The sequence below is a fragment of the Bifidobacterium sp. ESL0827 genome, assembly GCF_052606685.1.
The window spans coordinates 346,029-461,371 of record NZ_CP199597.1 but is presented as its reverse complement, the minus strand read 5'-3'; the positions used below and the strand labels follow the sequence as shown (position 1 = coordinate 461,371).

The 115,343-nt window shown below is 59.9% G+C and carries 68 protein-coding genes, 2 tRNA genes and 2 pseudogenes (2 of these 72 cut by a window edge); 36 read left to right on the top strand and 36 right to left on the bottom strand.

Annotation, left to right across the window (positions count from 1 at the left end):
• From recO to ACUIAI_RS01655, 6 genes are all read right to left on the bottom strand, one after another.
• Positions 1–105 carry the 5' end (the start) of a DNA repair protein RecO gene (gene recO / locus ACUIAI_RS01680; RefSeq protein WP_445342432.1) on the bottom strand. The gene continues 618 nt to the left of window position 1, outside the view, so only the first 105 of its 723 coding nucleotides appear in the window; its start codon is at positions 103–105; its stop codon lies off the left edge, out of view.
• A 15-nt stretch (positions 106–120) separates the two neighbouring features.
• Positions 121–1,773: an alpha/beta hydrolase family protein gene (locus ACUIAI_RS01675; protein WP_445342431.1), complete on the bottom strand. Its 1,653-nt coding sequence runs from the start codon at positions 1,771–1,773 to the stop codon at positions 121–123.
• A 101-nt stretch (positions 1,774–1,874) separates the two neighbouring features.
• A complete protein-coding gene (ispG, locus tag ACUIAI_RS01670; RefSeq protein WP_445342430.1) occupies positions 1,875–3,104 on the bottom strand; it encodes a flavodoxin-dependent (E)-4-hydroxy-3-methylbut-2-enyl-diphosphate synthase in 1,230 nt (409 codons plus the stop codon).
• Entirely contained in the window at positions 3,101–4,375 is a 1,275-nt protein-coding gene (gene dxr, locus ACUIAI_RS01665) for a 1-deoxy-D-xylulose-5-phosphate reductoisomerase (protein WP_445342429.1), read from the bottom strand. Before dxr ends, ispG begins: the two co-directional genes overlap by 4 nt.
• Positions 4,372–6,144: a DivIVA domain-containing protein gene (locus tag ACUIAI_RS01660; RefSeq protein WP_445342428.1), complete on the bottom strand. Its 1,773-nt coding sequence runs from the start codon at positions 6,142–6,144 to the stop codon at positions 4,372–4,374. Before ACUIAI_RS01660 ends, dxr begins: the two co-directional genes overlap by 4 nt.
• A gap of 101 nt (positions 6,145–6,245) precedes the next feature.
• Positions 6,246–6,319, bottom strand: a tRNA-Val gene (locus tag ACUIAI_RS01655).
• A 119-nt stretch (positions 6,320–6,438) separates the two neighbouring features.
• On the opposite strand from ACUIAI_RS01655, the gene ACUIAI_RS01650 reads away from it, so the two are divergent.
• Positions 6,439–7,983 (top strand): MDR family MFS transporter, encoded by a 1,545-nt coding sequence (locus ACUIAI_RS01650; RefSeq protein WP_445342427.1) that lies wholly within the window; start codon positions 6,439–6,441, stop codon positions 7,981–7,983.
• 148 nt (positions 7,984–8,131) lie between these two features.
• Here ACUIAI_RS01650 and ACUIAI_RS01645 read toward each other — a convergent pair whose 3' ends face one another.
• Together ACUIAI_RS01645 and ACUIAI_RS01640 are read right to left on the bottom strand one after the other, a co-directional pair.
• Positions 8,132–8,548 (bottom strand): DUF3052 domain-containing protein, encoded by a 417-nt coding sequence (locus ACUIAI_RS01645; protein WP_024627263.1) that lies wholly within the window; start codon positions 8,546–8,548, stop codon positions 8,132–8,134.
• Between the two features lie 51 nt (positions 8,549–8,599).
• Positions 8,600–9,466, bottom strand: coding sequence for a S16 family serine protease (locus tag ACUIAI_RS01640; RefSeq protein WP_445342426.1), 867 nt, complete (start codon positions 9,464–9,466; stop codon positions 8,600–8,602).
• A gap of 94 nt (positions 9,467–9,560) precedes the next feature.
• On the opposite strand from ACUIAI_RS01640, the gene ACUIAI_RS01635 reads away from it, so the two are divergent.
• Positions 9,561–11,207 (top strand): zinc-dependent metalloprotease, encoded by a 1,647-nt coding sequence (locus ACUIAI_RS01635; RefSeq protein ID WP_445342788.1) that lies wholly within the window; start codon positions 9,561–9,563, stop codon positions 11,205–11,207.
• Positions 11,208–11,259: 52 nt separating this feature from the next.
• On the opposite strand, the gene ACUIAI_RS01630 is transcribed toward ACUIAI_RS01635, so the two are convergent.
• The gene (locus tag ACUIAI_RS01630; RefSeq protein WP_445342425.1) at positions 11,260–12,750 is read right to left on the bottom strand and encodes an ATP-dependent helicase; all 1,491 of its coding nucleotides are present in this window, start codon (positions 12,748–12,750) and stop codon (positions 11,260–11,262) included.
• 103 nt (positions 12,751–12,853) lie between these two features.
• Between ACUIAI_RS01630 and ACUIAI_RS01625 the strand changes: the two genes are divergently transcribed.
• The gene (locus tag ACUIAI_RS01625) at positions 12,854–14,482 is read left to right on the top strand and encodes a phosphotransferase (protein ID WP_445342424.1); all 1,629 of its coding nucleotides are present in this window, start codon (positions 12,854–12,856) and stop codon (positions 14,480–14,482) included.
• Between the two features lie 88 nt (positions 14,483–14,570).
• Positions 14,571–14,810 (top strand): DUF3107 domain-containing protein, encoded by a 240-nt coding sequence (locus tag ACUIAI_RS01620; protein WP_046322632.1) that lies wholly within the window; start codon positions 14,571–14,573, stop codon positions 14,808–14,810.
• Positions 14,811–14,874: 64 nt separating this feature from the next.
• Here ACUIAI_RS01620 and ACUIAI_RS01615 read toward each other — a convergent pair whose 3' ends face one another.
• On the bottom strand, positions 14,875–15,762 hold the full coding sequence (locus ACUIAI_RS01615) for a PHP domain-containing protein (protein ID WP_445342423.1): 888 nt from the start codon (positions 15,760–15,762) through the stop codon (positions 14,875–14,877).
• A 71-nt stretch (positions 15,763–15,833) separates the two neighbouring features.
• Here ACUIAI_RS01615 and ACUIAI_RS01610 point away from each other — a divergent pair, with 71 nt between their 5' ends.
• Positions 15,834–16,466, top strand: coding sequence for a vitamin K epoxide reductase family protein (locus tag ACUIAI_RS01610; protein ID WP_445342787.1), 633 nt, complete (start codon positions 15,834–15,836; stop codon positions 16,464–16,466).
• Here the strand turns inward: ACUIAI_RS01610 and dapF are convergent, their stop codons facing one another.
• On the bottom strand, positions 16,467–17,432 hold the full coding sequence (gene dapF, locus ACUIAI_RS01605; RefSeq protein ID WP_445342422.1) for a diaminopimelate epimerase: 966 nt from the start codon (positions 17,430–17,432) through the stop codon (positions 16,467–16,469).
• Between the two features lie 67 nt (positions 17,433–17,499).
• Here dapF and murI point away from each other — a divergent pair, with 67 nt between their 5' ends.
• Positions 17,500–18,285, top strand: coding sequence for a glutamate racemase (gene murI, locus ACUIAI_RS01600; protein ID WP_445342421.1), 786 nt, complete (start codon positions 17,500–17,502; stop codon positions 18,283–18,285).
• 68 nt (positions 18,286–18,353) lie between these two features.
• Positions 18,354–19,205 carry a patatin-like phospholipase family protein gene (locus tag ACUIAI_RS01595; protein WP_445342420.1) on the top strand — a complete coding sequence of 284 codons (852 nt, stop codon included), beginning with the start codon at positions 18,354–18,356 and terminating at the stop codon, positions 19,203–19,205.
• A 69-nt stretch (positions 19,206–19,274) separates the two neighbouring features.
• Here ACUIAI_RS01595 and ACUIAI_RS01590 read toward each other — a convergent pair whose 3' ends face one another.
• Positions 19,275–20,243 (bottom strand): SPFH domain-containing protein, encoded by a 969-nt coding sequence (locus tag ACUIAI_RS01590; RefSeq protein ID WP_046322627.1) that lies wholly within the window; start codon positions 20,241–20,243, stop codon positions 19,275–19,277.
• A gap of 167 nt (positions 20,244–20,410) precedes the next feature.
• Here ACUIAI_RS01590 and ACUIAI_RS01585 point away from each other — a divergent pair, with 167 nt between their 5' ends.
• Complete coding sequence (locus ACUIAI_RS01585) at positions 20,411–21,358, top strand: aldo/keto reductase (protein WP_445342419.1); 948 nt, start codon at positions 20,411–20,413, stop codon at positions 21,356–21,358.
• Between the two features lie 122 nt (positions 21,359–21,480).
• On the opposite strand, the gene ileS is transcribed toward ACUIAI_RS01585, so the two are convergent.
• The 6 genes from ileS to ACUIAI_RS01555 all read right to left on the bottom strand — a co-directional run bounded on the left by ileS (position 21,481) and on the right by ACUIAI_RS01555 (position 33,722).
• On the bottom strand, positions 21,481–24,825 hold the full coding sequence (ileS, locus tag ACUIAI_RS01580) for a mupirocin-resistant isoleucine--tRNA ligase (protein ID WP_445342418.1): 3,345 nt from the start codon (positions 24,823–24,825) through the stop codon (positions 21,481–21,483).
• A 275-nt stretch (positions 24,826–25,100) separates the two neighbouring features.
• Positions 25,101–26,375 (bottom strand): glutamate-cysteine ligase family protein, encoded by a 1,275-nt coding sequence (locus ACUIAI_RS01575; protein WP_254476945.1) that lies wholly within the window; start codon positions 26,373–26,375, stop codon positions 25,101–25,103.
• A 70-nt stretch (positions 26,376–26,445) separates the two neighbouring features.
• Positions 26,446–28,746, bottom strand: coding sequence for a glycoside hydrolase family 3 N-terminal domain-containing protein (locus ACUIAI_RS01570; RefSeq protein ID WP_445342417.1), 2,301 nt, complete (start codon positions 28,744–28,746; stop codon positions 26,446–26,448).
• 86 nt (positions 28,747–28,832) lie between these two features.
• Positions 28,833–30,947 (bottom strand): beta-galactosidase, encoded by a 2,115-nt coding sequence (locus tag ACUIAI_RS01565; RefSeq protein WP_445342416.1) that lies wholly within the window; start codon positions 30,945–30,947, stop codon positions 28,833–28,835.
• Positions 30,948–30,980: 33 nt separating this feature from the next.
• The gene (locus ACUIAI_RS01560; RefSeq protein ID WP_445342415.1) at positions 30,981–32,336 is read right to left on the bottom strand and encodes a glycoside hydrolase family 30 protein; all 1,356 of its coding nucleotides are present in this window, start codon (positions 32,334–32,336) and stop codon (positions 30,981–30,983) included.
• Positions 32,337–32,387: 51 nt separating this feature from the next.
• Positions 32,388–33,722: an MFS transporter gene (locus tag ACUIAI_RS01555; protein ID WP_445342414.1), complete on the bottom strand. Its 1,335-nt coding sequence runs from the start codon at positions 33,720–33,722 to the stop codon at positions 32,388–32,390.
• Between the two features lie 299 nt (positions 33,723–34,021).
• Between ACUIAI_RS01555 and ACUIAI_RS01550 the strand changes: the two genes are divergently transcribed.
• Complete coding sequence (locus tag ACUIAI_RS01550; protein WP_445342786.1) at positions 34,022–34,639, top strand: TetR/AcrR family transcriptional regulator; 618 nt, start codon at positions 34,022–34,024, stop codon at positions 34,637–34,639.
• Between the two features lie 60 nt (positions 34,640–34,699).
• Here ACUIAI_RS01550 and ACUIAI_RS01545 read toward each other — a convergent pair whose 3' ends face one another.
• Both ACUIAI_RS01545 and ACUIAI_RS01540 read right to left on the bottom strand, forming a co-directional pair.
• The gene (locus ACUIAI_RS01545) at positions 34,700–35,344 is read right to left on the bottom strand and encodes a sugar O-acetyltransferase (protein WP_445342413.1); all 645 of its coding nucleotides are present in this window, start codon (positions 35,342–35,344) and stop codon (positions 34,700–34,702) included.
• 85 nt (positions 35,345–35,429) lie between these two features.
• A pseudogene (locus ACUIAI_RS01540) lies at positions 35,430–40,838 on the bottom strand (acyl-CoA dehydratase activase-related protein); the annotation flags it as partial.
• A 565-nt stretch (positions 40,839–41,403) separates the two neighbouring features.
• Here ACUIAI_RS01540 and xseA point away from each other — a divergent pair.
• Both xseA and ACUIAI_RS01530 read left to right on the top strand, forming a co-directional pair.
• Positions 41,404–42,678, top strand: a complete 1,275-nt coding sequence (gene xseA, locus ACUIAI_RS01535; protein ID WP_445342785.1) for an exodeoxyribonuclease VII large subunit — start codon at positions 41,404–41,406, stop codon at positions 42,676–42,678.
• A 105-nt stretch (positions 42,679–42,783) separates the two neighbouring features.
• Positions 42,784–43,095: an exodeoxyribonuclease VII small subunit gene (locus tag ACUIAI_RS01530; RefSeq protein ID WP_445342412.1), complete on the top strand. Its 312-nt coding sequence runs from the start codon at positions 42,784–42,786 to the stop codon at positions 43,093–43,095.
• Between the two features lie 6 nt (positions 43,096–43,101).
• Here ACUIAI_RS01530 and ACUIAI_RS01525 read toward each other — a convergent pair whose 3' ends face one another.
• The gene (locus ACUIAI_RS01525) at positions 43,102–44,127 is read right to left on the bottom strand and encodes an endonuclease/exonuclease/phosphatase family protein (protein WP_445342411.1); all 1,026 of its coding nucleotides are present in this window, start codon (positions 44,125–44,127) and stop codon (positions 43,102–43,104) included.
• Positions 44,128–44,323: 196 nt separating this feature from the next.
• On the opposite strand from ACUIAI_RS01525, the gene ACUIAI_RS01520 reads away from it, so the two are divergent.
• A tRNA-Arg gene (locus ACUIAI_RS01520) sits at positions 44,324–44,396 on the top strand.
• Positions 44,397–44,693: 297 nt separating this feature from the next.
• Here ACUIAI_RS01520 and ACUIAI_RS01515 read toward each other — a convergent pair.
• Positions 44,694–45,413 (bottom strand): Fic family protein, encoded by a 720-nt coding sequence (locus tag ACUIAI_RS01515; RefSeq protein ID WP_445342410.1) that lies wholly within the window; start codon positions 45,411–45,413, stop codon positions 44,694–44,696.
• A 714-nt stretch (positions 45,414–46,127) separates the two neighbouring features.
• Between ACUIAI_RS01515 and ACUIAI_RS01510 the strand changes: the two genes are divergently transcribed.
• Positions 46,128–47,009 carry a class I SAM-dependent methyltransferase gene (locus ACUIAI_RS01510; protein ID WP_445342408.1) on the top strand — a complete coding sequence of 294 codons (882 nt, stop codon included), beginning with the start codon at positions 46,128–46,130 and terminating at the stop codon, positions 47,007–47,009.
• 276 nt (positions 47,010–47,285) lie between these two features.
• On the opposite strand, the gene ACUIAI_RS01505 is transcribed toward ACUIAI_RS01510, so the two are convergent.
• The 5 genes from ACUIAI_RS01505 to ACUIAI_RS01485 all read right to left on the bottom strand — a co-directional run bounded on the left by ACUIAI_RS01505 (position 47,286) and on the right by ACUIAI_RS01485 (position 52,480).
• On the bottom strand, positions 47,286–48,140 hold the full coding sequence (locus ACUIAI_RS01505; RefSeq protein WP_445342406.1) for a helix-turn-helix domain-containing protein: 855 nt from the start codon (positions 48,138–48,140) through the stop codon (positions 47,286–47,288).
• A 185-nt stretch (positions 48,141–48,325) separates the two neighbouring features.
• Positions 48,326–49,663 (bottom strand): ABC transporter substrate-binding protein, encoded by a 1,338-nt coding sequence (locus ACUIAI_RS01500; protein ID WP_211120894.1) that lies wholly within the window; start codon positions 49,661–49,663, stop codon positions 48,326–48,328.
• A 134-nt stretch (positions 49,664–49,797) separates the two neighbouring features.
• Positions 49,798–50,772, bottom strand: a complete 975-nt coding sequence (locus tag ACUIAI_RS01495) for a carbohydrate ABC transporter permease (protein WP_045935133.1) — start codon at positions 50,770–50,772, stop codon at positions 49,798–49,800.
• Complete coding sequence (locus ACUIAI_RS01490; protein WP_110412544.1) at positions 50,769–51,707, bottom strand: carbohydrate ABC transporter permease; 939 nt, start codon at positions 51,705–51,707, stop codon at positions 50,769–50,771. The genes ACUIAI_RS01495 and ACUIAI_RS01490 overlap by 4 nt, the downstream gene beginning before the upstream one ends.
• 440 nt (positions 51,708–52,147) lie before the next feature.
• The gene (locus ACUIAI_RS01485) at positions 52,148–52,480 is read right to left on the bottom strand and encodes a hypothetical protein (RefSeq protein ID WP_445342403.1); all 333 of its coding nucleotides are present in this window, start codon (positions 52,478–52,480) and stop codon (positions 52,148–52,150) included.
• Positions 52,481–54,376: 1,896 nt separating this feature from the next.
• Between ACUIAI_RS01485 and ACUIAI_RS01480 the strand changes: the two genes are divergently transcribed.
• From ACUIAI_RS01480 to ACUIAI_RS01470, 3 genes and pseudogenes are all read left to right on the top strand, one after another.
• Entirely contained in the window at positions 54,377–54,826 is a 450-nt protein-coding gene (locus tag ACUIAI_RS01480; protein ID WP_445342402.1) for a MarR family winged helix-turn-helix transcriptional regulator, read from the top strand.
• A pseudogene (locus ACUIAI_RS01475) lies at positions 54,823–55,670 on the top strand (MFS transporter). Before ACUIAI_RS01480 ends, ACUIAI_RS01475 begins: the two are co-directional and overlap by 4 nt.
• Positions 55,648–56,238 (top strand): MFS transporter, encoded by a 591-nt coding sequence (locus tag ACUIAI_RS01470; RefSeq protein ID WP_445342401.1) that lies wholly within the window; start codon positions 55,648–55,650, stop codon positions 56,236–56,238. The pseudogene ACUIAI_RS01475 and the gene ACUIAI_RS01470 overlap by 23 nt, the downstream one beginning before the upstream one ends.
• A gap of 163 nt (positions 56,239–56,401) precedes the next feature.
• On the opposite strand, the gene ACUIAI_RS01465 is transcribed toward ACUIAI_RS01470, so the two are convergent.
• From ACUIAI_RS01465 to ACUIAI_RS01455, 3 genes are all read right to left on the bottom strand, one after another.
• Entirely contained in the window at positions 56,402–59,350 is a 2,949-nt protein-coding gene (locus ACUIAI_RS01465; RefSeq protein WP_445342400.1) for a glycoside hydrolase family 3 N-terminal domain-containing protein, read from the bottom strand.
• Positions 59,351–59,554: 204 nt separating this feature from the next.
• Positions 59,555–61,726 (bottom strand): glycoside hydrolase family 127 protein, encoded by a 2,172-nt coding sequence (locus tag ACUIAI_RS01460; RefSeq protein ID WP_445342399.1) that lies wholly within the window; start codon positions 61,724–61,726, stop codon positions 59,555–59,557.
• Entirely contained in the window at positions 61,723–63,222 is a 1,500-nt protein-coding gene (locus ACUIAI_RS01455) for an oligopeptide:H+ symporter (protein ID WP_445342398.1), read from the bottom strand. Before ACUIAI_RS01455 ends, ACUIAI_RS01460 begins: the two co-directional genes overlap by 4 nt.
• Before the next feature lie 265 nt (positions 63,223–63,487).
• Between ACUIAI_RS01455 and ACUIAI_RS01450 the strand changes: the two genes are divergently transcribed.
• The 14 genes from ACUIAI_RS01450 (at position 63,488) to ACUIAI_RS01385 (ending at position 95,693) form a co-directional block, all read left to right on the top strand.
• Positions 63,488–64,339, top strand: a complete 852-nt coding sequence (locus tag ACUIAI_RS01450) for a helix-turn-helix domain-containing protein (protein ID WP_445342397.1) — start codon at positions 63,488–63,490, stop codon at positions 64,337–64,339.
• Positions 64,340–64,514: 175 nt separating this feature from the next.
• The gene (locus ACUIAI_RS01445) at positions 64,515–65,540 is read left to right on the top strand and encodes a hypothetical protein (protein ID WP_445342396.1); all 1,026 of its coding nucleotides are present in this window, start codon (positions 64,515–64,517) and stop codon (positions 65,538–65,540) included.
• Between the two features lie 270 nt (positions 65,541–65,810).
• A complete protein-coding gene (locus ACUIAI_RS01440) occupies positions 65,811–66,374 on the top strand; it encodes a hypothetical protein (protein WP_445342395.1) in 564 nt (187 codons plus the stop codon).
• 675 nt (positions 66,375–67,049) lie between these two features.
• On the top strand, positions 67,050–70,538 hold the full coding sequence (locus tag ACUIAI_RS01435; protein WP_445342394.1) for an RCC1 domain-containing protein: 3,489 nt from the start codon (positions 67,050–67,052) through the stop codon (positions 70,536–70,538).
• A gap of 1,226 nt (positions 70,539–71,764) precedes the next feature.
• The gene (locus ACUIAI_RS01430; protein ID WP_445342393.1) at positions 71,765–72,685 is read left to right on the top strand and encodes an ABC transporter ATP-binding protein; all 921 of its coding nucleotides are present in this window, start codon (positions 71,765–71,767) and stop codon (positions 72,683–72,685) included.
• Positions 72,686–72,690: 5 nt separating this feature from the next.
• Positions 72,691–73,458 carry an ABC transporter permease gene (locus ACUIAI_RS01425; RefSeq protein ID WP_445342392.1) on the top strand — a complete coding sequence of 256 codons (768 nt, stop codon included), beginning with the start codon at positions 72,691–72,693 and terminating at the stop codon, positions 73,456–73,458.
• 7 nt (positions 73,459–73,465) lie between these two features.
• The gene (locus tag ACUIAI_RS01420) at positions 73,466–74,131 is read left to right on the top strand and encodes a TetR/AcrR family transcriptional regulator (RefSeq protein WP_445342391.1); all 666 of its coding nucleotides are present in this window, start codon (positions 73,466–73,468) and stop codon (positions 74,129–74,131) included.
• A 241-nt stretch (positions 74,132–74,372) separates the two neighbouring features.
• A complete protein-coding gene (locus ACUIAI_RS01415; protein WP_445342390.1) occupies positions 74,373–78,293 on the top strand; it encodes an RCC1 domain-containing protein in 3,921 nt (1,306 codons plus the stop codon).
• Between the two features lie 334 nt (positions 78,294–78,627).
• On the top strand, positions 78,628–82,341 hold the full coding sequence (locus ACUIAI_RS01410; protein WP_445342389.1) for an RCC1 domain-containing protein: 3,714 nt from the start codon (positions 78,628–78,630) through the stop codon (positions 82,339–82,341).
• A gap of 304 nt (positions 82,342–82,645) precedes the next feature.
• A complete protein-coding gene (locus tag ACUIAI_RS01405) occupies positions 82,646–86,401 on the top strand; it encodes an RCC1 domain-containing protein (protein WP_445342388.1) in 3,756 nt (1,251 codons plus the stop codon).
• Between the two features lie 332 nt (positions 86,402–86,733).
• Positions 86,734–90,588, top strand: a complete 3,855-nt coding sequence (locus ACUIAI_RS01400) for an RCC1 domain-containing protein (RefSeq protein WP_445342387.1) — start codon at positions 86,734–86,736, stop codon at positions 90,586–90,588.
• Between the two features lie 311 nt (positions 90,589–90,899).
• A complete protein-coding gene (locus ACUIAI_RS01395; protein WP_445342386.1) occupies positions 90,900–94,514 on the top strand; it encodes an RCC1 domain-containing protein in 3,615 nt (1,204 codons plus the stop codon).
• Positions 94,515–94,801: 287 nt separating this feature from the next.
• Positions 94,802–95,362 carry a DUF4986 domain-containing protein gene (locus ACUIAI_RS01390; protein WP_445342385.1) on the top strand — a complete coding sequence of 187 codons (561 nt, stop codon included), beginning with the start codon at positions 94,802–94,804 and terminating at the stop codon, positions 95,360–95,362.
• On the top strand, positions 95,307–95,693 hold the full coding sequence (locus ACUIAI_RS01385; RefSeq protein ID WP_445342384.1) for a DUF6805 domain-containing protein: 387 nt from the start codon (positions 95,307–95,309) through the stop codon (positions 95,691–95,693). Before ACUIAI_RS01390 ends, ACUIAI_RS01385 begins: the two co-directional genes overlap by 56 nt.
• Before the next feature lie 5 nt (positions 95,694–95,698).
• Here ACUIAI_RS01385 and ACUIAI_RS01380 read toward each other — a convergent pair whose 3' ends face one another.
• From ACUIAI_RS01380 to ACUIAI_RS01370, 3 genes are all read right to left on the bottom strand, one after another.
• Complete coding sequence (locus tag ACUIAI_RS01380; protein WP_445342383.1) at positions 95,699–96,205, bottom strand: LacI family DNA-binding transcriptional regulator; 507 nt, start codon at positions 96,203–96,205, stop codon at positions 95,699–95,701.
• A gap of 60 nt (positions 96,206–96,265) precedes the next feature.
• Complete coding sequence (locus tag ACUIAI_RS01375) at positions 96,266–96,526, bottom strand: hypothetical protein (RefSeq protein WP_445342382.1); 261 nt, start codon at positions 96,524–96,526, stop codon at positions 96,266–96,268.
• Positions 96,527–96,601: 75 nt separating this feature from the next.
• On the bottom strand, positions 96,602–96,706 hold the full coding sequence (locus tag ACUIAI_RS01370; protein ID WP_445342784.1) for a LacI family DNA-binding transcriptional regulator: 105 nt from the start codon (positions 96,704–96,706) through the stop codon (positions 96,602–96,604).
• A gap of 574 nt (positions 96,707–97,280) precedes the next feature.
• On the opposite strand from ACUIAI_RS01370, the gene ACUIAI_RS01365 reads away from it, so the two are divergent.
• Complete coding sequence (locus tag ACUIAI_RS01365) at positions 97,281–97,454, top strand: InlB B-repeat-containing protein (protein ID WP_445342381.1); 174 nt, start codon at positions 97,281–97,283, stop codon at positions 97,452–97,454.
• 176 nt (positions 97,455–97,630) lie between these two features.
• Positions 97,631–98,674 (top strand): RCC1 domain-containing protein, encoded by a 1,044-nt coding sequence (locus ACUIAI_RS01360; protein ID WP_445342380.1) that lies wholly within the window; start codon positions 97,631–97,633, stop codon positions 98,672–98,674.
• A gap of 641 nt (positions 98,675–99,315) precedes the next feature.
• On the opposite strand, the gene ACUIAI_RS01355 is transcribed toward ACUIAI_RS01360, so the two are convergent.
• Positions 99,316–99,477 (bottom strand): hypothetical protein, encoded by a 162-nt coding sequence (locus ACUIAI_RS01355; protein WP_445342379.1) that lies wholly within the window; start codon positions 99,475–99,477, stop codon positions 99,316–99,318.
• A gap of 100 nt (positions 99,478–99,577) precedes the next feature.
• Between ACUIAI_RS01355 and ACUIAI_RS01350 the strand changes: the two genes are divergently transcribed.
• The 3 genes from ACUIAI_RS01350 (at position 99,578) to ACUIAI_RS01340 (ending at position 111,256) form a co-directional block, all read left to right on the top strand.
• Positions 99,578–102,814, top strand: a complete 3,237-nt coding sequence (locus ACUIAI_RS01350) for an RCC1 domain-containing protein (RefSeq protein ID WP_445342378.1) — start codon at positions 99,578–99,580, stop codon at positions 102,812–102,814.
• Positions 102,815–103,958: 1,144 nt separating this feature from the next.
• Positions 103,959–107,132: an RCC1 domain-containing protein gene (locus ACUIAI_RS01345; protein ID WP_445342377.1), complete on the top strand. Its 3,174-nt coding sequence runs from the start codon at positions 103,959–103,961 to the stop codon at positions 107,130–107,132.
• Between the two features lie 530 nt (positions 107,133–107,662).
• On the top strand, positions 107,663–111,256 hold the full coding sequence (locus ACUIAI_RS01340) for an RCC1 domain-containing protein (protein WP_445342376.1): 3,594 nt from the start codon (positions 107,663–107,665) through the stop codon (positions 111,254–111,256).
• A 196-nt stretch (positions 111,257–111,452) separates the two neighbouring features.
• Here ACUIAI_RS01340 and ACUIAI_RS01335 read toward each other — a convergent pair whose 3' ends face one another.
• On the bottom strand, positions 111,453–112,841 hold the full coding sequence (locus tag ACUIAI_RS01335) for an MFS transporter (protein WP_445342375.1): 1,389 nt from the start codon (positions 112,839–112,841) through the stop codon (positions 111,453–111,455).
• A gap of 51 nt (positions 112,842–112,892) precedes the next feature.
• Positions 112,893–113,849 carry a nucleoside hydrolase gene (locus ACUIAI_RS01330; protein WP_445342374.1) on the bottom strand — a complete coding sequence of 319 codons (957 nt, stop codon included), beginning with the start codon at positions 113,847–113,849 and terminating at the stop codon, positions 112,893–112,895.
• A gap of 306 nt (positions 113,850–114,155) precedes the next feature.
• Here ACUIAI_RS01330 and ACUIAI_RS01325 point away from each other — a divergent pair, with 306 nt between their 5' ends.
• On the top strand, positions 114,156–115,343 hold the 5' portion of the coding sequence (locus tag ACUIAI_RS01325) for a sugar porter family MFS transporter (RefSeq protein ID WP_445342373.1). Its footprint extends 183 nt past the window's final position; the window shows 1,188 of its 1,371 coding nt (coding positions 1–1,188); its start codon is at positions 114,156–114,158; its stop codon lies beyond the right edge, outside the window.

Genomic DNA, 115,343 nt, shown 5'->3' with positions numbered 1-115,343 from the left:
GGCCCTGACCTTGCCGTGCTTCCTAGTCAGAATGGTGACAATCCGGTCGGCCTCGCCCAGTTTGACCGTTCTGAGGACCAGGCCCTCGTCACGATAGATGGCCACGACGGTCCCGTCCTTTCATTGGTAGATGAACAGGCCCCAGAAAGCGAAGATCAGCAGGACTCCGAACATGGCCAGGGTGGTTACGATGAAGATTGCAACGCCAAAGCGGGTGGAGGCCAGAACAGGCCTGGGATCCAGGTTGCGCATCTGCTGGCGCAAAGTGGGGCCGCCGGCCTTGCTTGTGCGGACCTGGTCGGGCAGCCGGTTCAGTCCCCTCAGGGAAGCTACTTCAACCATGCGGGCGAAGGTGCGCGACCAGGCCCAGATGACCAGTGCGCAGACCACCTGGATGACCGGCCAGCTCCAGTAGCTGACCCCCGCCTGGTCGGGCACGCCACCCCAACCCAGGCGTACTACGGCCATGATGACCTGACCCAGACCAGCTCCGAACAGGACCAGGGTAGCCAGGGTGGTGCCAGTGATAGTGACCAAGGTGCCGCCGAAACCATGGCTGAAGCCCAGAACCGGGTCCTTGCGTCGGCGCAGACGGAACAATTTCATCAGACCGGCCACCACTGCCATGATCAGGGACGCCAGCAAAAGAACCAGGGTCAGCATATGCAGGACCAGCATATAGATAGTCAGCGAGCGCCGCCCCCGCAGGTCAGTAGGCACGGCAATGGACTGGTGGATGGTGGCCCCTCCCACACTGGGACTGGTCTGATGCAGGCCATGGACCTGACCCACTGCCCAGTCAACCATGTCCTGCTGGTAGTGGTCGGCCAGGGGTGTGCCGGTCTGGGCCTCATCCCCCAGCCGCAGCACATGGTTGGAGACGGGGTAGGACCGCACAGTTACGTTCTCATTGCCGGAGGCGTGGGCCTGGGAGAGCACGCGTTGCACCCCTTCCACCTGGGCAGTCATAACATCTTTGGCCCCATAGGCCAGCAGGGTGGGAATGGCATAGGTGTAGCGGTCGGTGGGGTCAATGTCCAGATTGTTTAGGCCCAAGAGTGTGGCATCAGTGCTGAAGAGCCGACGGACCACCGACTGATAGCCCTGGTTGGCCCCGGCAATGGCAAAGTCCTGGGCCACGAAGAAGCCCATAGCGTGCCGCGGGGAATAGACCATGGGACTCAACAGGATCTGGAAGGCGATGCGGTGGTCCATGGTCAGCAGCATGGCGGCAATCCAGGTGCTCTCGCTGGTTGCATAAATGCCTACCTTGGATGCATCCACATCTTCCCGGTCGCGCAGCAGATTGGCAACCCGCTCGTAGGCCCTGGCCGAAGCGGGATAGTCCCGGTCGGCATCCGTGGTAGACCAGACCGGCTTGTCCAGCACAGCGGTGACGAAGCCAGCAGAGGCCAGGGTCCGGGCCACGTCTCCGAAGGAGTTGTCGCAGGTGCCGTAACCGGCGCCGTGCATGAAAACTACAGCCGGCCTATGGCCTGAAGCCCCCTGAGGGGTGCGAATCAGTATTCGGATGCGTTGGTGCTCACCTGTGGCGTGCCTCTCCACGCTCATTTCCTGGTGGCGGGATTCGACCTGGTACTGCCCCACGGTATCCCTGGCAACCCCGGCAGGCCAGTCGAAAGTAACCGCGGTGTCTGGAGTCAGGGTGGGGAAATTCTGATCCACTGGGTCGTATTTCCAAGGGACAGCAGTCAGGTGTGAGACAGAGACCAGCAGACCCATGAGGATGACGAAGACGGGAAGACTGGTCATCAGCCGCCTGACTCTGCTCCACCGGCTTGCGGGGAGGGAACGTTCAACCTCTTGGGACACGACGGCCATTGTAACCGGTGGCGAGGATGGTGCTTACGCGCTCAGCTGGCACGGCCGGTGACCGGAACTACCATGGGCCCTACCTCCGGCAGGGTTTCACCCTGGACTGCCGCCTTGGCATCCATCTGGGCGGCGATTTCCTTGGCTCGTTCCAGCAGGGTGGGGACGATCTGATCCTCAGGCACGGTCTGAACCACCTTGCCCTTGATGATGATCTGGCCCTTGCCGTTGCCCGAAGCCACACCCAGATCAGCCTCCCTGGCCTCACCTGGCCCGTTGACGATGCAGCCCATGACGGCCACCCGGATGGGGGCGGTGATGTCCTTGAGGCCCTCAGTTACTTCCTTGGCCAGCTCGATCACATCCACCTGAGCTCTGCCGCAGGAGGGGCAGGAGATGATGTCGAAGTGACGCTGGCGCAGCCCCAGATATTCCAGAATCTTGCAACCCACCTTGACCTCTTCCACAGGCGGTGCGGACAGGGATACCCGGATGGTGTCGCCGATGCCCTCAGCCAGGAGCGCGCCGAAGGCCAGACAGGACTTGATGGTCCCCTGCCAGGATGGTCCGGCCTCGGTCACGCCCAGGTGCAGGGGCCAGTCGCCCTTGGATGCCAGGAGCCTGTAGGTCTGGACTGTGGTAACGGGATCGTGGTGCTTGACGGAGATCTTGAAGTCGTGGAAGCCCACATCCTCGAACATGTGGGCCTCTTTCAAGGCCGAGGCCACCAGGGCCTCAGGGGTGGGGCCGCCGTAGCGGGCGTAGATGTCCTTGTCCAGGCTGCCGGCGTTGACTCCGATGCGCAGGGAGATGCCCGCATCCGTAGCAGCCTTGCAGATATCTGGACCGACCTGGTCGAACTTGCGGATGTTGCCCGGATTGACCCTGACGGCTGCGCAGCCCGCATCGATGGCCTGGAAAACGTACTTGCTCTGGAAGTGGATGTCGGCGATGACCGGGATGGGCGACTTCTTCGCAATGATGGGAAGCGCGTCGGCATCATCCTGGCTGGGCACGGCCACTCGTACGATATCGCAGCCGGCGGCGGCCAACTCGGCGATCTGCTGCAAGGTCGCATTGATGTCAGCGGTGACCGTGTTGGTCATGGACTGCACCGAAATTGGGGCACCCCCGCCGACCGGCACAGGCCCCACCATGATCCGACGGGAACGGCGACGAGGATGCAGCGGAGTCTGACTGATGGCCTGCCCGCCTGTCTTGCGGAACCCTTGGGAGGATGTTGACTGTTCGGTCTTGAGAATGCTACTCACGCTGTCATGTCTATCAAAGCATCGGCCCTTTGGCGTGCCTCATGCTCGACTTGCTCCATTACCTCCACGGATGTGAATGTTCCCGGAAGATGCGTTTCCATGGCATCCATGACCGAACGGATGGTTTCGACGATGTCCAGGTAAGGCAGCTGGTGATTCAGGAAGGCCCGGACCGCCTGCTCGTTGGCGGCATTGAAGACCGCAGTCATGGGCTCGCAGCTTCCCAGAGCCCGCCTGGCCAGGTTTACCGCCGGGAAGGCCTCGTCATCCAGCGGCTCGAAAGTCCAAGTGCTGGCCTTGGACCAGTCACAAGCCACAGCCACATTGTCAAGACGGGCGGGCGCCGACAGGCCCAAGGCAATGGGCAGACGCATGTCAGGAGGCGAAGCCTGGCTTATGGTGGCCCCGTCCTGGAACTGGACCATGGAGTGGACCACGGACTGGGGGTGGACCACCACGGTGATCCGCTCGGGCTCGATGCGGAAGAGCCTGCTGGCCTCGATGACCTCCAGGCCCTTGTTGACCATGGTGGAGGAGTTGATGGTGACCACCGGACCCATGGACCAGGTCGGATGGTTCAAGGCCTGTTCAGGGGTGACCTCACGCATGGCTTGACGGCTCCAACCCCGGAAGGGACCTCCTGAGGCAGTGACCACCAGACGGGCCACCTCTCCGTGCTGCCCCGAACGCAGGGATTGCCAGATGGCCGAATGCTCGGAGTCGACTGGGTTGATCTGGCCTGGTCGTATCTCGGCGTCAAAGAGCAGATGTCCTCCGGCCACCACGGACTCCTTGTTGGCCAGAGCCAGTTGGGATCCGGCCTGCAGGGCCGCAATGGATGGACGCAGACCGACAGATCCAGTGATGCCGTTGAGGACCAGATCACTGCCGGAACCGGCCAGAGCCTGAACCGCCTCCATGCCTGCCTCCACCTGGATGCCAGTCAATCCAATGGCTTCGAGAGCCTGCTGCAGAGCCGGAACCTGGGCCTTGTCAGCCAGAGCCAGACGAGTCACGCCAAAATCGCGGGCCTGGCTGGCCAGAAGCTCGACGTGCGCGCCGCCAGCGGCCAATCCAGTCACCTGAAACCGATCCCTATGACGACTGATTAAATCCAGAGCCTGCGTGCCGATGGACCCTGTAGATCCCAGGATGACCAGACTGCGAGGCTCCTGGTCATCATCCCTGGGCGACCAGTCCGCCAAGGTGCGTTCACGACCGGCCAACAAATCGATCTGCCTGCCTTCACTCATCACTGCGAGATGACTCATCGACCGCCTTTATCCTGCTCTCCCTCGTCGCCGAAGGCGGGGAAAGAAATATCGGGGATGTCCAGATCCATCTTGGGCAGATCCTGATTGAGCAGGGAGGCCAGATAAGAATCCGGATCTTGGTCCTGTTTATTCCCACGCGTGTTTTGCGAATACCGGGGCTTGGCCCAGTCGGGCGTATCCGTGCTGCTTGCGGCTGTTTCTGCCCAGGGACGTTCACGGGTCTCAGGCGCTGCAGGTGCCGGTTCCTCATAGCTGCCCAAGGGTCCGCCCGCGCCCAGATGGCCATCGACGAATGGCGAAGAGATAACCGAGGCGGCACCTGGTGTAGACGAAGTGGCAGCGTCAGCATCTGCCGAGGCAGACGCTGGCGATTCTGGCCTTGCGGAGGGGACGAACGCAGTCCCAGCCGAGTTGGAGGGGGCGGATGCGACAGGTGCCGATTGGGTCTGCTGGAATACCGTCGGCTCTGGAGTCTGCAGTGCGGGAGAAGAGGAAGAAGGTGCCACAGAGTTGAACGGCACTGATTGTGCAACCGACGCAGGTGCCGCAGGAGTGGTACGGGCTGGTGCAGATACCGGGTCTGTAGCCGCTGGCGGCGCCGAAGCGGGCATGACCGATTCCTGTTGACCGGAGACTGCGGGATTGGCAGGGGCAACAGCAGATCCACCGCTGAATCCGGATGATGAGGCCGACCTGGCAGAAGAAGAGACAGGAGCTACTGCCGCCGCGGCCGAAGATGGTGTACCAACACGCGTTGCACCAACAGCTGTGGCGCCAGCACCTAGGGCTGCCCCAGCGCCTTCCTGGGCAAGCCGCTGGTTGACCGCCGAAGCCAGAGCACTCAGAGAACTGTTGGGCTGTGCCGTCGGCGTCGTAGGTGTCGTCTTCGTGCTGGCGGCCGGAGCCTCGAAGATGGCCCGCTCTGCCTGGTGCAGTTGAGCGAAATCATCCTGACTGCCCTGGTCATTCGCAAGAGCGGAAGCATCCGGAGTGCTCCAAGCGGGTGCCTGGCTCTGTCCGATAAGCGGCTGAACGCCGGAAGCCGAAGAGCCCTGCACCGGAAGCTGCGGCTGCGCAGGAACAGCAGCGGGCGCCGTTGAACTCTCGCTGGCTCTCTTTGCCCTCTCGCTGACCCGCGCAAAGGACTCCAGCTGCTCCAGGAGCTCAACTGCCTTGGCCAGGAAGAAGTCCACCTGACGCTCGTCATAACCCTTGGACCCTCGCCGCTGAGTGAAGATGACATTGGAGACGCGGTCAGCCGTGATGTCGGTGTTCTTCGACTTGCCCGAGTCCGTCTTCCGACCCTCCTGCAGGTTGAGCTGGTCAGAAGTCTTGTTGAGAACCTGCTCGATCAGCCGCTCCACCTGCTTGCAGTCGTATGAGGGCATACCAGCATCCCCGCGCTTGAAGACGCTACCCGAGGGTCTGCCGGCATGAGCGGTCAACTCTGATTGCAGACTGACCATTCTGGTCGTCCAACCATCCACCCCCACCCGGGCTATCTCCAGACTGGTCTGCCTATCGGAAATCACCCTCTCCAGTCGGGAGAGGGCAGCATCTACCTGGGTGATGATATAGCCGTTCTTGCATAGGTCAAAGGAGGCATTGGCTATCTCCTCCTGGGTCAGATCAGGATCCTGGCTCTCATAGAGTGAGTGCGCCCGCTCCAGAAAGGCATCCACCTGCTTGGTGTCATATCCCCACTTGCGCTTGCCCGAGCGCGCGATGGTCGCCTCGGTTCCACGGGCATCAGGCTTAGCTGACATCAGGCATCGACCTCCTGACCTTTCTTGCCAACGATCGTCGTGCATCGATTCTACCTGAGCGTTAAGACTCGACTTCGGGCACGCCCCCCTAAAGACACTTGTGGTCCCGCCCGGACTCGAACCGGGGACATCCACCGTGTAAAGGTGGCGCTCTAACCAACTGAGCCACGGGACCAGCGCACTACCTTACCAGAATACACGCTGACAAGACCCACGGTGCGGCTATAATCCACTAGGAATTCGCGGCCATTGTCCGCAAACAAGAGCAACACACCATACGATAGGGGGTTCGGATTGTCACAGACAGTCGATACAGGCAGTGGCAGGAAGACCAATCGCACCCTGGTGACGGTGGCGGTCTTCATTGCCACCTTTATGACGGCTATCGAGGGGACCATCGTCTCCACCGCCATGCCCACCATCATCGGGGACCTGCATGGGCTGTCCATCATGAATTGGGTATATTCCATCTATCTGCTCATGACGGCGGTTACCACGCCCATCTACGGCAAGCTTTCAGACCGCTTTGGCCGTAAGCCGTTGCTGACCATCGGCCTGCTGGTCTTCGTCATCGGGTCCACCCTGTGTGCCCTGTCCCAGTCCATGCCCCAGCTGATCGGCGCCCGTTTTCTGCAGGGCCTGGGGGCAGGTGCCATCCAGCCGCTGACCTACACGGTTCTGGCCGACATCTATCCACTGGACAAGCGGGCGGGCATGATCGGCCTGAACGGCTCGGCTTGGGGCATCGCCTCCATCATCGCCCCTCTGCTGGGAGGCTTCATCGTCCAGCAGATAAGCTGGCACTGGGTCTTCGCCATTAATGTGCCCATCGGTCTGCTGGTCATCATCATGATCCAGCTCTTCCTGAGCGAGCATATCCAGGCGCGCGAAACCCGCGTCGACTACTTGGGCATCGGACTGCTCAGCATCTGCCTGATCTGCCTCATGCTCTGCCTGCAGAGCCTGGGTTCGGCGGGCGATGTGCGTATCACCCTGATCCTGGCTGCCGGCACCGTGGTCACCTTTGCCCTGTTGCTTCATGTGGAGGGCCACCAGGAGGATCCCATCCTGCCCCTGCGACTCTTCCGCATCAGGACCTTCGTCATCCAGAACATCTGCATGCTCCTGGTGGCCGGATTCCTCATGGGCTTCGACACTTACATGCCCATCTGGATGCAATCCGTGCTGGGGATGAACCCCTCCCTGGGCGGCTTTGTGGTCACCCCATCCTCAATTCTCTGGCTCCTGGGCGCCTACCTGGCAGGACCGCTGACCATGCACCATCCGCCGCACCGGGCCACCAACATCGGCCTGGCCTTCATCCTGACGGCCTGTGTCTGCTACATCGCCGTCCCCCAGGCCACCGCCTACTGGGTCTTTCTGATCATCTCGGCCGTGGTGGGCTTCGGCTTCGGCCTTACCATCACCACCTCGACCATCACCGCCCAGAGCGTGGTGCCCGCGGGCGATGTGGGCGCCTCGACCAGCTTCAACACCCTGGCCCGTTCCCTGGGACAAACCCTGATGGTCTCCATCTTCGGCATCGTCATGAACACGGTCATCGCCCGCGAGGTGCCTCAGCATAAGGGCCTGACTGAGGACATGATGAACAGTATGATCAATCCGGCCACGGCTGGGAGCATCCCCTCCCGCCTGCTCGGCCCGGCCCGCACCATCGTCTTCGACGGCCTGCATTGGATCTTCCTGGTGGGCCTGGTCATCCTGCTCATGGCTCTGGTGGCCAACCTCTGCGACATCCGCTCGCGCACTCTGCTGGCCGAATATCAGAACAAGGCCACGACAGCGGCTCCTGCCATTGATGAGAAAGGCGCGCAGTAAGGGCCGAGGCTAATCGAATTCCTCCGGGATTCCTTATGAAAGACAGTGAGGTTGTGGGCATCAGTTGATCCCAATGTCCACAACCTCGTTCATTGGCGCTTGCGCGATATGCCTGGCTGCCGTAAGCGCCGGGACGGCTAGAAGTCTCTTACTTACCCTTGCCGAAAGCTCGCAGCTGGGTTGCGTTCCAATCCTTGCTGACGGTGGTAGGCATCAGGGCATTCATGCCCGCGGTCTTGGCTGCATTGGAGACGACCCCTGGCGCCGATGCCCCCGGTCTGCCGGGTTTAGGAGTCAGCACCCAGAAAGGCGCACCCTTGTTGACCATGGCCGAGGCATCCATGATGGTATCTGCCAGATCGTCCTCGGCGTCGCCGTCTCGCCACCAGATGATGACCCCATCCACGGCTGCGTCATAGTCCTCGTCCACCAGCTCTTCGCCGGTCAGATCCTCGATCCTGGTCCGGATCCCGTCGTCGACATCGTCGTCCCACATCCATTCCTGGACGATATCGCCGGGATGGAAACCGAACTCTTCCGCTGTATAGGTTGTAGTCTCAGCCACGGCTTCAGCATAACAAGAGTGCCGGAATTCACCAATTGGACCGGCCTTGTCTTATTTGCCCTTGGTGGCCGTGCAGTGGGGCAGCCCCTCCCCCTGGCCATGGCCGATGGCCACCAGGACCTTGTAAGCCTCGTCCAAGGTGGACACCCGCACATCACGCAGCCCCTGTGGCACATGGCCTGCCACCTGTGAGCAGTTGGCCGCCGGGGCCAGGAACCAGGTGGCGCCGTCCCGCTTGGCGCCCAGCATCTTCAGCTGGATGCCGCCGATGGCACCGACCTGTCCCTTTTGGTTAATGGTGCCGGTTCCGGCGATGGTCAAACCGCCGGTTTCCTGCTCAGGGGTGATCTTGTCGATGGCCCCCAGGGTGTACATGAGCCCGGCCGAGGGACCACCGATGTCGGCCACCCTCATGCTGAACCGCAGGCCTGATACGTCATATCCCCGAGCCTTGAGGAAGGCCAGGGCCTGGGCCGATGCGGCCTTCTGGGAGCCGTGCATATCGCCCTGCTCCTGGCGCTTGTATTCCTCGACGCTCTGTCCGGGAGGGACCACGGCCTCCTGGGGAAGCACCGTGGCGTGGGGGTCGGCCCAGCCCACCAACGCATCCAGGTTGGATGCCGGGTAGCCGGGGATTCCACGGGCGTTGACCGTGGTCATCAGCAGGTGGCCCTTGTCATGGTGGACCTGACCACCCTTCACCTTGATGACCGGTGAGCCCTTTGAACTTCCCAGCACATCCTGAGTGGGTCCGGGCGTCTCGATGGTATAAGGCGAAGGAAGGAGCAGCACCAAGAGAGCTAGAATGATCAGAAGACCGCCGACCAGCATTTTGCGGGTGGGTCCGCCAAGCGTCCCGATTCGCCTTTCGGGTGCGCCTGTGGCGCAGTGATCCGATTTCCCGTGCGGAAGTGTCATAGCTCCAATATTATGGTTGATGAAGACGATAATCCTGGCAGGTGCCAACCTTGACGGTGAACGACCTGCCTTGGCGAGGACTGGAAACAAAGCAATGGACGAGAATGCAATCCACCAATGGCTCATCGAGTGCTTCGGCCCGGTGCAGGGCGAGCTGGCCTGGAGTCAGTTCTCTCAGCTGCCTGAGTCCATCCGCTCCCAGATGGCGGCTCAGGGAGCCGATCAGCTGCCCAAACCCGCCGAGGTCCAGGCCCTGATTCAGGCTTTCACGGCCGGAGGGCTGAACACTCCGGCTGACATGCAGGCCCAGGCCGATCAGGGGCCCATCAACATTGCACTGGCCAAGAACATCGCCCTGGGGCGCACTAGGGCCGACCAGTCCGATACCACAGTTACAGCAGAGGACAGCGACCGGGTGGCCCGGGTCATGAGCGAGGCCAACCTCTGGCTGGACACCGTCTGTGCCTTTGACCCCGCCCCGGGCCAAACCGAAGCACTGACCCGTGCCGGATGGATCGAGGGCAGCATAGACGCCTGGGTAAAGTTCGCCTCCCCGGTGGCCCAGGCGGTCAGCGACGCCTTGACCTCCGTCATAAGCCAGCGCTTCCAAGGCTTCGACCAGGGCGAGATTTCTGGAATGTTCGCCGGACCTGTGCCCATTCCACTACCCGACAACCTCAAGGATCCCACCACGCTGATGAAGCTGCTGGGAAACACCTCTTTCGCCATGCAGCTGGGGCAGGCCGCCGGCGAGCTGGCCAAGGAGGTCCGAGGAGGATTCGACCAGGGCATCCCGTTGCTGAAGAACCCCGCCGGAGCCCTTATACCGCAGAACATCAAAGCCTACGCCAAATCCCTTGAATTGGATCTGGACGAAGTCACCCGCTACATGGCCCTCAAGGAGGCCGCCCACGCCCGGCTCTACGCCGCCGTCCCCTGGCTGATGCCACGCTTCGAGGCCCTGATTGGCAAGTATGCCCGTGGAGTCTCCATCGACTTGGACGCTGTGGAGGACCAGCTGCGCGATGCTGAGCAAATCAACCCAGAATCCATCGCTGGCGCCATCAACCTCAGCAATGTCGGCATCGAGGACACCCCTGAGCAGAAAGAGGCCCTGCACAGCCTGGGCGACCTGCTGGCACTAGTCGACGGCTGGGTAGATTGCGTGGTCTGGAACGCCGGCATGGCCCACCTGCCCCATTTGGAGCAGCTGCGGGAGATGACCCGACGCGAGCGCGCCGTGGGTGGGCCGGCCGAACAGACCTTCGAGTCCCTGCTGGGCCTGCATCTTCATCCCAAGCAGCTACGTGAGGCCGCCGACCTCTGGGAGCGCATCACCGCCGACGAAGGGGTCCAGGGCCGTGACAGCCACTGGTCCCATCCTGATTTGCTGCCTTCCCTGCCCGTCAAGGAGGAATCCGACGAGGGTGGAGCATCGACCTCTGCAGAGGGGCAATCCGAGCAGAAGGCCGACACTCCCGCCACTTCAGTGGATTGGGATGCCGAGCTGGACAAATTGCTGAATGCCGAGGAGAAGGAATCCTCTACCAATCTGACCACCCCCGCAGACTCCGGAACTTCAGATTCTCAAGCTGCAGACTCCGACGCTTCTCATGACCAGGAACATTCGGACCACCAGACTCCCGGCAATCAGAAGAGCGCTGGCGCGGATTCCAAGGACACCGACGACGGTCACCCGGATCAGAACGACTCAGACAAGGGCGATTCAGAAAAGAACTAAATCTGAATCGCACTCCCAATCCCCTGCGATTCGAAGATCAAGACGATAGCGCTCAGCGGTGAATGAACCGGCTGGGGGCGCGTCGGACGAAGGCGCTGCCGTCCTTGTGCTCCGCATAGGAAAGGTGGAGGGTGTCCTCGGCCCGGGTCACCCCTACATACATAAGACGGCGCTCCTCCTCCAGGGCATCCCCTTCCGGTGGTGAGCCAAAGGGAATCAGCCCCTCAGCACAGCCCACGATAAAGACATGGGCGAACTCCAACCCTTTGGCGGCGTGAATGGTGGAGACCGTGACCCGCCCCTGGCCCATGCCGCCCTCCAGCTGCTCCAGCACCTCCTGCTTGCTCAGATCGACCGACTGGTTCTGCCAGCCTGACTCCGTGCGCACCCGGTAACCGATTCCACGTTCGTGCAGAGCGCGGCAGATCAGGGTCTGTTGGGCGTTGATCCGCGTCAGGATTGCAAACTGGCCGGGCCGGGCCCCTTTCCGGATCATGGAGAATATACGAGAAACCACTGCTCTAGCCTCATCACCATCGTTCTCATAACGGGTCATCGCGACCCTACTGCCCTCCTGACGGGCTGAGGTCAGCTTCAGATAATCGTCACGCACCGGCGAGCGCGCCAGAATGCCGTTGGCGTAATGGACCACCCTTCCCGTGGACCGATAGTCGGTGGACAAGTCCAGGTCAGCCCTAATGCCCGGGAATTCCTGGGGGAAGTTCAGCAGGTAATAGGAGGTGGCCCCCGCGAATGAGTAGATGGTCTGGGCCGGGTCCCCCACCACGCACAGGTTCTGCCTGCCGTTGAGCCAGAGTTTGAGCAGCCGGTGCTGCAGTGGCGAGACATCCTGGTACTCGTCCACGGTCAGCCAGCCGATTAGATTTCGAATATCTGCAGCAGCCTGGCCATCATCTTCCAAAATGTGGCACACCAGCAGGAGAATATCGTTGAAGTCCATCTGGTTGTGGGCGGCCTTGGAGCTCTCGAAGACCGTGTACAAGTCGGCCATCCGATCAGCCTCCAGACCGGCCGGCGGCAGACGGTGACTGGCCGAGCAGACCCGAACATAGTCCTGGGGGGCGATCAGCCCCACCTTGGCCCAGTTGATCTCAGCAGTCAGGTCCCTGACCTGGCCCGGGTCGGCTTCCTGCCCGCAGACCCGTTGGTAGGCGGAGGACACCAGGGGGCCCACATCTTCAATCAGATCGGGAGGGTAGGTCTCACTGACCTGGGGCCAGACCCGCCTGAGCTGGTGCAGGGCCGCCGAGTGAAAGGTCGCCGCCTGCACGGAGGACGACACGCCAAGCTTGGTCAGTCGATCGCGCATCTCGGCCGCGGCACGGACCGAAAAAGTCACTGCCAAGGTTCTGGAGGGCTCCCAGCTACCGCTGGCGCAGGCATAGGCCATCCGCCGCGTTATTGTTCTGGTCTTGCCAGCTCCGGCCCCTGCGACGATCCGCACAGGTCCGTCAAGCACGGTAGCCGCCTGCCGCTGGGCGGGATCCAGACCCTCCAGCAATCGTTCCTCATCCTCATGCACACCCCCATTGTGTCAAAGGCCGGTACCGGAACCAGAGGCGGCGTGCCCATGTGGTCAAGTGGACAACCGTATCCACAACAGTCCTTGTATTATCCTTGAGAATGTGAGTGAACGTACGAAGCTGACCCTGGCCGCACTGGCGTCGGCCGCCATGCCCGAGGTGCCCATGACCGGCGCGCGGGACTGCGACCAGCTCAGCAGCCTGGACCGTGCACAGGGCGTGGATTGTGCCGTGGTCCAGGACGCGACCGGCAACGTCTACGACGTCTGGGCCACCAGTTCGGAGGCCGGCAAACGCCGACTGGCCGCTCGGGTTAAGGCGGCTCAGGCCCTGGCCGATGCCAAGGAGATGGCGGCCATGGGCTTCCGGGTCGAGCGCATCCTGGCTTACCAGCCCGGCGAGAAGGCCGACAGTCCGACCGGTACCACAGCTGTTGCCGTCATGACTCACTGCCCAGGCCGAATTCGTCCCCTCCACCTGCTGACCCTGAACGAATGCACCGCCGCAGGCACAGCCATCGGCGCTATCCATCGGGTGCGCCCCGATTTTTTGAAAACCCACGGCTATCCGGTCTTCTCCACTGCCCAAATCGCAGCCCAACTGCGCGGATGGATCAAACGGCTGCGCATGGACGGCCACGTGCCCAAGGAAATCACTGATTCCTGGGCTTCCATTGTGGCAACCGACGGACTCTGGTCCTTTGAAACTTGCACCGTGCACGGAGGCTTCTCCGACGGCGATCTGCTCTATTCAGGCTCCGGACTCAGCGGGGTCTACGGCTGGCAGAACATGCAGGTCAACGATCCAGCTCGTGATCTGGCCTGGATCTTCGCCAAGCTGGACGGGTCCCGCCGCAACGCTGTCATTGCAGCCTACGGCAGGATGATGGGGGCCCGGCTGGATGACCTGATCATGCTACGAGCCAATCTTTGGCTACAAATGGAGCAGGTAGGCGAGTTCATCACCGCCCTGGATCATGCGGACAATGAGCGGATCATCCAATTCAAGGCCCAGGTTGAGCGTCTGGCCCAGCAGCTGGGCGATCACGAACAGGATCAACGCGCCCGTCGGCAACAGAAGACGCCTAGTCCGTCACCCGCAGACGCACCTTCCACCATTACTGTGGGGACTCTGCTGGGTGATGATAAAGCTGAAGACTCCTCTGCAACCAAAGCACAGCAGAATCCGGCGCCAGAGCCGGACCCCGCCTCGGCAGATGCATCGGATGAAAGCTCTGTCACCATCGCCATCAGCAGGGTGGAAATGGCGGACCTGGCTTTAGCCCAGACCACTATGGACCATTCCGATGCCAGGAATAAACCCATCAGGCAGGACCAGAGCACAGACCTTGGCTCCGACGATCAATCCAAGCCACCAGCTGTTGCTTCCGTCCCCCAGGAGGAGGAATCAGGCCTGAGCGATCACTTCCGCGGCATCGGCAATCCAGTCACCGACGACGAGGATGCAAATGGCGAAGCGAATCCAAAGGTTGCAATGAGCGACCCATCCAGAGATGACCAGCCCTCAAACGCCGATAAGGCGGGAGAGGCCGCTTCCCAGCCGCATGATGCTTCGTCAGCTCAGGCTCTTGCAAGCGATCAGGCAGAGACCATCGTCCTTCCCAGAAAGCCCACACCCGAACAGACTCCCACGCTCACTACAGAGGGACAGACATCGACATCGCCGCCGGAGACCGGCTCTGCCCAGGAGGGGCATCACGGGGACGCTTAGAGCGTAATCACCCGGGTCAGCGAATAATGAGACCGGAAGATCCGTGGACCGGCAGGTCTGGGCAACGGAGAAAACCTTGGAGGTAGCAATGGATATCGAATTCGGCATCAAGAATGTGGCCCGCACGGTCAACTTCAGTACCAATGCCAAGGCGGATGAGGTGGCTGCACACATCGCCCGGGCCCTGAACGAGGGCGGACCCATCGATCTTGTGGACGACAAGGGTCGGCACATCATCGTCCCCAAGGAATCCTTGGGCTATGCAGTAGTTGGTTCCGACACGACCCACCCCGTGGGCTTCGGCGTCCTGGGAGGCTCCTCCGACTGAGGCTGTGATCGCCTGACGGGGGCGGCAGAATCCTTCTGGTCCGGCCGCCCCCGATCTGTATCCACTAACCCTTCCAGGCCACCGGACAGCTTCCCCGGGCCCTGTCCACGATTTGGGCCACCACCTGGTCACTGGTGCAGTTCTCCCCCATGCGATTTGGCTTGCCTTGACCGTGCCAGTCCGATCCTCCGGTCACCAGCAATCCCCAGCGTTGGGCCAGGGCCAGCAGTCGTCGACGCTGCTCGGGCGGATTATCCCGGTGCCAAACCTCCAGACCGCCCAGCCCATCCCTGGCCAGCTCGGCGATTTGCTGGTCGGAGAGCAGAACGGGATTGCGGCTGATGGCACCGGGATGGGCGATAACCAGGACGCCGCCTGCATGGTTGACTGCTGCCAGCACCTGGTGGGTAGTCGGCGAGGGCGTAGGCAGATAGTATGCGCTTCTGGAGGAGCAGACCCCAGCGAAGGCCTGGCTCCGGTCGGCATATACACCGGCTTTGACCAGGGCATCGGCGATGTGCGGACGGCCCACCGTGGTCTTTGATCCCTCCTTGACCTGGTCCAGCACATCCTGCCACGTGATCGGATAATCCCGTGAAATCCGTTCGACCATAGTCCTGGTTCTGGTCAGCCTGGCTTCCCTGGTCTTGGCGAAGAGCCCGGCTATGACCGGATCCTCAGGATCGTAAAGATAGGCCAGCATGTGAACCGATACGCGGCCATCCTGCGCGGTGATTTCGGTGCCAGGCAGCAGGGGCATCCCCAAGTCCTGGGCCGCCTTACGAGCCTGATCCCAGCCCGCATTGGTGTCATGGTCGGTGATGGCCAGACCTTCCAGACCCAGCTGCTGCGCCTGCTCAACCATCCCCCTGGGCGTCACGGTGCCGTCGGAGAACACGGTGTGGCAGTGCAGATCCCAGCCGGAGGCCTTAGCAGTATCCTCATGCGTCATGCCTCCATCCTAAACTCGTGAACGATTCAGTGTCCCAGAGAACCTTCCCGACCATTAAGGTGATGGACTCCATGAGCGAACCGACCTCTTCAACATCACTGCAACAAGGTGACAGATCCTTCTTCAGCTATCTGATTGCCGCCCTGGCCTCACTTGCAACCCTCTACGCCAGCCTGGTCCTGTCAGCGGAAACCCTGCAATTGGCACGGCACCCCCAGGGCCAGCTCAGCTGTGACATCAACTCTGTGGTCTCCTGCTCTGCCGTGGCCCAGTCCCCCCAGGCCGAACTGATTCGCCTGGGCACCCTGCCGGTCCCCAATGCCTTTCTAGGATTGATGGCCGAATCTGTCTTCCTGACGCTGGCCGTAGTAGGCCTCTGCCGGATCAAAATGCCGGCGCTGCTGGCGGCAGGAACCTGGCTGGCCTCACTTGCCGCCTTGGCCTATGCGCTCTGGCTGTTCACCCAGTCGCTCTTCGTCATCCACGCCCTCTGCCCCTGGTGCCTGGTCATGACTTTCGCCACCAGCTTGCAGTTCATGGCTTTCAGCCACGCCACGGTCATCCAGCAGGGTCTGCCGCGCAAGAGGCCAAGATGGTTGCAGACCTACTATCAGAGGCACTTCGATTTGATGGTCGACCTGATCTGGCTGGTCGCCATGGCAACCATCGTCCTGGCAGTAGAAGGATCCGCCCTTTTCAACTGATCAGCAGCCAGGAATATTTTCCAGGGTCAGACGGGCCACCATTCTGGCCGGTCCCGTAAGCCACACATCCTGCGGATCCACGTCCACCTTCAGACGGCCTCCACCCACCTGAATGGTCCAGTGATCGGCCCCGGTCAAAGCTCGAAGCAGCACGCCACTGGCGCATAAACCGGTCCCGCAGGATAAAGTCTCACCGACACCACGCTCATAGACCCTCATGCTGGCCCGACCGCTGCCATTGTCCGCATCCAGGGCATCCAGACGCAGAAATTCCACATTCTGCCCCTCAGCCAGCCCGGGCCTGACCTGCGGCGGAGCTGACAGGTCCAGATCGCCCAGGTCAGGCAGATCAGCTCTGGCCAGCAGGTCGGTCACGGTCCCAGGCAGTCCCCCGGTCTCCAATTCGGCAGCGGCTGAAGCCAAAACGACTGCATGGGGATTGCCCATATCCACCAAGGTGCCAGGAGCCGAGCCTCTTAGAACCTCGCCGTCGACCAGCTGTTGCCCCACCGGGCCCATCCGCCAGGCCCCGACCTTGACCTTGAAGACATGCTCGCCATCGCACTTCATCGGACTGCGCGAGACAATCCGCTTGACCCCGGCCCGGGTCCCCAGCAGAAAGGAGGATCCCTCCATAGTCGGCGTCAGCCCCTGCTTCTGGGCGAAGAGGGTGACGGCCCGCGTCCCGTTGCCACACATCTGCGCCAATGATCCGTCCGCATTGCGGTAGTCCATGAACCACTGACAGCCGAAACGGTCGCAGGCATCCACCTGCTCCTGGCTCAGGTCACTGACATCGGCTGGATGGGTCAGCCGGATCACCCCGTCGGCGCCGACCCCGAAATGTCGGTCGCACAGCCATCGCACTTGGTCGGCCGTAGGTTCCAGATTCCCCCGGGGATCGGCGTAGACCACGAAATCGTTGCCGGTGGCTTGCATTTTGTAAACAGTCCGGGGAATACTCATGCTTGTAGCGTACGGCCCTTCGGCGACAGGCTAGGCTGGTTCTTCGGCTGCGAAAGGAGCGGATCACATGGCATCAGATGCACCGATCGGGATCTTCGACTCCGGACTCGGCGGTCTGAGCGTCACCGCAGCCATCCAGAAGCTTCTGCCCCAAGAGAATCTGCTCTATTTCGGCGATTCCGCCTACGCCCCCTACGGCACCAAGGAGCCGGTCCAGATCGCCCAGCGCTGCCATGTCATCGGCGACCGGTTCATGGACCTGGGCGTCAAGGCCATGGTCATCGCCTGCAACACTGCTACCAGCGTCTGTGTGGATGAGATGCGCCAACGCTACCCGGTCCCTGTCATCGGCATGGAGCCAGCTCTGAAGCTGGCATGCACGCGAGGCGGAGGCCGACCCCAACGGGTTCTGGTCACGGCCACCCCGCTGACATTGAAGGAGGCCAAGTTCTCACGCCTGATGGCACGGTTTTCTGGCAGGCACACCATCCTCACCCAGCCCTGCCCAGACCTGGTAACCATTGTGGAGTCTGACAGGCTGAATGACCAGGCCCTGGTCGATGCCACCTTGCACCGTTACTTGGATCCCTATGATCTGCAGACTTTGGATGCCCTGGTTCTGGGCTGTACCCACTTCGTCTTCTTCCGCCAGTCCATCGCACGCATCTGCCCACCGGACCTGGCACTGATCGACGGCAACCCTGGAACGGCCCGCCACCTCAAGGATCTGCTGGCCCAAGCCGATGCCCTTAACCTGGGCCCTGGCCCCGGCAGAGTACAGATCGCCAACTCTGATTCCTCACCGGACATGCTGGATCTGTCCAAGCGGTTGCTGGCCTCCTGCCACCCCTGAACGGCTTGTCCAACGTTCACGCATAAGCTGTCATCAAGCTTGGATATCTGTCAGGAATCGAGGTGCCCATGGCACGCAAAAGAACAGCCGTCATTGACGTAGGCGGCGGCTACCGGTCCATCTTCGGCGCCGGCGTCTTCGACCGCTGCATGGAGCAAGGCATCACCTTCGATCACTGCTATGGGGTCTCGGCCGGCAGCGCCAATCTGGCCTCATTCCTGTCGGGCCAGCTCAGACGCTGCTACCGCTTCTACACCGTCTACTCCTCCCGCAAGGAGTATGCGGGCGTAAGCAACTTCCTGACCAAGCACACCTTCGTCGACCTGGACTACGTCTACGGCAAACTTTCGGCGCACGATGGGGAATGCCCGCTGGATTACCAGGCTCTGAAGGCCAACCCGGCCCTGTTCACCGTAGTGGCCTGCAGGGCCACTGACGGATCCACCGTCTACTTTGACAAGTCCGACCTGGCACAAGACAACTATGACATCCTCAAGGCCTCGTCCACTGTGCCGGTGGCCAACGAGCCCTACATCATCGATGGAGTGCCCTATCTGGACGGCGGCATCGCCGACCCAGTCCCGGTCCGCAAGGCCATGGACGAGGGCTATGAACGCATCGTCCTGGTTCTGACCCGCCAGAGGGATATTCTGCGCGAGCAGAAGAAGGATGTCCTGCCGGCACGGATCCTGGCCAAATCTTATCCAGCGGCCGGCGAGCGCCTGATGGAGCGCTACCGCACCTACAACGACGAGGTTGCTCTGGCCAAGCAGGCCGAAAAGGAAGGCCAGGTGCTCATCCTAGCCCCGGACAGCCTGTGCGGGCTGACCACGCTGAGCAAGTCGCTCAAGGGACTCAACGCCATGTACGACAAGGGCTATCGGGCCGCCGAGGCCATAGTCGACTTCCTGGAAAGCTGAACCCCGTCCCCGCACGACTCTCCATGCGGGGTTTCCTTTTCCCGTTTTGGTCGAACTCTTTTACAAACCTTACAGTATCGGCGCCCCGGTCTCGCTCTCTGTGCCTGCGCTCCTGCGACCGTGGCGGGGATCCGCACTCCCCTGGCTGCTCTGGGCAGTCATCAGCGCTGCGGTCATCTGGTTGAAGAGCTCGTTGTAGCCGCCGGGGGTCGCCGCAGGCAGAACCAGAGTCTTGGCATTGTCGGATTCGGCCAGCGAACGCATCACATCCAGATATTGGTTGAAGAGCACCACGTTGTTGACGGCATCGATATCCATACCTACGGCCCGAAGACTGTTGATCTGATCCACAATGCCGTTGGCGATCTCCCGCCGGTAGTTGGCCTGGCCCTCGCCCTGCATCCTGGTCTTTTCGGCATCTGCCCTGGCCTGGGTCTCAATCTCGATCCGACGGGCCTCGGCACGCTCCCTGGTGGCCTCCTTCTCACGCTGGGCCGCATTGATGGAGTCCATGGCCTGCTTGACCTGGGTGGAAGGATCGATGGCGGTGACCAAGGTCTTGATGACCGAAAATCCGAAACGCTGCATCTCCTGGCCCACGGTCTGTTGCACGTCGGAGGCGATGTCGTCCTTGCGGGCGAAGGCGTCATCCAGGCTCAGGGCGGGAATGGCCGACCTGAGGGCGTCCTCCATATAGGAGCGCAGCTGGCCCGCCGGATCGACCAGCTCATAGTATGCCGTAGCCACGTTGGCCGCCTCCACACGGAACTGTGCGGAAACCTCCACGGTGACGAAGACATTGTCTTTGGTCTTGGTCTCCAGCTTGACGTTCAGCTGGTTGACCCGCAGGTTGGTCTTGGCGGCTATCCGGTCCACCAAGGGGATCTTGGCATGGATGCCCGCCAGCACCACACGGTGGTACTTGCCGAAGCGCTCAATGACATCTGCCTGCTGCTGGGGAACCACGAAAATCCCTAGGAGGAAGATGATCAGCGCCAGAACCAGCACGGCGATCACAATGGCGATGCCTAGATGCATGAGTGTTCTCCTTCGAGCTTAAAACCCTTGGATACCGGACCTGAAAACCGCACCATTCCAGCCTTTCCTCTCATCACCATACATGATGGACTCGTCTGAATAATCGGCTCGGGCACTGAAGCCGTAATAGACTCGGCTTAACAAGACTTCAACCCGAAAGGACGAACATGGCAAAACTACGCGGCATCAACGCCGAAATCTTCCCCCTGGTCCTGGGCGGCAACACCTTCGGATGGACCAGCGACGAATCTGTGTCTGACCAGGTCTTGGACGCCTACACGGAAGCCGGAGGCAACCTGATCGATACAGCTGACGTCTACTCAGCCTGGGCTCCCGGCCACTCTGGCGGCGAATCCGAGATCGTCCTGGGCCGCTGGTTGGCCAAGAACGGCAACCGCAACAAGGTTCTGGTGGCCACCAAGGTCAGCCAGCACCCCCAGTACTCCGGTCTTTCGGCCAAGAATATCGAGGCCGCTGCCGATGCATCCCTGCTCAGGCTGGGCCTGGATGTAATCGATCTCTACTACGCCCACTTCGACGACAGCTCCACCCCCTTGGAGGAGACCGCAGCAGCCTTCGACAAGCTGGTCAAGGAGGGCAAGGTCCGGGCCATCGGCCTGTCCAACTACACGCCAGACCGGATCCGCGAGTGGTTCAGCATTGCTCGCAAGGAAGGCTTGACCCTGCCGGTGGCCCTGGAGCCGCAATACAATCTGGTCTACCGCAAGGACTATGAGAATGGCCTTATGCCAGTTGCCAAGGACGAGAATCTGGCGGTCTTCCCTTACTTCTCACTGGCCTCGGGCTTCCTGACGGGCAAGTACCGGACTATGGACGACCTCAAGGGCAAGCAGCGTGAGGGCATGGTCAAGGACTTCTTCACCCAGGAGGGGCTGGATGTGGTCGCCGCCATGGACGGCATCGCCAAGACCCACGGGGTCGAGCTGGCCACAGTAGCCCTGGCCTGGCTCAACCACAGGCCTGGGATTGCGGCCCCTATCGCCTCTGCGCGCACCCCTGAGCAGCTGCCGGCCCTCCTGGCCGCTGCCCATCTGGAACTGAGCGACGAGGATATGCAGACCCTGGACCAGGTCAGCGACAAGGTCAAGGGCTGATCTGCAAACTTCGCTGCCCGCTGCACGGCCAAGTGTGACACAAGCGGACACCCAACCAGGCAGTTCGAATGGAAAAGGGCTTCCATCCAATACAGGATGGAAGCCCTTTTGTACAGCTACGATCAGGCCTTGACCAAATTGACCTGCGGCTGATCCAGATCGCCGGCGTTGACGGTCAGGCTGGTGGCCAGGGTCTCTCGGGCGATCAGGTCGCTGAACTGCTGGGCCTTGGGGGCATCCTCTCCGGGCAGGGTCAGGGTCAGATGAATCCGGTCAGCGATGTCCAGATCTGCGGTCTTCCGGGCATCCTGAACCTGGCGTATCAGATCCCTGGCGTAGCCCTCAGCCAAGAGGTTATCATCCAGCTGGGTGTCGAGGATGACGAAGCCGCCAGTGGGCAGGGCTGCAGAGGCCGAACGGTCGGCCTGGGAGCCGTCCTCCTGCTCGATCCGATTGTCCAGCTCGTATTCGCCTGGCTCCAGGACCACCGGTCCATCGGGGGTAGTGACGACCACATGGCCGTCCTGCTCTGACCAGTCGCCCTGCTTGGAGGCACGGATGACGAACTGGACCTGCTTGCCCAGTCGGGGTCCGGCCACGCGCGCATTGACCTTGAGATCGTGGATGATTCGCAGACCATGCTGGCCGGCCTGGTCCAGGGTGCAGAACTCTACATCCTTAATGTTGAGCTCGGACTTGAGCACGTCCACATAGGAGCGGGCCGCATCAGGGTCACGAACCACTACGGTCAACCGGGACAGAGGCTGGCGGACGCGGATCTGTTCGGCCTTGCGCAGGGCCAGGGTGGCCGAAACCACCTCGCGGACCTTCTCCATGGCAGCTACCAACGCAGGATCGTCGCACAGGACCTGTCCCAGCTGGGTCTCCTGCCCTGTTGCCTCGTCGGCCAGGAAGGGCCAGTCGGCCAGATGTACCGACTCACCGCCGGTCAGCCCTCGCCAGATCTGCTCGGCTTCCATGGGCGCCAGCGGGGCCAGAACACGGGAGAAAGCCTCCAGGACTGTGTAGAGGGTGTCGAAAGCCTGGTGATCCTCGCTCCAGAAGCGGTCGCGGTTGTTGCGGATGTACCAGTTGGTCAGCACATCGATGAAGTCGGTCACCGCATCGCAGGCTTCCGAAATGGCAAAATCGTCCAGGGCCTTCTGCACCGACTGGATCAGTCGACGGGTCCGTGCAAGCAGGAAACGGTCCATCTCCGGCAGGTCGACCACACGGTCCGGTGTCAGCGCCTGGGCCTGGTAGCCGGCGCCCTTGTTGGCCGCATTGGCGTAGAGCGTGTAGAAGTAGTAAGAGCTCCAGACCGGCAGCATGACCTGACGGACCGTGTCGCGGATGCCATCGGCGGTGACGACCAGGTTGCCGCCGCGCAGGATGGAGGAGCTCATCAAGAACCAGCGCATGGCATCGGATCCGTACTTGTCGAAGACCTCATTCACATCCGGATAGTTGCGCAGGTGCTTGCTCATCTTCTGTCCGTCGGAGCCCAGGACGATGCCATGGCAAATCACGTTTTTGAAGGCCGGCCGGTCGAAGAGGGCCGTGGACATGATGTGCATGGTGTAGAACCAGCCACGGGTCTGACCGATGTACTCCACCACAAAATCGCAGGGATCCCTGTCTTCGAAGTACTGCTTGTTTTCGAAGGGGTAATGGAACTGCGCGAAGGGCATGGAGCCCGACTCGAACCAGCAGTCCAGCACATCGGTGATCCTGTGCATGGTGGACTTGCCGGTCGGATCGTCGGGGTTGGGCCTGGTCAGCTGATCGATCCAAGGCCGATGCATGTTGATCTGCCCCTTGTCATCGGTCGGGTAACGGCCAAAGTCCTGCTTGAGCTCATCCAGGGACCCATAGACATCCACCCGAGGGTACTTGGGATCGTCCGAGACCCAGACCGGAATGGGCGAGCCCCAGAACCTGTTGCGGGAGATGGACCAGTCACGGGCATTGGCCAGCCACTTGCCGAACTGGCCGTCCTTGACGTTCTCAGGGATCCAGTTGATCTGCTGGTTGAGTTCCAGCAGGCGGTCCTTGATCTTGGTCACGGAGACGAACCAGCTGGAGACCGGCTTGTAGATCAGCGGGGTGCCGCAACGCCAGCAGTGGGGATAGGAGTGGACGTAGCTCTTCTCCTGGAAGAGTAGAGCCCGGTGCTCGGCAGGGATCTGTGCCAGGGGGCCGTCGCCTGCGCGCAGGTTGCGCACGATAGGCATGTTGGCCTCGAAGGCCTGCATGCCCTGATAGTCAGGGCACTGCGCGGTGAAGACCGCGCCTGCATCGAGGACGTCCACGCTACGAATACCCTTAGCGTTCAGGGTATTCATATCGTCCTCGCCATAGGGAGCCTGGTGGACCAGGCCGGTGCCCTCCACGGTGTCGACGTAGTCGGCCGTGTAGATGGTATAGGCGTTGGGGCCTGGGGTGCCGCCCTCGGATTCGGCCTGCTCGCCGGCGAAGTAGGGGAAAACCGGCCAGTACCGCCAGCCCTCCATCTGGGACCCCTTGAGGGTGCGGACCACCTGGTAGCCCTCCCCCAGCTGCTTGGCGTAGTCGCCCAGGCGAGCCGTGGCGATGTAGAAGCGCTTGCCAGCGAAGGGCCCGGACACCGGGCTGACCTCCGAATACTCGATGTCAGCGCCGACCACGATGGCCAGGTTGGTGGGGACGGTCCAGGGGGTGGTGGTCCAGAAGACCGCATAGGCATCCTCGTCCCTGAGCTTGACGGCCACGGAGACGGTGGTGTCCTGCCGGTCCTGGTAGACATCGGCATCCATGCGAAGCTCGTGGTTGGACAGGGGCGTCTGATCCTTCCAACAGTAGGGCAGCACCCGGTAGCCCTCGTAGGCCAGACCCTTTTCGTAGAGAGTCTTGAAGGCCCACATGACCGACTCCATATAAGAGACATTCAGGGTCTTGTAGCCGTGGTCGAAGTCCACCCAGCGAGCCTGACGGTGAACATAGTCCTTCCACTCGCTGGTGTACTTGAGTACCGAGGCACGGCAGGCGTCATTGAACTTCTCGATGCCCATCTGCTCGATCTGATCCACGCTGTCGATGCCGAGCTCGCGCTGAGCCTCCAGCTCGGCGGGCAGACCGTGGGTGTCCCAGCCGAAGACCCGGTTGACCTTGTGGCCCTTCATGGTCTGGTAGCGGGGAATGACATCCTTGACGTAGCCGGTCAGCAGGTGCCCGTAGTGGGGCAGGCCGTTGGCGAAGGGCGGGCCGTCAAAGAAGACGAACTCGTTGTCGGCATGGTCGCCGGACGGACGACGATCCACCGACTTGTTGAAGGTGTCGTCGTGATCCCAGTAGTCCAGGACGGACTCTTCCATGTGGGGGAAGGAGGGATTGGGCGTCACCTTGGCCAGAGCCGGGTCCACCACCGCCTTGGGATAGACTTCACCGTCCCGACTTGTCACAACTGAGGTATCAGTGGTCTGATTCACCGTTCACGCTCCTCGCTGGTCGTTCATGTCGCCATGTCGAGGACGAGGGACCTATGGGGTCCACCGCGGTACCACCTCGCTTGCCCGGCCAATGACCCGCGCCGGACCGCTTGAACTGGGCTATGCGGGCCCACCCGTCGGTTCTACTGAAGACCGCCGCATGCGATCCTGTTCTTCCGAGGGCTCCCCGCTGATGACGGATCAATGCCCATTGGTGAACAGATTATACCATCCTCAGGAAACTGGTCTCGCCCGTTCGCATAACGAAACAGTCGTCAGGACTGCAAGAGATCGGGATGGCGTGGATCGCCCGGCAAGTTCTCCAGAGTGTCATCGGCACCTAGGGCCTGCCGCCAGAAGTCCAGGGAACGGCCATAGGGGCTGGCCTGGCCGCCACGGACCTGCAGGTCGGCCTTGACTGCAAGCACATCCTCCTCGCTCACCCCGTCCAAGAGCCTGAGAAGGCTGGCAAATCGATCCGAGTCGTAGAAGATACCGCCGACGACATCAAGAAGTCGGCTGGCACGTTTCATGGGCAAGGAATCCCAGTGTCTGAGCTCGATGTAGTTCTTCAGACGGACGTCATTGAAGTGCGTGGTCAGGATGTGCGCTATCTCGGCATCATTGAGCCGCCGATCCGGATAAATCTCCCCGGCGTTTTCATGCCAGGCTATGAAGACCTGCTGCCCCTGCGGCCCTTCCACCTCCGGGGTGTGGGAGACATCGGCCACCATGAGCGGGGTGGAGAGCATATCCACGGCATAGTCTTCCCAGCCAAAGCCATCCTCGAATAACCCAGGAATCAGTCCTGTGCGCTGGGTGTCGAGCCAATCCCAGATCCGCTGACGCCTCAGGGGCATATGGTTGAGCTTCCCCTCAAAGATTGGAGTGTTGCGGAAGAGGTAGGCCAAAATAGGCCCGATAGCCGTGCCCAGACGAATCTTGGCGATGGCATCGTCCTCGTCCTGATAGTCGATGCTGATCTGGGTAGAGGCAGTGCTGCGCATCATCATGGGTCCGCACTGGCCTATGCGACCCAGGTAGGTGTTCATGACCGCGTAGCGTTCCTTGGGATTGACGCCCACATCTGCGTAGGACCCAGCTGGACGGTACCCGTATTCGACCAGGCGGAACCCCAACCGCTCGGCAATGGGGTCGACCTCGGCACGGAAGCGACGGTAGAGGTCTTCGAATTCACGACTGTTCCGCACCACGCCCAGGGAGCACTCCACCTGGCTCCCGGGCTCCAGGGAGACCGCGCAGCCCGGCCTGCTCAGTCCTACCAGGTGACCGTCCTCCCGGTATTCCTTATCACCGTCATAGCAGGGCTCCAAGGCCAACAGCAAGGCCTCGATGCCCCGCTCCCCCTCATAGGGAACCGGGGCATCGGACCCGTCGTTACGGACCGGCAGATGCTCGATCTCAATGCCGAAACGCCACTGGGACCGCGGCTTGGATCCACGTGTGAAGTAGTCGACCAGGCTGGTCACATGCCGCGGATTGGGGACCGTCAACAGGTGCGCATACCCAGCGCCTACGCTTTTCCTCATGCTGTCATGGTAGGAGCGGGCGAGGCCTCTGGGCAACCAACACGCGAGGAGTTCCGCTACCGGATGGCGGTCAACCCACGGTCACCGTCACAGCCTGCAAGTCTTCCCTGCGTGAGGAGGATCCCACCAGCACCTGGAACTGACCGGGCTCGACCCTGCGGTTGCAGTCGGCATCGACCAGGGTCCACTCGGACACCGGCAGATCGAAAACCACCTTCCGGGTCTGCCCTGGATCCAGCTGAATCCTTTGGAAGGCCTTGAGCTCGCGGTCAGCCCAGCTGACTGAGGTCACCAGGTCGCTGATATAGGCCTGGACCACCTCTGTGCCTGGCCGCTGGCCGGTGTTGGTCAGGTCCACAGTCACCCTAACCGTATCCTCGGGTCCAACGGTATCCGGCCCATCGACCTGTGGCTTTCCGTATGCAAAGGTGGTGTAGCCCTTGCCCTGACCGAAGGCGAAGGCCGGATCCTGGGTCAGATCGGCATAGCGGTATCCATGCTGGCCCCGGATCTGGTTGTAGTAGACCGGCAGCTGCCCGGCATGCCTGGGGAAGGTGATGGGCAGTCTGCCTGTGGGCTCAACCTTGCCGGTGAGAATCCTGGCCAGGGCACGACCGCCCTGCATGCCCGGATCGGGCTGCCAGATCAGAGCCTTGGCCGACTGTGTGGACGGCGGCAGGATCAGCGGCTTGGAGGACATGAGCACGATGACCATGGGCTTGCCCGTCTGTGCCAGGGCATCCAGCAGATCGCGCTGAGGACCGTAGAGCTCCAGTGTGGCGGTCGAACGGCCCTCGCCCACCAGTTGAATCACGTCGCCGACTACGGCCACCACCAGATCGCTTTGCTCGGCCAGGTCTACGGCCCTGTCGAAGCGGCTCTGATCGATCCTAGCCGGGGCCGCCACCTTGGGCCTGGGCTGACCGTCGGGGAAGAGTGGACCCGCTGGGTCGTCAACCAGACGAACCACGTCCACGCCCTGCTCGCAGCTAAGCTGCCAATTTTCAGGCAGCTCCTGACGCAGGCCGTCGGCCACGGTCGAGATCATCTCCCGCGGCTGGTCCTTGATCCAATCGCACTGACCGGATCCGCCGGCCCAGTCCCCGAGCTGGTTCTGGGCATCGTCGATCAACGGACCCACTAAGGCGATGCTATGCACTGAATCATCACTAGAACGGCCATCAACACCCATCCCACCGAACAAGGGCAGAATGCCGTCGTTCTTCAAAAGAACCGCCGACTCCTGGGCCACCTGAAGATTGAGCTCCTGGTGCTCCGGTGAGTTGATGACCACCTTCTGGGCTTCAGGATCGGGCAGACGCGGATCCTCGAAGAGCCCCATGCGGAATTTCAGGGCCAGGATGTGCTTGACCGCCCGGTCAAGGTCCTCCTCGTGCAGAAGCCCGGCATCCAGTGCATCCAAGGCTCCCTGGTAGAAACCGGGCGTTGTCATGATCAGGTCGTTGCCAGCCTTGACGGCGGCTGCGGCGGCCCTGGTGTAGTCGGGCTGCACCTTCTGCTCCCAGACCATCCGGCCCACGTTGTCCCAGTCGGTGATCAGGGTGCCCTGGTAGCCCCACTGTCCGCGAAGCACGTCGTTGAGCAGCCAGTTGTTGATTGTAACCGGTACCCCGTCGATGGATTCGTATCCCAGCATGAAGGTGGCCACACCCTCCTTGGCCAGCCGCTCGAAAGGCGGCAGGAACCAGGAGAGCAGCTTGCGGTGCGAAAGGTCTGCCTCGGAGGCGTCGCGCCCGCCCTGGGTCTCGGAGTAGCCGGCGAAGTGCTTGGCCGTGGCCAGCACAGCGTCCTTGGGCAGGGTTCCGGTCATGGCTGATCCGCCCTGATAGCCGCGCACCATGGCCGAGGCCATCTCGCCGATCAGGAAGGGGTCCTCGCCGAAGGTCTCATCCACCCGGCCCCAGCGGGTGTCCCTGGCGATGCAAAGCACCGGGGAGAAGGTCCAGTGGACGCCTGTTGTGGCGACCTCCTGGGCTGTGGCCCGCCCCATCCGCTGAACCAGTTCAGGGTCGAAGGAGGCCGCCATACCCAGTTGCTCGGGAAAAATGGTGGCCCCGCGGAAGAAGGAATGGCCGTGGATGCAGTCATCGCCGATCAGCAGAGGAATGCCCAGACGGGTGCGATGAACGGCCTTGTCAGCCTTGATCATGTTCTGCGGAGAGACATGCAGCAGGGACCCGGCGTGCTGATCCACCACCTCCTTGTCCACTCCCGAGCGGGCATCAAGCTGCATCATCTGGCCCACCTTCTCCTCACGGGTCATCCGGCCCACCAGGTCGGCCACCCGCTCATCCACGCTCAGGTCGGGATTGCGGTAGGGCAGGTCCTCCGTCAACTTCCTTGATGCCATCTGGGCACCTTCCTTTCTTGCTAAGCACTAAATCCACTCATATATTTGCGTCCGGTCAGCCTGAAGCAGATCAGACTAAAGCCGGTCTATCGAACGATAATTGCCAGGTCCCAGGGTCCAATGATCATCGGCTGGCCCTGGTCCACATGCGCCTGAGGATCAGCCTGCCCGTCAGCTACCAGCAGATGCCCCCCGTAGGGCGCGTCCAGCTCGACCTTCTTGGATGAATAATTGAGCAGATAGGCGACCTGCTCTCCCAGGGCGTTGATGCCCTCCCGCACGGTGACCAAGCCAGCCAGGTCTCGGGCAGGACCGCTCAAGCCAGCCGCATCCGCCGCATCCGAAAGCAGCATCCGCATGCCCTCAGCCGAGGGTAGAGTGCCGATCCACTCAGCAATGCCGTTGCCGTAATCATGACGGGTCACAGCCGCATACCGCCCCCAGACTGGATGGTCATAGGAGGCCAGGACCTGAGTGCCGGGGCGCGCATTCAGCAGCTCAATCAGCCCCTGGCAGGCCGGTCCGGCCTGGTCGGCCTCATGCAAATCCAAGCTCAGATTATTGCCGGGACGGGTGAACTGGTTGTAATCGATGCCGAACACGTCGGTCAGCAGATGCGGCGCCTTGTCGTGCCAGACCTTGAGATTCTCGTCCGCCACAAAGGAGCGCAGCGTGGCCACCAAGTGACCTCCCTGATGAACGTAATCAGCCAAGGCCTTCAGCGTATCTTCATTGGTGCTGTACAAGGCTGGAATCACGACCATTGCGTAAGAGTCCAGTTGGGACTGGTCAGCCTTGTCGCTGATGAAATCACACTCGATGTTGAGCTCGAAGAGGGCATCGTAGACCCGTCTGACCACATCGTTGTACGAGATCTGCCCCTGCTGACGGGGGAAGCCGGTCTCCAGGGAGAACCAGTCCAGGGCGGTCAGGGAGTCGTTGTCCACCATGATGGCGACCTTGTTGCGCTTTTGAAGGTTGATCAGGTGCTCCCCCACACCCTTCTGCGCTATCTGCCTGCCGAACTGGCCGGCCTCCTCATAGGTTGGGTTGGGTTCCATATCCTGCGAAAGCAGACCCTTCCAGTAGGTCTCAAAGGAATTGTGGATGGAATGCCAGTGCCAGTACATGACTCCGTCAGCCCCCGAGGCCAGATGGCTGTACGCCTGAAGCCGCAGCTGGCCCGGATAGGGAAGCCAGCCGTTCTGCCCCTGGGCATCGGTTTCCAGAACCAGATAGTTGGCACCACCCTTCAGGCTGCGGGTCATGTCCCCGCCGAAGGCGATCTCCTTGCCGGTCAGGTCATCCTCAGTAGGATGGTAGATGTCCACACCGGCCACATCCAGGCATTCGGCCGCTTCGAAATGATCGACAGCTGGCTGAAGGCCATATGACCAGCCTGGACCCCAGTCGAAATCGAAGTTGTGGGTGACGAACTGGTCCTCGCGAGCATATTCGCGCACGATGCCAGCTTGCCAGGCCAGGTAGTGGCTGACCTGGCTTCGGCGGAAGCGGTCAAAGGCCGAACCCAGGGATGCATTGATGGTCCCGGTCAGATCGGGAAAGTCCTCCCAGGAGTCAATTCTGTTGGACCAGTAGTCCAAGCCGAAGGCAGCATTGAGACGATCCAGATCATCGTCAAAGCGCCGTCGTAGATCCTTGACGAAGAGCCGCTGCATGTCGGCCGATACGCAGTCGTAGTATTTGGTCTCGTTGTCGACCTGATAGCCGATCACCTGAGAGTTATCGGCCACATGGCTTATTAGCTTGCGGATGACGCGCTCGCCATAGTATCGGTAGGAGGGGTTGACAATGTCCATGATCTGGCGAGCGCCATACCGGTTGTGGCCCTTGGGTGTGTCCGCCAAAACATCCGGATGCATGGCGACCAGCCAGGCGGGGACGGCATAGGTGGGCGTGCCCACGATGACCTGTATGCCGAAGCGGCCAGCCGCTTCCAGCACCCGGTCCACATGGCTGAAGTCGAATACGCCGGGTTGAGGCTCCAGGGTGCTCCAGGTGGATTCGGCGATACGGATGGTGGTAATGCCAGCGGACTTCATCATGGACATATCCTTGTCCACCCGCTCATAGGGCATGTATTCGTCGTAGTAGGCGCACCCGAAGATGAGCCTGTCCGGCAGACGCGTGCCGCCTGACGAAGCTGAGTGGTCCTTGGTTCGGACTGCCTTGTCTGACATGATGAACTCCAATCTTAATCTACGGGACTCAATTCATAGGACGAAGGTGTTGAAGGATCTTGGCTCCAGGGTCACTTGGAAACCTTGGCTCCCCTCGTCGTCCCCTCCCGGCCCGCAGAAGGAGAAGGGCATGGCGCGGTCCAGGGCGTTCTGGGCAACGACGACGATCGACCCATCCGGGTTTTCGAAGGCTGTGGCCATGGAGCTGAAATGGCCACGAGTATCCAGCAGGCGAGCGCCCGGGCGCACATAGTGCGAGTAGTGGCGCATGACGTAGTACTCGGGGTTCCGCCTGACCTGGCCGGTGCTGGTGTCTATGGAGAAGAGGGAGTTCTGCCGCCATCCCCAGGTGGATATGCCCTGGCCCAGGACCATGTTCCAGTAGGTATAGCAGGTGGCTCCGGCCCGGAGATACCTGTTGACCAGCGAGAAGACGTATTCGGCGTACTCCCAGCTGTTGCCGCCCATGCCGCATTCGGACTCGGTCTGCTCCAGCTCAATCTCAGGCCAGGACTGGTGGGTGCGCTCAATGTCATGCTGGCCGGCCCACTGGTAGCCGATGCCGGCGATGTACCTGCGGCAGTCCTCGTCAAAGAGGATGTTGTCCACGTACCGGTTATAGTTCTCGAGGATCATGCCTTCGGGACCGAATTTCATATCTTCGGGACCATTGAGCGTCCCCAGGAAGATGGCCGTGTCCGGTGCCTCCTTGGCGAAGAGGGGACCCAGATAGTCCCGGATGAAGATGCGCATGTCCTCGCTGGACCAGAGGCAGGAGGGGAACTTCTGGTCCGCAAAGACCTCGTTCTGCACATGCAGCTGGTCGATGTGGATGCCGCGGCGGTCATACTCGCGCACATACCGCAGAAGGTAGCGGGCATATGCAGTGAGATTGCGCTCACTCATGTCGATTCGCCCGAAATTGTAGACCTTGGGTCGTTTCATCCAGGTGGGCGGACTCCAGGGGCTGGCGAACAGTCCCATGTCCGGCTGATACTTCTGGGCCTGTCGGATGTATGGAATCAGGGTCTGCTCGTCGTGGTCGACGCTGAAATGCTCCAGGTCGTAGTCGCCGTCGGTCTCGTCGTAGCTGTACCAGCTCGCGGCGAAGTCGTTGGCACCGACCGGGGTCCTGTTGAAGGTCAGATTCAGCTCATCAGGGCTGAAGAGCTCACGGATGACCCCCTCACGTTTCTCCTCCCCCAACTCCTGCAAGGGCAGCCACCCCAGCTCATTGAAGCAGCCGCCAAACCCTCGCAGAGCCTGCAACTTACCGCCGGTGTATTCCAGATCAGGCGATGACTCCAGAGCGGAGACAGCCAAGTGCTGCTCCTGCATGGCCTGCTGCCGAGTGGTTGTAACCCAAATCGGTTCTGCATTCCTATTCATGGATCTTCTGCTCCTTTGCATATTTTCCCTGTATGACCGTAGAGGCCAGGATCACTTGACGTTTCTGATCATCAGGATAAAGACGCATCCCAACAGGGCAAAAACGATGGCCGTGGGGAAAGCCGCCGCATAACCCCAGTTCAGAGTGATGAAAGACATGACCAGAGGACCGGCCATTTGCCCCAGTGTGGTGGCCAGGTTCAGGATGCCAAGATCCTTGCCGGCCTCCTCCTTGCTGGGCAGGACATCGACGTTGAGCGCCTGGTCGACGGACGAATAGACCCCGTAACCGAACCCGGCGATGCCGGCGTACAGATACATGCCCATGACCGTGGGGCTGATCCAGGGCATGGCGATGCCGATGGCAAACATAACTGAGGCGACGACCACTGGCACCTTACGCCGCCCGATCAGGTCGGAGACAGGTCCGGAGACCAGCGAACCCAGCAGGGAAACCACCATGGTGATGACTGACATGACCGAAATGGTTGCGGCTGCTTGGGTTACGGTTTGGCCCACATACTTTTCGATGATGTAGAGCTGATATGCGGAGATCATCTGATAGCTCAACAGCATGCAGAGCCTTCCGGCGAAAGCCTTATAGAAGTCGTGTGCCCCATGGAAGCGCGGAGGCTGGAAAGACTTGAGCACATCCATAAGGGTGCCCTCATCCTTGGGCAGGTATGCAGCCGAACCTTCCCTAGGCATGATAAGAATGGCTACGACACCACCCAGGAACATGAGTACGCCGGCTAGAACGAAGCCAGTGAACATATGGGTCACCAGGGCCGCGCCGATCAAAGAGCCGATGGGCGAACCGATAGTAGAGCCTGCTCCATAGAAGGCGGACAGGGTCCCGCGCACACCGGATGGCACACGATCGGACAGAATGGCCACCATAGGGGCGATCATGCAGTTCAGTCCGAACATGCAGAGGCAATACACAATAGTCAGCAGAACGGGGTTAGTGGTCATGCCCGTCAGGAACAGGGTTACACCACCAAGGACTGCACCACCTAGAATCCATGGAGTTCGACGCCCGTACCGGGAGCGGCTGCGATCTGAGAAGTTGCCGAAGAGCAGATTGGAGACCAGTGAAGCCACGGCCGTGCAAGCATTGACTATGCCCATCAACGCCTCGGGAGCGATGCCGGGGACCAGCTTGAGATGTTCGGGAAGCAACACGATGCTGACGATTCCCAAGCCCGACATCCACAGAATGCCGAAGGCCAGGAAGCTCGCACCAAAACGAAACAGGGTCTTCTTAGGAACCGGTCTACCAGTCTCAGGCGATAATAGTGGATCACTCTGTGCTGCAGCAAGGGCAGCCTTATGCGCCTGCAGAAGTTCAGAATCGTCCGATGCAGGGGTTGTTGAGTCGCTCATGGTGTCGACCTCTTTCAACTAGTCTTCTCTGACACGTCCAATGTGTGGCGGACAACCATATCTACCACCCATTAGATAAATATATATCTAACAGGCATTCGATATATTTGTCAAATCAATGACCCAGCGCGGATTCGCGAACGACAAGGACTTACTTGTCCAATACCCTACCGAGTCGAGACCCTGTCGAGCCTACGGGCGTCACTGTTATGAATCCGGCCACCATGTACCATGAGTATCAAACGACCGGCAGCACCCAGGCCTTCAAGGACAGCGAAAAGGAGCCGCAAGACCAGACAATGGCGAGCCGAACCAGAAAGTCACCCGAGGTGAGACGGGCGGAAATCACACATGCCGCCGCCCATCTCATCAGCCAACATGGATACAACGGCATATCGCTCAAAGATGTCGCTGACATGGTGGGGATGTCACAGCCGGGCGTCCTCCATTATGTGGGCAGCAAGGAAGGCCTGCTCTCCCTCCTGGTCACGGACATTTATGACGTCAATGGCACCCCGGAGGAATTCGTACAGACAGGACTGCCCGGGTCCGACCCCGATCATCCCCATCTTCCGGCCTATTTTGACTATCTGGTCGCCCACAACGCGGGGCGGCCCGAACTCACCCAGCTATATACGGTCCTGGAAACCGAGGCCATCTCCACCAACCATCCCTTGCATGATTACTTTATCCGCAGGCCGACAGAGGTCTGGGAGCACTATTCCAAATTCCCCTGGCTGCTTCCTGATGGCATAGGATGGGCGACAGAGATGCCAAGCAAGGTGAGGATGAGCCTGGAAGTGATGGACGGCATACAGATACGACTGCTGCGTGAGCCGAAAATCGACTACGTCCGGGAATGGAGCCGGTTCAAGGCGCTGATCTTCCCCTCCCCGCTCTGGGATGGATATTGCTGATCAAAACCACGCCCGCAGGAGTCAAGCCGACAAAGTGATGCCGGGCACCAACCGGCCCGACTAATCCATCCTGAAAGGCCTGGCATCATAAGGCGCCTGATACCGCCGATCCCTCCAGAAGTATTCATAATCGTGGTCATTGATCGGACGGATGACCTTGCAGGGGTGGCCGTAGGCGACCACGTCGGAGGGAATGTCCTTGGTGACCAGGGACCCTGCCCCGACGACTGTGTTGTCGCCGATGGTCACTCCCGGCATGACGATGGCACCTGCTCCGATCCACACATTCCTGCCGATGCTGACCGGAACCGTGAACTGAGGCGTTCCATAGGCTCGTATATCGGGGCGAATGGTGTGCCCGGTGGTCACAATGGTGACGTTGGGCCCGAACATGGTGTGGTCGCCTATGTCAATGCGGCCGTCGTCGACCAGAACCAGGTTGAAGTTGGCGTAGCATTTGCTCCCCCAGTAGGTGTTGCAGGCCCAGTTGGCCCGTATCGGCCCCTCAATCCAGCTGCCTTGGCCGAATGAGCCGAACATCTTCTTGCAGAGGTCCTGCTTCTTCTCCACCTGGCTGGGACGGCAGGCGTTGAAGTCGAAGACCAGATCCTGCTGGGCGTCCTGGACCTGCTTCATTTCGGGTGTATCGGCAATGTAGATCTGGTCGGTGTCCAGCAGAGCCTTGATCTCCTCGCGGCTGGTCATGGTGACCCCCTCTTTCCTTGATCCTCGTGGTTCATCAATTCCGAGGCCGCCGCATTAGCTTCGAACTCCGGCCCCGTCATGGTGGCTACAGGCTCTCCAGAACCTTCTCCCCGTCCTGGACAGGTGCTGCCTGCCCAGCATCCAGGCCGGTCGATTCCGCAGGCTGGGATTCAAGGGCCGCCTTGTGGTCCTGGCTGAGCTTTTGCTGGTCGCCCGGCTTCTTGGCAGCGGCGATCATCAGCTTGATCCTGTTGAGCTGGTTGGCCTCAGAGGCGCCGGGATCGTAGTCGATCGAGACGATGTTGGCCTCGGGGTAGGTCCTGCGGATCTTGCCGAACATGCCACGCCCGGTCACGTGGTTGGGAAGGCAGGCGAAGGGCTGTGCGCAGACGATGTTGGGCGCGCCGGACTGAATCAGTTCGATGATCTCACCGGTCAGGAGCCAACCCTCTCCGGCCTGAACACCCAGGGAGGTGACCGAGGCGGCCTTCTCCCTCAGATCGCTGATGTGGGCGGGAATGTCGAACTTTCCATGGGAGGCCTTGAAGCCGGCGATCATGGGGGCACGGTAGACATCCGCAGCCTTGAGGACGATCTTCTTGACACCCACCTGGCCGCCGGTGCCCAGCATCTCCTCGTTCCATTCAGCGTTGGAGATGCCGTTGACCATGAAGTCACAGACGCCAGGGAGTACAGCCTCGCAGCCCTGGCTCTCAATCAGGTCGACCACGTGGTTGTTGGCATCGGGATGGTACTTGACCAGGATCTCCCCGACTACGCCCACCCGTGGCTTGCGGGGGATATTGCGCAGAGGCAGCTGGTCGAAGGCCCGGATCATCCGCTTCATCAGCGTGCCATAGGGCAGATAGCCATGGCCATAGACCATCTTGGCGGTCTTGGAGTACCCGTGGTGCTCGATGGTCTCCTTGCAGATCGTGTCCCAGAGCTTGTAGAGCTTGTTGGCTGAGCCGGGCTCCTGCTCGTAGGGGCGGACCCTGAGCAGGCACTCGATCATGGCGTCGCCCAGGTAGAAGGCCTTGACGGCGCGGTGCAGCAGAGCCGGAGTTACCTGAAGGCCGGGATTGGCCTTGAACCCCTGCACGCTCAGCGTGATGATCGGCACGTAGCCATAGCCGGCATCAGCCATGGCCTTGCGCAGAAGGCCATAGTAGTTGGTGGCCCTGCACATGCCGCCGGTCTGGGTGACGATGACCGCGCACTTATGCGGGTCGAACCTGCCGGACAGGAAGGCGTTGACCAGCTGCCCCACCACGATGATGGCCGGGAAGCAGGCATCGTTGTTGACGTACTTGACGCCGGTGTTGATGTCTTCGGGCGTGGCATGCTTCAGGAGTTCGAAGTGGTAGTCGGCGCTCGAGAAGACCGCCTCCAGGAGGGAGAAGTGCACTGGGGACATCTGCGGTGCCACCACTGTGAATTTGTGCCCCATCTCCTTGGTGAAGCGATGCTCTGTGGCGTACTTGGACAGGGTCGGCTTGGCGGCGGCTCCGTTGGCCTGGACATCCTCGACCTGTCCGGCCGGGCGCTCTGCCGACTTGCTTTCGGCTTCCTTCTGCCGCGATGCCATGGTCTCCCGGATGGGTCTGATACCCATGGGGTGAAGACCTATCAGACCCTGATCGCTTTTGTCGTGCAGGGCCACGAACCGGGCCAGAGCCACGATGTCGGCCTTGCGCTGGGACAAGTTGATCTTCTGCGCGTTGGTGGACCGGAACCCATCGGATTTCGGCTGGTCAGGCGCATCCGCTTCCACTGCTTCAATATGGCTTGCAAGATCTTGAGAATTCTGAGAATCAGACGAATCCTCCACCCGAACCAGGTCAGGCGATGAACCAACTTCCTTGACCGCGACCTTCGCAGGCACCTGTTCCATAACGGGCGCTTCCTTCCGGTCTTCGCTGTCCTCCTGGGCCAGATCCCGCTGATGGCGTTCGTCCATGGCGGCCTTCAGCGAGCGCAGACGGATCTTGGCCGCACCCAGGTTGGAGACCTCGTCGATCTTCAGCTGCGTGTAGACATCGCCCTTATCGGCCAGGATCTCCTGGACCTGGTCGGTGGTGATGGCATCCACGCCGCATCCGAAACTGACCAGCTGGACCAGCTGCAGGTCGGGATACTCGGAGACGAACCTGGCTGCCGAGTAGAGCCTGGAGTGGTAGGCCCACTGGTCGGTCACCCTCAAGGGCATCTTCTGATGGTCGTCACCAAAGCCTGGCACGGTCTTGCGGAACTTGGCGGCTGTGGGGTTGTTGGAGGCCAGGGCCCGCTCCCCCGCCGCCGGAATGATGTAATCGCTCAGCTTGGGCAGTTTATGCACGTCCAGCTCGCAGATGGAGTCCTCGGAGAGCACAGCCATACCCAGGGAGCAGATAGTCTCGGGAATGCCGTGGTTGACCTCGGGGTCCACATGGTAGGGTCGTCCGGACAGGACCACGCCCTTGACTCCGTACTCCTGCATGTAGGCCAGGGCACGAAGCCCCTCCTGGCGGACATCCTCCTTGAACCGGGCATCCTCACGGTAGGCCTCCTGGACGGCCGTCCGGGCCTCCTCCTCGCTCACCTTGGCCCAGTCGAAGACCTTGACGATCCGCTCGACCATCTTCTCCTTGTTGGACAGGTTGAAGTAGGGCCGCATGAAGCGGACGCCGTTCTCCTTGAGCTCGCCCATGTTGGCCTCGATCACCACCGGGTAATTGGCCACGATTGGGCAGTTGTAGTGATTGTCCGTATCGGGAACCAGCTCCTGCTCATAGGTGACGCAGGGGTAGAAAATGGTCTTGATGCCCTTGCCCACCAAGGAGTGAATGTGCCCGTGGACCAGCTTGGCCGGGTAGCAGATGTTCTCGGAGGCGATGGACTCCATCCCGCTCTCGAAGAGCTCGTGGTTGGACCGCCCGGAGATCATGACCCGGAAGCCCAGCGAGGTCAGCAGAGTGAACCAGAAGGGGTAGTCCTCATACATGTTGAGCACACGAGGAATGCCGATATCACCCCTGGTGGACTTGTCAGGGGTCAGACGGCGGTAGGCGAAGGCCCGCTTGTACTTGAAGTCGTAGAGGTTGGGCCTGTCGGAGCGCTTACGGTTCTTGTCCCCGCCACGTTCGCAGCGGTTTCCGGTCACATAGCGGCCGCCGTCCTCGAATTCAGTAATGGTCAGCTTGCAGTGGTTCTGGCAGAGCTTGCAGACATCGTGGGTGGTGGTCATGGAGAGGTTGTCCAGATCATCCCCCGCCAGGATGGAGCTGACTACATGGCCGTCTTCCACCCTCAGATCGGGCAGAGTCGTCTTGAACCCCTGATCATTCTTGGAGGCAATCTTGTTGACGGCGGCCGGTGACAACCTTGACTTGGTGGAAGCCGGAGCCCTGTTGGGCGTAGTGGGGGTCCTGCCCACGGACTTCGTCCCGGCGGCCATGTGGGAGCTGGCCGCAGCGAAATCCTCGATCTCGTCATTCTGCGGGCAGTGCATGCGGGCCGTCAGTGCGGCACCGTAGGCTCCCATGAGCCCGGCGATGTTGGGCCTGGTCACCTTGCGACCGGTCAGGAGTTCGAAGGCCCGCAGGACGGCATCGTTGAGGAAGGTGCCTCCCTGGACCACGACCACCGGCCCCAGGGCGTTGGCGTCACGCAGCTTGATGACCTTGTAGAGAGCGTTCCTGACCACCGAGTAGCAGAGTCCTGCGGCGATGTCCTCCGGGGAGGCACCCTCCTTCTGAGCCTGTTTGACCGAGGAGTTCATGAAGACCGTGCAACGGGAGCCCAGATCGGTCGGGGCCTCGGAGGCCAGCGCCTGCTTGGTGAACTCCTGGATGCTGATGCCCATGGACTGGGCGAAGGTCTGCAGGAAGGACCCGCAGCCGGCCGAGCAGGCCTCGTTGACGCAGATCGAATCGATGACCCCGTCGTTGACGGCGATGTACTTCATATCCTGCCCACCGATGTCGATGACCGAGGTAACGCCGGGGCTGATCTCCTCGGCGGCCCGGTAGTGGGCCATGGTCTCGACCACGCCCTCGTCAACATGCAGGCCGGCCTTGACCAGACCCTCACCATATCCGGTAGCGCAGGCACGGGCGATGTAGGCGCCCTCGGGCAGGGACTTCCTGACCTCCTTGACGATGTTGGCAGCGGCAATCAGGGGGCTGTCCTTATGCACCCCGTAGGTGGACCAGACGATGGTCTTATCGTCGTTGATCAGGACGGCCTTGATGGTGGTGCTGCCCGCATCGATGCCCAGAAAGTGCGGCCCCTTGGCTCCGGACAGGTCCCCGGTGGGGATGACCTGGGCACCATGCCGGTCATTGAACTCCTTGCGCTCCTCCTCGTTCAGGAAGAGCGGGCGGATCGTTCTGGCTGTGGAAGGCATGTTCTCCAGGCCCTTCAGGGCGGAGAGGACGCCATCCAAGGAAGTCAGATCAAAGTGCATGTCCTGGTTTTTGCTGGCATCCTTGGTGGCCTCGGTCGCCTGAACCTTATTCTCACCGTTCACCAGGGTGGTGGTGCGGCCATCCTGCATGGCATCCTGCAGAGCCATCTTGTCCAGGTTCGAAGCCTTCTCGGACCGTGCCTTGTCGACCTCCGCTTGGTCCAGTCCCCAAGCAGGACCGAAGGGGTCGTTCACATCGGTTTCTGGCGAGTAGTCGGTCTTGACATGCGCAGCGCTGTCCTGGCCATCCTGGTCGTGACGACCAGCCATGATGGCGGCGCCATAGGCCACGTAGAGGTGCGCATTCTCGGGAATGATATAGCGGCTGACCCTGTCCTGGAGGATCCGCTTGAAGGCTTCCCTCAGCTCGCTCATGAAGAAGAGGGGCCCGCCCAAAAAGATCACGTTGCCACGGATGGGACGCCCGCAGGCCAGACCGGAAATAGTCTGTGTGGCAACGGCATTGAAGATTGATGCGGCCAGATCCTCCTTGGCGGCTCCGTCGTTGATCAGAGGCTGGAGATCGGACTTGGCAAAGACCCCGCAACGCGATGCGATGGGATAAATGGTCTTGTATTTGGAAGCCATATCGTTCAGGCCGGAAGCATCGGTGTTGAGCAGAGTGGCCATCTGATCGATGAAGGCTCCGGTTCCGCCTGCGCAGGACCCGTTCATCCGCTGCTCCGGAGTGGGCTTCAGATAGGTGATCTTGGCATCCTCGCCGCCCAGCTCGATGATCACATCCCCTTCGGGATAGGTGACGTTGATGGCCTCGGTCTCGGCAATGACCTCCTGGGCGAACTCAGCCTGAAGCTGGCTTGCTAGCTCCAACCCGCCCGAACCAGTGATCACCAGGCTGATGGGATTGCCGGCCAGGCCAACCCGTGACAGTGAAAGCTTGATATCGGTGACCAGTTCCGCTACGCACTGCCGCACATTGGCGTGGTGACGGCGATAGTCGCTGAAAAGCGCCTGATCCAGCCTGTCTCTTGTGCCAAGAACCACGGCCTTGACTGTGGTGGAACCGATGTCCAAACCCACACGCAGGAGATCCCGCGGTCCTGTGCCCTTATATCGACCCGCTATGTCGACGCCATCAGACATGAAACAACCTCAATCCGTGAGACCGCCGCATGATGGGTTTTAAAAGCAGACACCACATCATATCCGGCTTACTTTATTCATGCTACCGCCAGAGCGTGAATAACTTCTGCGGTATGGGAGAATCAAGACTGTATGCTTTGACACAGCCGCCAGCAAAACCACCTTTGCTACAAGCAAGCCGCTGACGATAGCAGGTGCATCAAGGCGTTGGTTCCAACCCTTCTCCTCCACACTTTCGCCTTAATCCCAACCTTCTTGTAAACAGGAGAAATGGCACTGTGCCCTCGGCGAAATCGGCTCAGAAGCAATCGGCGGAGGGCCTGTAACGAACTTACAGGGCATATGGAATTGTCCCCGTATTGAGAGACCCTGAAAGAACGTTTCCTTCGCTGACCAACCCGAATACCATCCTGTACAGGCTATGCCGGATGAGTTGGTCATGCTGGCGGAACAGATGGTCAGGAGGCATCAGGTGCAAGCATACATGGGTTCGAACATGCAGGGGGCAATGCGCGCACCGGCTGGCCCAGCCTCGTCAGGACTGGCCCCCAAACCCTTGGATCAGCTGCCCCGCCTGGCACGAGATACCACCGAGGAAGACCCCTGGCCGGTCAGTGTGCTCAGCCAGAAGTACCATGACGCAGTGGCCCGTTGGCCCGGAGCCTGGGTGGAGGGCCAGATCGTGGAGATCAACACCCGCCGGACCGGTTCCGCATATCTGACCCTGCGAGACAACTTCGAGGACATCTCCATCAATGTCATGGGCTTCCGGGCCTTCGCCACCCAGGCCAGGGAATTCCGCCAGGGCGACCGGGTGGTGGTGCACGGGCGGCCCGACCTGTGGATTAAACAGACCCGTTTGAGCTTCATGGCCGACCGGATCAAGCGTGTGGGCACCGGCGACCTGAAGGAGCAGATCGACCAGCTCAGGCGCAAGCTCAAGGGCGAGGGGCTTTTTGACGCAGAGAACAAGGTTCCCCTGCCCGAGTTTCCCCGGCGCATCGGCCTGATCTGCGCACCCAAGGCCAGAGCCGAGGGGGATGTGATCACCAACGCTCGCCTGCGCTGGCCTACCATAGAATTCTCCGTGGTGCACGCCCACGTTCAGGGTCCTCAGTGCCCGCCCGAGGTGGTCGAGGCCATTCAAAAGCTGGATGCTGATCCTGCCGTGGATGTGATCATCGTGGCCAGGGGCGGCGGCAGCTTCGAGGATCTGCTGGGCTTCTCGGACGAGTCAGTGGTTCGGGCCACGGCAGCCTGCATCACCCCCATCGTCTCGGCCATCGGTCACGAAGACGACTGGACCCTGATTGATCTGGCCGCAGATCTGCGCGCCTCCACCCCCACTGACGCAGCCAAGCGGGTGGTGCCCGACCTGGTCGAGCAGGAAGGGATTATCCAGGAGGCCCGAATGCGCATAAACGCGCGTATTGAGAATATGGTCGAAGGCGAGACGCGTTTGATTGAGGGATACGCCAACCGCCCCAGCCTGACCAGGCCGCAGACCATGCTGGACAAGCCCCAGCGGCTGGTTGACGAGTCGCTGGTCCGCCTGGACATCGCCCTGCGACGGATCGTGGACGACGCCTCCCTGACCGTGGAGAAGCTCCAGTCCTCGCTGACCGCCCTCTCTCCCCAGTCCACGCTGGATCGCGGATACGCAGTCGTGCAGACCCTGGACGGGAAGGTGGTCGTCAGCCCCCAGCAGGTTCAGACTGATCAGGATCTGACCCTGACTGTCAAAGAAGGCCGGATAGAGACCAGGGTCGTCAGCGGGCAGTGACCGGTCCAACGGGATCTGCCGCGTATGATCATCCGCGATAATCATCCACATCACCAGAAATTTGATAACGCACCAGATAGAAATCAGATAAGAAGAGGAGCAGGCATGAGCGACACCGACGAGGCGCAGACCAAGGAGCAGCCGGTACTGGCTTCGGCCTTGAGCCAGAAGGAACGCGATACCATCGCCAAACTGCCCTATGAGCAGGCCCGGGATCAGCTGATCCAGGCGGTTCAGGCGCTAGAGGCCGGCGGCCTGGACCTGGATGCCTCCATGCGTCAGTGGGAGATTGGCGAGGCCCTCGCCAAGCGTGCCCAGGAACTGCTAGGCCAGGTGCGAGCCAAGCTCGATGCCGCCCAGCAGGAGCAGGCCAGCGCCGGAGCCCAGGCTGGCACACAATCCAACTTGGATGCCTGAAGTCCCCTACTCCACCATCACCGTGGCCAGCAGGGCTGCATGATCTGAACCCGCGATAGGTACGGCCTGCAGCTGGTTGGCCCTGATGTCACGGTCCACCACAACATGATCGATGGCCACCAACCTGGGCAATGGAGCCCTGTCGGCCGGCCAGGTCATGCTCATGCCATGCCCGGCCTGACGTGCCCCATCGCTGAACCGCTCCCCTAACATGTCTCGGAAGACCGCATGGTCATAAGTAGCGTTGAAGTCTCCCATCAGTACGTATCGAGTGTGCTCGTGGTTTCGCAGCTTTCCCAGGTCGGACACGCTGCGTCGCCAGGCATTCCAACTGCCAGGTTGCGGCGAGGTGGTATGGACCGAGACGAATCTGACGCTGGTCTTGCCTCTGCCGAAGTCAATGCTGGCCGCCGGCATCATGGAGGAGCGAGATCCCACGTCGTCCTTTGAAGGCGACTGCATTGGCGCGGCCGTCCAAAGACCGTTGGCGTATTCCTTCGATGATGTGGAAAGCTGCTCGTGGGGCAGATAGCGGTCGATGCCGGCCTTGTGCAGACGGTTCACAAAATCCTTGCTGACCTCCTGCAGAGCCAGCACCTCCACTCGGTTGTCGCTGACAGTCTTGACTACCTGATCAGCATCGGCCTGACCCTTGTAGACGTTCAGCGTCATGACCCGAGCCACATCGTCGTAGCGGTCGGGATGTTCAAGAGCCTTGAGCTGATCAGCCTGCCCGCTGAGCTCGGATCCTTCCTGATAGAAGGGGTACTGCCAGTAGACATTCAGAGCCAAGGAGGTGATAAGAACCAAAGCCGTGAACCATCGTGAAGACATCAGAGCGAGGAGCAGGGCCAGCAGACCCAAGAGAATGAACCAGGGCGTCAGAGCGGCCAGATCCGGCAGGTATGGGATCGACGACAGCCATGCCGGACAGGCACGCGCCGCCAGAGCCAGCAAGCTGGCCAACGCCAGCAGCCTGGCCACCCACCCAAAGACGTGCTTCACCAGGAAGGACTGTCTGAATCTCGCCATGGTCTCCTCCAGAAAATCATCGCCGACCCGGTCCCCCTTCCAAGGAACACACAGTCAGCTCGACCGTTGAGCAATTGTAAACCACGACCATATGGCGGACAGGTATATGAACCTAACTTCTCCAGAAAGGGAACGGTGCTAGCCCGCACACCAGCGACCTGCCCAAGTCCCACTTCGTGGTACAGTAGTTTCCGTTGCCCCGGTAGCTCAGGGGATAGAGCACTTCTCTCCTAAAGAAGGTGTCGTGCGTTCGAATCGCATCCGGGGCACTCTAAAGGTTCAGGCATAAGAGTACTTGGCCCTGCTCTCCGCAACCATTTCCCAACCCTATGGCTTTCCATATTCTGGCACATCGCCAACGGGTATCCCCCGCTACTAGCTTCCACACATGTACATTGGAGGAGGTTTCGGTACCGTTAGTCGAGCTTATACGCGGTCCGGCTGATACAGCTGCCGGGTATGCTTCGAAGTCAGAGCAGTCGATGAGGTCATGTCTGACTAACACCATGTGCTGATCACTGTGCTCGTTTGACCATTACCAGCCCAAGGCGAGAGGACGTTACAGGTCAGGGACGTCCATCTGAGGATGGCATATCGTCCCTGTTATCCCAATGCTCAGCCTGCAATACATGCTGCCTGTTCCACTTGGCCAAGTGGCGAATGATCGTCTGATCGCTGTTGAGATAATAAGCGGCCAGCTCCCGGTTGAACCAGGTCCTGTCCTTATCACTGGTGGGCACAGTGAGCGGATGCCGGTCGCCATGCGCGATCAGCAGCCCATTGCCAGCGAGCAGCGCAGTCCTCTTATTGCCGTCGCCAAATGGCTGCATCTTGGCCAGTCCGGCAAAAAGACGCACCGCATCTTCCAGGATGTCTTCTCCAGTTGCTCCCCAAACGGCGCTTTTTATCAGGGATGCAATGGTGGCAGAATCAGGCACGGGTGGCTCGTACCTCCCCAAAGGGGTGCTGACCATGACGGGGGTGCGTTCGTCGCGCAGCTTGCCTGGTTCCATGGCAGCAGTCCTTGTCAACTGCGCGTTGATGGACTTCACGTAGGCCAGGTCGATCGGCTCGCGAGCATAGTCGTAGTGCAGGGTGTAGTCCGCGGCCTGCCGCAAATCTAGCAGAAGGTTGTAGTCGGCCTTGGAATTGACGACCTGGGGATTGCCGGTACGCAGGAACTCCTCAGTGGCCATGAAAGTCGACTGCAGCCCATCAAAGGTGCGGCCCATGGAGTACAGGAGCCCGGCAAGTTGTTTGGTGCTCAGCGATCCGTACTCGCACATGTGCGTTTCCTTCCGTTCCTGTTCTGCTTAGATTCTCTCATGCCAGCCGTATTCTGCATCAGCTGTTCTCGCCCGGCTTCCGACCGACCAGCCGCAAAGAGTTCAACTCCAGTGGGCAAATCCTCAATGTGGCGGTGACACTTACTATGTCCAGGAACCAGTCGCTCGAACATGTTTGCCGGATTCTTGCTCATGGTATTCACGTGTTCCTCTTTCCTGTTGTGTTGTGCCGCGTATCGAGCATCCCATTTTCAGGTGTCACGTATACAAGACGAGGAAACCGAAAAGTTCATTGTCGAGAGGGCTTACATCCCCCTACCCGTGCCTGGACTCGTAGCACTCTGTGTCCTGCACAATGCTTTCAAAAGAATCCAGGGGGGGGGGCTTGCGTGGCGTGGTAGCCGATAAGATGTTGTATCCCATAGTTCATGACACAGCATCGATAGACTTGTTGACACCATAGCAGAACCTGATATAAGGACCCTAACGCAATCAATAGTCGGGAAAGACTCAACTCAAAGTTAAAAATACGATTGGATTACGCGAATCGCTCCTAGGCACCCCGTATTTGCCGACGCAGTGGATATTGAGGATAATAAAAAAGTTGCATATTCGTGCGTGACTGACAAACCTGCACAAATTTGCACTTGAAAATCTGTTTTGAACATTGACCGGCTCGATCATTGTCGATAAGCCTCATCCGAAAGGAACCCCATGTCTCATCAAATGCACCAGAACGAGGATGTAGAGGATAATCTCCTCAACTGGAATGACAGGGCAGTTGTGCACGCCAACGGTGGCTATGGAGACCTTGACGCTTTTGCGGATGATCCATCGGCCCTGTCGCCAGTGACCTTGCGCGATCTGGAGGTTTTGAAGCCCCATCTGCCCGAACACAGCATCAAAGGGTTACGTCTTTTGCATCTGCAATGCCACATAGGCTCTGATACCCTATCGTGGTGGCGCTTGGGAGCACGAGACGTATATGGCCTGGATTTCTCTCCCACCTCACTGGATTATGCCAGGAAGTTATCTGAACGCGCCGGCGCAACCATAACCTATGTTCAAAGCGATGCTCGTTGTGCTGCCGATGCCATGCCTGATCAGAAAGGCTCATTCGATGTAATCGTCACCAGCTGCGGAACCATCACCTGGCTTCCCGATCTAAGGGACTGGGCTCGTTCAATTGCCTCCCTGCTAGCAGACGGTGGAATATTCATGATCCGCGATAACCATCCTCTGCTTTTTGCCTTGAACAATGAGGGCTTGTCGATAGTTCAAGATTATTTTGGCGGAACAGAAACGACTTATGAGACGGATCAAAGCTACACGTCAGCAGCCGGCTCGCTTGAAGACGGGACAAAACCCCGAATTACCCACACCACCAATCACAATTGGGCTCATGACTTCCAGGAAATAAGCGGTGCTCTCCTAGATGCCGGACTTACTATAGAGGCCATCGGCGAGCATAATGTGGACGACTGGCAGTCACTGCCAATGCTTGAGTACAGCCCAGACCTCAGGGGATGGATCATGCCCCACAATCAGCCTCAGATCCCCCTAACCTTCTCGATGGTAGTTAGAAAGAAAGCCTGACCGAGTAAGTACGAACATGGTCTGGCTTAGCACGGCGCCCTATCCGGCAGATTTGCTGCTGCTCCTATTCCATTACCGCAAAAGTTGCGTAACGGAATAGGAGCAGCATTCCATACCGAATTGCGATAACGAATTATCGTTCACCTTTGATCCCGCCAATGTCGAGGAACAGATCCATGGAAGCCCGGACTTTGTGATTGCGTAAAAGGCGGATTTTAGAGATACTTTTATACACATACGACACTGGAGCCAATAGTCCAATCAATAACGTGTCAGTTACTCGCCCTGCTTGAGTCTGCGATACTTCATGGGTGTCATGCCCGTGCTCTTCTTGAAAGAGGCGCATAATGAGGATTCGGATGTGAAACCGCACTGCTGACAAATCTGACGTATGGACATCCCGGTATTCACCAGCAAATACTGCACAGCATGGATACGGGAGTCCACCAGGTAGGCATGCGGCGTGATGCCGGTTTCCTGCTTGAACAATCGAATGAAGTGGTATTCGCTCAGAAAGACTCGTTTAGCCAGCCCGGAGACGGTGAGCGGCTCATACAAGTGGGAGGACACATAGGCAATCGTGTCCTCCACCACCTCCTCCTGCTTCCGTTTGAAGGAGCGCGGCTGCTCATCGGCAAACTCGGTGAGCAGGTCGGTGATGTATTTGGACATCCTCGCTTCCGAATAGCCGTTTTCCGCCGTCATCAAGGAGGTAATGGTCCGCATCCGCTCCAAGGCGTAGGTCTCGGAGGAAAGCATGAAAACGTTGCTCAGCTTCCTGATGATGTAGTCGTAGTAGGGCCGAGCCATGATGCCGTCGAAGTGGAGCCACTGGGCTGTCGTTGGGACATCGGTGCCATAGGCATGGTGTGCGTAGCAGTTGACCAGCGCAAACCGGCCCTCCTCAGCTACGAACGAACCTTCGGGCAGATCCAGCGTCAGCCTGCCGCTATCGATATGAATGATCAGATAGCTGTCAAAGGATCGTCGCTCCAACCTGTAGCCGGGTTCATAGGAGAATTTGCCCACCCTCAACGGATAGAAGAAAGTTGTTCGCGCAATAGCCGAAGGAGTGTGAATCAAAAAGTCAGAGGCATTGACATCGATGCCGTGTTCAGCAGGCTTCGCCATGACGTACCCTCCTTTCCGCACAAACCAATTTCCCCACGAATCACGACAGCCGCGCCTGACGACCTTTAAATGAAGCCAGGAATACTCAAGCAACCGGCAGCTTCGTCCTTGCCAATACGGCAATGCCGTTACCTCATACTCAAACAATACAAGGCAACGGCAGAATTCCCATTACTTTATGAAGATCAGTGCACGTTGAAGCCCTGCTGCTTACCGTATTCCTTCAGGTGCTTCTGCCAGGCATCCACACCCTGCTTCAGAGTGATCTTCTTGTCGGTATAGGCAGAACCAACGTCGTCAGCGAATACAGTCCGAGCATAGACCTCGAAGGGCAGCGTGGCGTGACCAGGGATCACATCGCTTGCCGCCTTGGCCAGGACCTCGTTGTATTTCTGACCGCCGAAGTATTCGATGTCATCACCCTTGGTGTTCTTGACGGTGGTGGCCTCCTTGAACTTCTTCGATTCAGTGGTCTTCACATCGTCCGGGAATGAACCGCCTGCCACACGAGCGTCAATGCTGGCCTGGTTCCGCGAAATGAAATCGATGTACTTATAGGCTGCATCGGTCTTCTTGCTCGAGGCCATAATCGCCAGCGACGAACCGCCATGGTTGGAGTTGACCGCAGACCCATCCTGGGTGGGCATAGTAGTGACCCTCCACTTGCCTGCTTGGTCGGGTGCCACGTTGACCAGCGTAGTTGGGATCCAGCAGCCGATCAGCGCAGAAGCGAGCTTTCCATTGTTTAGGCTCTTGTTCCAGTCCTCGGTCCAGATGACGGTCTTGGTATCGACCAAATCCTCGTCGATCATCTTCTGCCACCACTTGATGAAATTCTGAGTCCCCTTGTCGGAATCGAGGTTGATGGACAGATCCTTGCCATCTGCGGACAGCTTGTAAGGATGCCCGTTGGCCTGCCATATCATGGCGTCGAAGAAGCCCGCGTCACCGGAATCGGCAGCGATGTAGGAACCCACCGCCCGAATCTTCTTAGCAGCCTCGTAATACTGATCCCAGGTCTTGATCTGGGTCGCATCAACGCCAGCCTTGTCAAACACATCCTTGTTGTAGAAGAAGGCCATGGCTCCAGAGCCAAAGGGCAGTCCGTAGGGCTTTTTGTTGACCAGAACCGAATTCCAAGTGCCGGGATTGTAGAACTTCGAGTAGCCCTTGGTCCTGTCACTCAGATCAGTCAGCCGATCATTGATGGCATACTGGCTGAGGGCATAAAGTTCGATTTGCGCCACATCGGGTGCCCCCTTGCCTGCCTGGAAGGCGTTGTCAAGCGCCGTGTATTGCTCCTTGGCTGTCCCGGCGTTCTGCAGCTTGATCTTGATGTTCGGGTATTTCTTCTCGAACTCCTTGGTTGCGGCCTTCAAGGTGGGCTCCCATGCCCAGACGTTCAGCTCCACATTCTCGTCGCCACTGCTCTGCTTGCTACCGCCGCAGGCGGTGACGCCGAGAAACATGGCCAGCACGCCGGCACAAGCCACTAGACGCTTCAGCCCTTTTGCATGTTTCATTACATCACTCTTTTCTCTTAGTACTTTTCATCAGCTTTTATTGGCATGAATCCTTGCCGCATGACGACGAAAGACTCCCTTCCCGGCCACTCACCCTGCGATTGGTTTAAGTGGCCGCAACCGCAAAAATTCATTCATTCCTTGACCGCACCTGCAGCCAATCCGGACTGCCAGTACCGCTGGAGAATCAGAAAAGCGATCATCAGAGGAATGACAGTGATCAGCGATCCGGTGATGACGAGATTCTGTATGGCGTGACCGCCGGCAGTGTTGGCCTGGTTCTTCCATTGGTTCAGTCCGATGGTCAGGGGGTACCAATTGGCATCCTTCAACATGATCAGGGGCAGGAAGTAGTTATTCCAGGTGGCCACTATGGCGAACAAGGCCGTGGTGACGATTCCAGGAGCCAGCAGGGGCAGACTGATGGTCAGGAAGGTTCTGAACTCCCCCGCACCATCAACCCTGGCCGCCTCCAGGAGCTCTGTAGGAACAGCCTGCTCGGAGAATATCCACATGAGGTACAAGCCGAAGGGACTGATAAGGCTAGGCAGAATCATGGCCCAGGGCGTATTGGTCAAACCCATCTTGGCAAACAGCAGAAACTGCGGAACAGCCAGGGCAATGCCGGGCACACTGATGGAACCCAGCACGACAGCGAAGACTGCCTTGCGGCCAGGAAAAGCGAACTTGGCCAAGGCGTATCCGCCCATGATGGCCAGTACGGTTGCGCCACCCGCTCCCACTACCACGTAGAGCAGCGTGTTCAAAAGCCAACGTCCGAATATGCCGTCCTCATAGGTGAAGACCGTGGTTATGTTGTCCCAAAGCGCGAAGGTGTGACCAAACCAAAGACCGAAGGTCGAGGTGAAGTCGGACTGCGTCTTAGTGGCGTTGATGATCAGGTAGGCGAATGGAAACAGGCAGTATAGCGCGAAGATGCCGGTAACCAGCGTCAGGGTCATCGAGCGACGAGGGTTCGCGGGATTGGAGAATCCGTTTTTTGCGGCGCGCTTGCGTTCCGCCCTTTCATCCCTGGCTACTCGCTTGGCGCGTCTGCGTTCACGCGCCCGAATCGCTGAAGGCGACTCATCCAAAATGTCAGAGGTCATTTCATCTGCTCCTTCAGACTGTTCAACTGGACCGCGTACGCAATCGCCATGGTGATTACGGCCATGACAATGGCAAGGGCCGCAGCGTAATTCGACTGGTTGCCCGCGAAGCTCAGACTGTAGGCGTACATATTCGGCGTGTAGTAGCTAGTGATGGTGTTCCCAGGCACCATGTTCTGCATGATCGAGGGTTCATTGAAGAGCTGGAAGGAGCCGATGATGCTGAAAATCACGGTGATTGCCAGACTTCCACGCAACTCCGGCATCTTAATCCGTCTGACGATCTGCCATTCGCTGGCCCCGTCGATTGCCGCCGCCTCATAGAGTGAATGTGGAATCGTAGACAGGGAGGAATAGAAGATCAGCATGTTATAGCCGGTGTATTCCCAGGTCACGATGTTACCGATAGACACCAGAAGAATATTGGAAGCCAGCAGGTCCAGGTGCAAGCCAGTCCATGAATTGAAAGAGCCGACCAGTCCATACTTGGCTCCGTACATGAATCCCCAGATCAGCGTGGACACCACGGCAGGAACGGCATAAGGCAGAAAGGTGGAAATCCGGAAAAATTTGGTTCCATGCAATCTCATGGAGTCAATCGCCAAAGCCAATAAGGCGGCCAGAAAGAGGCAGAGCGGCGCCTGAATCAGCGTAAAAGCACTGACGCGGCCGACCGAACTCCAGAAATGACCATCTGCGAACAAGCGTTTGTAATTGCTGAGCCCGGCGAAAACCGTACCGCCGACCATTCGTTTTTCAAAGAAGGAAATATAAATTGCATAGATGATCGGGATTATGAACACCAACAGGAAAGCCACGGCGAAAGGCCCCATGAACTTCCAGCCGCGCCAATCACGCCTGTGCTTGTTGACGGTGCTCGGTTGCTGATTGTTCGCAACATCAGCTGGCCCTGCCGCCGATTTGGAAAATGTCATTATTCTCCTTTGAGATGTCTGATGCGTGAACCCAACTTCCACCGTCAACAACGACGAAGAAGAACTGGGTCAACAAACCAGAATTGAGGGACGGACGCCCCACCAATTGGCCGTTGAGCATCTAGATGTCAGAAACTGTCAACCATTCAGACAACTCTGTTGAATGTAGATGTTTTGCTGTAAACGGTCACGACTGTTTTCCACATGCACACATCCTTGTGCCTCTTTTCATTACGCTGATAGTACAATCATTAACGTACTTTCAGTCTATAAACAAATACAAGGCTCCGTACATGAAAACTGCTATCTAATATCGAAATATTGCTTTCGCTGTATTGCGTCTGCTTTCTGACCGCCGAGGACGAGACTGGTTCACCAATGACAACATTAGTGAACCAGAACCTCCCATAGTGTGAGAAGCTGAGACACCAGAAGTGCCCTTATCGCTTGCTTGACTGATATCGTCTGCCAAACAATGCTCCGAATGACGTCAGTACAAGAGTCCCGACCAGTGAGGCTACCGAGATTATTGAAGTTCCTAAATGTGTCATGACCGTATGTGAAGGTCCATCAAGCGAAGAATGCTTCCCGTGCAAACCTTCAGTTTCTGTACCAGACGCGTTCTGCCCGCGGGCCTTTGCCCAAATACCGAAGCTGGCGTTCGCTCCGCAGTAAGCAACGATGATGGTCTTTTTGCCCGCCACAGTAGAGTCGAAGCCCGTCAGCAGATGTGACGGTAATGAAGCTCTTACCACCAATATTCGTTCTTTCATCAGTCTGAACCACCTTAGCTGCATTGTCCCAGCTGAAGGCCTGCAAAACGGGGTTGCTTTGGAAACCCGCCGGCAAATCGACTACATAATCATTGCGCTCAGCTGAGAAATCTTGAATAGTCTGTCCATCCAAGCGCAAATCAGCCAGGTCGGCATCATTGCCCAGTTAAGGCTCGAAGTCTGAGAGACTCCCCGTACCGTTTACCTTAATCCCGGCCACGTTGATATACGTTTTGGCATCCTGAAGATTGTTGACAAGCCGCACTGCCTTTGCCTCGACAGAGCCGGACAAGGCGAAAGCCGCCGTCGGCGCATCGGCTTTAGTAGAGGCATCAGCACCACTGGCCTGAGGAAGATACCATCTCGTCTTGTTTGCTAGTCGGTGCCAGCTGCCGGATCGATCGCAATATTCCATGGTCTGCGCCTTCGGCCAAAATACTGACCCACCCCAGTGGAAGACGGTTTTGACTAGGCTGATAGTCCGGATTTTGTCGAAAGTGAAGGTGACTGTCGGATCGACATCCGAAGATGCCGCTTGGTGGACCTGCCCGAGGCAAGGTATCCATCAATGGATTTCCTAGCCGTATCATCATCTTGGACGTTGACTGAGCAGTGGTTGCCAACACAACAAGCCAGATTTCTGACCAGGCTGCGGGTTGTTGGCGACCTTCCGCAGCGGCTTCCAGTTCGCCCCATCGTCCGCGTATTCAACCTTGGTCAGCCACGTTCTATGGTTTGGCTGCAACCAGGTAAAGGCTGAAAGACAGGGCAGGGAACGCCCTCAACTTATTTATGACCAGAGTACCCTTCACAGGCACCACAGCCCCCTCATGCGCTCGGTCCACCTTTCCTTGAGGATCAGTCCAATCCCAGCTGACAGTATGAGGGTCAACCTTGATGCCTGACAAGGGATTGTGTTGCCGAAGAAAAACAGTGGCAACGCCTTGAACCTGATAGGTTCCCTCTCTGCCCACATCAACGGCCTCAGTTTTCCAAATCAAAGGTACCGGCTCCCCCTGACCCCAGGGTAATAGGGAGTCACTGTTTGAGGCATGGCCGCGGATCCGCCAAGTGGCACCTGGGCCGTAGATCGGAAGTACCAACCTTGGTTGTCAGCACCGGTCGGTTCTGCCACAGAGATCGCCGCATCCGCATCGGTTCGCTGGCCAGTCACGTCCCCAGCGCCTTGTTGGCCTGAAGCTGCGACAGACGCCGGGTTACCGCTGGATTGACTGATCGAACTCTCTTCTCCGTAGTTGCTTGTGGCGTTGGCAAACCAAGCTAAAGAGGTCCCCCTATCTTTGGAAGGACCATCGATATGCTAGGAATTTGGCCTCACCCTTGACCGTTTGCTCATCTTCCGATGCCACGGCTGGAGTCGCCATCGATGCACCAGTCAGGAGAACAGCCCCTGCCATCAATCCGGCAAGGATTTTGTGGGATACGCTCATGTCTTGTACCTTCATCCTTCTCTGAATAGTCAGACTGTCCGCCTATCGGCTCATCCCAGGGTCCTGGAATTAAGGCGCCATTGCTACGGATAAAGACCCTGTCCGCTTACATGATCGCGGACACTGCTCTCTCATAGACCACGTCATGCAGGAGCAGCTAGCTTCCAACCAACTACATATGAGCCAGACGAGAGGACTTCCGTTTGCTTGTACGGTAAGACTGGAAATCGGGTATCCTCCTTGCATAGCAAGAAGATGATATATGTTGCCGAATTCCGACAATACGAGCCGGCCGCAACATTGGGCCAGTTGAACCTTGAATCGACTCCGTACATGGTTTTGCACGGGGGATCCAGTAAAGCCACCAATTATCTGAGTCTAAACAGCTTGTCCATACCCGGGAGACTATTCATTAGGTAGCTAACAATCTAACTGAGGAGAGCCTTTGAGCGAAGACTACGGCAAACGAATCAAACGGGCAGCCAACCTCATGTCACGATCCATGGATGCTTACGCGGCCCAGTACGGACTGACCGGCACTCAAATGTCCATCATCGACTTTCTGGGCGAGTCCGAGGACCACACCCAGCGGGACATCGAGATGGAATTCGACATCCGTCCGTCCACAACAACAAAAATCCTACAGCGAATGGAGGCTAGCGGACTGGTCGCCGCCAAACGCGACCCCAGGGACGGCCGCCAACGCATCATTGCTCTCACCACCAAAGCTCGGGGCCTGCAGAAAGCGGTGCGGAGCTATATAGAAAGTCAGCAGAATGCCATGGAGCGCCGGTTCAACCAGCGTGATTTAGCTGCTTTCGACCGCGTGCTGGCCTATTTCATCGCCTTGAATTCCGATGATCCGTCCCAAGCCGGAAAGGAGTCTCGCTCATGAGTAGAACTCAAGCGCAAAGCACTGCAATCCCCCGCAGGGTAATAGGCGCGGTAGTAGCCACCGGCATCATGTCCTTCTGTGGCGTGATCGTGGAAACGGCCATGAACATCACTTTCCCTGCCCTCATGAGCCATTTTGGCATCGGGACCTCCAGTGTCCAATGGATGACCACCCTCTACCTGCTGGTTGTCGCCTCCGTCACCCCGCTCTCGGCGGCCCTTAAGCGCCGATTCCGCAGCCGTACCATCTTTCTGTGCGTCAACCTGCTCTTCCTGATCGGACTGATCATCGACGCGCTAGCTCCGGTCTTCCCCCTCCTATTGCTGGGAAGAGCAATACAAGGCTGGGCACCAGCATCGCCCTGCCTCTGATGTTCAACATCATCCTCCAGGAGGTTCCAACAAAGCGTATCGGCACCATGATGGGCGTGGGTACTCTGATCACAGCTATTGGACCAGCCGTCGGCCCCACCTTTGGCGGGTTGGTAGCGACCACCATCGGATGGCGTTTCGTCTTCATCATCCTGATCCCCGTACTGATCATCTCGCTGGCTACCGGCCTGGCCTGCATACCTTCGATTCCGGTGGCAGCAGACGGGGAAACAGCCGGACTGGATCCGCTTGACGTGTTCCTGATGGTCCTGGGCTTCGCAGGCTTGATCTTCGGCATTAGCAACGCCTCGGCAGGATTGCTCTCCTGGAGATTCAGCGGAGCGCTGGTCCTGGGGCTTATCGCCCTGGCAGTGTTCACCCTCCGAGCCCGGCATCAGGCCCAACCGATCATCGACGTGCGTCTGTTCACGGACAGCCGCTTCTCCCTGCATGTCGGCCTACATCCTCTTTGAGATCAGCGCCCTGGCCCTCTCATTCATCCTGCCCAACCACCTGCAGTTGGTTAATGGCTGCACCTCGCTGCAGGCCGGATTGGTAGTGCTGCCGGGCGCGGCGATCGGAGCCATTCTGGCCCCGCTCTCCGGCAGGCTCTATGATCAGCTGGGTCCGCGCATATCCATCATCAGCAGGAGCTGTGTCGCCTTGATCGGCCTGCTGGGTTTTGCCCTGACGGCCCGCCATCTGACAACCCTGGCCATCCTGATACTCTATATTTTCTTCATGCTGGGTATCGGGCTGAGCTTTGGGAACATCATAACCAACGGCCTACACCGGCTGAGCCAGAAGCAACAGGCCGACGGCAACGCCATCTTCAACACCGTCCAGCAGTTCGCCGCAGCTATCGGCAGCAGCCTGGCAGCCACCATCGTCGCGGCAGGCCAGGCTGCAGTCACAGACCGTCGTCTAGGCACCATCAATGGCTCCCAGCATGCCCTGATCCTGTTATTGATCGTCGGCTCTCTGGAGGTTCTGCTAATCCTAGCCGCCCTGCGTCGCTCTCGAAAACCGCAGCGAAATTAATACCCACTACCTGAATCATTTCGTGGCCATCAGGGAAAGACCAAGCTCCTTGGGCACTGACCAAAACAGCAGGCCAGGCAAGGTTGCGCCTCCGCTTCTGAGATCAATACCAAGGCGGGGCAGGAGCCATCATGCCCCTGCCCCGCCTTGGAGACCCGAATCGTTAGGATTCCTGCTGTCCATTCTGGCCCGTCAGGTCACCACGACCAGAGACGACCGCGTCAGCCTGCGAGCGCCGACGCAGATAGCGTCTAATGAATAGAACCTCGGCGGCAATCGCGAGTATGGCCGTAAGGACATCCACGCCGATCACTATCTTCTTCCAGGCCGGCATGGCGTTCGCCTTCGCTCCACCGTCGTCGTAAGCGCCACTATTCACCACCGTATAGAGGATGTGCTTGCTGGCACGGCGCAGGTACTTCACCGATGACGGAGACTTGGGATCGTCGACCACGTTGGGGCCGTTCCCATAGGTTGAGAGCATGGCATCCACTCCATTGGGCAGAGCGTTGTCTGCATTCATGAAGCCACGACCGTCAGCACCGAAAGAGTCCGTAAGAGCCATGCCCTTGAAGCCCCATTCGTTGCGCATAATCGTGTTGATCCATCCCTGTTCTCCGGACCACTTGGTGCCCACGTAGTCCCAGCCGACCATGGTGGCGTCGGCCTTGCCCTGTTTGACGGACATCTCGAAGGGCCGTAGATAGACCTCCCTGGCCGCCTGCTCATTGGACCAGATGCTGACCATCATTGCATTCGAATCGTAGAGGGCGAAATGCTTGATGTAGGCGTATACCCCCTTGGATTTGGCTCCTGCCACTGCATTGGCGCCAATGACGCCGGCAAGTTCGCCATCCTCCGAGAAGTACTCGAAGTTGCGGCCGCCAATGGTGGTCCGATGAGTGTTCATTGCCGGAGCATACCAGCCGACGATACCCATCTCACGTGCCATCTTCCCCATGATTTCACCGTACTGCCGTGCCAGGTCTGCACTCCAGGTGTTGGCCAGAACCACGGCTACCGGGAATCCAAGCGAACCCTTCTTGGTGAAGTTGTTGTTGATGGCCGCAGGACCATCCGCATCCGTTGTCGCCACCTTGCCAATGGAATCAACAGCAGCCGTCTGGAAGCCGGCCATCGAGGTGAGCTCGGACATATCCTTGACTGACATCTGATCAAGCAGCTTGTCCCAGCGAGGGTCATCAGCCGATGCGCCGCGCAGCTGAGCCAGCTTCAAATGGTTCTTGGCACCCGTGGTGGGCATGGCATCCTGCTTGCGGCTGTATGTAGCCCTGTCGAAATCAGCGTTCGTATGGTACTGGTCGACATACTTCTTAGGAAGCTCCTTCAGCGCAGGGGCAGCAGTCGCCTGCTCATAGTTAGCGAAATGATCCTTGCGGGACAGGTAGTGGACGTCGCCGGCGACTTCGTCGATATGATTGGTCGCCACCGTCTTGTCGCTGGGCCTGGGATTGCCTTTTCCATAGACCACGTCCTTGTCGACCGTATATTCCTTATGATCGATCGCGTGATGTGAGTCGGACTTGATGGAGATTTCGTAAGCACCGCGTTCAAGCACATAAGCCTTGTGGCCCAGATAGTCATAGGATGCCAGCTGTTCCTTGGGAATGGACACCTTGACGGTCTGGGATTGCTTGGGATCCAGCAGACGGGTCTTTTTCAAAGCGATCAGGTTGGCTGTGGCTTTCTCCAGGCCGCCGTTGGTGTAGGGCGGATTGGAGTACACCTCGACCGTATCCTTGCCTGAAGCGGATCCGGTATTGGTGACAGTGACGGTGAACCCGAGCGAATCGCCCTCGTCTTTGATGTCGGACATTTGCTGGCTGAAACTGGTGTAGCTCAAACCGTAGCCGAATGGGAACTGAACCGTGGAGTCGTAGTCGATGGCACCTTCGGAGGCGGCCGTCTCGTAATACTTGTACCCGACGTAGATACCCTCCACGTAGTTGATGTATGACGGCTTGAGCTTGAAGGTGATGCCCTTGGCCACCGGTAGGCTGACGGCCTTGCTTTTCAGATTCTCATAGTCCGTGGCTGCGGCATTGTTCCACCATGGCGCCTTGCGCATGTCATAGAGGAAGGTGTCGGTAGTGCGTCCAGACGGATTGATGCGGCCGGAGAGAATTTCCCCCAGGGAATCGAATCCGACATTGCCGGGCGCAGGAACCCAGAGGGCGGCACGAATCTGAGGATGATCCCTGAGGAATCCCAACTGCATGGGGTTTGATCCGTTGTAGAGGAAAATGACCTTGTCGAAGTTTTTGCAGACCAGGTCGATCATGTCCCGCTCTGTGCGCGAGGCCTCCAGATACGATTCCCCTGATTGAAAGTCTGCATATTTGTCGGAATTGTTGCGGTACTTGTCGGCAGGCAACTGGCTCATGTCCTGAGGCATGTCGTTGTAGCCCTCACCGCCGACCCTGGCCAGCGTGATCACCGCCGTATCCGAGAAGGCCTTGGCCTTGGCCATGACATCATCGGTGTAGCGGTCGGCAGTGACCTCTGGCAGGGACCAGCCTTTGTTGAAGGTGCTGTTGGATGAATCCCGCTTGCCTAGCTTGGAATAGAGCGAACTCAACTCATCGTTGGTCTGGAAACCGGCCTTATGCAGACCATCCTTGAGGGATTGAATATCATAGCTGGCATTGATGGCGCCCGACCCCGTCCCTCCGTAAACTGGATTCTCAGAGGCCCAGCCGAAGAGGTTGAGCTTCCTGGTTTTAGTGAGCGGCAGAAGGCCATCATCGTTCTTCAACAGCACGAATCCTTCTCCCGCGATGGATCTGGCCACCTTGCCGGCCTTGGCGGTAGTGGCATCCGAAATCGTCGCCTTCCCTGCAGCATCCGAATTCATGGACAGATTCAACAGTGTGGACATGGGCCCTGTCAGTATCATGCTGACCACGGCAACCAGAGCCACCAAGGGCACGGCTATGGCATTGGACCGAACCAGTTTGCGAACTGGAGCAGACCAGATGCGGGTAACCGCCGCAACAATAATGGCAGCAAGGACGATGAGCGCGAAGACCACCAGATACCATTTGATGGCATCCATGACCCCCACCACGTCCGACCATGCAATCTGAAGCATGTGTAACCTCCTCGTTGAAACGAAGCTCCCTGCGGGCGGACCAAGGCAATGTCACGGCCCCGAAGCCATCGACACAGATGGCCAAGGCACTCCGATAAGTTATGTCTTTATGAGTCAACAGTATCCGGAAGCGGATGCCTCCATCAACGCCTAGACATAACCTGTCATTATGCAGGCATGATCTGCAAAGGTCCCGAATGGCCTTCAATCCACGTCCAGGAAAACCCTCATCTCGTTTTCGCCACGGTTGGACCAGGCGAAATAGGGAATCAGGGTGGCAGTGATCGGCATGCGACGGACCGGTTGCCATTGACGGTAAAGCGGAGCAGTATCAGCTCCCTCTGCTGACTCCCGCCAGGCGGGTATCTGCAGTCTGACCATGCTGCGGCTGATCTTGTCGACATGGCCTTCGGCCTGAGGATCGTCGAGGTACGCTCCTGCCTGGAAGGTGAAGGGCTCGACTTTCACACGGCTTGCATCATCCAACAAGGCGCTGCCGTCCAGATGCAGCAGGTGCAGGTTGGCCCCGTTATCCCTTTCCTCAACGCAGTAGACAATAGGCCCCCTAGTCACCGCCACCTTACCTGCATCCTGGCTGACCAGAGGGTTGGCGGCAACGACACGCACTGGCATGTCGAATTCGATGTCGATCCGATCGCCCTGCTTCCAGGGGCCGGAAAGGTAGAGGTACCCCTGTTCCACACGTCGGCTTATGACAGCCGAGGAGCCTTGGCCTGTGTGGACTGTCACCGCATCGGCAGCTGCATCGCCGCCAGCCCAGGAAGGCAGACGGAGGGCCAGAGTGGTCTGGCCGTGGCCAGAAGCCTCCACATCCAGGCTGATTCGACCCTTCCAAGGCAGTTCCGAATGCACCCGCAGTGCGATCGACCCCTCCCCCAGGTCCGTCTGGATCCTTCCGCCGATGTAGAGATGTACAAAGAGCGTGGACCCATCCTCGGCCAAGGTGTAAGCGTAATCCTGCACCGATTCGACCAGCCGTGCCAGGTTGGGCGGGCAGCATGCGCAACCGAACCACCGTTTGCGCACGATGGGCACGTAACTGTAGCGGGGATCCTTGTTCCGCTTGGTCTGTGGCCTGACCTCGAGGGGATTGCCATAGAAGAAACTCTTGCCATCCATGGCCATGCCGTCAAGCACTGTGTTATAGAGGGCCAGCTCCATCACGTCGGCATATTCGGACCTGGGCTCCAGCTGCAGCATTCTCCGCGCAAAGAAGACCAGGGCCACAGAGGCGCAGGTCTCACAATATCCAGTATCGTTGGGCAGGTCATAGGCATAGGAGTGCGATTCGGCATCCGCGTCGGCACCCACCCCTCCCGTGACGTAGAGTTTCTTGTCAACGATGTCACGCCAGAGGGCATGCACCGCCTCATTCAGTGCAGGATCCTCGGTCAGCCTGGCCACATCGGCAGCTCCGGCGTACAGATACCCGGCCCTGACCGCATGACCCACGGCTTGACGTTGCTGAGCCACCGGCTCATGGGCCTGGTAGTAGGCATAGGGTGCTGGCCTGCTGTCATCGACAGTGAAGTCGGCATGCTCATAGGCTGCCCTCTGCCGGTCCTCCTGCTCGAAATAGAGGGGGCTTGTTCCCCGCTGATTGACAAAGTAGGCCGCCAGGTCCAAATATCGCTTGATTCCGGTGGTCTCGTACAGGCGGATCAGAGCCATCTCGGCGATCTCATGACCCGGATAGCCATGCAGCTGATTGTCGCCCGGCCCGAAGGTCGCGGCCACATAGTCGGCGAACCGCTCGGCCGCATGCAAAAGCTTGGTCTTGCCCGTGCCCTGGTAATAGGCGATGGCACCTTCAATCAGATGGCCCAGGCAGTAGAGCTCATGATGATCCTTGAGATTGGTGAAGTGCCGGTTCATCCCGTTGAGGATGTAGTAGGTATCCAGGTATCCGCTGTTGAGCTGTGCCTCACAGACGATGTCGATGGCCCCGTCGGCCAGCCGCTCCAGCTCGGCATCCGGATGATGCGCCAACGAGTACCCCACGGCCTCCACCCATTTGGAGAAGTCGGAGTCCTGGAAAACGTAACCATAGAACTTGTCCGAATCGGGATGAGCCGGGTCTTCCGGCAGGCAGTGGAATCCCTGATTGGTGTAAGTCGGCGGCTGGAAGTCTTCGCCCCCCTCCTGCCCATTCAACCTCTTATTGAGCGCGGCGGCGGCGCGGAAGTTGTGCATGCAGTAGCTGGGCGAAGCGCCAGGCACCCGGTCGTTGAGGGCCCTCCATTGGTAGGGCAGGACCGCTGTTTTGACCAGCTCCTGCTCGGCTGACCAGAAGGGGTCGTCAACGCTGGCCTGGTTGATGTCAATAGGCCCGCTCATATTGAATTGTTGACTCATGCTGCCATCTGCCTTTCTATGCGACGACTGAAAACGGCCAGCACCAGCGCAACAGTCACCAAGGCCACAGCCACGATGGGGAAGAGATAGACCTGCTGGTCGGCCGTCTGGAAGAATTTGAAGAAGATGATGGCAATGGCATTGCCGATGGCTGCGGTCTGGTTCCATGCGGTCTGCAGCTGGGTCTCGTAGGACTCAGGAGAAAGTCCCGAGACCAGAGAGCTGCCGATCGGACCAACGAGCTGGTCAGACAGGGCCATGAAAGCGTAGTAGATGAGCACCCACCAAAGGGAGTAGCCGGAGGATCCACTTCCGCCCAGAATCAGGGAGGGTATGGTCAGCGTGAAGAAGGCCAGACCCGTGACCAGCAGCCCCATACCGTACTTATAGGTGGTCCGGATTGCTCCGGCACGAGTCTTGGTCCACAGGAAGATGAAGACGGGACCGGCTATCAGATCCATGACCATGTAGATGACCTGGAGCGAGCCTGGAGCGATGGTGATGCCGAAGATCACCCGGTTGACCTTCTTGTCCAGGAAAATGGCGATGGCGCTGGTAAGCAGGGTGGCGCCCAGGGCCATGACAATCTGAGCGAAGAAGAACCAGAGAAAGGCCCGAAGATGGGTGTGGTCACGGGCAGTCAGGTCCTTTTTGGCGAACAGGTTGACCAGGAAGCAGATGGGCACCACGAAGGCGAAGGTGGTGACAGCATTGATGATGGCATTTAGGTTGAAATGCTTGGTCATCACCAGGGCGGCGATGACCAGTGCCAACACAACCAACCCGATGACCAGACCCTTGAGTATGCGTTGGCGCTCCCTGGCCGACAGGGGCTTGATTGGAGCCTCGCCCAGGGGTCCGAAGAAGCGGTACTGGGTGAAGAAGATGGCCGCGCCGTAGAGTAGGGCGAAGACCCCGGCCACAGCGAAGCCGATATGGTAGTTGCTCAGACCGATCTGGCCCACCACGACCGGAGTGATGATCCCAGCCACCGTGTTGGCGAACTGGTGGATGGTGAAGGCCGCGTCGCGCCTGCGGGCATCCTCCTTGCGGTAGAGTTGCCCGGTCAGGGAGGCATTGGACATTCCCATAATGGGCATGGACAGCAGCACCAGGGCGATGTAGGCCATGGTCTGCCCGAAGACCTGACTGGTCGGCGGTATAGCCAGGATGAAGAAGGCTGTGGCCTTGAGTAGGTTGCCTAGTATCAGTGCCTTACGCATTCCCAGGACCCTGTCAGACAGCCAGCTGCCCACGATATTGAGCAGTCCGTTGGCTGCCCCCATGGCCGCGATCATCAGAGCCGCATCCCCCTGCGAGAACCCCAGCCCCTTGGAGAAGGGGGTGTAGAGGTAGTAGATCATCAGGGCGTAGAAGGCGCCCCAGGCGGCCGAGTTGCAGAAATTGCCCAGAGCCAGGGTTCCGATGGCGCGAGGATGTCCGAAGAAGCCCTTGTCATCCCTGACCTCTTCCAAGGTGCTCTCCGTGTGTTTCATGATTGCATCGCTCCCGGAATGGTGGTGTATTTATAGAAAAGGTGGATGATTTTGAGGTATAGATTCTTTACAGCCACCTGGGTCACCAACCCCTGCGCTGGTATGGTCCAATCTGCCACAGTCGTTCCGTCTCCTTCTGACGTGCTAGGCCCCACTGCCTACGCTGACTTCAATGGTAACGACGGTGCATTTCATGTCTGGTGGCTTAGAATTCACAATACGTGGAGCATTTTTACCGATTCTTCCCGATGAGAGGTCGACTTTAATGACTTTGTTCTATGACCAGGAAAGCCGGCCCCAGCCCGAGCTGGTCTCTGCCGGCACCTTCATCGGCGACCCGGGCTGGCAGCACAGCAGACGCATCATCAGCACCTTCGAAATCATCTGCAACATCCAAGGCATGCTGCCGCTGCAGATTGGCGATACGCGCTACATGGTCGGGCCCGGCACCTTCCTAATCGTCCCGCCCAACCTGGAGCATCAGGGGTTCCGGACAATCACTGAGAGCCTGAAGTTTGATTGGATGCATTTCAGTCTACCCGGCCTGACCACAGTCGAGGGCACTGGCGATGACCCCGGTGTAGATGAGACTTCGAGCATCCTCCTGCCCGCCTATAGTGAGAATCTGCTCATGGATCGAATCACCGTCATCACCAACCAGCTGCTGGACGTCTGCCAGATGCACGGCGACCAACGCTATCTGAACGCCATCCTGGCCTGCGTGCTCTATGAGGTGACTATGCAGACCAGGCAGTTGCTGCACACCCAATCCATGAATCTGCACGAGCTGCAGCCGGTGCGCGACTGGATACGCATTCACGCTCTGGGACCCATCAGCCTGGGGCAGATCGCCAACTACTTCAACTACAACAAGAGTTACCTGTCTCGCAAATACCGGCAGAAGTTCGGCATCACCATTTCACAGGAGATCGAACGCTTCCGCATGGAGGCGGCCAAGTCGCTGCTGGTGGAGACCGACGACACAGTGGAAAGCATTGGGGCCATCGTCGGCTACAAGGACGATAAATACTTCATGAAGGTGTTCAAACGCAGCACCGGCATCAGCCCCACCCGCTACCGCAGAACCTTTCACCAGCGGCATTTCAATTCCCACTGAACCCGGCCGTAGGGTTAAGCGAAGGGAACAATAGGTGGTTTTTATTGACTCAATGGTCCCCGTCAAAGAGGTTTCGCCCACAAGTCCCATAGGATGAAAACATCAAGGTGATTCCGCGATGAAGGGAGATCCCCCAATGCCTCATACCAATCCACCTCGGGTGATTTTTAGCCAGATGATCGATTCTCGACGCATCGAACTCTACTGGGACCAGGAGGTGAAAGGAGCCGCCGATCCCCAGCACTTCCGCCTTTCCCTGGACGACCATCCTCTGCCGCTGATGGAGAGTACCGACGTGGAGTGGAACCTACTCAATGTCTATGAGCCCATCAAAAAACGGTCCACGCTAATTACCAAGGAACCCTTGGATTTCACTGTCTTGGGACGCCTGACCATACGTGCGGACGCGGCCATCGTCAACCGCCAAGGCCAGCAGGCCGACCCGGAGGTCGAGATCGTGGTCAACAACTGGCACTACCAGTACACCCAGTTCACCAACTGCCACTGTGGCATCCCCATCGAATCATCGGACGACGTCAAGCACCACACCCGGCTGCTGGCGGCCGATCTGATCGACACCATGCTGTCCGCATCGCCGCAGGTAGCCAAGACCATGATCGCCGAGGGCGCCAGGGTCGCCATCTACGGGCTGCACGAGGATGTCTATGACATACCCGAGCACCGCGGCGGCGCCCAGATCATGGAGCGGCCTGTTGAAGGCTATGGAGGCATGATCGGCGACCCGGTCACATCTATCTCCGCCGCCAAGATCGAACGCATCACTGAGGGCGTACACCAGACCCGCTACCCCAATGAGTCCATACTGGCCCATGAATTCGGCCACGCCATCCACCTGCTGGGCATCAACCGCCTTGAGGATCAGAGCCTGGCTCACCAAATCCAAACCGCATACAGCCATGCACAGGAGACGGGTCTCTGGCCCCACACCTACTTGATGGGCAACATCGAGGAGTACTTCGCCACTCTGACCTCCATGTGGTTCAACGTCATGGCCGAGAGCGCCGACGATAACTGGGACGGCGTCCGAGGCCCGCTCAACACCAGGAACGAGCTACGCGAATACGACCCGACCGGCTACGACATGCTGGCGGACATCTATCCGCAGACCGCACTGCCCTACCCCTGGAACACCAACCCGGTCAACCATGACTACAGCGGGCATATGGACCAGCTGCCCTGAGAGCACCCGCTGTGGCGTTTGGCCTGCAGAAGGTGAGGATCGCGCCCGTGAGGCTACCCGACTAAGAGGCAGAGTGGTGGCTAACCAGGTAAATACGGCCAGCATTCGACCGCGAATGATACAAGTCGGCAAATATCGAGTCGGCAAATATTTTGTATACTTAGAGAAAGAGCTAAGCTTGCCTTAGCCAATAACCGCTCTTCTGGGTTATGAGACTTAAATCTAATGAACAATGTTGTGAGCCCTCCCCTACTTGCCTAAGGAGAACTGATGAAGGAGACAAAGGCTTTTGGACAGGCAGACTTTGATCCGGCAGAGGCGCATGAGCGGGATTCCCAGGTACGCGTGGGACGGCTCACGGCATTGCCAGCCCAATTCCACAGCAACGCAAGAACAGCTGGGGCTATCTGGAAAAAACAAATAATCGCTCTCGTAGCAGTATTGATGAGTGTGTCCCTGTTCTCGGGTTGCCAGGGATCGAACAGGTCAGAGCCATCAGTGAAACAGGTCTCCAATTATCTTTCATCGTTGACAAAGTACAACGTTTCTGGTGACGGCAGTGTCAAAACCATCTCTGCGAACAAATCGGGAACCCTGTATGTACTGGCACAGCGAGCCGATCTCAAGCGGGCTGAAGCCGCGCAATGCAAGGTGAACGGGCAAGCCATGCAGCGTTCTTCTTCTGACATAAATTACCCAGCAGGTGACGGAAAGAATTTCTTCCCATTCGCACAAATCGAGATCGCGCAAGGCAACCCACACAAGCTCTCTTGCAACCAACCGAGTGGGACCAAATTAATTGCGTTGCTCGACCCGCATATCCGAAACTTATGAAGGCTGGGTCAACGAGCAATCGAGCAGCAGGAAGTTGACCGAAAGCAGCTACAAGTAAAACAGCAAACGTGCGTCCCATTCTGCCTGCTGTCCAGAGCCTCCGAAGTCGTGGAACGGTAAGCAACGAAACCCGATATTCATCAACCTTCACAACCCAAATATTGCCGTTAAGAAGCCCCACTGCAGCTATAGCCTGAGTGCTACAAGGCCAGGTGTGATAAAGTTGTTTCAGATTGTCAGGATTGTACCTGGCCTACGGCTGGCTTGAAAGATGGGGATATCTGATAGCTTGGCCGCTGTTCCTGGGGAAGGGGATCGTAATTAGCATGCGTCGGCATTCGTACACAACAGGTAGACCAGCTATGGCCGTCAGTATTCTGCTCGCCATAATCCTGCCCGCAAGCCTTATCGCAGGCAGTTTTGCCACAGCTGACACTGCTGCAAGCGAGCCTAGTGCTGCCGACACTGCCGCGCCAGCCGCACTAGGAGGCACCGGGGGGGGGTCGTCAGACCCCTCGCGTAGCTAAGCAAAATTCCGGCATTTCCTCCAGCAAGGCAACATCGCTCAGCACACCGACAACACCTGAATCTCCACTAGCTTCACCATCTCCGCTAGCTTCACCATCTCCGCTAGCCGTATCCTCCCCACTAGCCACATCCTCCCCTCTTCATTCCATGCCAGGGAAAACAGGCACCGAAGGCAGCTCCCACCATAACCTCCCACAAACGCGCTCAAACACCCAATACACCGTTACTTTCAGCAATCCCCTAGGCACCGATACAACCCAGACAATCACAGATGGCGAGCGCGCAATACGGCCAACCGACCCGACCAAGGACGGCTACCTTTTCGACGGATGGTTCATCGGCGATACTCCGGTTGCCTACGACTTCAACCAGCCGGTCACCGACAATCTCACCCTCACCGCCAAGTGGACCAAAGGCTCTGAAACCTGGAGCATCAGCCCTGATCACGGGCCCGAAACCGGCAATACCAAGGCCACTATTACGCCGCCTACAAGGCAAGACATCAGATTCAGCCAAATCCAAGCAGGCAACAGCCACTCTCTGGCCATAGGCTCGGACGGGAACCTCTACAGCTGGGGCAGCAACCAAAATGGACAGCTGGGCCGCAACATCGGATCGGCCACATACGATGCCAAGCCAGGCCTGGTCGCCAAACCCGCAGGAGCATCAGGCGACTTTACCTGGGTGCAGGCCAGCGCAGGATACGATCATTCCCTGGCCATAGGCTCGGACGGCAACCTCTACAGCTGGGGCATCAACAGCTTCGGTCAGCTGGGCCGCAGTATTGATTCAGCCAATAGTGTCCAGCCAGGTCTTGTCGCCAAACCCGCAGGAACTTCAACAACCTTTACTTGGTCGCAAATCAGTGCAGGCGGCGAATTCTCTCTGGCAATCGGCTCCAACGGCGTTTTGTACAGCTGGGGATGCAACCAATGGGGACAGCTGGGAATCGGAATCCGGGACTCGCAGACCCATATCACGCCAAGCCCAATCAAGAATCCATCAACAGCAACAATCACATGGAGCAAGGTCAGCGCAGGGTACGACCATGCATTGGCCATAGGTTCAGATCGCAGCGTCTACAGCTGGGGTGGCAACAACCATGGACAATTGGGCAACGGCGACTCAAGCTCCTACTGGAGCACTACACTCGTAAAACCTCAACTGCCCGATACCGTCACCATTACCCAGATCAGCGCAAAAAGCGACTCCTCCCTCGCTCTCACCTCTGATGGCACCCTGTACGCCTGGGGATGGAACGACAATGGACAGATAGGACGAGGGGCTACCGGATCCAGCGCCTTCTATGTCAATCCAGACAAGCTCACCGTGAGCGGAGTCAGCTTTACGCAGGCCGGCGCCGGAAGAGGAACCACCCTGGCATTGGGATCCGATGGCAAGCTCTACGGCTGGGGAAAGTATGGGGGAACGCCCATAACCGGCACTCCCAGCCAGGTCAGCTTCACACAGGTCAGCGCTGGCGACGATTACCTTTTGGTCTTAGGCTCGGATGGCAACCTCTACAGCTGGGGCAACAACAAGTACGGCCAATTAGGACTCACTGACAGTGTCGACACATCAACAGGTATCCGAACCCCAAAGCTCACACCCTTCCCTGAAGCAGCCACTCTCAGCTCAGTCGACTTCGGCGGAACGGCGGGAACGAATCTGACTGCGAATACGGACGGCACTTGGAGCGTCACCACACCCAAGCATGCAAGAGGCAAGACGGATGTCACCGTCTCCTGGAGCATGAACGGCCAGCAGCCCGATGTGCACCTGACCTACCGATACTTTGGTATTTACAATATCGCGTTCTCTTCCGATGGCGGCTCCTGCCCAGCACCCTCAGGCATGCCCAAAGATCAGTCCGCAACTGAGGGCGAGCAGGTCAAGCGCCCGTATCCTGACCCGCAGGCGGCCGGCTGCCTGTTCGACGGCTGGTTCGTCAAGGACGCCAACGGCGATTCCAATGTGGCTTATGATTTCAGCCAGCCCGTCACCAAGAATGTTGGACTGGTCGCGCATTGGAGCCTAGCCGACACTCGCGGCTGGTCGATCAACCCTGATAAGGGCAACGTGCTGGGCGGCCAGCAGGTGACCATTACGCCTCCCAAAACCAGCCGTGGCGTCCGCTTCAACCAGATCAGCGCCGGCGGATCCAAAAACAGGGAGATGCGCGGCTTCTCGGTGGGCGTGGCCAGTGACGGGAATGCCTACGCCTGGGGCAACAACAATTACGGGCAACTGGGAACCGGCGACAACAAGCAGCGAGACAAACCAACCGAGGTCCTCAAGCCAGAGGGTGTAAAAGAAGGCTTCACCTACACACAGATTTCGTCAGCGGGATCTCACACTCTGGCTATCGGTTCCAACGGCATCCTCTACAGCTGGGGGCGCAACGATTTCGGCCAGCTGGGCAACGGCAACACGGACACGAGCGTCCACACCAAGCCGGAAGCTGTCATCAACCCCAGTACGGGCCAGCCGTTCCAGGCCATCCAGGTCAGCGCCGGAGCCTGTGACTCGGTCGCCATCGATACCACAGGCAAGGTATACAGCTGGGGAAGCGAAACCACAACCCTCGGCGATAGCATCAGCACTGCAAATTCCGTTGCCAAACCGAAGCCCACCCTAGTAGCCGATCCGGGCGGCACCGATCAGGGTCTGCACGCGGTCCAGGTCAGCGCCAACTGGAGCTTCATCATGGCTTTGAACGCTGATGGCAACATATACGCGTGGGGATACAACAACTGGGGGCAGTTCGGCAACGGGTCCTCGACCAACGGAACTTGGACCACTTACTCCTCCACCCCTACGCTGGTGCGCGATCCCACGGATACCAGCAAAGGATTGCAGGTCACCGGGATCAGCGCGGGCGCATGGCACGCCTTAGCCATAGGTCAGGACGGCACGGTATGGGCATGGGGAATGGACAACAATGGCCAGCTTGGTTTCAGCACCGACTATCAGACGTTGCCCAAGCAGGTGCCTAATCTCAAGGCCCAACAGGTCAGCGCAAGCACATGGAATTCCTTGGCAATAGGTCAGGACGGCACAGCCTGGGGCTGGGGCAACAACGCCAATGGACAACTCGGCGACGGCACCACCAGTAAGCGGACCACGCCACGGCCGGTCTCATCCCCTGCAGATCAGAGCGGATCCGGCACTGGATTCGCATCCGTACGCATCAGTGCAGGATGGGGCCATTCCGTGGCCATCGGCCAGGACGGCAAAGCCTACGCCTGGGGCGACAACCGCTACAATCAGCTTGGAGCCGAGCAGAGTCTGACGCAGAGCCGCACCCCGACCCTAGTCGCCTTCAACCCCACGTTGCTGATCACCGGCGTCAAGTTCGACCAGGCGGCGGTCAGCTCCCTGCAGCAGAATCCTGACGGGTCCGTCTCTTTTGCCACGCCTGTCCACAATCCGGGGCTGGCCGATGTGATCGTGTACTGGACCCTGGACGGCGTCAGCCAGACCCAGGCGCACCTGTCCTACACCTACGAAGGCGTCCTGCCCCTGACAGGCGGCAACGGCACCATGATAATCCTTCTCGCCGCCGGTCTGCTCGCCACGGTCGGCGCCGCCGCAGCCGGACGCCACCGGCGGGAAACCCGCAGCCTGCACGTCTAGAATCTTCACCCGAGTAAGCAGCCGGACTAAACCCCAAGCTAGCCCAGCCGAAGGGTGGCCCCGCCAATCCCCCAACACAACGGAGCCACCCACCACTTTCGTCCCTAGCTCACTCCTGCTCAGTTATAGATAAGAAATCAAAGAGCCTTGGTGAATTCATCAAATCAGTGAGCACTTTTTAGGCTGTTACCCATATGGACCGCATAAATTGGAGTTTTGCAAGGCAGAGGTTTCCCCTAGCAAACACTTGCAAAAACAGTCTTCTACCGAGCTCGCTACTGTCATTGCCTCAACCGGACCCTAAAAGCTGGTGTTCGTAAAATTGTAAGTCCTCAGTACAGGACCAGAACAACAGCGAACTCGAGGCAGAGTGGAGCGCACAAAATCGTGCCCCGGTGAGCAGAAAGAGTGTCTGGTCCACACTTGAACAATCCCACTGCTGAAATTCCCCACCGTCCGCGGAGCAAAGACCGCTCCAGCTATCTAAAGCAGTTCCCTTGGCGACCGGAGTCCAGATCTTCAAACCCTTCAGCCAGATAAGGAAGATCAGAACCATAAAAGACCCGACCACCATCAAAACCGCAAGAAAGTCAGCTTCTGATTCGTACGCGAGGATTAATCGAACAACGTAGACCAGTAATTGTGTTTGCATTCAGGCAAGATCCGATTACTAAACAGCTTGCTACCAAGCTTCCAGTACCTGTAAAAGTAGGCGGTGACTGCGGAGAAGACGGTGTCAATAGCATCCAACAAGCCGGCACCCGTAGACATAAATCCCCTATAATTTCTTCGTCGAAGAGTAGTTATCGGATTCCCAACACTGCTAACGAAAATCATAGTACTCACTGCAATAATGAGGAAAAACACGCTCTCCCTAACGTCTATGGACAAAGTGTCTGCGAGCGCGCCGAGACCGCCCGACACAGATCAAAGGCGCTTTGCTGATAAATGCCGCTGATAATTACTGCAGATAAATCAGCATTGATGGACCATACTGCGCGAGAGAATGCACAAATCCTCAACAGATCCTCATTAAAGGATGAAATCCCTACTCGGTTTCATATTCATAATCACCACCAAGAGCCGATGCGGCAACACAATGATGCAAGATTAATTGTTAACGATGTTATTATAGTTAACATTGTTAATTAGCAACAATCATCAGGAGGTATACCTTGCATCCTGCAAGAACCAATTCAGGGGAATACGCCCTGTCCTGTCAACAGGTGCGTAAATCATTCGGGAGCAGGCAGGTGCTCAAGGGTGTGGATCTTCAGGTCAGACGCGGAATCATCCTGGGTCTGCTGGGCCGGAACGGAGCAGGAAAGTCAACCCTGATCTCGGCCTTGACCGGACTGGTTGAGCCGGACTCGGGCCACATCACAGTCGAGGGATACAACCCTTATCGAACCTCTTCACGCATCGTCGGCCGGGTCATCGGACTCGCGCCACAGGACCTGGGCATCTATCCCCACCTCAGCGTCCGAGACAATCTGCGTGGCCTGGCCGGTCTGCAAGGACTGAGCACCAATCAGGGCAACAAAAGAGCCGACGAACTGATAGAGCTCATGGGGCTGGCATCCCAGTCAGGAACATCAGCCGAGAATCTATCGGGAGGGCAGAAACGACGCCTCCACACCGCCATGGCCATGGTCCACAATCCCCCGGTGCTCTTCCTGGACGAGCCCACTGTTGGGGCGGATGTGGAGGCCCGCGCCAGAATACTCTACATGGTCAAGGCCATGAGCCAGCAGGGCACCACCATCATCTACACCACCCACTATCTCAAGGAGTTGGAAGAGATGGGCGCGGACCTCGCCTTCCTGATCGACGGGCGAATCCAGGTCCAGGGCTCCCTGCAGGAGGTGCTCCACAAATATGCCCGGGCATCCCTGCGCATCTCCTTCGTCGGTCAGGCACCAGGCCAGATCCCAGGATGGCAGATGACAGAGGGCTTCCTGGAGCCCGATCACCCGGTTTCCAGCCCAGAGCAGGAGCTGGCCCGCCTCTTGCAGGAGCCGGTCATGAAAAATGCCCGTCTGGCGTCAATCACCATCGTCCAGCCTGACATCGAATCGGCCTACATGACCGTCATGGGTACATCCTCAAGCGACCCGGCCGGGTCACGAGCATGGGAAGACAGGTGAGCGCCATGCATTTCAACGGATATCTAGCGGCGTTCCGCCTGAATTTCAAAATCGAGTTGCGAAGCATCTGGCTGCAGGCGGTCATCGTGGCCATTCCCCTGATCATCATCCCCTTCATGCTGCCCTCCTACCGGGACTCACTGCGAGCCCAGGGGCATCTGGGCGCGAACGGATCCGAGCAGGCGCTGCCGGGGTTCGCCATCCTTTTCTCCATGTTCTCCCTGCAACTGGTCCTCCAGCTTTTCTTCCAGGAGCACGAATGGCACACCTGGGACAGAATGCGGGTGTCAGCGGTCTCCGTCCTCGAACTGGTCATGGCCAAACTGAGCGTGTCCTTCATGGTGCAGGTGATCCAGGTCGCTCTGGTCATGCTGATCGGGTCGGCGCTCTACCACTATCGACCCAATGGATCAGTCCTGGCCCTGGCCGCGGTCTGCCTGGCCATTTCAATTGTGCTGACCCTCTTCGGCCTGCTGCTCTACATCTTCTCGTCCTCCCAGAACATGGCCATGTCCTTCAACAACATTCTTGGCATGCTCCTGGCTGGCATGGGCGGGGCACTCAGCCCTGTCTCCGGATTCCCGGACTGGGCCCAGAAATTGGCCAAGGGCAGTCCCATTTACTGGGCCATGGATGCCGTAGGAAAAATCAATTTCAAACATGCCGGGATGGCAGAAGTCTGGCCTGATCTGCGCATCCTGCTGGCCTTCCTGGTCGCCCTGGCTCTCCTGGCAACGGTACTATTCAAGAGAGGAGTACAGCGGAAGGAGTGAGGAAGGCATGGCTGACCCACCCAAGGCACCCGTCAAGACGACGCTCAACCGCGACTATGTTCTGCGTTCCGCCCTCTATTTCGTCGATGAACATGGACTGGACGCCTTGAATATCCGCGCCCTGGGCAAGCAGATGGGGGTGTCCGGGCCAGCCATCTACCGCCATGTGCCCAGCAAGGCCGCCCTGCTTGATGGGATCGTCGAGCTCATCTGGCAGTCAGCCACCGACCTGGACTCCATACCCCAGGGCATGGGATGGCGGCAAGCGCTTGAAGATGTCATGCTCCAGGTCCACCGGACGCTGCTTTCGCATCCCCGGGCCCTCCCTCTCATGGCCACGCATCCCATCAACACCGACCAGTCCTTCCACATGGTCAGCACCTGGTTGAACCAGCTGACCGCCCATGGGCTCAAGGTCGATTCCGACACCATCCACCTGCTCAATAGCCTGGCCGGACTGACCTTGGGTAGCGCCATCGCCCAGGCCTCTCCCCCGGTCGGCGGTGCGGGTGGCCGGACCAATACGGAACTTGCAAAAAAGCTGGCCGAGGATACCCGAGGATTTGATGATCTGAAGAGGCTGTTCGATTCTCCGGGCGACGGAATCAGTGCACTTATGGAGACCAGCTACCGCAAAGGCCTGCACGCCCTGATCGCCGGTTGGTCTGCCTGATCCGGAACTGCCGACCAATTCAGCGGGCCACTGCATCAGAAGTCCTGCTTGGCGATGTTCCCTCGACATTCCATCTGAGAGGATTTTATCCTCAGGTAGTATAGTTGGAGGATGCAGGGCTTTCTGTTCAAACTCTCATGAAAAGGGATGGGGACGCGCAAAGCGTCTAGGAAGCCTCCGAGGGTGTCTTACCGGCAGGGGTCGGCAGCGTCAGCCTTTGGGGAAGGGGATCATGCTTAATATGCGTCAGCATCAGCACATGTCGATCAGACCAGCTGCAGCCGTCAGTTTTCTGCTATCTGTCATCCTGCCTCTAGGCCTCATTGCCTGCACCAGCGCCGATGCCAGCACTACGGCCAGCGAGTCTGCTGTGGCCGGTGCCAACGCGCCGACCACATCAGAAGGCACCGGGGGGGGGGGTCGTCAGACCCCTCGCGTAGCTAAGCAAAATTCCGGCACTATCTCCAGCAAGGCAACGCCAGCCACCATATCAAAAACACCCCAGTCACCACTGGCCACCCCATCACCCTTACACCCGACAAACCCGACGCCGTCCGCACAACCCACGCCCAGCGACGACAGCCGTTCCCTGCTGACGCGATCCTCCGCCACGCACACCGTCACCTTCTCCGACGAGGACCAGCACGCCAGTTCAACCCAGAACGTCAACGACGGAAGCCGGGCCACAAGACCGGCCGACCCGACCAGGGACGGCTACCTGTTCGACGGCTGGTTCACCGGCGACATCGCCTACGACTTCAGCCAGCCCGTCACCAAAGACATCACCCTGCAAGCCCACTGGACCAGCAAAAAGGGTTCATGGAATCTCAGCCCATGGCACGGGCCATCCAAAGGCGGCAATGAATTGCAGCTCAGGCCGCCCACACCGCGTGGCCTCAAATTCACCCAAATCAGCACAGGCGACCGACACACCCTGGCCATCGGCTCAGACGGCAACACTTACGGATGGGGAAGCAACGACTACGGGCAGCTGGGCGACGGCACACTTCAGGACCATTACACGCCTCAACTGATTACCTTCCCACAGTCGGTCCACATCATCCAGGTCAGTGCGGGCATGCGCAACTCCCTGGCCTTGGATGACCAAGGCCACATCTGGGCTTGGGGCCGCAACGACTCCGGCCAGCTTGGCCTGGGAGACAGGACCAGAAGAACAACCCCGACAATGCTCGATGCCAGCACAGGTACACACTACGAGCAGGTATGCACCAGGGAGCAGCATTCCATGGCCTTGGACAGTGACGGCAACGCCTGGTCTTGGGGCGCAGGTCTCTATGGACGACTGGGAATCGGCGATACAACGAATTCCTATTCGCCTGTCAAAGTACTGAAGCCGGATAATGTACCGTCCTCATTCAAATTCACCCAGATCAGCGTGACCTACTACCGCTCGCTCGCTCTTGGCAATGACGGGAACGCCTATGCCTGGGGCGATGCCCGGTGGGGACAGATAGGCAACGGCAGTTCCGACGGCAGCTACAACAAGCCGGTCAAGGTCTCCAAACCAGCCAACGTGGATGCTTCGACCTTTTCCTATACGCAGATCAGCGCCGGTTACGTGCACTCCTTAGCGCTGGGCAGCAACGGCGAAGTATATGCCTGGGGAGTCAACGACAATGCCTCACTCGGCGACCCCAGTCACCCGGTCAACAACAACTCTGAAGCAGATGGCCCCCATGCGTATGTCGCCATACCCAGCAAGGTCGTCCATCCTGCCGGGGCCCCAAGCACCTTCCGCTTCACCCAGGTCAATGCGGGATACAAGTACTCCCTGGCCATCGGCAATGATGGCGAGGTCTACGGATGGGGATCCGATGCCGACAGGCAGCTGGGCGTCGACGAAAGCAAGAAACCCTCCGGAGGCTACAATTGGGACACTCCTTTCCGTGCCATGCATCCTGCAAATGTGAGCGAGCCTTTCACATACCAAGCCATCAGCAGCTTCGGGAACACCACCCTGGTAATAGGATCCGACGGATATGCATACGGTTGGGGAAGGAACGACTTCGGAAACCTGGGCAACACCAACAACCGCACACCATCAACGCAGGTAATGCAGGCCAGCCGGGTCATCTTCCCTGAGTCTGCGAACCTCATTAGAGCCCTGTTCGATGGCGCATCTGTCAGCTATTCAGCAATGCAAACAGACCAGCAGGGCAATTACTGGTCGCTCAAGCCTCCTGCACATGCCACGGGATGGGTAAAGGTGGTCATCTCCTGGAGCATGAACGGACCGCAAACCGATGCCGTATTGTCCTACAAATACGACGGTGCGGATCATGCGGTCAACTTCGCCAAGGGATGTACCGACTGCACGGTTTCCGGCATGCCCGCTCAACAATCGGTTACAGATGGAAATCAGGCTTCACGTCCCTATCCTGATCCGTCCAAGGACGGCTTCCTATTCGACGGCTGGTTCCTCAAGGATGCCAATGGCGGTTCCAAAGTGGCGTATGATTTCAGCCAGCCGGTCACCGGAGACATCACCCTGGTCGCGCATTGGAGCCCCGCCAACACCGGCGGCTGGTCGATCAGCCCAGACAAGGGCAACGTGCTGGGCGGCCAGCAGGCGACCATCACCCCGCCCAAGCTGAGCCGCGGCATCCGTTTCAGCCAGATAAGCGCCGGCGGCTACCAGTCCGGGGGTTCGCCCGGCCTTTCGGTGGGCGTGGCCAGCGACGGGAACGCCTACGCCTGGGGCAACAACCAGTACGGGCAGCTGGGCCAGGATCCAGACAAGACGCCTACGCAGAAGACGCCGGCCAGGGTCCCCCTGCCCGACGGCGTGGCCTCCGGTTTCACCTACACGCAGGTCGCGGCAGGCGGGGCTCACGTGCTGGCCATCGGCTCCGACCAGACCGTCTACGCCTGGGGCGCCAACGACCAGGGCCAGCTCGGCAACGGCAGCCAGGACAGAAATACCCATCCCAGTCCGATGCCAGTCAAGGGCGCGGACGGCCAGCCCTTCAAGGCCGTCCAGGTGAGCGCCGGCGCCTACGACTCGGCGGCCATCGACCCGCAGGGGCGCGTCTACACCTGGGGCAGCGAAGGAAACAATCACTACAACTACAGCACGTCCAAACCGACCCCGACCCTGGCCAGGGACCCCAACGGCTCCAGCCAGGGGCTGCACGCGGCCCAGGTCAGCGCCAACTGGGGCTTCATCATGGCCTTGGGCACGGACGGCAGCGTATACACGTGGGGATACAACAACTACGGGCAGCTCGGCAACGGCCAAAGCACAGGAGAAGGCAGCACCACGTACGCCGCCGACCCGGCACGCGTGCCCGATCCCAAGGATGCCAGCAAGGCCTTCAAAGCCGTGCAGATCAGCGCCGGAGGCTTCCACGCCCTGGCCATCAGCCAGGACGGCACAGCCTGGGCATGGGGGTACAACGACTACGGGCAGCTCGGCGACAACACGGAAATTAGCAGGCCCACGCCCACGCAGGTAGGAAACCCCACAGACTCCAGCCAGCCATTCCAAGTCGCACAGATCAGCGCCGGCGTAATCCACTCTCTGGCCATCGACAAGAGCGGTGCAACCTGGGCATGGGGAAGGAACACCAACGGCCAGCTCGGCAACAACACCACCAGCACCCAGCCCACCCCCAGGCGCGTGTCGCCGCCCGCAGGCCAGGGCAGCGCCGGCACCGGGCTCGCAGCCGCACGAATCAACGCAGGACGAGGCCAATCTCTGGCCATCGGCCAGGACGGCAACACGTACGCATGGGGCGACAACCAGTACGGCCAGCTCGGCAACACCAGCATCCCCACCGGAGAATACGTAGACGCTGCTAAAAGCCTCGTACCAGTACCAGTAGCACTCGATCCACAACTGCTGATCACCGGCGTCAAGTTCGACAAGACGGCCGTGGACCACCTGCGGCAGAATTCTGACGGGTCCGTCACCCTGGCCACGCCCGCCCACAGTCCAGGACAGGCCAGCGTAGCCGTGGACTGGACACTGGGCGGCGTCAGCCAGACCCAGGCGCGCCTGTCCTACACCTACGAAGGCGTCCTGCCCCTGACGGGTGGCAACGGCAGCATGGTCCTCCTGCTCGCCGCCGGGCTGCTCGCCGCAGCCGGCGCCGCCGCAGCCGGACGCCACCGGCGCGAAACCCGCGCCCTGCACGTCTAGAATCTTCACCCGAGTAAGCGGCTGGACTAAACCCCAAGTTAGTCCAGCCGAAGGGTGGCCCCGCCAATCCCCCAACACAACGGAGCCACCCGCCTCTTTGCATTCACCCTTTATATCTACTCTCTGGAATGAGTCAATAAGGTGTGAAGCGGTCTTCATATAGTGTTCAGCCAAGCAGCCCGGCAGGCTAGCTGACGGGCACTTGGAGCATGCGGACGGACCGTGATAGCCTATTGTATATACGTGGGGATTGTGTCTGCCATCTATCGGGGAGCCGGACCAGGGGAGTTCCAAGCACGCGGCAACAGTTCCTGGGAAGGGGATCATGCCGATCATGCGTCAGCATGCAAACACGCACAGCCGCAGGGCCATCCTCATCAGCATGCTGCTCGCCTGCAGCCTGATCGCCGGAGGCCTCGCCGCGGCTGACACTGCTCCCAGCGAATCCAGTGTGCCCGAGCCGACCAGCCTGGAGCAGACAGCGACGGGCCAACCGGCGGACCCATCAGCCAATCCACCAACCCTGCCGGCCACCCCGGCCAGCCCCAAGTCTCCGTTGCCCTCTCCCTCGCCCCTGAACACCGCATCCCCCCTCATCAGCGCCCAGGCCACGCCCAAGAAGCCAAGCGACACCGGCATCCAAAGCAAGACCACCGACAGCCAGCCCCAGACACGCGCAGCCTACACTGTCACCTTCAACGACCCCGACGGCAGAACCAACACACCCGCCCAGAGCGTCCCCAGCGGCGGACAAGCCTCCAGGCCCGACAAGGACCCGAGCAGGGACGGCTACCTGTTCGACGGATGGTTCACCGGCAACACCGCCTACGACTTCACCCGCCCCGTCACCGGCAACATCACCCTGACCGCCAAATGGACCAAAGGCGCCAGCTCCTGGAGCCTCTCGCCCGCTTCCGGCCCACCAGCCGGAGGCACCAGGATCACCCTCACCCCGCCCACCACACCCGACATACGCTTTAGCCACGTCGGCACAGGAACCTACGCTTCCCAGGCCATAGGCTCCGACGGCAACATTTACAAGTGGGGAGATGCCTCCGATGAAAGGCCAGTGATCGTCACCCCGCCGACAGGCGTCCACTTGACCCAGACCAGCGCAGGAATGAACTTTACTCTGGCCCTGGGATCGGACGGCAACCTCTACAGCTGGGGATTCAACAACCAAGGCCAGCTTGGCAATGGTACCACTACCAATAGCGGGCTGGGCAAAGTGATCATGCCGGCAGACGGCACGAAATTCACCAAAATTAGTGCCGGATTTAACTATTCCTTGGCCATAGGATCGGACGGCAACTTATACGGCTGGGGAGACAACAGCTACGGGCAGCTCGGCATCGGCAATCCCAGTGCGAGCCCTAATCAACAGCCGATTAAGGTGATCCTGCCAACAGGGATCCCAAAATTCACCCAGATCAGTGCAGGAGACAGTCATTCCCTGGCCCTGGGAACGGACGGCAACCTCTACAGCTGGGGATACAACGACCACGCACAGCTCGGCATCGGCGCTAGCGATTCTGATGCTCATGCCGCTCCGAGCAAGGTGAACCTGCCAACAGGGGTCCCAAAATTTACCCAGATCAGCGCAGGATACAAGCATTCCCTGGCCCTGGGAACTGACGGCAACCTCTACAGCTGGGGAACCAACGAGAAAGGCCAGCTGGGACGCAGCATCAATGGGGCGGAGGACGGCACGCCACGCAAAGTGAACCTGCCAACAGGCGTCAGCCGATTCACCCAGGTCATCGCAGGCGGCGAGCATTCCTTGGCCCTGGGATCGGACGGCAACCTCTACAGCTGGGGCGACAACACCAGTGGCCAGCTGGGACGCAACCCCAGCGCAACGAAAGACGGCACGCCACGCAAAGTGGCCATGCCGGCAGGCATCACAATCACCCAAGCCAGCGCGCCCGGCACTTTGGGTGGGGACTTCTCCCTAGCCCTGGGCTCGGACGGCAACATCTATAGCTGGGGATGGAACGGCAACCAGCAGCTGGGACGCGACGCTAGCGGTTACTTCGATGGCCAACCCGGGATAGTCGACTTCCCTGAGAAGCCAAAGCCGACCGGCATCAGCTTCGGCGATAGGCGGGGTACGAGCCTGGCCGACAACAAGGACGGCACTTGGAGCGTCGTCACACCCCCGCATGCAGGAGGCAAGACGGACGTGACCGTCTTCTGGAGCAGGAACGGCTGGAGGCCCGACGCACACCTGGACTACACGTACATCATCACCTATACGGTCGCCTTCGACAGCGCCGACGGCGATCCAGTCCCGGACCAGCAGCGAATCACAGGAGGCCGGCAGGCCACACGCCCAATCACAGACCCGGCGAAGGACGGCTTCCTGTTCGACGGCTGGTTCCTCAAGGATGCTGAGGGGGATTCCAAGGTGGCGTATGACTTCAGCCAGCCGGTCACCGGAGACATCACCCTGGTCGCGCATTGGAGCCCCGCCAACACCGGCGGCTGGTCGATCAGCCCAAACAAGGGCAACGCGATGGGCGGCCAGCAGACGACCATCACCCCGCCCAAGCTGAGCCGCGGCATCCGCTTCAACCAGATAAGCGCCGGCTCTCTGAGCGGCTTCTCCGTTGGGGTGGCCAGCGACGGGAACGCCTACGCCTGGGGATACAACCAACACGGGCAGCTGGGCCAGGGCAGCGCCAGCAGCACTCCGCAGAAAACACCGGTCAGGGTCCCCCTGCCAGACGGCGTGGCCTCCGGTTTCACCTACAAACAGGCCGTGGCGGGCGGCTACCATGTGCTGGCCATCGGCAGCGACGGCATCGTCTACAGCTGGGGGGCCAACGACCGCGGCCAGCTGGGCGACAACACCACCAGCGACCGTTCCAAGCCGCAGCCCGTCAAGGGAGCGGACGGCCAGCCCTTCAAAGCCGTCCAGGTGAGCGCCGGCGCCTACGACTCGGCAGCCATCAGCCCGGATGGGCGCGTCTACACCTGGGGCAGCGAAAACAACAACTTCACCGATTACAGCACATCCAAATTGGCGCCGGCCCTGGCCAAGGATCCCAACGGCTCCGGTCAGGGGCTGCACGCGGACCAGGTAAGCCTCGGTTGGAGCTTCGTCATGGCCATGGACGCGGACGGCAACGTATACACGTGGGGGTACGACAACTATGGGCAGCTCGGCAACGGCACAGCCACGGGAGAGCACAGCACCATATACGCCGCCGACCCGGCACGCGTGCCCGACCCCGAGGACACAAGCAAAACCTTCAAAGCCACGCAGATCAGCGCAGGAGCCAACCACGCCATGGCCATCAGCCAGGACGGTATCCTCTGGACGTGGGGGTACAACTACCGCGGGCAGCTGGGCGACAGCACGACAACCAACCGGCCCTCGCCCACGCAGATAGGAAAACCAACAAAAGCCAGAGTCACGCAGATCAGCGCCGGCGCGTACCATTCCCTGGCCGTCGACCAAAGCGGCACAGCCTGGGCCTGGGGATGGAACATCAACAGCCAGCTCGGCACCAACAGCAGCGACTTCTATCAGCCCGCGCCCACGCTCGTGTCGCCGCCTGCAGGCCAGGGCAACGCCGGCACCGGGCTCGCAACAGCACGCATCACCGCAGGATGGAACCACTCCATGGCTGTCGGCCAGGATGGCAATGCCTACGCCTGGGGCGACAACGCATCCGGCCAGCTCGGCACCGGAAGCGACACGACTCCAATCAGCACCCCGACCCTGGTGGCCCTCAACTCGTTGCTGATTACTGGTGTCAGTTTCGACAAGACGGCCGTGGACCCCCTTCAGCAGAACCCTGACGGGTCCGTCTCTTTTGCTACGCCTGTCCATAATCCGGGACTGGCCGACGTGATTGTGGACTGGACGCTGGGCGGTGCCGGCCAGACCCAGGAGCACCTGGCCTACACCTACGAAGGCACCCTGCCCCTGACGGGAGGCAACGGCACCATGATCCTCCTGCTCGCCGCCGGGCTGCTGGCCACAGCCGGCGCAGCCGCAGCCGGACGCCACCGGCGCGAAACCCGCATCCAGCACGCCTAGAATCTTCACCCGAGTAAGTAGCCGGGCCGCATCCCAAGACGACCCGGCCAACCAGGGTGGCCCCGCCAATCCCCTAACACAACGGAGCCACCCACCTTTTTGCTTCCGCCCTCTATATCGCCAATAAGACGTGAAACAGCCTTCATGTCTTGTGCAGGCTGGCTGACAGGTACTTGGAGTATGCGGACGGACCGTGGTAGCATTTTCTACATAGTTGGGATTGTGCCTGGCATCTATCGGGGAGCCGGACCGGGGGAGTTCCGGATACGCGGCAGCAGTTCCTGGGGAGGGGATTATGCCGATCATGCGTCAGCATGCGAACATGCACAGCCGCCGGGCCATCGTCGTCAGCATGCTGCTCGCCATTATCCTGCCAGCCAGCCTGATCATGGGCGGCCTGGCCATGGCCGACACAGCCTCCGGCGAATCCAGTGTGCCCGAGCCGACCAGGCTGGAGCAGACGGCTGCAGGCCAACAGGCCGACCCATCAGCCAGTGCACCAATCCTGCCGGCCACCCCGGCCGGCCCCCAGTCGCCGCTGCCCTCGCCCTCGCCTCTGGACACCGCATCCCCCCTCATCAGCGCCCAGGCCACGCCCAAGAAGCCCGGCGACACCGGCATCCAAAGCAAGACGGCCGACAGCCAGCCCCAGACACGCGCAGCCTACACCGTCACCTTCAACGACCCCGACGGCAAAACCAACACACCCTCCCAGAGCGTCCCCAGCGGCGGACAGGCCTCCAGGCCCAAGGACCCGGCCAGGGACGGCTACCTGTTCAACGGATGGTTCACCGGCAACACCGCCTACGACTTCAGCCAGCCCGTCACCGGCAGCATCACCCTGACCGCCAAATGGACCAGGAGTTGGAGCCTGACCCCCGCCTCCGGACCAGCAGACGGAGGCACCAGAATCACCCTGACCACGCCCACCCAATCCGGCATACGCTTCAGCCACATCAGCACAGGGATCATGAATTCCCTGGCCGTGGGCTCCGACGGCAACCTCTACTACTGGGGAGCCTACGGCGGTAAGACTGTATCCTCCAACCGACCGGTCATCGTCAAGCCGCCTGAAGAAGGCGACCGCTTCACCCAGGCCGGCTCCGGCAATGGGTTCTCCGTGGCCCTGGGCTCGGACGGCAACCTCTACAGCATGGGAGGAGGGAACGAACGCGGCCAGCTGGGCAACGGCACCACCACCACCTCTTATGACAAACTGGGGAAAGCACCCCTGCCGACAGGGGTCAGGCAATTCACCCAGATCAGTGTAGGATTCGGCCATTCCCTGGCACTGGACTCGGACGGCAACCTCTACAGCTGGGGGCGGAACGATTGCGGCCAGCTGGGCTATGGCACTACAGATGATAATTCTCATGCCACGCCGAGCAAAGTGAACCTGCCGGCAGGGGTCACGGAATTCACCCAGATCAGCGCAGGCACTGATTATTCCCTGGCCATGGGATCGGACGGCAACCTCTACAGCTGGGGAGAAACCGTTTTCAACGCACTGGGACGCAGCAGCAGCACCACGCCAGCCAACCAACCAGGCAAAGTAACCATGCCGGCAGGCGTCAGGCAATTCACCCAGATCAGCGCAGGATACACCCACTCCCTGGCCATGGGATCGGACGGCAACCTCTACAGCTGGGGAAACAACACCAGCAGCCAGCTGGGACGCAACCCCACTAGCACCATGCCAGCCAATCAGCCAGGCAAAGTGACTATGCCGACAGGCGTCAAGCAATTCACCCAGATCAGCGCAGGAAACGGTTATTCCCTGGCCATGGGATCGGACGGCAACCTGTACAGCTGGGGAGACAACACCAACGGCCAGCTGGGACGCAACCCCAGCGCAGCGAAAGACGGCACGCCGGGCAAAGTGGCCATGCCGGCAGGCATCACAATCACCCAAGCCAGCGCGCCAAACATGATTAATGGGTACTTTTCCCTGGCCCTGGGCTCGGACGGCAACCTCTACAGCTGGGGAGACAACAGCGCTAGCCAGCTGGGACGCGACACCAGCGGGAAATTCGACTCCAATCCCGGCATGGTCGACTTCCCTGAGAAGCCGAAGCCGACCGGCGTCAAGTTCGGCGGGACAGCGGGCACGAGCCTGACGGACAACAAGGACGGCACCTGGAGCGTCTCCACGCCCCCGCATGCAGGAGGCAAGACCGACGTAACAATCAACTGGAATATGAACGGCCAGCAGCCCGACGCGCACCTTACCTACACCTATATCAACCCCTACACGGTCACCTTCGACAGCGCCGGCGGCAAGCCGACACCGGGCCAGCAGCGGATCACCGAAGGCCGGCAGGCCACGCGCCCGACCAGCAGCCCGTCCAAGGACGGCTTCCTGTTTGATGGTTGGTTTCTCAAGGATGCCGAGGGCAAATCCGATGTGGCTTATGATTTCAGCCAGCCGGTCACCGCGGACATCACCCTGGTCACGCATTGGAGCCCCGCGGACACCAGCGGCTGGTCGATCAGCCCAGACAAGGGCAACGTGCTGGGCGGCCAGCAGGCGACCATCACCCCGCCGAAACTCAGCCGCGGCATCCGCTTCAACCAGGTCAGCGCCGGTGGCTATGAAATCGGAATGGCCAGTGGCTTTTCGGTGGGCGTGGCCAGCGACGGGAACGCCTACGCCTGGGGCAGCAACCAGTACGGCCAGCTGGGCCAGGGCAGCACCAGCAGCAGGCGGCAGAAAACACCGGTCAGGGTCCCCCTGCCCGACGGCGTGGCCTCCGGTTTCACCTACACGCAGGCCGTGGCGGGTGGCTACCATGTGCTGGCCATCGGCAGCGACGGCATCGTCTACAGCTGGGGGGCCAACGACCGCGGCCAGCTGGGTGACACCACCACCACCGGCCGTTCCAAGCCGCAGCCCGTCAAGGGTGCGGACGGCCAGCCCTTCAAGGCCGTCCAGGTGAGCGCCGGCGCCTACGACTCGGCGGCCATCGACCCGCAGGGGCGCGTCTACACCTGGGGCAGTGAATGTAACAGCGGCGGCTCATACAGCCTGTCTAGATCAACCCCAACCCTGGTTCAGGATCCGAGTGGTTCGAACGAGGGGCTGCAAGCAGTCCAGGTCGCCGTCAAATGGAGCTTCATCATGGCACTGGACAAGAACGGTACCATTTATACATGGGGGTACGACGACTACGGTCAGCTCGGCAACGGCACTAGTGACTCCTCCTATACGAACCAACCCACGCCAGTACAATACCCAGGCAAAACAGGTCAGCCGTTCCAAGCCAAACAAATCAGCGCAGGAAGCTGGAGCGCTCTGGCCATTGATACGACCGATACAGTCTGGGCATGGGGATGGAATGATCGCGGTCAGCTCGGCAATGGCTCCACTGCCGATCGTCAGTACAGCCCCGTTCGGGTACAAGATCCCACAGGCACCAATCAAGGATTCCAAGCCAGCCAAATCTGTACTGGAACGAATCACACCCTGGCCATTGACAAGGAAGGCACAGCCTGGGCCTGGGGGGACAACGGCAACGGTCGGCTCGGCAACGGAACCGTCAAAAACGCTCGGACACCAACACAGATAAATGGCTTTCTGCAACAGAACAATGCCGACGCGGGATTCAAAGCTGCACGCATTAGTGCTGGAAGCCAGCATTCCCTTGCGATCGGCCAGGACGGCAACGCCTACAGCTGGGGCGACAACCAGTACGGCCAGCTCGGCACCGGAAACGACACGGCACGGAGCAGCAACCCGACCCCAGTGCCATTCAATTCGATACTGATCACCGGCGTCAGCTTCGACAAGACAGCCGTGAACCCCCTGCAGCAGAACGCTGACGGGTCCGTCTCTTTTGCTACGCCTGTCCATAATCCTGGGCAAGCCGACGTGGTCGTTGACTGGACCCTGGGCGGCGTCAGCCAGACCCAGGCGCACCTGGACTACACCTACGAAGGCGTCCTGCCCCTGACGGGCGGCAACGGCAGCATGATCCTCCTGCTCGCCGCCGGGCTGCTCGCCGCAGCCGGCGCAGCCGCAGCCGGACGCCACCGGCGTGAATCACACAGCCTGCAGGCCTAGAATCTTCACCCGAGTAAGCGGCTGGACTAAACCCCAAGTTAGCCCAGCCGAAGGGTGGCCCCGCCAGTCCCCAACACAACGGGGCCACCCACCTCTTTGCACCCACCCTTTATATCCATTCTCTGGAATGAGTCAATAAGGTGTGAAGCGGTCTTCTTATAGTGTCCAGGCAAGCAGCCCGGCAGTCTGGCTGACGGGCACTTGGAGCATGCGGACGGACCGTGGTAGCATTTGTATATAGGTTGGGATTGTGTCTGCCATCTATCGGGGAGCCGGACCGGGGGAGTTCCGGATACGCGGCAACAATTCCTGGGAAGGGGATCATGCCGATCATGCGTCAGCATACGAACACGCACAGCCGCAGGGCCATCCTCGTCAGCATGCTGCTCGCCATTATCCTGCCAGCCAGCCTGATCGCCGGAGGACTCGCCACAGCCGACACAGCCGACAGCCAGCCCGCTACGGGCGCCAACGCGCCCGCCATACCGGAAAGCACAGGCCAGGAGGGCCGTCACACCCCCGGCACGGACCAGCAAAACCCCGGCGACACCCCCGCAACGCCCACACCAACCCTGCCGGCCGGCCCCAAGTCGCCGTTGCCCTCTCCCTCGCCCCTGGACACCGCATCCCCCCTCACCAGCGCCCAGGCCACGCCCAAGAAGCCCGGCGACACCGGCATCCAAAGCAAGACGGCCGACAGCCAGTCCCAGACACGCGCAGCCTACACCGTCACCTTCAACGACCCCGACGGCAAAACCAACACACCCTCCCAGAGCGTCCCCGGCGGCGGACAGGCCTCCAGGCCCAAGGACCCGGCCAGGGACGGCTACCTGTTCAACGGATGGTTCACCGGCAACACCGCCGTCGCCTATGACTTCAGCCGGCCCGTCACCGGCAACATCACCCTGACCGCCAAATGGACCAGGATAACCAGCTCCTGGAGCCTCAAACCCACCTCCGGGCCAGCAGAAGGAGGCAGCAGGATCACCCTGACCACGCCCACCACATCCGACATACGCTTCAACCACATCGAAACAGGAAAAGACTTTGCCCTGGCCATGGGTTCCGACGGCAACCTCTATAGCTGGGGAAACAACGGTACCGGGGCGCTGGGACGAGAAACCAACCAAACGCCAGAAAACCTACCAGGCGTTGTCACCCCGCCGACAGGCGTCCGCTTCACCCAGTTCAGCGCAGGCAGTGGTTATTCCCTGGCCCTGGGCTCGGACGGCAACCTCTACAGCTGGGGAGACAACAGCTCCGGCCAGCTCGGCACCGGCAGTACTGATTATTCTCCGCATAGCACGCCGAGCAAAGGGTCCATGCCGACAGACGGCACGAAATTCACCCAGATCAGCGCAGGAAACTATCATTCCCTGGCCATGGGAACGGACGGCAACCTCTACAGCTGGGGAGACAACGGTGCCGGGGCGCTGGGACGAGAAACCGACCAAACGCCAGAAAACCGGCCAGGCGTTGTCACCCCGCCGACAGGCGTCCGCTTCACCCAGTTCAGCGCAGGCGGTGGTTATTCCCTGGCCCTGGGCTCGGACGGCAACCTCTACAGCTGGGGAAACAACGGTATCGGGCAACTGGGCATAGGCGCTACTGATTCTAATCAACATAACACGCCGAGCAAAGGGTCCATGCCGACAGACGGCACGAAATTCACCCAGATCAGCGCAGGATACTATCATTCCCTGGCCATGGGAACGGACGGCAACCTCTACAGCTGGGGAGACAACTCCCTAGGTCAGCTGGGACGCGCCCTCACCAGCACCAGCACGTTGAACGACGGTACGCCGCACAAAGTGAACCCGCCTGCAGGCGTCACACGATTCATCCAGGTCATCGCAGGTGGCGATAATTCCCTGGCCATGGGATGGGACGGCAACCTCTACAGCTGGGGAGACAACAGCAAAGGCCAGCTGGGACGCAGCGCCAGCAGCACGCAAGACGGTACGCCACGCAGAGTGGCCATGCCGGCCGGCATCACAATCACCCAAGTCAGAATCGAAGGCGGCTATTTAGGGGGCTATGCCCTGGGCTTGGGATCGGACGGCAACCTCTACAGCTGGGGAGACAACAGCGAAGGCCAGCTGGCACGCACCCCCGCCAGCGCCACGCCAGCCAACCGGCCAGGCATGGTCCCCTTCCCCGAGTCCCCCAGGCCGACCGGTGTCAGCTTCGGCGGGACAGCGGGCACAAATCTGACTGCAAACACGGGCGGCACCTGGAGAGTGATCACGCCCCCGCATGCAGGAGGCAAGACGGACGTGACCGTCTCCTGGAGCAGAAACGGCCAGCAGCCCGACGCGCACCTGAGCTACACCTACATCAACCCCCACACGGTCACCTTCGACAGCGACGGCGGCAAACCGACACCAGACCCGCAGCGGATCACCATAGGCAAACAGGCCACACGCCCCAGCACAGACCCGACCAAGGACGGTTTCCTGTTCGACGGCTGGTTCATCAAGGACACCAACGGCAAATCCGATGTGGCGTATGATTTCAGCCAGCCGGTCACCGCTGACATCACCCTGGTCGCGCATTGGAGCCCTGCGAACACCGGCGGCTGGTCGATCAGCCCAAGCAAGGGCAACGCGATGGGCGGCCAGCAGGCGACCATCACCCCGCCCAAGCTGAGCCGCGGCATCCGCTTCAGCCAGATAAGCGCCGGCGGCTACCAGTCCGGGGGTTCGCCCGGCCTTTCGGTGGGCGTGGCCAGCGACGGGAACGCCTACGCCTGGGGCAACAACCAGTACGGGCAGCTGGGCCAGGATCCAGACAAGACGCCTACGCAGAAGACGCCGGCCAGGGTCCCCCTGCCCGACGGCGTGGCCGCCGGATTCACCTACACGCAGGTTGCGGCAGGCGGGGCTCACGTGCTGGCCATCGGCTCCGACCAGACCGTCTACGCCTGGGGCGCCAACGACCACGGGCAGCTGGGTGACAACACCACCGGCCATTCCAAGCCGCAGCCAGTCAGGGGTACGGACGGCCAGCCCTTCAAGGCCGTCCAGGTGAGCGCCGGCGCCTACGACTCGGCGGCCATCGACCCGCAGGGGCGCGTCTACACCTGGGGCAGCGAAGGAAACAATCGCTACATCTACAGCACGTCCAAACCGACCCCGACCCTGGCCAGGGACCCCGACGGCTCCGGCCAGGGGCTGCAAGCAGTCCAGGTTGCCGTCAAATGGGGCTTCATCATGGCCTTGGGTACGGACGGCAGCGTATACACGTGGGGATACAACAACTACGGGCAACTCGGCAACGGCCAAAGCACAGGAGATGGCAACGCCACATACGCCGCCGACCCGGCACGCGTGCCCGACCCCAAGGATGCCAGCAAGACCTTCAAAGCCGCGCAGATCAGCGCCGGAGGCTTCCACGCCCTGGCCATCAGCCAGGACGGCACAGCCTGGGCATGGGGGTACAACGACTACGGGCAGCTCGGCGACGGCACGGAAATTAGCAGGACCACGCCCACGCAGGTAGGAAACCCCACAGACTCCAGCCAGCCATTCCAAGTCGCGCAGATCAGCGCCGGCGTAATCCACTCTCTGGCCATCGACAAGAGCGGTGCAGCCTGGGCATGGGGAAGGAACACCAACGGCCAGCTCGGCGACAACACCACCAGCAACCAGCCCACGCCCACACGCGTATCGCCGCCCGCAGGCCAGGGCAGCGCCGGCACCAGGCTCGTAACAGCACGAATCAACGCAGGACGAGGCCACTCCCTGGCCATCGGCCAGGACGGCAACACGTACGCATGGGGCGACAACCAGTACGGCCAGCTCGGCAACACCAGCATCCCCACAGGAGAATACGTAGACACTGCTAAAAGCCTCGTACCAGTACCAGTAGCACTCGATCCACAACTGCTAATCACCGGCGTCAAGTTCGACAAGACGGCCGTGGACCACCTTGTACAGAACTCTGACGGGTCCGTCACCCTGGCCACCCCCACCCATAATCCGGGACTGGCCGACGTGATTGTGGACTGGAGCCTGGGTGGCGCCGGCCAGACCCCGGCGCACCTGGCCTACACCTACGAAGGCACCCTGCCCTTGACGGGCGGCAACGGCAGCATGATCCTCCTGCTCGCCGCCGGGCTGCTCGCCACGGCCGGCGCAACCGCGGCCGGACGCCACCGGCGCGAAACCCGCATCCAGCACGCCTAGAATCCTCACCCGAGTAAGCAGCCAGGCCGCATCCCAAGACGGCCCAGCCAACCAGGGTGGCCCCGCCAATCCCCCAACACAACGGAGCCACCCACCTCTTTTTTAGCCCTTTCTAAGCAGAAAGCCTTACAATTCGGAATTTGACATAACATTTTTTACTTGATTTATCCGGGTGTTGCTTCCGTTCTGGACCGACCCTTTATGCTAACGTTTGTCTAGCTACCGGGAATGTGCCCGGCACGCAGTAGATGAAAAACTTGGGATTTTCATCATTTGACCGCCTTATCTTGGGAAAGGGGTTTGTAGCGATCATGTGCCATCCGGACGCATCTTCCCGGTCAGCCATTGTTGTAGACCTTTTGAAGGTCATCGTCATTCTTCCAACCAGCATGATCATCGGCGGCCTCACTGCGACCGAAGCCACCGCGAAAACAATCAACCCACCCCAGCCGACCAAATTGGAAGAAACCGCAACAGGCCAGCAAAAAGACACATCCTTCAGCACAGCAACCCCCGTGGTCACACCCACGCTGGCGACTGCGACATCCGGCCGTCCGCAAACAGCCTCAACGTCGTACCAGGTCATCTTCGACAGCGCTGACGGCAGCAACGTCGACTCGCAGACCATAGCCGAAGGCACCCAGGCCAGCCGGCCCGCCAAAGACCCAACCAGGGAGGGTTACCTTTTCGACGGCTGGTTCATCAAAAACGACAAAGGCGACTCCAACGTGGCCTACGATTTCAGCCAGCCGGTCACCACAGACCTGACCCTGACAGCCCACTGGACCAAGGGAACCAGCGCCTGGAGCCTCTCCCCCACCTCTGGGAAAGCCACAGGAGACACCAAGATCACCCTGACCCCGCCCACCAAACCAGAGATACGCTTCAGCCATATTATTCCCGCAAAAATAGAAGGTTCCCAAGCCATCGCTTCGGACGGCAACCTCTACAGCTGGGGAGACAACAACTACATACTGGGAACCCCTGAAGAAGAAAAGCGCACGCCGAGCCTTATCACTCCGCCAGATGGTGTCCACTTCACCCAGGTCAGCACAGGCTACTACCACTCCCTGGCCATCGGTTCGGACGGCAACCTCTACAGCTGGGGACACAACAGTTACGGCGAACTGGGGCGCGAGACCGTCAGCAAGTCCCCGAAAGACGACCCCGAGATAGACAATCAGCCGGGCCTGGTCACTGCCCCGGCCGGCGTCCGCTTCACCCAAGCCTGCGCAGGAAAATGGCATTCCCTGGCCCTAGGATCAGACGGCAACCTCTACAGCTGGGGAGAAAACAAGCACGGTGAACTGGGGCGCGACACGGGTTCGGCCGCATACGACGTCAAGCCAGACCAGGTGCCCATGCCAGCAGGCATTACGAAAATCACTCAGCTCAGCGCAGGAACCTTCTACTCAATGGCCCTCGACTCAGACGGCGATCTCTACACCTGGGGGGACAACAGTTATGACGAACTGGGACGCGACACCGCTTTGGCGGGAAAAGACGGCCAACCGGTCAAAGTGCCCACCCCGGAAGGCATCACAAAATTCACTTGGATCGCGGCCGGAGAGTGGACGTCCCTGGCCACCGGCTCAGACGGCAGCCTATACAGCTGGGGATGGAACGAACACGGCCAGCTAGGACGGGACACCGGCGGTTATCCCTACCGTGACGGCAGACCGGGCAAGGTGACCATGCCGGCAGGCGTGACGAAATTCACCCAGGTCAGCACAGAACTCAGGCATACCCTGGCCCTGGGATCGGACGGCAACCTCTACAGCTGGGGAGAAAACAATCGGGGCCAGCTGGGACGCGACACCGGATCAGCTTTATACGGCACCAAGCCAGGCAAGGTCACCGTGCCGACAGGCGTCGCAAAATTCACCCAGGTCAGCGCAGGCTATTCCCATTCCCTGGCCATCGGCTCCGACGGCAACCTCTACAGCTGGGGAGAAAACAAGTACGGCCAGCTGGGACGCCGCACCAGCGGCAACTACGACAGCCGTCCCGGCATGGTCGCCTTCCCCGAGAATCCCAAGCCTGACAAGGTGAGTTTCGGCGGGACGCCCGGCACCAACCTGACCGCCAACACGGACGGCACCTGGAGCGTCACCACACCCAGACATGAGCATGGCAGGGTGGATGTGGCCGTCACCTGGAAGATGAACGGCAAGCGTCCAGACGCACATCTGCCCTACAGGTACCTGGGCACTTACCTTATTGATTTCGACCCTGCCGGTGGCATTGGGTTCTACCTCCAACTCGTGACCGAGGGCGACCATGTGAAACGCCCCGCCAAGGATCCGACCAAGAGGGGCTACCTGTTCGACGGCTGGTTCACCGGCGATACAGCCTACGATTTCAGCAGGCCGGTCACCGGCAAGGTGAACCTGACCGCCCACTGGAGCAGTGCCGACACCAAGTGGAAGCTCGACAAGGCCAGCGGTCCCGAATCAGGCGGCCAGACCGTCACACTGACCCCGCCGATGAAACGCGGCATCCGCATCAGCCAAGTCGACGGAGGAGACCTCCATTCCGCGGCTGTGGGCTCCGATGGCAGCCTCTACACCTGGGGCGACAACAGCAGCCATGGGCAACTGGGCCGCGACACCGCCGACAAGCAGGACAGCCATCCCGGCAGAGCGGAGGCCCCTGCAGGTGTCAACTTCGTACATGTCAGCACAGGCTATGGATTTTCCGTGGCCCTGGGCTCCGATGGCAGCCTCTATACCTGGGGAGACAACAGCCGAGGCCAGCTGGGCCGTGCCGTCACCAGCAGCAAACCAGCCAACAGGCCCAACAAGGTGGAGTCCACGGCAGGCATCACCTTCACCCAGGCGAGCGCAGGCGAATCGCATGTGGTAGCCGTGGGCTCGGACGGCAACCTCTACACCTGGGGAGACAACAGCGCCGGCCGACTGGGCCGCGACACCAGCAGCATCCCGGCAAACAAGCCTGGAAAAGCCGACACTCCGGCAGACGTCACTTTTAGTAGCGTCAGTGCAGGCTGGTGCCACACAGTGGCTCTCGACACTCAGGGGAATGCGTACACCTGGGGTGGCAACACCCACGGCGAACTCGGACGCAGCATAACCAGCACTCCGGCAGACAAGCCCGGTAAGGCCGACGCACCTGCAGGCATCATCTTCACCCATGCGAGCGCAGGCAGAAGCCACTCCGTGGCCGTAAGCGACGACGGCAGCATCTACACCTGGGGCAATGCCGACAATGGACAACTGGGCCGCGACACCAGTGGCACACCTGCTGACAAGCCAGGCAAAGCCAACATCCCGGCAGATCTCGCCTTCACCCAAGCCAGCGCAGGAGACGAACATTCCATCGCCTTAGGTTCCGACGGCAACCTCTACACCTGGGGAGACAACAGCCATGGGCGCCTGGGCCGCGACACCAGCAAAACCCCGGCAGACATGCCAGGCAAAACCGATACGCCGGCAGGCATCACGTTCACACAAGCCAGCGCAGGCGCATGGCACAGTCTGGCCCTGGGCTCTGACGGCAACCTCTACAGCTGGGGAGACAACACTAACGGACAGCTGGGCCGCGACACCGGCAACACCCAGGCCGCCAGCCCAGCCATGGACAACTTCCCCGGGCAAGGCACCCCTACACATGTCATGTTCGACAATGTGGAAGCCTCCGACCTGACTAGGAATCACGACGGCACCTGGACGGCGACCACGCCGGCACACATGCCCGGTACGTCATCCGTCACCATCGACTGGAGGCTGAATGGAGCAGCCCAAACCCCCGATATCAGCAACACGTATCGGTACACCTCCATCAGCCTGCTGCCCTCGTCAGGAGGAGGCGGCCTGCTTCCCCTGCTAGTCGCCGGGCTGCTCGCCTTCGCATGCGCTGCAGCAGCCAGACGCCACCGGCTGGGAACCCTTAGCCGACAACAATAAAGACTTCTCTTGTGTAAGAAGGTCCGGGTTATCACTATCCCCAACACAAAGCCCGGACCACAGGGGTGGCCCCAACTCCCCCGACGCAATGGGGCCACCCATATACTTCCTTCAGAGCGGCAATGACATCGCATAGCAACATTGCCAACATGGACAATGGCTTATACCCCGACATTACCGTATATGTAGCGCTACAATTATCGTCAGCAACGCCGACGACTCAGCCACCGCAGGCCTGTCCGAGCGGCACCCCAAACACAGCCGTCGAATCGTCGCAGGGAGGAGCCATGACCGACGCACGCCATCAATCCCAATCAGCGCAAAACAATCCTGAACCGGATGTCCGCTTCACACCATCCCAGGTCCGACTGACCCCCGGCAACATCTACGCCAATGCACAGCAGGCCGGCTCAGACTGGGTCAGCCTGCTGCGCGGTGTCAAGGTCATGGCCGCCCGCAGCGACGATGCCGACCTGATAGGCCTGAAGGCTGACGACTCCCGTGCCGGACACATCGCCTCCGGCCCCCTGCGCCCGCTGGGCGACCTGCCCGTGCTCCAGGGAGCACCCCAGGACTTCCTGCTGCCCCACCCCCAGGACGACGGCGCCATAGAAGTGGCCGTCTCCAGACCCAAGACCGGAAAACAAGGGTGGACCGATTCGCGCCTGCTACTGGTCCCCTTCACTTCCATCGAAGCCTCGCGATACTCGGTCTACCTGCCCTGGGCGAAGGATGGCGATAAGGACCGTGTTCGCCGAGCCCTGGAAGAGATCGATGCACAGGATCAGGCCCATGAGCTGCGGGTCCCAGCAGTCCGAAATCGACCACGAGTATCAGGGCAGGAATGACCGGCAGGAGCTGATTGAGGGAACCAACACCCGTCACGCCCTGGCTGGGGGCTACTTCTCATACCGGCTGCGGGATGCCACCGGCGGCGCGAAAATGCTGGAGGTTGCCATGCGGGACCAGGACAGCGCCGCACCCTACTGCCTGCGGACGGAGGGCCTGGAATTGGGCCAGCCCGTAAGAAGCCGCGAAAACGGCAGAATACTGGACCGCTACCCCCTGACCGGTCGTGGATTGGACGCTCTGCCCGACCGGGCTGTCAGAGTACAGGTCCAAGCCGGAGACGAAGGTTCCACCCCTGACCTGCTGACTCTGGCACTGATTCGCGGTTGAAGAATTCAGGACCGGGCTGTACTGCCAGCCTCCACCAGCGTGAAGGGCAGGTCCACCTGCTCGGGCTGATGTCTGCCGGGCGGATCCTTCATCCGAGCCATGAGCAGTCGCAGGCACTCGGCCGCCACCCGGTCAGTGTCTACGCGAATGGTCGAAAGGGCAGGTGTGAGGAAGCGGGACACTTCCAGCCCGTCGAAACCAATCAGGGCTACCTGCTCGGGCACTCGCACACCATGTGCACCCAGCGCGTGCAGGGCCCCGATGGCCACCACATCCGTCAGGACAAAGACCCCGTCAAAATCCCTGCGGCGAGTCAACAAAGCGGCCATGGCCTGGTCGGCGCTGCCCTGATCCCAGTCGCAGTCGACAACATCTTCAGGCCCTAGGCGGATTCCATGACCTTGTGCTGCCTGCATGGCACCCAAGAGCCGCTGTTCCCGCCCTAGGATGGACTGAGCCAGCTGGTCTGGAGTTTTATGAGGTGCCAAGAACCAGAATCCGCCGGCAACCATGGTCTATCAGATGCTCCACTGCTGCCTGAGCACCCCGGCGGTTAGGACTGCGCACAGTGTCTACGGACCAGTCCAGCCGCGGACCGTCGAAAACCACCAAGGGGTAGCGCCGATTGAGCGTGGCAACAGAGTCGGCGACAGGACCGGAGCGGACAGGATGGTTCCCTCGCAAAATTGGGTGGCGATGTCTGCCACCATGGATGACTCGTAGCTGGCCATCTGCCGCGTCTGCTGAATTAGCGTCTGATAACCCATGCTGAAGGCCTGATCCGATACCGCCGCCGCCAGGGCCGCCGAGAAGGGCGAACGGTCCAGCTCCACAGTGGAGAAGCCGATGATTCCGGATCTGCCCGAGCTGAGTCGCCGGGCCGGCAGATTGGGCCAGTATCCCTGACGTTACGCCGCCTCCAACACCCGACGCGCCGTAGCAGGTTTGACTGAGGATTTGCCCCGTAGGGCATTGGATGCAGTCATTCGCGACACCCCGGCCTCACCGGCCACATCGTCCAAAGTCGTCACTATGGTTGTCGCTTCCCTCACGCCTGATATGTCAGTTCATTCTATCGTCGGGCAGACAAGGACTTAAAGGTGAATATTAGTTGACGGTGCGCCGCTTACGCGTCGCTTTCGCTACTACCGCGGTTGGTTAACAATACAGCTATATTTTCTTTCGATGGTATGTTCAATGCTGAAGTGGTGAGGATCTGAGCGCTTTTCGTCATGGCCTTTTCGACTGGTGCAGTGCTGACGCTGGCACACCGGGCAGCTTTTCGCCAGACAAGACGTTTATAGGCAAGCGATGATGGCTTCGCTTGCCGTTAGTGAAGGGTTTTGATTTCATGCGTCTGGCTTCTCGTCTGCGTCGTGCATCGGCGATGATGGCAGGGCAAGCCAGGCAGAATCAATGCCAGCACGGCACCCACCGTGGAGACAGCCAGCATGGACGGCCAGCCACTGACAATCACCAAACAGCGACACCTGGCAGACGAATATACCTGCACACACGTCCGGACAAGCCGCCATCCTCATCACCGGCAAACAACACAACCAGTCCTTCACCAGGAGCTTCGAATACATGGTCGACCAGACTCTGTCCAGAGACGCCCAGCCTGGCTCCACCTACACGGTAAGCTTCAATACAACCGGAGGAAGCCAGGCACCCCAACCCCAACAGATCCTCTACCCGTACGGGCGAGTGCAACGGCCCAACCCAGATCCGACGCACAACGGCTACCAGTTCGACGGATGATTCACCGGCAACACCGCCTACAACTTCAGCACACCCGTCACAGAAAACATCATGCTCGCCGCTCGCTGGACCAGCAAAACCCCAGAAACACGTGGACCATCAGCCCCAACAAGGGAAGCCAGCCAGGCGATGAGACCACCACCATCACCCCGCCATACAGCCGCAGCGGCGTTAAATTGAAACAAATCAGCAATTCAATTGGATCTGGCAAGATGCACAATAGTGTTTCCTTGGCTGTGGGCAGCGACGGTAACGCGTACGCATGGGGACACAACACGTCTGGTCAGCTTGGCAACGGCACCAGCAGCGGCTTCAACGGTGCGAATCCTGTTCCTGGGTGTGCATGCGACCCGAACAATCCCGAAGATACAAGCAAAAGCTTGAAAAGCGTTCAGATCAGCGCCGGTTTTGAGCATTCCATGGCGATTGATGCCCAAGGAAACACCTGGTCTTGGGGATGGAATTATTGGGGCGAACTCGGACAGAATACGACGAATGATGATATTCTTCCCCCAGCCCGAACATATAATCCCGACAATCCCACTATCCCCTTCAAAGCCAGCCAGGTCAGTGCGGGATACGACACGTCCCTAGCTGTCGACAGCAATGGAATTTCATGGTCGTGGGAACGAAACGATTACGGCCAACTCGGTTATACCAACTATGACAGTTCCACTGTTCACAGACAACCAGCAAAAGTGCGAAATCCTGCGTCCCCAAACAACACTGATCTAAGTCTAAACAGCACTCTAGTCAGTGCAGGAAATTGGGATTCTCTGGCTATCGGCAAGGAAGGATACACGTATGCATGGGGATACAACGGCTATGGTCAACTCGGCAACAACAGCTACAAAGATGCCTATGCCCCGGTGTTAGTGGAGTTCAACCTGTCTCAGGTGATCAGCGCGGCCAGGTTCGGCACTAGCCCCGGCAGGAATCTGACTCCTGTCGGCAATAGCAATAGCGTCACCGTGTTCACGCCTGGACACCTGCCGGACACGGTCATAGTCAGCGTGGACTACACAATGGGCGGTTCAGGACAGACTTTGACCGACACCTCCCTCAGATACACGTACCTGTCTGCAGGCGTGCTCCCCCGGGCCGGAGGGGAAGGCATCATGCTCGCCCTGGCCACCGGCATGACCAGCATGGGCGCGATGCTGGCCTCCCGCCGCCACCGGAGAGAGCAACACCATCTATTGCACGTTTCACATGAGTAAGGAACAGGCCGGGGGGCGTATCGATCCCCTCGCCCCCGGCCAGAACAGGGGGAGCAGGGAGGCCGGTGTCATGTAAGGCTCAATCCCCAAGAGAGCCGACATCCCTCCCGCGTCCCCACAAACTTCTGCGAGCAGGAGTTGAAGTCAAACGCACGCATTCACATTCAGGAGAAGAAATAGCGAGATGCGCAGGCAGACGCAGGAAGCTCACAACCCCGGCCAGCCTGGCCGCCGTCCGTGCTCCAGTCTCGGCATAATTGCTGTAAGCAGCCGACTTCCTCAGTCAAGGAGATTATTACCGCTGATTGGCTACTTCGGCTTGTGTGTATAGTCTATGTGGTGTGTGGTAGGGTAAAAACCGAGGGACTGTCGAGAAGTCAACTGGCTTTCGCCATAGTTTCTGCATCCCGTTGCAGGATTGGCACTAGCAGGTCGCACGGTTTTCCGACAGAAAGAACTTTAAATAGGCGGGTGATATTTGCTCCGCTTGATGTTTGGTGAAGGGGTTTGGTTTCATGCATCTTGTTTCCCGTCTGCGTCGCACGTTGGCGATGACGACCGTCCTGCTTGGCCTGCTGGCAGGCCTGGGCGTCGCATCCGCCCAAGCGGACGCTCCAATCCTCACCGGGGGGGGGGGGTCGTCAGACCCCTCGCGTAGCTGAGCAAACCCCCAGCATTTCCCCCAGTAGCGCAACCAGCACACCACTGCCCTCACCATCGCCAGTACAAGCCACCACACCATTAAGCTCGGCAACACCAAGTCCAGGCACCCCGTCGTCGAAGACGAACAATCCAGACAACACAGCATCCGCCTCGACCAACCCATCCAACAAAGCGGACGGTCAAGCCATGCACATGGTGCGCTTCGACCCGGGTGACGGAAGCAGGCCGACACAATCAACTGTGAAGAACCGTACTCTCGCCGCTGCCCCGCAACAGAATCCGCAGCGTGATGGCTTCCAATTCGACGGGTGGACATATGACAGCCAGCCCTTCGACTTCCGGACCCCCATCCTTCAGGACATGACTCTGAAAGCCAAATGGACCAGGACCACGGACTGGACACTGAGCCCGGACCACGGACCCGCCGCCGGAGCACATCTAATAATCAGCCCGCCTGACAAGCAGGAACTTTACTACGTCAGCATTCAAGCCGCAGGAGAGCATACTATCGGCCTGACCGGCGACGGCCGCATCTACACATGGACACAGGACAGCACACCGAGGCAAATTCCCATCCCCGCCAAGGCTCCCCAAGGGTTCCGCTACCTGCAGGCCGCAACCGGCAGCCAATGGCAGACGGCGCTTGGATCCGACCAGCGCATCTACGCCTGGAACAGCCAGCAGACTATGCCCACGCTCCTTGACACCGGCCAGAACACCGAGTTCACCAGCATCAGCACGGACAATTGTCTTCTCCTAGCGGTGGACCAGCAAAGCCAGGTCCACGTCTACCAGGCCAGCCAGGCCGATAGTCAGGACCCGACCCCGAAATTCACCGAGCAGGCCACGACCCGCCTACACAGACAGGCGCAGGCAGTTCTTGCCGTCGCCTCCTCCGGCAGGATCCTCATCGTGGATACGGACGGGCAAGTCTGGAAATGGCAGCCAGACAACGCAGGGAGTGCAAAACCCGAACGTGTTGAGCAAAACACGGGCATGCGCATCGTCGATGCTGCATCTCTTAACACAGGAGACCTCCTTCTGGATTCAGAAGGACAGGTCTGGTACCTGGACAACAGCACCACTAGCATGACCCCGGTCAGCCTACCGGAAAGCACTAAATCCAGCAGGATCACCACCAACAAGAACCAGGCCGTTATCACCGGCATGGACGGCCGCATCTGGACCTGGAAGCCAGGAGAAACGCCCATGCGCGCGGACAGCGGGAACCAGCCCTACACGCAGGCCACCTCCACCGACAACAGAATCAGCGCCATCAGCAGGCAAGGCAGCATGTACACGTGGAGCCCGGATGCTCAAGGCAATCCAGGTAAGCCAGCCAAAATTAACGCCGCGACCGCGCCCACCTTGGAAACAGCCAGCATGGACAGCCAGCCTCTCAAACTCAGCATGAAAGACGAAGTTTGGCAGGTGGACATGCCCGCCCGCAAGCCCGGGCCAGCCGCCATCACACTCACCGGCAGACAAGACAACCAGCCTTTCACCAGAAGCCTCGTCTACACCGTCGACCAGCCGCTGTTAAGGGACACCCGGCAAGGTTCCACATACCAGGTCACCTTTAAGACGGGCGGAGGAAAGCCCGAACCAGGAGTCCAGAAATTCTCCACCCCGTACGGCAGGGTCAAGCGTCCCTCACCCGACCCGGCGCGTGAAGGCTACCTGTTCGACGGATGGTTCATCGGGGAGGTCGCCTACGATTTCAGCAAGCCCGTCACGGCCAACCTAACCCTCACCGCCCACTGGACGCCCAGAAGCCAGAACACCCAGTGGAGCATCAATCCCGACAAAGGCAGCCAACTGGGCAACGAAACCACTGCCATCACCCCGCCAGACAGCACTAGCCGAGGCATAAGGTTCAGCCAAGTCAGCGGAGACAAAGGAGACAACTACTCTTATGGGTTTTCCCTAGCGGTGGGCAGTGACGGGAACGCCTACGCCTGGGGAGACAACACATATGGCCAACTCGGCAATGGGACAACCAAACCCCAGACTACACCGGTCATGGTGAAGAAGCCGGATACCAAGACGTATCCCGACCGGCCAACGGATTTCACCTACGTGCAGGTCAGCGCCGGATATCAGTATTCGCTGGCCCTGGGCAGCGACGGATACGTTTACGCCTGGGGATATAACAACTATGGCCAGCTCGGCAACAACACTACCAGCGGCAATGATCCGAATCCAGTTCCTGTACGCGTACGCGACCCCGCCAACCCCACAGATAAAAGCAAGGGGCTCAAAACCACACAGGTCAGCGCCGGAGGTGATCATTCGCTGGCCCTGGGCAGCGACGGATACGTTTACGCCTGGGGAAACAACTACTATGGCCAGCTCGGCAACAACACCAGCGGCGACAATGCGGATTCGCATGTTCCTGTGCGCGTACGCGACCCCGCCAACCCCGACGACGCAAGCAAAGGACTCAAAACCACACAGGTCAGCGCCGGATACTCTCATTCGTTGGCCCTGGGCAGCGACGGATACGCCTACGCCTGGGGGACCAATTACTATGGCCAGCTCGGCAACAACACCAGCAACTATAATGCGAATCCAGATCCTGTACGCGTACGCGACCCCGCCAACCCCACAGATAAAAGCAAGGGGCTCAAAACCACACAGGTCAGCGCCGGAGAAAATCATTCGCTGGCCCTGGGCAGCGACGGATACGCCTACGCCTGGGGAAGGAACTACAGGGGCCAACTCGGCAACAACACCAGCAACTATAATGCGAATCCAGATCCTGTACGCGTACGCGACCCCGCCAACCCCGACGACGCAAGCAAAGGACTCAAAACCACACAGATCAGCGCCGGAGGCAATCATTCGCTGGCCCTGGGCAGCGACGGATACGCCTACGCCTGGGGAAACAACGAGTATGGCCAACTCGGCAACAACACCAGCAACTATGATGCGAATCCAGCTCCTGTACGCGTACGCGACCCCGCCAACCCCACAGATACGAGCAAAGGACTCAAAACCACACAGATCAGCGCCGGAGAAAAACATTCGCTGGCAATCGACACGGATGGGAATGCTAAAACATGGGGAAACAACGATAATGGCCAGCTCGGTGACGACACCACTAGCAGCTCGAGTGTTCCGGTGCCGGTGGCGTTCAACCTGCAGCCGATGATCACCAGCGTCAGGTTCGATCAAACCCCAGCAGCAGGACTGGAACGTGGCGATGGCACCAGCGTCACCGTAACCACGCCTGCACATGAGCCGGGCATAGTCACCGTCAGCGTCGACTACACGCTGGGCGGCGCACCCCAGGAACCGTACACCTCCCTCCAATACACGTACACGCCTGCAACGCCTGCAGGCGTGCTCCCACAGGCTGGAGGGGAGGGCATCCTGCTCGCCATGACCACCGGCGTAATCGGCATGGGCGGGGTCCTTGCATCCCGCCGACACAGGCGGGAAATACACCGCCTTTTGCGCGCTTCGCACGAGTAAGACAGACCGGGTGGCATATTAATCCCCCCGCCCCCGGTCCATATAGGGGGAGCAGGGAGGCCAGTGTCACACAAGGCTCAAACCCCAAGAGAGCCGACACCCCTCCCGCGCCCCCACCACACTCATTAATGAACCACACGACAGCAACAGAAAAGCAGTTGCTCTTGAGGGTGAGAGTTATTGTTTCATGTCAAAAACAAAACCTACAACTGTTTACTACTTGTTATCACGCTTGTCATAGATAGTCTGCTTGCAGGCTATATACATAACCAGGCCAAGCAAGGGCACGGCAGAGCCAATTAAGGCAGAGCCAATTAAGAATGGGTGGCTGTAGCCTGCTGCCCTAAGATACTGTCCCTTCCCCCCCCCCACAGATTATGTTGTTTTATCAGTGTTCTATAGCCAAGCAGTGACGAATTTCGTGAGGAGATGAGACTCACCAGGGCATTGCTTACGGCCCGCTTTCGCCAAAAATGCGATTCAATCGGAATTGCTGTTTTGCCATAAAAACCGACGATTACACGGTCCATACTGCAAATAATTCCAAATGACTTACCACCAATTGCTTCGTGTGTTGCTTTTTAACTTGGTGGTATGGTGAAGATAGGGGTGTCGGGAAACGGCTGGCTTTCCGCTATGGCTCGTGCAATCTGATGCTGAGCCGACATTGAAAGACAGAAGGACTTTCCGACAGATAAGACGTTATAGGCGAGCTGTTGGCTTTGCTTGGTGTCGGTAAGGGGTTTATAAGTCATGCATCTGGTTTCCCGTCTGCGTTCCGTTTCGGCGATGATGATCGTCCTACTGAGCCTGCTGGCAGGCTTGGGCGTCGCGTCCGCCAACGCAGCGGACGCTCCTATCCTCACCGGGGGGGGGGGGTCGTCAGACCCCTCGCGTAGCTGAGCAAAATCCCGCCTCTTTCCCCAGCAGTGCATCAAATACTCAACTTCCCTCGCCATCGCCTCTGACAACAGCATCGCCATTAAACGCCGCAACAGCAAGCCCAAATGCTCCCTCATCGCCGACGGGCAGTACAGGCAGCGGCGAATCGGCTCCGGCCAAATCAACAGAAACAACGGATGCTCAGGCCGCGCACGTGGTGCGCTTCGACCCGACCGACGGAAGCAAACCAACACAGGCGAGCGTGAAGAATGGGATTCTCGCCTCCCCTCCGGAACGGAATCCGCAGCGTGAGGGCTTCCGGTTCGACGGGTGGACATATGACGGTCAGCCTTTCGACTTGCAGACCCCCATCCTCCAGGACACGACCCTGAAAGCCCAGTGGACCAAAGTCACAGACTGGACGCTGAGCCCGGACCACGGGCCCGCCTCCGGCACCCGCCTGACCATCAACCCGCCCGACAAGCAAGAACCACGTTTCAGCAATATCCACGCCGCAGGCGAGCAGACTGTCAGCCTGACCGGCGACGGCCGCATCTACACATGGACGAAAGATAGCCCGCCCAAGCAGGTGCCCTTCCCCGCCCAGGCTCCCAGCGGGTTCCATTATCTGCAGGCCGCAGCCGGCAGCCGGTGGCAGGCGGCCCTCGGCTCCGACCAGCGGATCTACATCTGGAACAGCGGACAGACTGAACCCGTAATCCTCAACACCGACCGGAACACCGGGTTCACCAGCATCAGCACGGACAATGACCTGCTTCTGGCGGTGGACCGGCAGGGACAGGTCCACGCCTACCATGCTGACCAGGCCAGCAACCAGGACCAGACCCCGGAATTCACCCAGCAGGCCGCAACCGGCCTGCCCGGGCAGACGCAGGCCGTCACCACCGCCGCCTCCGACAAGCGGATCCTCATCCTGGACGCGGACGGGCAAACCTGGACCTGGAAAACGGCCTCGGGAAACGCCGGGCCTTCACGCATCGAACAGGAACCGGGCATGCGCATCATCCAAGCCCAAGCCCTCAACAAGGGGTTCCTCCTCCTGGATGCGGACGGGCAGACCCAGTACCTAAACGACAGCTCGACCAAAATAACAGCCGCCAGCCTGCCGGAAAGCATGAAAGCCCGATCAATCACCACCAACGGCAGCCAGGCCATCATCAACGGCACGGACGGCCAAGTCTGGACCTGGAAGCCCGGCAACAAACCCGAGCGGGCGGACGACGGCAGCCAGACCTACATGCAAGCCTCCGAAGCCGACGGCAGAATCACCGCCATCAGCAGACAAGGCAGCCTATACCAGTGGAAACTTGATGAGCAGGGCCAGCCTGACAAACCAAAAAGAACCATCATCACACAGGCACCCACACTGGAATCAGCCAGTATGGACGGCCAGACACTCACACTCAGCAAGACCGGCGACGCCTGGCAGACGGACATGCCCGCACACAAGCCCGGACCAGCAGCCATCACCATCACCGGCAACCAATACGGCCAGCCCTTCACCAGGAGCCTCAACTACACGGTCGACCAGACCCTGACCAGAGACACCACTCCGGACACCACCCACACAGTCACCTTCGACACGGGCGAAGAAGGCACCAAGCCTGAAGACCAGAGTGTCCCCTACCCGTACGGCAGGGCCAAACGGCCCTCCCCCGACCCGGTACGCAACGGCTACCAGTTCGACGGATGGTTCATCGGGCAGGTCGCCTACGACTTCAGCAAACCCGTCACCCAGAACCTCACCCTCACCGCCAAATGGACCCTCAAAGACCCCAACAACACCTGGAAAATCAACCCCGACAAAGGCAGCCAGACAGGAGGACAACAGACCACGATTACTCCGCCAGCGGCTGCCAACAGCACTAAATTCAGCCAAGTCAGCAGCTCAGGCACCAACAACTTCTCCTTGGCTGTGGGCAGCGACGGCAATGCCTACGCCTGGGGATTCAACAACTACGGCCAGCTCGGCAACGGAAACACCAGCAACCGAAATACACCAGTCATAGTGAAGAAACCTGCAGGCGTGTCGGCTGACTTCACCTACGTGCAGGTCAGCGCCGGAACCGATCATTCACTGGCCGTGGGCAGCGACGGATACGCCTACGCCTGGGGAAACAACAACAACGGCCAGCTCGGCAACAACACAACAAGCTTTTCGTCCGTCCCCGTGCGCGTATGCGATCCTTCCACTGGATCCAACGTTGATACGGGGCTGAAAGCCATACAGGTGAGCGCCGGAAGGTTGTTTTCGCTGGCAATCGACCAAGATGGGAACATATGGGCATGGGGAAACAACGACAACGGCCAGCTCGGCAACGGAAATACCAGGGGCACTAACACCCCTCAGTCAGTTCTGCTCGATCCCAAGCATGCGAGCACGGTGCTCAAAGCTGTCCAAGTCAGCGCCGGGGATTTTCATTCGCTGGCAATCGACCAAGATGGGAACACATGGGCATGGGGACGCAACGACTATGGCCAACTCGGCAACGGAAATACCAGCGGCACTAACGCGAATCCTACTCCCAGCTCGGTGCTGCTCGATCCCAAGCATGCGAGCACGGTGCTCAAAGCTGTCCAAGTTAGCGCCGGAGGCTCTCTTTCGTTGGCAATCGACCAAGATGGGAACACATGGGCATGGGGGCACAACGACTATGGCCAACTCGGCAACGGCAGCACAAGCAGCCTAAGGAATCCTGTCCCCAGTTCGGTGCTTCTCAACCCAAAGGATACAAGTACAGTGCTGAAAGCTGTGCAAGTGAGCGCCGGATGGGCTCATTCGCTGGCTGTCGACACGAATGGAAACGCCTGGGCATGGGGACAAAACAACTATGGAAAGCTCGGCAACAACACCACGAGCGATCAACATTCCCCCGTGAAGGTGTTCGCTTCCGCTAAATCCACGAGCACTGCTGGATCCTGGCTGAACACAGCGCAAATCAGCGCCGGAGGGAATCATTCGCTGGCAATCGGCAAAGACGGTAACACAAGCGCATGGGGATTCAACCGGTACGGTCAGCTTGGCAACGGCACCACCAGCGGCAACGACGCGAATCGTGTTCCGGTGCCGGTGACGTTTGACCTATCTCCAGTAATCACCGGCGTCAGCTTCGACGGCAAAGCCATCAAGGATATATCTAAAAGCCAGGACGATGGCAGCGTCACAGTGACCACGCCCCCTCATGAACCGGGCGAGGTCACGGTCAGCGTCGACTACACGCTGGGCGGCACAGGAAGCACCCTGACCTACGACTCTCTCAGATACACATACACACCCTTGGGTGTGTTGCCTAAAGCCGGCGGCGAAGGCGTCCTGCTCGTCCTCGCCACCGGCATGACCAGCATGGGCGGGGTGCTGGCATCCCGCCGTCATCTAAGAGAACAGAGACAGCTGCTACACACTTTGCACGAGTAAGAAAGGCCAGGACGGATCAATCCCCCCGCCCCGGCTTACAAGGGGCGCGCGGAGGCACGTCATACAAGGCTCAACCCCAAGTGAGCCGACACTCCTCCCGCGCCCCCCCCCACCACACTATTGTCAATTACTGCCGACAAAAAATCGAAGGCGGTTATGCGCTCCCCGCTTCTACACTGCAGATAGCGAAACGCGGGCAGGCAGGCCGCTGGCACATGAGCACAAGTCAGCCCAGCCACTGCCCATACTCACATCCCAGATAATTGCTGTAAGCAGCCGTCCTCCCTAGCCGAGAGGATCATTGCGACCGGGGGCCGACTCTTACTTGCTTGTGTTGTTTGTGTGCTGGGTGGTAGGGTGAGAAATAGGGGTGTCGGGAAGACGGCTGGCTTTTGCTATTGGTTCCTGCAATCGGGGATGCAGGACTGGCGTAGGCAAGCGGTAGGGCTTTCCGACAGGAATGACGTTAAGATGTTGCAAGGCAGGCGGCGTTGCCACCGCTTGGTGTTTGGTGAAGGGGTTCTGGTTTCATGCATCTGGTTTCCCATCTGCGTCGCATGTTGGCGATGACGATCGTCCTGATCAGCCTGCTGGCAGGCCTGGGCGTCGCATCCGCCCAAGCGGACGCTCCAATCCTCACCGGGGGGGGGGGTCGTCAGACCCCTCGCGTAGCTGAGCAAACCCCCGCCACTGTCCCCAGCAGCACAACCAATGCTCCGCTTCCCACGCCGTCACCGTTGACAACAGTCTCGCCGCTGAATCCCACGCCAAGCGCTACAACATCGTCATCGCCGACGCGCAATCCTGACAGCGCGGGCTCCGCTTCAGACGAGTCATCCGATACGACGGATGGCCAGGCCGCGCATATGGTGCGCTTCGACCCAGCCGACGGGAGCAGGCCGACACAGGAGAGCGTGAAAACCGGGACTCTCGCATCTCCTCCGGAACAGAATCCTCAGCGTGAGGGCTTCCGGTTCGACGGGTGGACATATGACGGTCAGCCCTATGACTTCCGGATCCCTGTCCTCCGGAATATGGCCCTGAAAGCCCGGTGGATCAGGATCACGGACTGGACGCTGAGCCCGAACCACGGGCCCGCCTCCGGCGCCCGCCTGACCATCAGCCCGCCCGACAGGCAGGAGCCCCGCTACACCAGCATCCACGCCGCAGGCGAGCAGTTCCTCGGCCTGGCCGGCGACGGCAGACTTTACACTTGGTCGCAAAACGGCACACCTGCACAGGTGCCCTTCCCCGCCCGGGCTGTTGACGGGTTCCACTACCTGCAGGCTACAACAACAGGACGCTTGCAGGCGGCGCTTGGCTCCGACAAGCAGGTCTACACGTGGTCCAGCCGGCAGGCCACGCCCACCATCCTCGACACTGATCAGAACATCAGGTTCACCAGCATCAGCACGGACGGTGACCAGCTGCTGGCCGTGGACCAGCAGGGCCGGGTCCACGCCTATCAGGCCGGCCAGGCCGGCAGCCAGAGCTTGAGCCCGGAATTCACCCGGCAGGCCACGGCCAGCCTGCCCGGGCAGGCGCAGGCCGTTCTCGCCGCCGCCTCCGACAAGCGGATCCTCATCGTGGACGCAGACGGGCAGGCCTGGACATGGGACGCACGCAAGATTGGAAACGCCGAACCCTCACGCGTCAAGCAGGAAGCGGGCATGCGCATCATCCAAGCCCAAGCACTCAGCCAAGGGCTCCTCCTCCTTAACGCAGACGGGCAGGCCCGGTACCTGGCCGACAGCACGACCGCCATGACCCAGGTCAACATGCCGGACGGCGTGCAGGCCAGCAGGATCACCGCCAACAAGGACCAGGCCATCATCACCGGCACGGACGGCCGCATCCGGGCCTGGAAGCCCGGCGAGTCGCCCAGGCGAGCGGACGACGGCAGCCAGCCCTACATGCAGGCCGCCGAAGCCGACGGCAGGATCACCGCCATCGGCGCGAAGGGCGCCATGTTCACATGGAACGTGGACGCTCAAGACAAGCCCGGCAAGCCAAGCAGACTCGTCACCAGCACCGCGCCCACACTGGAATCAGCCAGCCTGGACGGCCAAGCATTGACGCTCACCAAGACCGGCGACGCCTGGCAGACGCAGGCTCCCGCCCACAAGCCCGGACTAGCCACCATCACACTCGCCGGCAAACAAGACAGCCAGCCCTTCACCAAAAACCTCAACTACACCGTCGACCAGACCCTGACCAGGAACGCCGAACGAAGCTCTGCACTGACGGTCCACTTCGACGCAGGAGAGGGAAGTCCCAAACCCGCAGACCAGAACGTCTCCACCCCGTACGGCATGGCCAAGCGCCCCTCCCCCGACCCGACACGCGACGGCTACCAGTTCGACGGATGGTTCACCGGACAGGTCGCCTACGACTTCAGCAAACCCGTCACCCAGAACCTCACCCTCACCGCCCACTGGACACCCGAAAGCCGAAACAACACGTGGAAAATCAACCCCGACAAGGGCAGCCAGCTAGGCAACGAAACCACCACCATCATCCCGGCAGACAGCACCAACGGCATCAGATTCAACCAGGTCAGTGGATCAAAAGACAATTATAGTGGTTTTTCCTTGGCTGTGGGCAGCGACGGGAACGCCTACGCGTGGGGCGACAACATGTATGGCAAGCTCGGCGACAGGACAGGCACCAGCTACCGACATACGCCGGTCATGGTGAGGAAGCCTGATCGTAAGACGTATCCGGACCTGCCTGCGGATTTCACCTACGTGCAAGTCAGCGCCGGCGGCCAGTATTCAATGGCCTTGGGCAGCGACGGATACGTATACGCCTGGGGATGGAACTACTATGGCCAGCTCGGCAACAACACCGACACGGATTCGTCTGTTCCTGTGCGCGTGCGCGACCCCGCAAGCCCCACGGACGCAAGCAAAGGACTGAAAGCCACACAAGTCAGCGCCGGAAGCGATCATTCGCTGGCACTGGGTAGCAACGGATACGTGTACGCGTGGGGAAACAACAGCAGTGGCCAGCTCGGCAGCAACATCTACAGTAACTTTTCGTCTGTTCCTGTGCGCGTGCGCGACCCCGCAAGCCCCACGGACGCAAGCAAAGGACTGCACGCCACACAGGTCAGCGCCGGATACTCCTATTCGCTGGCACTGGGCAGCAACGGATACGTCTACGCATGGGGAGACAACATGTATGGCCAGCTCGGCAACAACACCAGCGGCTACGGTACGGGTTCTACTGTTCCTGTGCGCGTGCGCGACCCCGCAAGCCCCGCGGAGGCAAGCATGGGACTGAAAGCAGTACAGGTGAGCGCCGGAAGCCGGCATTCACTGGCTCTGGGCAGTGATGGATACGCATACGGCTGGGGAGAGAACAACTATGGCCAGCTCGGCAACAACACCACAAAGGACTCGTCTGTTCCTGTGCACGTGCGCGACCCCGCAAGCCCCACGGACGCAAGCATAGGACTGAAAGCCACACAAGTCAGCGGCGGAGGCTATCATTCACTGGCATCCGATGCGGATGGAAACACTTGGGCATGGGGAGAGAACAACCATGGCCAGCTCGGCAACAACACCACAAAGGACTCGTCTGTTCCTGTGCACGTGCGCGACCCCGCAAGCCCCACGGACATAAACAAAGGGCTGAAAGCCACACAGGTCAGCAGCGGATACCGGTATTCAATGACCGTTGGAAGCGACGGATACGCATACGGCTGGGGAACAAATGACTCTAGCCAGCTCGGCGACGGCACCACCAACGACTCGAATGCTCCGGTGCACGTGGCGCTCAACCCGCAGCCAATGATCATCGGCGTTAAGTTCGACCAGACTGCCATATCTGACCTGAAGCACGGCGATGGCAACAGCGTCACCGTGACTACGCCTGCACATGAGCCGGGCACAGTCACCGTCAGCGTCGACTACACGCTGGGCGGCGCAGGAAGCACCCTGACCTACAACAACCTCCAATACACGTACATGCCTGTAGCGCCTCCAGGCGTGCTCCCCCGGGCCGGAGGGGAAGGCATCCTGCTCGCCCTGACCACCGGCATGACCGGCATGGGCGGGGTGCTGGCATCCCGCCGCCACCGCAGAGAACAACTACAGCTGCTGCACGCTTCACACGAGTAAGACAGGCCGGGGACGGATCAATCCCCCCGCCTCCGGCCAGAACAGGGGGAGCAGGGAGGCGAGCGTCAATAAAGGCTCAAACCCCAAGTGAGCCGACACCCCTCCCGCGCCCCCACCACACATAGTAATCGACCGCCCAAGCGCAACACAGGAAGCAACTCCTCTTATAGCGCTCGGACGGTCGACTACAACTGTTCTACTGCTGGTCTGCAGCCGTGGCGTAGATGGTCTTCTTGCAGACCAAATACACGACCAGACCCAGCAAGGACACAGCGGCCCCGATCAGCAGCAGGTTGCTGTAATTGGCGGCCGGCCCGGTGGCACCCATGATGCTGAAGCCCTCCAGGCTGGGCTTGCCCATCAGACCGCCGATGATGGCGATGCCGATGGAGCCGGTCACGTTCATGACCAGATCGTTCATGCCCACGCCGCGGCCCGACTGGTCCTGAGGCAGGGTGTCAAGCACCGTGGAGACGATGGGCGAATACATCAGTCCGACCCCGGCATAGTAGACGCAGGCAGTCAGTGTCAGGGCCAGCAGGCCGGAATTGACCACCAGTGCGGACCCTGCGAAGCCCAGAATCATCAGGCAGGCGGCGATGATGATGGCGGGCTTGCGGCCGATCCTGTCCACGATGGCGCCCGATGTGGTGCCCAGCACAGCGGCCACCAGGAAGGCCCAGACCACATGCAGGGAGACCGTGGTGGTCGACACCTTGTAGACGTCACGCCCGATGGCGTTGAAAATGGGCGACATGCAGTAGTTCATGAAGTAGAAGATCAGGATCAGCCCGATGCCCATCAGCCAGCGCTTGTTGCGGAAGAAGTCCGGGGTGATGAAGGGGCTCCGGGCCCGGCTGATGTACAGGGCGAAGATCAGGTAGCAGACAGCGGAGGCAGCCAGCAGCCACCATGCCGTGTAAGAGAAGAAGAGGGTCAGCAGGGCCGTGGCCAGTCCGAAGATGACAAAGCCCAGCCAGTCCACCTTCTCGCCGTTGCCGCCGCCGGTTGGCAGGCTCTTGAGCAGGATGGGCAGGAAGACGATGGTGACCGCGGGAATCAGGAAGAGGTACTGCCAGGCTATGGAGCTGAGCAGACCGGCGGCGAAGATGCCGATGGCTGCAGACACCTGGTAGCCTGCCGTGAAGATGCCGAAGAAGATCACCTTCAGGGAGGGCTTGAGATACTTGGTGGCCACGACCAGGTAGGCCGAGCCAGCCACCTGCTCACCCGCAGTCTGCAGCAGCCGGGCCGCAATCACATTCCAGATGTTGGGGGCCATGATCGTGTTGGCCACGTACCCATACACGGACCCGACGAACAGTATGCACAGGCCGAAGGTGACCAGCTTGCGCAGGGATACAAAGTCGCCCAGGGACCCGTAAATGAAGCAGACGATGCCCAGGACGATGCTGGGCAGGGCCGTGATCAACGAGGCCTGGTCGGGGGCGCCGGCATCCTTGCCGACCTGCTGGAAGACCAGGTTGAAGCCCTGCAGGCACAGGGTGCCCAAGACGAAGGTGATCAGCAGCAGGATCAGCGATCGTACGGCTGTCGAATCCTCGGTGGATTGCTTTTCGGACATGATGTCTTCAATTCTCTTTCTCTTGCGTGAACTTGCCGGGGATGGCGGACCTCAGTCAGCCCTGGAGGCCAGCTTCGTGATGCGGGTCATGAACTCCTCCAGGAAACGGGGCACGTCCACGCCGACGGCCACGCGCATGGTCTTGTTCGGATCGTTGAGCCGCTGCTCGTCACCGATGGTGCGCCCGCGAGTGGCCCCTTTGGTCTCCACCTTCATGTTCATGGGCAGGGTGGTGACCAGGGTCGGATCCACGGCCACGCCCACGGCCAGCGGATCGTGCAGGCCGCAGCCACCCAGGTGGGGCGAGGTGGTCTCGTAGGCCTTGATGTAGAAGTCGGTCATATCCGCCAGGAAGGTGCCTGCAGCAGTACCCAGCTGCCGCCAGCGGGCGGTCTCCTTGTAGGTGAGCAGGGTCTGTAGCGTCACGTCCAGGCCGACCATGGTCACGGGCGCACCGGAGCGGAAGAGCACGTCGGCCGCGTCCGGATCCTGGGAGATATTGGCCTCCTGCCAGGCATCAACATTGCCCGGCACGGTCAGGGCCCCGCCCATAAGCACGATGGAGCCGATGCGCTGGGCAATATCAGGCTCCTTGGCCAGGGCAGCAGCGATGTTGGTCATGGGGCCGGTGGGCACATAGACCAGATCCTTGCCGTAGGTATTGACCGCATCGATGATGAAGTCCACGGCCGACTGCGCCTCCGCCTTACGGTCAGAGTCTGGGATGGCCACGTCGCCGATGCCGTTCTCTCCGTGGATGAAGGCGGAGACAGGCAGCACCTCGAAGGAGTCCGCCTTGGAGGCATGAGGCAGACCCGGATAGACCTTGACCTCGGGGTGGCCCAGCAGGTCGGTGATAGCAAGATCGTTGCGGATGCCCTGCTCCAGCAGCACGTTGCCGTAGGTGCCCGTTATGCCGATCAGCTCAACTTCGGGGCTGCCTAAGGCATAAGAGATGGCTAGAGTGTCGTCGACACCAGTGTCCAGATCGAGAATCAGCTTGCGCATACAATATTTCCTTTCATTGCCAGGCTGTATGAAACCATGGCCGTATGCATCCACGATGTCCTTGTGATGGATGCTTGTTTATCATATGCGAAATTGAGCAGTTTCGCTGCCCATGACAGGCGCAAGTCGTGGACAATATCCTCAAATGTTCATGTAGCCGGCAACTAAGGCCTGTATAGCGAATCCAGAAGCTGGTTTTTCGGGCGATTCTCTGGTTCACCATGGCGAGCCGGATCGCCGGGCCACTCCCCCAGGTGCCTATGATTACTCTGATTCTGCCCGGATGATCTGGCGAAAGGGGAACACATGGCTGCAATGCAAGGACGACGGCGCAATCTGCAACTGATGACCGCCCTGGGCGTGCTGGCCGGCGGCCTCTACGGCTATACCCTGACCGTCATCTCCGGGGCGCTGGTCGGCATGAACCTAGGGTCTGACTCGGGTGGACATCTGACGGCCGGCGAACAGGGCATGGTCACCTCAGCCCTGCTGATAGGCGCCGCGCTGGGATCCTACCTGGCAGGCAAGTTCAACGACCGCTTCGGCCCCAAGCGCATCATCCTGGCCGGCGCCCTGCTGGCCATCCCCGGAGCCCTGGTGAGCGCCTTGGCCCCCAGCCTGGCCCTGCTTGGATCGGGAAGATTGATTATCGGGGCTGGCATCGGCATGACCTCCACCATCGTGCCCATCTACCTGGCTGATATGGTCGGCACGGCGGAACGCGGACGGGTGGTTTCGGTCAACTCGGTCATGATCGTGGTCTGGCAACTGCTGGCGGTCAGCGTCAACGCCATCCTGGACCGGGTGGGTGCCGACTGGCGAACCATGCTCTGGGCGGTAGTGCCACCCGCCATCCTGCTGGCCCTGCTGGCCTGCTTCCTGCATGACAGCCCGGCCCATCTGATCCGCCGGGGCCAACCGGACCAGGCAGAGGCCTTCCTTGAATCCACCCGCGACGAGGCAGAAGCCCGGGTGACCATGCAGGAGCTGTCGCAGACGGCGAGCGCGAGGGCCGCCAGCTTCAAGGCCCCTTGGCTCCGGCGGGTGCTGATCGTGGGCATCGGCGTGGCCATGATCAACCAGCTGACCGGGCTGAACATCGTCAACTACTACGCGCCGACCATCTTCACCGACACCCTGGGCTTCGACCCCTCCCTGTCCATGGTTGCCACCGTGCCCGTCATCCTGATCTCCGCCATAGCGGCCACCATCGGAGGGCTGGGACTGATCGACCGCTTCGATCGCCGCGTCATTCTGGCTGTGGGACTTGCAGGCACCATCGTCTTTCTAGCTGCCATCGGGGTCTGCTACCGGTTCGTCGGCGCCCCCGGTAGCGGGTCACGCACGGCCGCCTGGATTATGATCGGCATGATGATGATCTACGTGGTCTTCGTCCAGGGCCTGGTGGCCCCGGTCACTTGGCTGCTCCTGTCCGAGATCTTCCCTCAGCAGGTCAAGAGCCGCGGCATGGGCTACGCCAACGTGGCCATGAAC

Excerpts from the sequence above, each read along its gene's own strand:
- ACUIAI_RS01495 (WP_045935133.1), bottom strand. The coding sequence starts at position 50,772 with ATGACCTCTGACATTTTGGATGAGTCGCCTTCAGCGATTCGGGCGCGT.
- dapF (WP_445342422.1), bottom strand. The coding sequence starts at position 17,432 with ATGAGTATTCCCCGGACTGTTTACAAAATGCAAGCCACCGGCAACGAT.
- ACUIAI_RS01675 (WP_445342431.1), bottom strand. The coding sequence starts at position 1,773 with ATGACCAGTCTTCCCGTCTTCGTCATCCTCATGGGTCTGCTGGTCTCT.
- ACUIAI_RS01570 (WP_445342417.1), bottom strand. The coding sequence starts at position 28,746 with ATGGCATCAAGGAAGTTGACGGAGGACCTGCCCTACCGCAATCCCGAC.
- ACUIAI_RS01510 (WP_445342408.1), top strand. The coding sequence starts at position 46,128 with ATGTCTCATCAAATGCACCAGAACGAGGATGTAGAGGATAATCTCCTC.
- ACUIAI_RS01425 (WP_445342392.1), top strand. The coding sequence starts at position 72,691 with ATGCATTTCAACGGATATCTAGCGGCGTTCCGCCTGAATTTCAAAATC.
- ACUIAI_RS01640 (WP_445342426.1), bottom strand. The coding sequence starts at position 9,466 with ATGACACTTCCGCACGGGAAATCGGATCACTGCGCCACAGGCGCACCC.
- ACUIAI_RS01615 (WP_445342423.1), bottom strand. The coding sequence starts at position 15,762 with ATGACGCATGAGGATACTGCTAAGGCCTCCGGCTGGGATCTGCACTGC.
- dxr (WP_445342429.1), bottom strand. The coding sequence starts at position 4,375 with ATGAGTCATCTCGCAGTGATGAGTGAAGGCAGGCAGATCGATTTGTTG.
- ACUIAI_RS01595 (WP_445342420.1), top strand. The coding sequence starts at position 18,354 with ATGGCACGCAAAAGAACAGCCGTCATTGACGTAGGCGGCGGCTACCGG.
- ACUIAI_RS01585 (WP_445342419.1), top strand. The coding sequence starts at position 20,411 with ATGGCAAAACTACGCGGCATCAACGCCGAAATCTTCCCCCTGGTCCTG.
- ACUIAI_RS01380 (WP_445342383.1), bottom strand. The coding sequence starts at position 96,205 with ATGGTTGCCGGCGGATTCTGGTTCTTGGCACCTCATAAAACTCCAGAC.
- ACUIAI_RS01415 (WP_445342390.1), top strand. The coding sequence starts at position 74,373 with ATGCGTCAGCATCAGCACATGTCGATCAGACCAGCTGCAGCCGTCAGT.
- ACUIAI_RS01620 (WP_046322632.1), top strand. The coding sequence starts at position 14,571 with ATGGATATCGAATTCGGCATCAAGAATGTGGCCCGCACGGTCAACTTC.
- ACUIAI_RS01400 (WP_445342387.1), top strand. The coding sequence starts at position 86,734 with ATGCGTCAGCATACGAACACGCACAGCCGCAGGGCCATCCTCGTCAGC.
- ACUIAI_RS01515 (WP_445342410.1), bottom strand. The coding sequence starts at position 45,413 with ATGTGCGAGTACGGATCGCTGAGCACCAAACAACTTGCCGGGCTCCTG.
- ACUIAI_RS01330 (WP_445342374.1), bottom strand. The coding sequence starts at position 113,849 with ATGCGCAAGCTGATTCTCGATCTGGACACTGGTGTCGACGACACTCTA.
- ACUIAI_RS01565 (WP_445342416.1), bottom strand. The coding sequence starts at position 30,947 with ATGTCAGACAAGGCAGTCCGAACCAAGGACCACTCAGCTTCGTCAGGC.
- ACUIAI_RS01340 (WP_445342376.1), top strand. The coding sequence starts at position 107,663 with ATGCATCTGGTTTCCCATCTGCGTCGCATGTTGGCGATGACGATCGTC.
- ACUIAI_RS01660 (WP_445342428.1), bottom strand. The coding sequence starts at position 6,144 with ATGTCAGCTAAGCCTGATGCCCGTGGAACCGAGGCGACCATCGCGCGC.
- xseA (WP_445342785.1), top strand. The coding sequence starts at position 41,404 with ATGCGCGCACCGGCTGGCCCAGCCTCGTCAGGACTGGCCCCCAAACCC.
- ACUIAI_RS01610 (WP_445342787.1), top strand. The coding sequence starts at position 15,834 with ATGAGCGAACCGACCTCTTCAACATCACTGCAACAAGGTGACAGATCC.
- ACUIAI_RS01505 (WP_445342406.1), bottom strand. The coding sequence starts at position 48,140 with ATGGCGAAGCCTGCTGAACACGGCATCGATGTCAATGCCTCTGACTTT.
- ACUIAI_RS01445 (WP_445342396.1), top strand. The coding sequence starts at position 64,515 with ATGATCGATTCTCGACGCATCGAACTCTACTGGGACCAGGAGGTGAAA.
- ACUIAI_RS01530 (WP_445342412.1), top strand. The coding sequence starts at position 42,784 with ATGAGCGACACCGACGAGGCGCAGACCAAGGAGCAGCCGGTACTGGCT.
- ACUIAI_RS01555 (WP_445342414.1), bottom strand. The coding sequence starts at position 33,722 with ATGAGCGACTCAACAACCCCTGCATCGGACGATTCTGAACTTCTGCAG.
- ACUIAI_RS01405 (WP_445342388.1), top strand. The coding sequence starts at position 82,646 with ATGCGTCAGCATGCGAACATGCACAGCCGCCGGGCCATCGTCGTCAGC.
- ACUIAI_RS01440 (WP_445342395.1), top strand. The coding sequence starts at position 65,811 with ATGAAGGAGACAAAGGCTTTTGGACAGGCAGACTTTGATCCGGCAGAG.
- ACUIAI_RS01455 (WP_445342398.1), bottom strand. The coding sequence starts at position 63,222 with ATGAAACACACGGAGAGCACCTTGGAAGAGGTCAGGGATGACAAGGGC.
- ACUIAI_RS01590 (WP_046322627.1), bottom strand. The coding sequence starts at position 20,243 with ATGCATCTAGGCATCGCCATTGTGATCGCCGTGCTGGTTCTGGCGCTG.
- ACUIAI_RS01410 (WP_445342389.1), top strand. The coding sequence starts at position 78,628 with ATGCGTCAGCATGCAAACACGCACAGCCGCAGGGCCATCCTCATCAGC.
- ACUIAI_RS01365 (WP_445342381.1), top strand. The coding sequence starts at position 97,281 with ATGGTCGACCAGACTCTGTCCAGAGACGCCCAGCCTGGCTCCACCTAC.
- ACUIAI_RS01335 (WP_445342375.1), bottom strand. The coding sequence starts at position 112,841 with ATGTCCGAAAAGCAATCCACCGAGGATTCGACAGCCGTACGATCGCTG.
- ACUIAI_RS01420 (WP_445342391.1), top strand. The coding sequence starts at position 73,466 with ATGGCTGACCCACCCAAGGCACCCGTCAAGACGACGCTCAACCGCGAC.
- murI (WP_445342421.1), top strand. The coding sequence starts at position 17,500 with ATGGCATCAGATGCACCGATCGGGATCTTCGACTCCGGACTCGGCGGT.
- ACUIAI_RS01435 (WP_445342394.1), top strand. The coding sequence starts at position 67,050 with ATGCCAGGGAAAACAGGCACCGAAGGCAGCTCCCACCATAACCTCCCA.
- ACUIAI_RS01550 (WP_445342786.1), top strand. The coding sequence starts at position 34,022 with ATGGCGAGCCGAACCAGAAAGTCACCCGAGGTGAGACGGGCGGAAATC.
- ACUIAI_RS01460 (WP_445342399.1), bottom strand. The coding sequence starts at position 61,726 with ATGAGTCAACAATTCAATATGAGCGGGCCTATTGACATCAACCAGGCC.
- ACUIAI_RS01490 (WP_110412544.1), bottom strand. The coding sequence starts at position 51,707 with ATGACATTTTCCAAATCGGCGGCAGGGCCAGCTGATGTTGCGAACAAT.
- ACUIAI_RS01500 (WP_211120894.1), bottom strand. The coding sequence starts at position 49,663 with ATGAAACATGCAAAAGGGCTGAAGCGTCTAGTGGCTTGTGCCGGCGTG.
- ACUIAI_RS01525 (WP_445342411.1), bottom strand. The coding sequence starts at position 44,127 with ATGGCGAGATTCAGACAGTCCTTCCTGGTGAAGCACGTCTTTGGGTGG.
- ACUIAI_RS01450 (WP_445342397.1), top strand. The coding sequence starts at position 63,488 with ATGACTTTGTTCTATGACCAGGAAAGCCGGCCCCAGCCCGAGCTGGTC.
- ACUIAI_RS01385 (WP_445342384.1), top strand. The coding sequence starts at position 95,307 with ATGAGCTGCGGGTCCCAGCAGTCCGAAATCGACCACGAGTATCAGGGC.
- ACUIAI_RS01635 (WP_445342788.1), top strand. The coding sequence starts at position 9,561 with ATGGACGAGAATGCAATCCACCAATGGCTCATCGAGTGCTTCGGCCCG.
- ACUIAI_RS01560 (WP_445342415.1), bottom strand. The coding sequence starts at position 32,336 with ATGAATAGGAATGCAGAACCGATTTGGGTTACAACCACTCGGCAGCAG.
- ACUIAI_RS01395 (WP_445342386.1), top strand. The coding sequence starts at position 90,900 with ATGTGCCATCCGGACGCATCTTCCCGGTCAGCCATTGTTGTAGACCTT.
- ACUIAI_RS01470 (WP_445342401.1), top strand. The coding sequence starts at position 55,648 with ATGTCGGCCTACATCCTCTTTGAGATCAGCGCCCTGGCCCTCTCATTC.
- ACUIAI_RS01545 (WP_445342413.1), bottom strand. The coding sequence starts at position 35,344 with ATGACCAGCCGCGAGGAGATCAAGGCTCTGCTGGACACCGACCAGATC.
- ACUIAI_RS01390 (WP_445342385.1), top strand. The coding sequence starts at position 94,802 with ATGACCGACGCACGCCATCAATCCCAATCAGCGCAAAACAATCCTGAA.
- ACUIAI_RS01575 (WP_254476945.1), bottom strand. The coding sequence starts at position 26,375 with ATGAGGAAAAGCGTAGGCGCTGGGTATGCGCACCTGTTGACGGTCCCC.
- ACUIAI_RS01465 (WP_445342400.1), bottom strand. The coding sequence starts at position 59,350 with ATGCTTCAGATTGCATGGTCGGACGTGGTGGGGGTCATGGATGCCATC.
- ACUIAI_RS01485 (WP_445342403.1), bottom strand. The coding sequence starts at position 52,480 with ATGAAAGAACGAATATTGGTGGTAAGAGCTTCATTACCGTCACATCTG.